Source organism: Pseudomonas sp. LB3P25, assembly GCF_054897985.1.
Map to the genome: position 1 here is coordinate 633,771 of NZ_CM142711.1, position 115,343 is coordinate 749,113.

Sequence of the window (115,343 nt, forward strand, 5' to 3'; positions counted from 1 at the left end):
GGCCTTCTGCCCGGCGCCGAGCGGGCTGACATCCGTTGTGGTGCAGCGGGTGGTGGATGGTGACACGCTGCGCCTGAGCGATGGCCGTAGCGTGCGCATGATCGGTTTGAATACGCCGGAGCTGGGCAAAAAAGGCCGTTCCGACGAGCCGTTCGCCGTGGCGGCGCGCCAACGCCTGGAAGCACTGGTGGATGCCAGCGACGGGCGGGTCGGTTTATTGCCCGGTAAAGAAAGCAAAGACCATTACGGCCGCACCTTGGCCCATGTCTACAGCGCCGATGGCGCCAACCTTGAAGCGCAGATGCTCGCTGAAGGGCTCGGTTTCCAGGTGGCGGTCGCGCCGAATGTCGATCTGGTCGACTGCCAGCAAGCAGCGGAACACAGTGCCCGTCAGGCCGGACTCGGGTTGTGGCGCCAATCCCCTGTACTGAAAGCGGAGCAGATCAGCACTTCCGGTTTCGCTGTGCTCAGCGGTCGTGTGAGCAAGGTTCAGCGCAATCGCGGCGGGGTTTGGATCGAGTTGCAGGATTCGGTTGTACTGCGCGTTGCACCCAATTTGCTGGGGCAGTTCGATGTTGCGCAGCTCGAGCGGCTGAAGGGCAGACAGATTGAGGCGCGTGGCTGGGTGCTGGACCGTTCGCGGCGCGGCGGACTGAAAGAAGGGCAGGCGCGCTGGCTACTGCCGCTGACCGACCCGGCGATGCTTCAGATAGCGCAGTGATAAAAAATTGTAGACATTTTTTCTGTCGATTGTGAACAGTCAATCCCTTGTGTTTCGCGGCTCTTGGTCCAAAGTCGTAGGGCCGGGTGCTTGACAGGGGTGACTGGTCAGTCTTGTGGGGACTTTGCGAGGCGCGTATCCTCGGCGGTCCGTCTGTCCAACAGTAAAAGCGGAATGCCCACATGTCTGATTTGAAAACTGCCGCTCTCGAATATCACGCCCATCCTCGTCCAGGGAAGCTGAGTGTCGAGCTCACCAAAGCCACCGCTACTGCCCGCGACCTGTCGCTGGCCTACAGCCCCGGCGTAGCCGAACCAGTACGCGAAATCGCCCGCGATCCTGAACTGGCCTACAAATACACCGGCAAAGGCAACCTGGTTGCAGTCATTTCCGATGGCACCGCAATTCTCGGCCTGGGTAACCTCGGCCCATTGGCTTCCAAGCCAGTCATGGAAGGTAAAGGCGTGCTGTTCAAGCGCTTCGCCGGCATTGACGTATTCGACATCGAAGTCGACTCCGAAAGCCCGCAAGCCTTCATCGACACCGTCAAGCGCATCTCCATCACCTTCGGTGGCATCAACCTGGAAGACATCAAGGCACCTGAGTGCTTTGAAATCGAACGTGCTCTGATCGAGCAGTGCGACATTCCGGTATTCCACGATGACCAGCACGGCACCGCGATCGTTACTGCGGCCGGCATGATCAACGCCCTGGAAATCGCCGGCAAAACCCTGGCTGACGCCAAGATCGTCTGCCTGGGCGCCGGTGCTGCCGCCATCTCCTGCATGAAATTGCTGGTGAGCATGGGTGCCAACATCGAAAACATCTTCATGGTTGACCGTACCGGCGTGATCCACTCCGGCCGTGACGACCTGAACCAGTACAAGGCTGTTTTCGCTCACGCGACTGAAAAACGCACGCTGGCCGACGCCCTGAAAGGCGCTGACGTGTTCGTTGGCCTATCCGGTCCGAACCTGCTGAGTGCTGAAGGCCTCAAATCCATGGCGGCCAACCCGATCGTGTTCGCGTGCTCCAACCCTGATCCGGAAATTTCCCCGGAACTGGCTCACGCCACCCGTGACGACGTGATCATGGCCACCGGCCGTTCGGACTACCCGAACCAGGTCAACAACGTGCTGGGCTTCCCGTTCATCTTCCGTGGTGCCCTGGACGTTCGCGCCAAGCGCATCAACGAAGAAATGAAAGTGGCTGCGGCCAACGCCCTGCGTGAACTGGCCAAGCTGCCGGTTCCTCAGGAAGTGTGCGACGCCTACGGCGGCATCAAACTGGAATTCGGTCGTGAGTACATCATTCCGAAACCAATGGATGCCCGTCTGATCACCGTGATCTCCGATGCTGTGGCCAAGGCTGCGATCGAGACCGGCGTAGCGACCCTGCCGTATCCGAAGAACTACCCGCTGAAAAGCGTGGATGACGTGTTCAACGGCTAAGTCGTTGTAGCGCTTCAACAGAAAGCCCCGGCTCTTGCGAGTCGGGGCTTTTTTTGTCTGTGGTTTTTGTGGTGCCTGTAGCGGCCTCTTCGCGAGCAGGCTCGCTCCCACATTGGAGTGCGTCCTCCTGTGGGAGCGAGCCTGCTCGCTCAGACGGCCTGAGATGCGCCACTTTTCTGGCCAATGCTGAAAATCCACAGGCAACAAAAAGCCCCGCTCTTCTTTCGAAGGCGGGGCTTTTTTTGTCGCGTCACTCGATCAGAACAAATCGATCGGCGCCGCTTCATCCGCTGGCAGTGGGCTACCCGGCGCAGTGCCGTTGCCCAGCTCATTCACCGACGGTGGCGTATCTTCGGCCTTGAACAGTTCGAAGTAGGCGCCTGGCGTGCCTGGGGTCGCTGCACGGCCGCTGACCGGGTCGACTCGCAGGCTGAGGATGCCTTCCGGCTCTGGCTGTGTATGGGGCGGCAGGCCTTTGAGTGCGGCGCCCATGTAATTCATCCAGATCGGCAGGGCGACGGTACCGCCGAACTCCTTGCGGCCCAGGCTTTCAGGCTGGTCGAAGCCGGTCCAGACGGTGGTGACGTAATCGGCGTTGTAGCCAGAGAACCAGGCGTCCTTGGATTCGTTGGTGGTACCGGTCTTGCCCGCAATGTCGCTGCGGCCCAAGGCCAGGGCGCGGCGGCCGGTGCCGAGTTTGATGACGTCCTCGAGCATGCTGTTGAGGATGAAAGTGGTGCGGCCATCGACGATGCGCTCGGCCACGGCCGGCGTTTGTGGCGCTGGCTGGGCAGTCAAGGCTTCGCCCGGGGTTGCGTTGACGGTGAAGGCGTTAGCCGCGACAGGGGCGGCGATGCCGTCGGTGGCGACGTTGCCTTTCGGGACGCTCGGCGGGTTGGCGACGAACAGCGTGTCGCCATTGCGGCTTTCGATCTTGTCGATAATGTAGGGGCTGATCTTGTAGCCACCGTTGGCGAAGGTGCTCCAGCCGGTGGCGATCTCCATTGGCGTCAGCGTCGCGGTGCCCAGGGCCAGGGACAAGTTGCGTGGCAGATCCTGCTTGTTGAAGCCGAACTTGCTGATGTAATCAATGGTGCGGTCGACGCCTAGCGCCTGCAGCAAGCGGATCGATACCAGGTTGCGCGATTTGTAGAGCGCCTCGCGCATACGGATCGGGCCGAGGAAGGTGTTGGTGTCGTTCTTCGGACGCCAGACCTTGTCCAGGTACTCGTCGACGAACACGATCGGTGCGTCGTTCACCAGGGTGGCGGCGGTATACCCGTTATCCAGCGCGGCACTGTAGACGAACGGCTTGAAGCTCGAGCCCGGCTGGCGCTTGGCCTGCATGGCGCGGTTGTAGTTGCTCTGTTCGAAGGCGAAGCCGCCGACCAGGGAGCGAATGGCACCGTTCTGCGGATCGAGGGAAACCAGTGCGCCCTGAGCCTGCGGGATCTGGCTGAATTTCAGCGAGTTGTCCGGCTGGCGTTGCACACGAATCAGGTCGCCGACCTGGGCGACGTCCGAAGGCTGCTTCGGATTGGCGCCCATGCTGTTGGTATTCAGGAACGGACGCGCCCATTTCATGCTGTCCCAGCCGACGTGTTCGTCACCGGTACGGGTCATCACTTGCAGGCCGGTTTTGTCGACCTGGGTGACGATGGCAGGTTCTAGGCTGCTGATGGTGCGCTGCTTGGTCAGCTCGGTTGCCCAGGCCTCGCGAGTCTTGCCCGGCAGGCGCGACTCCGGACCGCGATAACCATGACGCTGGTCGTAGGTCATCAAGCCTTCGTGGACCGCGGTGTTGGCCATTTCCTGCAGGTTGCTCGGCACTGTGGTGGTGACGCGGAAACCCTCGGTATAGGCGTCGCTGCCATAACGGCCGACCATTTCGGCGCGGGCCATCTCAGCGATGTACGGCGCATTCACTTCCGGGGTCGGCACGTGATAACTGGCGTTCAGCGGCTCGTTGATCGCGGTGGTGTAGTCGGCTTCGGTGATTTTCCCGAGTTTGTACATCCGGCCAAGGATCCAGTCGCGACGTTCCTTGCTGCGCGCCGGGTTGGCCAGCGGGTTAAAGCGCGAAGGGGCTTTTGGCAGGCCGGCGATCATCGCCATCTGCGCGAGGCTGACGTCACGTATCGACTTGCCGTAGTAAACCTGCGCGGCGGCTTCGATGCCGTAGGCGCGGTTGCCCAGATAGATCTTGTTGACGTACAGCTCAAGAATCTCGTCCTTGGTCAGCTGCCGTTCAATCTGCAGGGCCAGGAGAATTTCGGTGGTTTTGCGCGAGAAGCTGCGTTCGCTGGTCAGGAAGAAGTTCTTCGCCACCTGCATGGTGATGGTGCTGCCGCCGGACTGAATGTGTCCGCTTTTTACCAACTGGGTGGCCGCGCGCATCAAGCTGCTGGGGTCGACACCGTAGTGATTGGCGAAGTTGTCGTCTTCAGCACTTAGTAACGCATTAATGAAATTGGGGGGGATGTCGGCGAACCGGATCGGTGTGCGGCGCATTTCGCCAAATTCTGCGATCAGTTTGTTGTCGCTGCTATAGACCCGCAAAGGAATCTGCAACTGGATGCTTCTCAGCGCCTCCACGGATGGCAATCCCGGACTAAGGTAGAGAAAGGCGCCGCTAAGACCGAGGAGCAGTCCGCAGAAAACGGCGACGATGGACCAACCGAAAAATTTCAGCAGACGAATCAAGGCTTTTGGACATCCAGGGCAAAGAATGAATTAGGCATCAGGGTTCAGATAAACAGGGAACGACCCGCGCTTGAAGTAAAAACCGGAAAAAAACGCTGGGCATTATAAGCATTTTTCCGTCGAGGGCGTCATTTGCGCTGCTGTCAAGACGGGTGGTTTGAACGCAACGGTTATTACAGAGTCCGTAAGACACGGATAGTCATAGGGAATTGGTAGTGCTAGGACTCTTCAATAAAAAGGCCAATACGCTTTTGGGGATCGACATCAGCTCCACGTCGGTCAAGCTTCTGGAGCTAAGCCGCCAGGGCGACCGCTATCGGGTCGAGGCCTATGCGGTGGAGCCTTTGCCCGCCAACGCGGTGGTCGAGAAAAATATCGCCGAGCTCGAAGGTGTGGGGCAGGCACTCGCGCGCGTGCTGCTCAAGGCCAGAACCAACCTGAAGAACGTCGCTGTGGCCGTGGCCGGTTCGGCGGTGATCACCAAGACCATCGAGATGGACGCCGGTCTGTCCGACGACGAAATGGAAAACCAGCTGAAAATCGAGGCCGATCAATACATCCCTTATCCATTGGACGAAGTGGCCATCGACTTTGAGGTCCAGGGCGTTTCTGCGCGCAATCCCGAACGAGTCAATGTGCTGCTGGCGGCCTGTCGCAAGGAAAACGTCGAGGTCCGGGAAGCGGCCCTGGCTCTGGCCGGCCTGACGGCGCGCGTGGTCGACGTCGAGGCCTATGCGCTGGAGCGCTCTTACGGATTGCTGGCGGGTCAACTGATGGCTTCTCAGGAGCGTCTGACGGTAGCGGTGGTCGATATCGGCGCTACCATGACCACCCTGAGCGTGCTGCACAAGGGGCGGATCATCTATACCCGCGAACAATTGTTCGGCGGTCGTCAACTGACGGAGGAAATCCAGCGACGTTATGGCCTGACCCTTGAACAGGCGGGGTTGGCGAAGAAGCAGGGTGGTTTGCCGGACGATTACGTCAGCGAGGTCTTGCAGCCGTTTCGCGATGCGCTGGTGCAGCAGGTGTCGCGTTCGTTGCAGTTTTTCTTCGCCTCTGGTCAGTACAACTCGGTTGATCACATCCTGCTGGCCGGCGGTACCGCGTCGGTCCCGGGGCTGGATAGGTTGATCGAGCAACGATTAGGTACACCGACGCAAGTGGCCAACCCATTCTCCGATATGACCCTGGGCAGCAAGGTCAACGCCGGTGCCCTGGCCAGCGATGCGCCAGCACTGATGATCGCCTGCGGGCTGGCCCTCAGGAGTTTCGACTGATGGCGCGGATCAATCTTTTACCCTGGCGCGAAGAGCAGCGTGAAGTCCGCCGCAAACGCTTTTTGCTTGTACTGGTCGGTGTGCTGGTGGGGTCAGTAGGGGCGGTGCTGATCGCAAACCAGGCCATCAATGGCGCTATCGATCGACAGGTTGCGCGTAACGATTACATCGGAAAACAGATTGCCGTGGTCGACGAGCGGATTAAACAGATCAGCGATTTGAAAGCCCGTCGCCAGCAACTGGTCGAGCGCATGCGCATCATTCAGGACCTGCAAGGCAACCGGCCGATCAGCGGGCGTATTTTCGATCAACTGGCGCGGACGCTGCCTGATGGTGTGTATTTCACCGAAGTGAAAATGGCTGGCAAATCCTTGTCCATCACCGGAGCGGCGGAGTCCAACAATCGTGTGTCAGACCTGATGCGCAATCTGGATGCGTCCGACTGGTTTGATGCTCCCAGTCTCACGGAAGTCAAAGCGACGACCGCCGGTCAGTTGGATCAGGCCAACGTCTTTCAGCTGACCGTTCGTCAGACTCAGCCCGCCGCTGCGGAGGGCGGCAAATGAGGCTATCTGAATGGTTCGAAGGCCTGCGCAAGATCGACATCAATGATCTGGACACCAACAACATCGGTTCCTGGCCGCCAGCGATCAAGGCATTGGCCGGTGTCCTGCTGGTGATTCTGGTGCTGGCCCTGGGCTACAGCTTTTCCACGAGCGACCTTAAAACCCGACTGGAACAAACGCGCGAGGAAGAGTCGACCCTCAAGGAGCAATTCGCCAACAAAGCCCACATGGCGGCGAATCTGGAGCTGTATACGCAGCAGATGAAGGAAATGGAGACCTCCTTTGGTGTGCTGCTGCGGCAATTGCCCAGTGACACCGAAGTGCCCGGCCTGCTAGAGGACATCACTCGCACCGGTCTGGGCAGTGGCCTGGAGTTCGAAGAGATCAAACTGCTGCCGGAGGTCACGCAGCAGTTCTACATCGAGCTGCCGATCCAGATCACCGTCACCGGTGCCTATCACGACCTGGCGACCTTCGTCAGCGGTGTGGCCGGGCTGCCACGGATTGTCACCCTGCATGACTTCGACCTTGCGCCGGCCAACCCGGAAGGTGGCCCGAAGTTGCGCATGAGCATCCTCGCCAAGACCTACCGCTACAACGACAAGGGGCTGCAAAAATGAGCCCGATTCGTTGTTTTACGATAGTTGTGTTGGTCGTCGGCCTGGCCGGTTGCGGCAGCGACAATGATTTCAGCGACCTGGACGCGTACATGAACGAAATGCGTTTGCGTGCGCCCGGCAAGATTGAACCAACGCCGACATTTCGGTCTTACCCAACATTCACCTACAACGCCGCCAACCTGCGAAGCCCGTTTTCTCGGCAGATCAGAGTCGATCTGGCCGGCCAGAAACACGGCTCGCGCAACGTCAAACCTGACCCGAATCGGGTCAAGCAGTACCTCGAAGGTTTCAACATCGAGCAGTTTGAAATGGTCGGAACGATCGCCAATGCGACCGGCTCCTTTGCGCTGCTGCGCGGGGCGGGCGGGGTGCATCGGTTGAAAGTCGGCGATTACCTGGGGCGTAACGATGGGCGGATCGTCGCCATCAGTGGCTCGCAGGTCGATGTGGTCGAAATCGTTCCCGACGGCGAAGGCGCCTGGCTGGAGCGGCCGCGGACCATCCCTTTGAAAGAGCACTCATAGTGGAACTCGAATAATGAACAGGATTTTCTCAACCTTCGGTATTTCGCTATGGATAGCGTTGCTGTCGCCGATGGTACTAGCGGCCAACCTCAAAGCGCTGGATGTCGCGGCGTTGCCGGGGGACCGCGTCGAGTTGAAGTTGTCGTTCGATGGGCCACCACCGCCGCCCCACGGTTACACCACGGAATCGCCTGCACGGATTGCGCTGGATCTGCCCGGCGTCGTCAGTCAGCTAAAAAGCAAAAATCGTGACCTCGGCGGTGGAAACGCCCGCAGCGCCACGGTGGTGGAAGCCAAGGACCGTGCGCGACTGATCATCAATCTGACCCAGTTGACCCCGTATAACACACGGGTCGAAGGCAACAATCTGTTCGTGGTGGTCGGGCAAGGCGCCAACAAAACGGCCTCCAGCCCAGCGCCCAAAACGCAGCGCGCCGCGACTGCAACGCCAGCCCCGGCGAAAGCCTATGCGCCGGTGGGTAAGGCCATCCGGGGTGTGGATTTCCAGCGCGGTACTCAGGGCGAAGGCAATGTGGTCGTCGATCTGTCGGATCCTTCCATTGCCCCGGACATTCAGGAGCGCGACGGCAAGATCATCCTCGGTTTCGCCAATACCCAATTGCCTGAACCGTTGCGCGTACGTCTGGACGTCAAGGATTTCGCCACGCCGGTGCAGTTCGTCAACGCCAGCGCCACGGGCGATCGGGCCACGATCAGCATTGAGCCCAGTGGCGCCTTCGACTATTCGACTTACCAGACCGACAACAAGCTGACCGTCAGCATCCGGCCGATGACCGTCGATGACTTGCAGAAACGCAACACTGAACGTTTCGCCTACACCGGTGAAAAGCTCTCGCTGAATTTCCAGGACATCGACGTGCGTTCGGTGCTGCAATTGATCGCCGATTTCACCAATCTCAATCTGGTGGCCAGCGACACGGTGCAGGGCGGCATTACGCTGCGTTTGCAGAACGTACCGTGGGATCAGGCGCTGGATCTGGTGTTGAAAACCAAGGGCCTGGACAAACGCAAGATCGGTAACGTTTTGCTGGTGGCGCCGGCCGATGAAATCGCTGCCCGAGAGCGTCAGGAGCTGGAATCGCAGAAGCAAATCGCCGACCTGGCGCCCCTGCGTCGCGAACTGTTGCAGGTCAACTACGCCAAAGCTGCCGATATCGCCAAGCTGTTCCAGTCGGTGACCAGTGCCGAGGCAAAAGCCGACGAGCGGGGCTCGATCACGGTGGATGAGCGGACCAACAACATCATTGCCTACCAGACCCAGGATCGCCTCGACGAACTGCGCCGTATCGTCGCGCAACTGGATATCCCGGTGCGTCAGGTAATGATCGAGGCGCGCATCGTCGAAGCCAACGTCGACTATGACAAAAGCCTCGGCGTGCGCTGGGGCGGCTCGTTGCAGAACAAGGGCAACTGGAACACCTCGGGCGTCAGCAATAATGGGGCTAATGCATCGTCGACCATCGGTACGCCTGGCAGCACCAGCACCAACTCGCCATTCGTCGACCTGGGCACCGCCGCCAACACCTCGGGGCTCGGCATCGCCTTCATCACCGACAATGTGCTGTTGGATCTTGAGCTGACGGCCATGGAGAAGACCGGCAACGGCGAAATTGTCTCGCAGCCCAAGGTGGTCACGTCGGACAAGGAAACCGCGAAAATCCTCAAGGGCACGGAGATTCCCTATCAGGAAGCCAGCTCCAGCGGCGCCACCTCGGTGTCGTTCAAGGAGGCCTCGCTGTCTCTGGAAGTGACGCCGCAGATCACTCCGGACAACCGGATCATCATGGAAGTGAAGGTCACCAAGGACGAGCCGGACTACCTGAACAAGGTGCAGGACGTACCGCCGATCAAGAAAAACGAGGTCAATGCCAAGGTCCTGGTCAACGACGGCGAGACCATCGTGATTGGCGGGGTTTTCTCAAATACTCAGAGCAAGGTTGTAGATAAGGTGCCATTTCTCGGTGATGTGCCGTATCTTGGCCGCCTTTTCCGGCGTGACGTGGTTTCGGAGAAAAAATCCGAGCTGCTGGTATTTCTCACTCCGCGTATCATGAATAACCAGGCGATTGCTGTGAGTCATTGATTCTGTGCGAAATTTGATTCTTGTTGGACCGATGGGGGCTGGAAAAAGCACCATCGGCCGGTTGCTGGCCAAAGAGCTGCGCCTGCCGTTCAAAGATTCCGATAAGGAAATTGAATTGCGCACGGGCGCCAATATCCCGTGGATTTTCGATAAAGAAGGCGAGCCGGGCTTTCGTGACCGCGAGCAGGCAATGATTGCCGAGCTGTGCGGCTGCGACGGCGTAGTGCTGGCGACTGGTGGCGGCGCGGTGATGCGCGAGGCCAATCGTCGGGCGCTGCACGCCGGGGGGCGGGTGGTCTATCTGCATGCGTCTGTCGAGCAGCAGGTGGGCCGCACTTCCCGTGATCGCAATCGACCGCTGTTGCGTACTGCCGATCCGGCCAAGACCCTTCGGGATCTGCTGGCGATCCGCGATCCGCTTTATCGGGAAATTGCCGATCTGGTGGTGGAAACCGATGAGCGGCCGCCGCGAATGGTCGTGCTCGATATTCTCGAACGCTTGCAGCAGCTACCTCCCCGTTAAAGCGCAGCGCGAAATGCGCTATCCTCGGCGTCCTGTCATGGCCGCTCAAGGTTGTGGCGGATGGCTACCGAACGGCGTCACACCAGCAGACGCCGTGGACATTCGTTAACTCAAGGCAGGACGCCTGATTCCATCTTCACTGTGGGGACACATGCAGACACTCAAGGTCGATCTAGGCGAGCGCAGCTACCCGATTCATATTGGCGAAGGTTTGTTGGATCAGCCTGAGCTGCTGGCCCCGCATATTCGCGGACGGCAAGTGGCGATCATCTCCAACGAGACCGTTGCGCCGCTCTATCTCGAGCGTCTGACCCGCAGCCTCGCACAGTTCTCGGTGGTTTCCGTGGTGTTGCCCGACGGCGAAGCCTTCAAGACCTGGGAAACCCTGCAACTGATTTTCGACGGTCTGCTGACCGCACGGCACGACCGCCGTACCACGGTCATCGCCCTCGGTGGCGGTGTGATTGGTGACATGGCCGGTTTTGCGGCCGCCTGCTACCAGCGTGGTGTCGATTTCATCCAGATCCCGACCACGCTGCTGTCGCAAGTCGACTCATCGGTGGGCGGCAAGACCGGGATCAACCATCCGCTGGGCAAGAACATGGTCGGCGCTTTCTATCAGCCGAACGTGGTGCTGATTGATACCGCTACCCTCAGTACCCTGCCGGCCCGCGAACTGTCCGCCGGGCTTGCCGAGGTCATCAAATACGGGCTGATCTGCGACGAGCCGTTCCTGACCTGGCTTGAAGAAAACGTCGATCGCCTGCGCGCCCTGGACCAGGTTGCCCTGACTTACGCCATCGAGCGCTCTTGCGCAGCCAAGGCGGCGGTGGTGGGTGCCGACGAACGGGAGACCGGAGTTCGGGCCACGCTCAATCTGGGTCACACCTTCGGCCACGCCATCGAAACTCACATGGGCTATGGTGTCTGGCTACATGGTGAGGCGGTTGCTGCTGGCACCGTAATGGCATTGGAAATGTCCGCGCGCCTGGGCTGGATCAGCGAGCAAGAGCGCGATCGCGGCATTCGTCTGTTCCAGCGTGCCGGCCTGCCGGTCATCCCGCCTGAAGAGATGACTGAAGCCGATTTTCTCGAACACATGGCAATTGACAAGAAAGTGATCGACGGTCGTTTGCGCCTGGTGCTGCTGCGCCACATGGGCGAAGCGGTGGTGACCGACGATTATCCGAAAGAGGTTTTACAGGCCACGCTGGGAGCGGATTACCGCGCTCTGGCTCAGCTTAAAGGTTAATAAGATCCCGATGACTAGTTTGCACGCCGACGAGGCTTTCCTCGGCCATTACCAGTTGAGTCATGACCCTTTTGCTCCACGGGTGCCTGGCTTCAAATTCTTCCCGGCCCAGCGCAAACCGGTGCTGGGACAACTGCATCACCTGGCACGCTACAGTCAGTTGCTGCTGGTCGTCACCGGCCCGCAAGGCAGTGGCAAGACGCTGTTGCGTCAGGCCCTGGTGGCCAGCACCAACAAACAGTCGGTGCAGAGTGTGGTGGTTTCCGCACGTGGCGCCGGTGATGCGGCCGGTGTGCTGCGTCAGGTGGCTCAGGCGCTGAACGTTGCCCAGGCCGAAATCGGCGCGATTCTGGCTCAAGTGGTGCAGCTTGCACTGACGGGGCAGGAAGTTTATTTGCTGGTGGATGACGCCGAGCAACTCGACGAGTCCGCGCTGGAAGCCTTGCTGGCCCTGGCCGCCGGTGCACCGGAAGGTCGCCCGCATGTGTTCCTGTTCGGTGAGTCGTCGCTGATTGCTCAACTGGAGGCGCTGAGCCTCGAGGAAGAGCGTTTCCACGTCATCGAGCTGCAGCCTTACACCGAAGAAGAAACCCGCGAATATCTGGACCAGCGGCTCGAAGGCGCCGGCCGGGGTATCGAACTTTTCACCGCAGATCAGATCTCTGATATTCACGAAAGCTCCGACGGTTGGCCTGGCACCATCAACCAGGTTGCCCGCGATGCAATGATCGAAGCCATGATTGCCAGCCGCTCAGCGGTGAAGCGTCCAAGTATGGGGTTCAACATGCCGAAGAAACACGTATTGGCGATTTCCGCCGTTGTCGTGGTCGCGGTAGCCGCCGCCTGGTTGATGCCGGGCCGCAGCAAAGCACCGACCACTGGCGCGCCTGCCAACGAGCAGGCGCAACTGCCGCTCGGCCAGGGCACGCCACAACCAAACAGCGGCGGCGCGCCTGCCGTCGAATTCGCCGGTAACTCGCAACCGATGCCGTTGCCGCTGGTCGGCAACTCGCAGCCGGTCATGCGCAAGCCTTTGGCCGAAGCTGCCGGTGGCATCACTGAGGGCGATGATGGCGTGCCGGTCGAAGGTTCGAGCGCTACACCGCCGACCGTGACCACCACCGCGCCTCCAGCCGGTCTGTCGGCCGGCCCTGCACCGACGCCAGCTGCCAAGCCTGCGCCGACTCAGGTGGCGACTGCCAAGCCAGCCCCGGTTGCGCCTGCCGTGAAGCCGGCTCCAGCGCCAGCCAAGCCAGCCGCCGCTGCCGCCAAACCTGCCGAGAAACCAACCACCGTGGCCAAGGCCGCCGGCGGCACCTGGTACGCAGCGCAAGCGCCGGGTAACTACGTGGTGCAGATCCTCGGCACCAGCTCTGAAGCGGCTGCGCAATCCTTCGTCAAGGAGCAGGGCGGCGAGTACCGTTATTTCAAGAAAGTCCTTAACGGCAAGCCGCTTTACGTCATCACTTACGGTAGCTTCGCCAACCGCGATGCAGCCGTTAGCGCCATCAAGGCCTTGCCAGCGAAGGTTCAGGCTGGTAAACCTTGGCCTCGCTCTGTCGCCAGCGTCCAACAGGAACTGGCAACAGCTCGCTGAAGATTCGGCGGCCTTACCCAGGCCGCCTCTCCCGGCACCTCAAAATTTCTACAAGTGCATGCCGCCTTTAGGGTCTGTTGGCGCTTGCTGACGACCGCGTTGCGCGCCAACATGCGCGAGGCTGCGTTGCGGGATTTGCCAAGGGAAGTGCCATTGGCAGCATCCCGCGCCTTGCCCCGCGCACGTTGGCATCACAACGCGGTTCGTCAGCAAGCACCAACAGACCCTGGGCCGCGTGCCTTGTGGTGTCTGCGTCACAGTAGTCTTTGAGTCGTTGCGGTCAAAATTAAAAAAGTTTTGACTAGCACAGCATATCGCTTTAAACCTTTCACAAATGCGACATAGATTTGCGACATTTCGTCGTCAAATTTGTGAGCCTCTGTGTCGGTGTGTACAATGACCTCCCTTTTGCCCCCGCAAAGCTGGCGTACGTTCGGCGTGGATGGTAACTGGCTGAATTGAAAAGAAATTTGCCTCGATAAGAGGCAGCCTGGTGAGAAAGTGTCTATGAAAGCAGGTCTGTACCAACCAGATGAATTCAAGGATAACTGCGGTTTCGGCCTGATAGCCCATATGCAGGGCGAGCCCAGTCATACCCTTTTGCAAACGGCCATCGAGGCCCTGACCTGCATGACCCACCGCGGTGGGATCAACGCCGACGGCAAGACCGGTGACGGTTGCGGTCTGCTGATTCAAAAGCCGGATGTGTTCCTGCGAGCGATCGCCCAGGAAACCTTCGGCGTCGAACTGCCCAAGCAATATGCCGTGGGCATGGTCTTCTTCAACCAGGACCCGGTCAAAGCCGAAGCTGCTCGCGAGAACATGAACCGCGAGATCCTCGCTGCTGGCCTGACCCTCGTCGGCTGGCGCAAAGTGCCGATCGACACCAGCGTCCTTGGCCGCCTGGCCCTTGAGCGCCTGCCGCAGATCGAACAAGTGTTCATCGCCGGTGATGGCCTGAGCGATCAGGACATGGCCGTCAAGCTGTTCACCTCCCGTCGTCGCTCGTCCGTGGCCAACGCCGCCGACGCCGATCACTACGTCTGCAGCTTTTCGCACAAGACCATCATTTATAAAGGCCTGATGATGCCGGCGGATTTGACCGCCTTCTATCCAGACCTCAGCGACCAGCGCCTGCAAACCTCGATTTGCGTGTTCCACCAGCGCTTTTCGACCAACACCCTGCCGAAATGGCCGCTGGCTCAGCCGTTCCGCTTCCTCGCCCACAACGGCGAGATCAACACCATTACCGGTAACCGCAACTGGGCCGTGGCCCGTCGCACCAAGTTCACCAATGATCTGATGGATCTGGAAGAACTCGGCCCGCTGGTCAACCGTGTCGGTTCTGACTCCTCCAGCATGGACAACATGCTTGAGCTGATGGTCACCGGTGGTATCGACCTGTTCCGTGGCGTGCGGATGATCATTCCGCCTGCGTGGCAGAACGTCGAAACCATGGACCCGGACCTGCGTGCGTTCTACGAATACAACTCGATGCACATGGAACCGTGGGACGGCCCGGCCGGCGTGGTAATGACCGACGGTCGCTACGCAGTGTGCCTGCTCGACCGTAACGGTCTGCGTCCGGCGCGTTGGGTCACCACCAAGAACGGTTTCATCACCCTGGCCTCGGAAATCGGTGTCTGGAACTACCAGCCTGAAGACGTGATCGCCAAGGGCCGCGTTGGCCCGGGTCAGATCTTCGCCGTGGACACCGAAACCGGCCAGATCCTCGACACCGATGCGATCGACAACCGCTTGAAGTCGCGCCATCCGTACAAGCAATGGTTGCGCAAGAATGCCCTGCGCATCCAGGCGACCATGGAAGACAACGACCACGGTTCGGCGTTCTACGACGTCGACCAGCTCAAGCAGTACATGAAGATGTACCAGGTCACTTTCGAAGAACGTGATCAGGTGCTTCGTCCGCTCGGCGAGCAAGGCTACGAAGCCGTTGGCTCGATGGGCGACGATACGCCGATGGCCGTGCTGTCCCAGCGCGTGCGCACGCCGTACGACTATTTCCGCCAGCAGTTCGCGCAGGTCACCAACCCGCCGATCGACCCGCTGCGTGAAGCCATCGTCATGTCGCTGGAGATCTGCCTCGGTGCCGAGCGCAACATTTTCCAGGAGTCGCCGGAACACGCCTCGCGCGTGATCCTCAGCTCGCCGGTCATTTCCCCGGCCAAGTGGCGCTCGCTGATGAACCTCGATCGTCCGGGCTTCGAGCGCGCGATCATCGACCTCAACTACGACGAAAGCGTCGGCCTCGAAGCGGCGATCCGCAACGTCGCCGATCAGGCTGAAGAAGCGGTGCGCTCCGGTCGTACTCAGGTCGTGCTGAGTGACCGTCACATTGCCCCGGGCAAATTGCCGATCCACGCTTCCCTGGCCACCGGCGCGGTGCACCACCGGCTGACCGAAAAAGGCCTGCGTTGCGACTCCAACATCCTCGTGGAAACCGCGACGGCTCGCGATCCGCACCACTTCGCGGTATTGATCGGTTTCGGCGCCTCGGCGGTCTATCCGTTCCTGGCCTACGAAGTGCTGGGCGACCTGATCCGCACCGGTGAAGTGCTGGGCGACCTCTACGAGGTGTTCAAGAACTACCGCAAAGGCATCACCAAAGGCCTGCTGAAGATTCTGTCAAAGATGGGCATCTCGACCATCACGTCGTACCGCGGTGCGCAGTTGTTCGAAGCCATTGGCCTGTCCGAAGAAGTCTGCGACCTGAGCTTCCGTGGCGTTCCGAGCCGCATCAAAGGTGCGCGTTTCGTCGACATCGAAGCCGAGCAGAAAGCCCTGGCTGCCGAAGCCTGGAGCCCGCGCAAGCCAATCCAGCAGGGCGGTTTGCTGAAGTTCGTCCACGGTGGCGAATATCACGCGTACAACCCGGACGTGGTCAACACCCTGCAAGCCGCTGTGCAGCAGGGCGACTACAGCAAGTTCAAGGAATACACGGCGCTGGTGGACAACCGTCCGGTGTCGATGATCCGCGACATGTTCAAGGTCAAAACCCTGGACACGCCGCTGGACATCAGCGAGATCGAACCGCTGGAATCGGTGCTCAAGCGCTTTGACTCCGCGGGCATCTCCCTCGGCGCCTTGTCGCCGGAAGCTCACGAAGCCCTGGCCGAAGCCATGAACCGCCTCGGTGCGCGTTCCAACTCCGGCGAAGGCGGCGAAGACCCGGCGCGTTACGGCACCATCAAGAGCTCGAAAATCAAACAGGTTGCGACTGGCCGTTTTGGTGTGACCCCGGAATACCTGGTCAACGCTGAAGTGCTGCAGATCAAAGTCGCTCAGGGCGCCAAGCCCGGCGAGGGTGGTCAACTGCCCGGCGGTAAGGTCAACGGTCTGATCGCCAAGCTGCGTTACGCAGTGCCGGGCGTGACCCTGATTTCGCCGCCGCCGCACCACGACATCTATTCGATCGAAGACTTGTCGCAGCTGATTTTCGACCTGAAACAAGTCAATCCGAAGGCTTTGGTCTCGGTGAAGCTGGTTGCAGAAGCGGGCGTCGGCACCATCGCCGCCGGTGTGGCCAAGGCCTACGCGGACTTGATCACCATCTCCGGCTATGACGGCGGCACCGGTGCATCGCCGCTGACCTCGATCAAATACGCGGGCGCTCCGTGGGAACTCGGCCTGGCCGAAACCCACCAGACTCTGCGTGGCAACGACCTGCGCGGCAAAGTCCGGGTACAAACCGACGGCGGCCTGAAAACCGGCCTCGACGTGATCAAGGCTGCCATCCTCGGCGCTGAAAGCTTCGGCTTCGGCACCGCGCCAATGATCGCGCTGGGCTGCAAATACCTGCGCATCTGCCACCTGAACAACTGCGCCACTGGCGTCGCGACTCAGAACGAGAAGCTGCGCAAGGATCACTACATCGGGACCGTCGACATGGTGGTGAATTTCTTCACCTACGTCGCCGAAGAAACCCGTGAGTGGCTGGCCAAGCTGGGCGTGCGCTCCCTCGAAGAGCTGATCGGTCGTACCGATCTGCTGGACATCCTCGAAGGCCAGACCGCCAAGCAACAACACCTGGACCTGACGCCATTGCTGGGCAGCGATCACATCCCGGCGGACAAGCCTCAGTTCTGCCAGGTCGACCGCAACCCACCGTTCGACAAAGGCCTGCTGGCCGAGAAAATGGTCGACATGGCCACCTCGGCCATCAACGACATGAGCGGCGCTGATTTCGCCCTGGATATCTGCAACTGCGACCGTTCGATCGGCGCGCGGATCTCCGGAGAAATCGCTCGTAAACACGGCAACCAAGGCATGGCGAATGCGCCGATCACCTTCCGCTTCAAAGGGACGGCCGGTCAGAGCTTCGGTGTGTGGAACGCCGGCGGCCTGAACATGTACCTGGAAGGCGACGCCAACGACTATGTCGGCAAAGGCATGACCGGCGGCAAACTGGTCATCGTTCCGCCAAAGGGCAGCGTCTACAAGACTCAGGACAGTGCCATTATCGGCAACACCTGCCTGTATGGCGCCACCGGCGGCAAGCTGTTCGCCGCCGGTACCGCGGGCGAGCGTTTTGCGGTGCGTAACTCCGGTGCTCACACCGTGGTGGAAGGCACGGGCGATCACTGCTGCGAGTACATGACCGGTGGTTTCGTCTGCGTATTGGGCAAGACCGGTTACAACTTCGGCTCAGGCATGACCGGCGGTTTCGCCTACGTGCTCGACCAGGACAACACCTTTGTTGACCGGGTTAACCACGAACTGGTGGAAATCCAGCGGATCAGCGGTGAGGCGATGGAAGCCTATCGCAGCCACCTGCAACGCGTGCTGAACGAATACGTCGAGGAAACCGACAGCGAGTGGGGTCGTAACCTCGCTGAAAACCTCGACGACTATCTGCGTCGTTTCTGGCTGGTCAAGCCCAAGGCTGCCAACCTGAAATCGTTGCTTTCCAGCACCCGTGCCAACCCGCAGTGATATGCGCCTGAAGAGTTTGATGAGGTTTTAACAATGGCTGAACGTCTGAATAACGACTTCCAGTTCATCGATGTCGGGCGCAAAGATCCGAAGAAGAAACTGTTGCGTCAACGCAAGAAAGAGTTCGTGGAAATCTACGAACCGTTCAAACCCCAGCAGTCGGCCGACCAGGCCCACCGCTGCCTGGGTTGCGGTAACCCGTATTGCGAATGGAAGTGCCCGGTGCACAACTTCATTCCCAACTGGCTGAAACTGGTAGCCGAGGGCAACATCCTCCAGGCCGCCGAGCTGTCGCACCAGACCAACACCTTGCCGGAAGTGTGCGGCCGGGTGTGCCCGCAGGATCGTCTGTGCGAGGGTGCCTGCACCCTCAACGACGGCTTCGGCGCGGTGACCATCGGTTCGGTCGAGAAGTACATCACTGACACCGCGTTCGCCATGGGTTGGCGTCCGGACATGTCCAAGGTCATACCGACCGGCAAGCGTGTTGCAGTGATCGGCGCAGGCCCGGCAGGTTTGGGCTGTGCCGACGTGCTGGTACGCGGTGGAGTGACCCCGGTGGTGTTCGACAAGAACCCGGAAATCGGCGGTCTGCTGACCTTCGGCATCCCCGAGTTCAAGCTGGAAAAGACTGTGCTGAGCAATCGTCGCGAAGTCTTCACCGGCATGGGCATCGAGTTCCGTCTGAACACCGAAGTGGGCAAGGATGTGACCATCGAGCAACTGCTCGAAGAATACGATGCCGTGTTCATGGGCATGGGCACCTACACCTACATGAAGGGCGGCTTTGCCGGTGAGGATTTGCCTGGTGTGCACGACGCGCTCGACTTCCTGATCGCCAACGTCAATCGCAACTTGGGCTTTGAAAAGTCGCCGGAAGATTTCGTCGACATGAAAGGCAAGAAGGTTGTGGTGCTGGGCGGCGGCGACACGGCGATGGACTGCAACCGTACGTCGATTCGCCAAGGCGCCAAGTCGGTGACCTGCGCTTATCGTCGTGACGAAGCGAACATGCCGGGCTCGCGCAAAGAGGTGAAAAACGCCAAGGAAGAAGGCGTGAAATTCCTCTACAACCGCCAGCCAATCGCGATCGTCGGTGAAGACCGCGTCGAAGGCGTGAAGGTGGTCGAGACCCGTCTCGGCGAGCCGGACGCCCGTGGCCGTCGCAGCCCTGAGCCGATTCCGGGTTCCGAAGAGATCATCCCGGCCGACGCCGTGGTCATCGCGTTCGGTTTCCGTCCGAGCCCGGCGTCGTGGTTCGAGCAGCACAGCATCCAGACCGACAGCCAGGGCCGCGTTGTGGCCCCGGAACAAGCTCAGTACAAGCACCAGACCAGCAACCCGAAAATCTTCGCCGGTGGCGACATGGTTCGCGGTTCTGACCTGGTGGTAACGGCGATCTTCGAAGGCCGCAATGCCGCCGAAGGGATCCTGGATTACCTGGGCGTCTAACTGCGATCCTGATCTGCAATACGGTCAAAATGTGGGAGCGAGCCTGCTCGCGAAAGCGGTGGATCAGCCAACAGAGATGTTGAATGTGAAGCCCTCTTCGCGAGCAGGCTCGCTCCCACAGTTGTTTTGAGGTGTTGCGAAAATCGCAATTCAACCGCGACAAATTGACCCGATAGACAAAAGGCGCGGCTCTTGCCGTGCCTTTTGCGTCGCGCTCTGAGAAAATGCCCGCACTTTTTTTCCGGATGCCGACATGACTGCCCTGAAGAACGACCGTTTCCTTCGCGCCCTGCTCAAGCAACCCGTAGACGTCACGCCTGTGTGGATGATGCGTCAGGCCGGTCGCTACCTGCCGGAATACCGCGCCAGCCGAGCCAAGGCCGGCGACTTCATGAGCCTGTGCATGAACCCGGCGTTCGCTTGCGAAGTCACGATGCAGCCGCTCGACCGCTATCCACAACTGGACGCGGCGATCCTGTTCTCCGACATCCTCACCATCCCGGACGCCATGGGCCAAGGCCTGTACTTCGAAACCGGTGAAGGTCCGCGCTTCAAGAAAGTCATCAGCACGATGGCTGACATCGAAGCCCTGTCGATTCCTGATCCGCACAAAGACCTCGGCTACGTCATGGACGCGGTCAGCACCATCCGCCGCGAACTGAACGGCCGCGTGCCGCTGATCGGCTTCTCCGGCAGCCCATGGACCCTGGCCACCTACATGGTCGAAGGCGGCTCGTCGAAAGACTTCCGCAAGACCAAGGCCATGCTCTACGACAACCCGCAAGCCATGCACCTGCTGCTGGACAAGCTCGCACAGTCGGTCACCAGCTACCTCAACGGCCAGATCATGGCCGGCGCGCAAGCGGTGCAGATCTTCGACACCTGGGGCGGCAACCTCTCGGCGGCGGCGTATCAGGAGTTCTCCCTGGCCTACATGCGCAAAATCGTCAGCGGCCTGATCCGCGAACACGAAGGGCGCAAGGTGCCGGTCATCCTTTTCACCAAGAACGGCGGTCTGTGGCTCGAAAGCATTGCCGACGCTGGCGCTGATGCGCTCGGCCTGGACTGGACCTGCGACATTGGCGAAGCCCGCCAACGTGTCGGCAGCAAAGTCGCCCTGCAAGGCAACATGGACCCGACCGTGCTCTACGCCAAGCCAGAAGCCATTCGCACCGAAGTTGGCCGCATCCTCGCCAGCTACGGCAAGGGCAGCGGCCACGTGTTCAACCTCGGCCATGGCATCACGCCTGAAGTCGACCCGGAACACGCTGGCGCCTTCCTGCGCGCGGTGCATGAACTGTCGGCGCAGTATCACGAGTAAGACCTTCTCTCGATTGCTGCCCGGGGCGATAAATCGGGTGGCAATCAGTAATTAGAGTTCTTCTTGTTATTTCTTTATTATTCTAAATATCGACTTTATCGTTGCGGTAGTTTGTTATTTGTTGGGTGCGGATAACTTTCGCGGGTCAGTGTTCTCAATTTCTTACTGAATGCAGTATTTAGTCATAGATGGTTGTCTTGACGGTCTGTCGATAACTAATTGTAATCGCGCCACTAATTTAACGTTGGTGAGTGTGATGAGAAGAGTAGGTTATTCGCCAGGGCAGGTGCTGTTGCACTGGCTTTCGGCGGGAGTGATTTTATGGGCGTTATTGTCCGGATTCTATGTATCTGTCGTTGATGTGTTGCCGCAAACAAAGGCCTGGGTAGGATTTGTCAATGTTTCGGTGACCGCTTTGTTTATTCCGGTTTTTGCAGTGAGAGTTTATCTGGTTGTTATTCATTCGTGTGCCGATGACGCTGCGAACAAAACACGGATGGACCACGTGGCGTGCCTGATGCACAAGTTTATTTATCTGGTAACGAGTGTTGTTCTTGTGACCGGGATTTTAATGATGGATCGCGCAATTAATGTGTTCGACCTGATTTTAATTCCACAGCCACTGGAAGATCAAACTTGGATCGACAGGTTTTTTACTGTCCATGTTTGGTCCTGTGCGGTGTTGTTGATACTGGTGGCGGTGCACATCTCGGCGGTCATCAAACACGAGATGTGCGGGCGCAGGATACTTAAGCGCATGACGTTCTAGTTCAGGCGGGTTGATTGCCGGGCAAGGTTGGCAACTTCGCCAGTTTCAACGCCACCAGCAACGCAATCACCAGCAATCCGCCAACGAACAGCCCGATCCCGTTCCAACCACCCAAATGCCAGAACACGCCCCCGGCAGTACCGGCGATGCTCGACCCGGCGTAGTAGCTGAACAGATAAAGCGACGATGCTTGCCCTTTGGCCTTGATAGCTCGGCGGCCGATCCAGCTGCTGGCCACCGAATGGGCGCCGAAGAAGCCGAAGGTGAAGATCAGCATGCCAATGATCACGACCGGCAGCGGCGTGAACATGGTCAGGGCGAGGCCGGCGATCATCAGCACGATGGTCGCCCACAGCACTTTGCGCCGACCGAGTTTGTCGGCCAGGGCGCCGATTTTCGCTGAGCTGTAGATGCCCGACAGATACACCACCGAGAGCAGCCCGACGAAGGCCTGATCCATGTGGTACGGCTCGGCCAGCAGGCGATAACCGATGTAGTTGAAGAGGGTGACGAACGCGCCCATCAGCACGAAGGCTTCAAGGAACAGCAGCGGCAGGCCGGCGTCGCGAAAGTGCATGGTGAAGCCGTCAATCAAGCTGCGCGGGTGCAATGAACGGGCGCGGAAGTTGCGCGACTCGGGAAGGATTTTCCAGAACACCGCTGCTGCGATCATGGCCAGGCCGCCGATCACCAGCATCGCCGCGTGCCAGCTGACGAAGTCGATCAACACGCCGGTGATCAAGCGTCCGCACATCCCGCCAATCGCGTTGCCGCCAATGTACAAGCCCATGGCCAGGCCGATGTGCTGCGGGTGGATCTCTTCGCTCAGGTAAGTCATGGCGACCGCCGCCAAGCCGCTCAGCGACAAGCCTATCAACGCGCGCATTACCAACACGCCGTGCCAACTCGGCATCATTGAACTGGCGATAGTGCAGAGCGCGGCGGCGAACAACGCGGCGACCATCACCGGTTTACGTCCGACACGGTCGGAGATCGGGCCAGTGATCAGCAGACCGATGGCGAGCATGCCGGTGGCCACCGACAGGATCAGGCTGCTCTGCGCCGCATTGATGGAGTACTCGTGGGACAGCAGCGGCATCATCGGCTGCACGCAATACAGCAGAGCGAAGGTCGCGAAGCCGCCGGAGAACAGCGCCAGCACCGTGCGCATGAACATCGGCGTGCCTTTTTCTATGTAGATCTCCTTCAGTTCGGCGACAACATCGTCCACCACTGCGGGCGGAACTTCATGGGCAAGTGGAGCGACAGCAGTTTTCACTTCGGACCTCGGAGGGCGCAGCCGGTCAGGCAATGAAAAAAGCATATAGCTGCCTAATGATTCAATCCAATATATTGTTCGACCTGTTTGATAGGTTTAACGACCTAATGGAGTTTTCATGGAATTGCGTCACCTGCGCTACTTCATTGCTGTCGCCGAAGAGTTGCACTTTGGCCGCGCCGCTCAGGTGCTGGGCATCTCGCAACCACCTTTGAGCCAGCAGATTCAGGCGCTGGAGCAGGAGGTGGGCGCGCGGTTGTTCGAGCGGACCAATCGTCGGGTCGAGCTCAGTGAAGCCGGCCGGCTGTTTCTGGAAGAGGCGCGGCTGGTGCTGGCGCAGGTCGATAAAGCGGCAGACGTGGCACGGCGGGCGCAGTTGGGTGAGTTGGGCGAACTGAAGATTGGTTTCACCTCGTCGGCGCCGTTCAACTCAACGATCCCTCAGGCGATTTTTTCATTTCGTCAGCGATTCCCGGCGGTGCACCTGAACCTGCGGGAGATGAGCAGCACCCAGGTCGCCGATGCGTTGGTGGATGAGTCGATTGAAGTCGGGATCATGCGACCGCTTGGGCTGCCGGACTCGCTCAGCGTGGTGGAGCTGATGCGTGAGCCACTGGTGGCGGTGCTCAGCTCCAAGCATCCGTTAGTGAGCGATAGCGAGGAAGGCTTGTTTCTGTCAGCTCTGGCGCTCGAGCCCTTCGTATTTTTCCCGCGCAGCTATGGCAGTGGTCTGTACGCACAATTGCTCAGCCTGGCCCGGGATGCCGGTTTCAGTCCGCACTTTGCGCAAGAGGCCGGGGAGGCGATGACGATTATCGGGTTGGTGGCAGCGGGGCTGGGAGTGTCGGTGCTGCCGGCGTCTTATCAGCGGATGCGCATCGATGGTGTGGTCTATCGGCCTCTGCTCGATCCTGAGGCCGTGTCGGCGGTGTGGCTGGTGCAGCGTAAGGATCAGAAGTCGCCGATGGCGAAGGCGTTTGTTGAGTTGTTGACGCGTAAGGTTGAGCCGCTGAGGGCGTGACTGCTTCGCAGTCATTCGCGAGCAGGCTCGCTCCCACAGTGGATAGGTGGTGGAACAAAAATCGGTTCACACCGCAAATCCCTGTGGGAGCGAGCCTGCTCGCGAAAGCGTCCGCAAGCTCACCAAAAAAGGAGCAGTTACTAATGCCATAGCGGACGCTTCGCTGAAGGGCGTAGGACATTTCCGAACTACCTTGAACAGGCTACAGCGCCTTGCGGCATTGCCTACAACTACTCCAGAATCCGCCGACTTGTGCGCTTTTGGGGTCATCGGTAACTTGATTCGCGTCACTGATTTCCAGTGATCGGGTTTAGTAGCCCGTGGATTAACGAGGCGCATTTGCGCTCCTGACAGTCAGGTATTTCATACCTGCACTTGATGGCAGCAGTGCGCAGGGCGCCTTCGGGCGCGCCGGTTTCTCGTGTCCCCGGTCTACTAACCTGCGCACAGCTGCCACCCTTTTGTGTAGTAGCGACTCGGTGACGGCTCCACTTTTTTGGACCGAATTATGACCAATACAACAGCAAACCCACCGGGCACCGATCTGGACGCTCCACGCCAACCAAGCTCAATCTTCCTCATCGCTCCCGATATCGACAACCAGACCTTGCTGGAGTACGCCTGTGAATCGCTGGCATCAGCGAATGTCATGGCGAGTGATTTCGCGAGGTTTCTGCAAGGATCGCAGTGCAACACACTGCTGGGGATTCAACAGTCGATCATGCTGGGAGAACTCGCAGTAAACCGCGTACTGGATAACCTCGATCCAGGCTGAGCGATGTAACTGATCGTTCCCACGCTCCCGCGTGGGAATGCCTCAACGGACGCTCCGCGTTCGGCTCTGGATGGGACGCAGAGAGTCCCGGGCTGCATTCCCACGCAGAGCGTGGGAACGATCAAAATCTGCGGGGCGGTTACGTTGATTGAATGGCTGACGCGCAAGCTGACGCCATAGAGATTCAATGTTTTGTTGGGCACGGCCGATAACCGTTGTTGGACTCATCAAAACAATGGAGATACAGGATGTTCAAGCAATTAACCTTCACCGCTTTGCTGGCATTGACCGCTCTGACCGGTGGTTGTGCTTCGGTAAAAATGGCTGATGAAAGCCAGGACGCTCAGGCCAAGACCTTCGAGGTCACCCCGGACAAAGCCAATATCTACGTTTATCGCAACGAGAGTATGGGGGCAGGCGTGAAAATGCCGGTGGCACTCAATGGCAAGCCGGTAGGGCAGACCGTCGCCAAGTCTTACCTGATGCTATCCGTCCCGGCCGGTCAACAGACCCTGGTGTCTTCGGCGGAAAACGATTCGGAATTGAAACTCACCGCAGAAGCCGGCAAGAACTACTTTGTCTGGCAGGAAGTGAAAGTGGGCTTCATCAAGGCGCGCAACAACCTGCAAGTCGTCGACGACAAGACAGGCCGCGCTGGCGTCGCTGAAAGCAAATTGATTCAAGCTCAGTAAGCGTCTGGACGGCCCCTGCCAACCAGGAACGCTACACAGAGGATCGTTCCCACGCTCCCGCGTGGGAATGCCTCAACGGACGCTCCGCGTTCGGCTCTAGATGGGACGCAGAGCGTCCCGGGCTGCATTCCCACGCAGAGTGGGGGACCGATCAAAAACGCAGCATCACCGTACTTCCCTGTTACGACCAGCGACGGAAGATCAGCGAAGTGTTGACGCCACCAAAGGCAAAGTTGTTGTTCATCACGTACTGGTTGCTCATCTGCCGGAACTCGCCACGCAGGTAATCAAGTTTGCCGCAGTGCGGGTCGACGTCGTCGAGGTTGAGGGTGTGGACGTACAGGTCGCGGTTCATCATTTCGATGCTGAACCAGGACTCCAGCGCACCGCAGGCTCCGAGGGTGTGACCGAGGAAACTCTTCTGCGAGCTGATCGGCATGTGCTCGCCGAACAACGCGCTCGTTGCCAGTGTTTCGGCAATGTCGCCCTGTTCAGTCGCGGTGCCGTGACCATTCACGTAGCCGATGTCCGAAGGCTTAAGCCCCGCATCCTCCAGGGCCAGCTCCATGGCCCGGCGCATGGTGACCTGCTCTGGGCGGGTGGCGTGCTGGCCGTCGGCGTTGCTGCCGAAACCGACGAGTTCGGCGTGGATGTGTGCACCGCGAGCCAATGCGTGTTCGAGTTCTTCGAGCACCAGCATGCCGCCGCCTTCACCGATCACCAAGCCATCGCGGGCGCTGTCGTAGGGGCGTGGGGAAGTGTGCGGCGCATCGTTTTTCAGGCTGGTGGCGTAGAGCGCATCGAAGACCATGGCTTCGGTCGGGCACAGTTCTTCAGCGCCGCCGGCGAGCATCAGCGGCAGGCGACCGAACTTGATCGACTCGTAGGCATAACCGATGCCCTGACTGCCGCTGGTGCAGGCGCTGGAGGTCGGGATCAATCGGCCGGTGAGGCCGAAGAAGATGCTGATATTCGCCGCCGTGGTGTGCGGCATCATGCGCACATAGGAGTTGGCGTTCAGGCCCTCGGCCACCGAGTTGAGCAGCATGTTGCCGAACGCCTTGATCTCGTCGGTGCTGCCGGTGGATGAGCCACAGGAAACGCCCATGCGCCCGTCCTTGATCGATTCGTCACCCAGCAGACCGGCATCGGCCAATGCCTGTTCCGCCGCGCCGACCGCCAGGCGCGAGACCCGGCCCATGCTGCGCAATTGCTTGCGGGTCCAGTGGCTCGGCACTTTGAAGTCATCGATCGGCCCGGCCAGGCGCGTGTTGAGTTCGGTGAAACGATCCCACTCGTCCATGCGGCGTATGCCACTGCGGTTGGCGGCGAAATTAGCGGCGATGGTGTCCCAATCGCTGCCCAGTGAGGTGATGCCGGCCATGCCGGTGACGACGACGCGCTTCATCAGCACAGGCCTCCGTTAACGGCCAGAACCTGCCGGGTGATGTACGACGCTTCCGCCGACATCAGGAAATTCACCGCGCTGGCCACCTCTTGCGGGGTGCCCATGCGTTGTGCGGGGATCATTTTCATCAGTTCTTCCACCGGCACGTTCTCATCGAGCATCGCGGTGTCGATCAAGCCGGGTGCGACACAGTTAACGGTAATTTTGCGCTTGCCCAACTCGATCGCCAACGCCTTCGCCGCGCCGATCAAACCGGCCTTGGAGGCGCTGTAGTTGACCTGGCCACGGTTGCCGATCAACCCGGAAACCGAGGTGATGCAAACAATTCGTCCGGCCGCGCGACGACGAATCATCGGCATCATCACCGGGTGCAGCACGTTGTAGAAACCGTCGAGGTTGGTGCGCATCACCACATCCCAATCATCCTCGCTCAGGGCTGGAAAAGCTCCGTCGCGCGTCAGGCCAGCGTTCAGCACCACGCCGTAATAGGCGCCGTGGGTTTCCACGTCGGCTTCGAGAATGGCTTTGCAGCTGGCGCGATCGGATACATCGAATTGCAGGATGCGCACGTTGCGCCCCAAAGCTTCGATTTCGGCCTTCACGGCTTCAGCGTCCGCCAGGCCGCTGCGGCAATGCAGCACGATGTCATGCCCGGCCTGAGCCAGACGCAAAGCGATAGCGCGGCCGATGCCACGGCTGGAACCGGTGATCAGTACGGATTCAGTCATGGCTGGGTTCCTTGGGTTTCATGAAGGTATTGAGCGGCCTGAGGCGGACGGAACACGTTCAGGCGAGCGGTGGCGTGAATGCCGGGGGCGGTGATGTGGCATTCGAACACGCCCATGCCGTTGTCGTCTTCCAGGGAGCGGATGCCGTGGATGGTCAGCTCGGTGCCGGCGGGAAAGTGCTCGACGTTGCATTCGAATTTACGAGTGCCGAGCAGAAACCCCAACTCCACTGCATCGCCTCGCTGGCGCGCATGACAACCGGCGTAGGCGGCGACGCTCTGAGCCATCAGTTCGATGCCGACCCAGGCCGGCAGGCTGCCGTCCGGGCGGTTGAACAGGCCATCGGGTTTGACAGTGAGGCGGGTGTAAATCTGCTCGTCATCGAACGACAGGATCTGCTCGATGAAGATCATGTCGCCAGCGTGCGGCAGCAGTTCGGCGATCGGCCAGTCAATCATGGGGCGTCTCCGATAATCAGGCTGACGTTGTTACCACCGAAGGCAAAGGAATTGCTCATCAGATAGCGAGGTGCAATGGACGTCAGGCGATCGGTCGGGGTCACCCACTTCAGGGCTGGCAACTCGGGATCCGGTTGGCCGTCCCAGACGTGGGGCGCCAGGGCGTGGTCGCGGTTGCCTGCACTCAGGCTCAACCAGCAGAACGCCGCTTCCAGAGCGCCGGCTGCACCGAGGGTGTGGCCGGTCATGGGTTTGGTCGACGAACACGGCACACCCGCCGGGAACAACGTCGCCACCGCCAGGCTTTCCATGGCGTCGTTGTGTTGGGTGGCGGTGCCGTGCAGGTTCAGGTAATCGATCTGTTGCGGCTGCAGTTGTGCTCGGCTCAAGGCTTTGCGCATCGCTTGCAGGGCGCCACGGCCGCTGGGTTCCGGTGCGGAAATGTGATGTGCATCGGAGCTGGCGCCACTGCCGAGCAGGGCAATCGGCTGGCTGTCGCCGACATTTTTGCTCATCAAAAACAGCACCGCCGCTTCGCCAATATTGATGCCGTTACGGTTCACCGAAAACGGGTTGCAGCGTCGCCCGGACACCGCTTCCAGCGCCGAGAACCCATTGAGGGTCAGCTTGCACAGGCTGTCGACGCCGCCGCACAGCACCGCATCGCAAATGCCCAGGTCCAACAGTCGCTGAGCACTCATCAGCGCTCGGGCACTGGACGTGCAGGCCGTGGAAATCACATAGGCCGGGCCACTCAGTTGCAGCCAGTCGGCGAGGAAGTTCGCCGGGGCGCCGAGTTCCTGTTGCTGGTAGTCGTAATCGGCCGGGAACTGATGCTCGCGGATGTAATGGGCCAGGCCGCTGCTGGCTTCGTGGATGCCCGAGGTGCTGGTGCCCAGAACGATACCGATGCGGTCGCGGCCGTAGGTCTGGATCGCCTGATCGATGTCTTCGCGAATTTGCAGCGCGGCTTCCAGCAGCAATTGATTATTACGGCTGCTTTGCTGCGCGAGCTCAGCCGGGATCGGCGCCAGTTCACCTTGGACCGCGGCCACGGGCAACGACCGTTCCGCCACCCAGCCGGCCTCACTGCGCATGCCCGAATAGTCACCGGCAAACAGGTTGCGAGCGACTTCGTGCTTGTCACGGCCCAGGGCGCAGATCACCCCGAGGGCATTCAGGTAGGCGGTCATGGCGCGTCCCCGCTGAGCGGCGTGACTTTATATTTCGGGCCTTTGGGCAGGTTCAATTCAAAGCTCATGGGTTGTGAGTAACGGACTTCCCAGTGCGCTGGCAAGGACCGTTGCGAGCCATGCTGCCACGCGGCGGGATAGTTGCCCGACAGTTCATCTTTGGGGGTCAGCGCAAACAGCAGCGCGGCGAACAGCTCTCGCGCTTCCGGATTGGGCGGCAGCAGACCGTCAGCCTGCCACTCTCCATCGACCAGTTTCTGGCGTGCCTGGGGAATGCCCAGCAAGTCCATCATCGACCAGCGAATGCCAGAGTCTTCACGCTGGATCACCAGCACCCAGTCCTGTCGTTGGTCGGCCACCAGGCGCTGGATGTGCAATTGCAGCGGCAGCGACAGGTTCGGGGTTTGCTCGGGCAGCGGCGCCCGGCTGGCACAGGCGCTCAGCAACAGGACGCAACCCAAAAGCAGAAAACGCAGCAGCGCCGCACACCCTGTGGGAGCGAGCCTGCTCGCGAATGCGTCAGCAGATCCAACACTATTGTTGACTGACACACCGCTTTCGCGAGCAGGCTCGCTCCCACAGGTTTGAATTGCGCTAGACATCACACAGCACCTTCAAGCGGTTTGCGCGCGACCACATTGACCAGGGTTTCTTCCCGTTGGCCAAAGGGCTTTGGCCGACGCAGACCCAAGCGTTCAAACAGGCCGAAATCCTTGGCACGGCTCCACCACAAGTATGGATAAGACACGTTTTTCGGGCCGAGTTCGAAACCCTGCTGGCGAATCATGTCCAGATACCCGGAGGCGCTCTTCTGCACGTGCATCGGATGACGGAACAACCAGCGGATCACCCAGGTATCAATGTAAGCCTCGGTGGATTCGGCGAACAGCAGATAGCCCCCGGGCTTGAGCACGCGGTAGAACTCGGCCAGTGCCTGTTCCTGCTGCACCAGATGATGGAAGGTCTGGTGACAGAACAGCAGGTCGACGCTGGCGTCGGGGACGTTGATGCTCGCGCAGTCGCTGCCGGTCAACTCCACCGCCATGCCCTGACGGACGGCTTCTTCGCCGGCCAGGTTCAGGCTGTGAGGGTCGGCGTCCAGACCGATCAGGCGCTGGGGCGCAAAGGTCTGGCGCAAGTACTGAAACGACTTGCCCTGACCGCAACCGACATCCAGCAGCACCGGGTTGCTCGGCAATGGTTCACTGAACAGGCCGCGAAGGTCATTGATCGCTACTCGCAACACATGGTGCTGCCAGGTGTGGCTGCGCAGAAACCAGAAACCGAAGCGGGTTTCTTCGACGTAGGTGTCGCTCAAGTAGCTCATGTGGCATCCCTTGCACAGAGCTCCGAGAGCATCCGCAGGCGGCGCTTGGGTTCGGCGACGAACGGATTACGCTCGTCCCAGGCATAACCGGCCAGAATCGAGCTGATCATGCGGCGGATGTCCGGCGAGCTGTCCGGGTGGTAAATCACGTCCTGGAAGGTCCCGGCGTACCAGCCTTCAACGTAGCAACGGAACGTATCGACGCCGCGCTTGAGCGGGAGGGCGAACTCAGTCTGCCAATCGACATGTTCGCCTTGCAGTTGGCGATGCAGAACCCCGGCGGCCATGCTCGCCGAGCGCATGGCGATGGTCACGCCGGAGGAGAACACCGGGTCGAGGAATTCTGCGGCGTTGCCGAGCAGGGCAAAGCCTGGCCCGTGGAGGGTTTTGACGTTGGCCGAGTAGCCGCCAATGGTTCGAGCGGGCGTATCCCACACGGCGTTGTTCAGCACACCGGCCAGGCTTGGGGTTTGCGCGATAAACCCACGCAGGCACTCGTCCAGATTTTCCATGCGACCGTCGAAGTGTTCGGCTGCCGCGACCACGCCCACCGAGCAACGGCCGTTGCTGAACGGGATGGTCCAGAACCAGATGTCGCGGTGGATCGGATGGGTGGTGATGAGGATTTTTTCCCGCTCGAAGGCCGGGTTGTCGATGTGGTCTTCGACGTGGGTGAACACGGCCTGGCGTACCGGGAAATCCGACGGCGCTTCAAGGTCGAGCAAGCGCGGCAACACGCGGCCATAGCCGCTGGCATCCAGCACGAAATCGGTTTCGACGCGGTACTGACTGCCGTCCTCGCGAAGCACATCGAGCTGCGGTTTTGGCAGGGTGAAATCGACGCTGACAATGGCTTCGCCGTAGCGAATGTCCACGCCTTGCAGCTCGGCCTGATCGGCCAGCAGCTTGTCGAAATCGGCACGCAGGACCTGGAAGGTGGTCGGCTTGCCGTTGCTGAAGGTGTCACCGAAATCAAAGGCGCTGTACTGCTCGCCCCAGGCGAACGCAGCGCCGTTTTTCAACTGGAATCCGGCGGCGTTCACCGCCTCGAGCATGCCGGCTTCTTCGACGAAATCCAGGCAGTGGGACAGCAGGCTTTCACCGATGGAAAACCTTGGGAAATGCTGGCGTTCGATCATCAATACGTCATGACCCTTGCGCTTGAGCAGCGCGGCGGCGATGGCGCCCGATGGACCTGCACCGATCACCACGACCTGGCGATGTTCCATTTCAACTGTTGGCACGGGGGCTCCTTGCCGGGACGGCGATGTTCAGAGGGGGGCGGTGCATGCCGGCGAGTGCCGGCAGCAGTGTCGCGATCAGGCCCATCACCATCAGCGCGAAGTACAGCGCCGGGCTGATGAGTTGTTGTTGCAGCAGCAGGTTGAGAAAGACGATCTCGCTCAAGCCGCGAATATTCAGCAAGACACTTTCCCGCCAGCGACTGGCGCCTTCAAACGAGGCGCCGGCCCAGCCGAGGCCCAGCCAGTTGCCCAGCAGTTTACTGACAATCGGGAACAGCAGCAGTGCCGCCAGTTGCACCCAGCCGAGGCTGGCCATGGCCGCGTGGACGTTGATTTGCACGATGCCGAACGTGAGGATCAGCGGGATCGCGATATACGTCTGCAAGTGACTCATCCAGATCACCGGCAACGGCAGCACCAATGGCACTTTGAGCGCGGCCATCCATAACAGGTAACCGATGCCGAAAATCAGCGCGTTGAGCTTGAAGTGTTCCGCCACGACCAGCAGTGCGAAGAAGCACCCGCTGTGCAGCAACGGCTGGCGCAATCCGAGCAAGCGCAGCAGCAACGGCAGGCAAGCGCCGGCCAGCGGCAGCAAGAGGCTGCTCAGGTGCAGGCTGCCCTGAGCGAAGCCGAACAGTGTCCAGCACGTCAGGTCGATGAGGATCGCGGTTTGCACCAGTCGCCGGGTCGCTGCGGGCGGATATTTGATGTGTCGCAGGTACAAATACAACACCGGGATCGCGGTGATGGCGAACACCAGACCGACCGCCAGCGAACTGATCCACGGTTGCGGCGGCAACAGCCACACCGCTGTTGCGAGCCCGCCGGCAAACGGAATGGAGAAACTCGGCAGGGCGATTTTCAGGCTCTGACGGTCGAGTCGCAGGTCAATCACGTCACTGAGAATGTGCCCCAGCAACAAGGCAAAGCTCAGGCTGTAGACGTTTTTCAGCCAGGCCGGCGCGACCAGCGCGGCGCCGCTCAATTGCCACTGGGGTTCGATCCAGAAGTACATCAGCAGCGGCAGGCCGAAGGTGGCCAGCAGCAACTGGCTGACAATCGGGATCACCCCGAAGTGACGGCCGACACGGGTGGCCACGGCGAACAGCGCCAGGGCCATGACCCAGAATAAGGCGATCATCATGTGGCTGACTCCGCGACCGGGGCGGCGTGAATCTGGCGTCCGGCCCACGGCGCAAGAATGAAGCTGAACGCCAGGCCCAGGCTCACCGACAGGCCAAAGTTGCTGACTGCCGGCGTGCTGGACACTGCCAGCAAACCGAACGACAGCCAGGTGGTCAGCGCCGCCAGCAAGGTGCCCAGCAGGCTCACGGCGGCGCCGCCGACCTGTTCGCGCATGAGGATCGCGTAATCGACGCTGATGGCCGTCACCAGCAGCAGGCCGAACAGGCTGAACAGCGTCAGCGGTTGCCCCAGCCAGCCGAGACTGGCCAGGCTGCACAGCGCGGCCAGCAGCGGCAGGGAGACGATCCGCAGCGCGCCGCCGAAGCCGAACGGCAGGATCAGCACCAGCACGATCAGCACACAGGAAGCGAGTTTCAACTCTGCGGCACTGATCTGGGTGTCGGCGAACACCTTGTTCAACTCACCAAGGCGATCCACCAGTTCCACGCCCGGCAAATCCAGCGCCTGAACTCGCAGCAGAGAGGGGTTGTTCAGGCCTTGCAGACTGACCATCGCCGCTACTCCGTCACCGGTCGGTCCCAGCCACAGTGCGCGATAGGGCTCGGCCAACGGACCGACCAATGCCGCGTCGATGTCTTCGGTGGGCAGTGCCTGCAACTTCGTGAGCTCCGCGTGCAGCGACTCGGCCGGCACGCCGACATCGAGCAGCGGTTGCCAGAACTTTGGCAACTTGTTCAGCGCTTCACGCACTTGCCGCTGTTCGGTCGGTTGGCTGACCAGTTGATTGAGCGACAGATAACCCTGGAGTTTTTCCAGGTTGACCAACTGATCCAGCCGCTCGCTCAGCGCGGTTTGGCGTTCCAGCAATTGCTGCTGATTGGCCGCGCGCACCAGGAAGAACTGGCTGGTGGGTTGATAACCAGTGATGCGCGCAATGGTTTGTGCTTCGTCAGTCAGTTGCTGCGGTGCACCGACCCACTGGCGAATGTCGTTTTTGGTGTCGAGCTGCAACAGGCCGCCCACACAAAAGGCAATCAGCAGCGCCAGCAGCACCGGCGTACTCGCGAGTTTGAGCAACGCTTCACGGCGCCCCAGCAAAAGCTCGGACACCCGCAGCGGCCACTGCGCTGGACGCAGATCTGTGCCCTTGAGCAGTGCCGGCAGCAGGCACACCGCGGACAAATAAGCGCCGAGCAGACCGGCGGCAGAGAACACGGCAATCTGGGTCAGAGCCGGGAATGGTGTCCAGGCCAGGGCCAGGTAACCGATGCAACTGGTGATCAGGCTCAGCGTCAGGCCCGGCAACGTCAGGCGCAGGGCCGGCCAACTGTGCCAGGGTTTCAGGCTCCAGCTCTTGGACAGGTAATGCAGCGGGTAATCGACCGCTACGCCGATCAGGCTGGAACCAAGCACCAGCGTCATCACGTGCATATGGCCGAACAGCGCGACACAGGCCACCGCGCCGAAGAGCATGCCGACCAGCACCGGAACGAAGGCCAGCAACACTCGCCAGCGCCGGAAGGCCAGCAGCAACAGCATCAGAATGCCCGCCGTGGCGCCGCCACCGACCCAGGTCATTTCCCGGGTGGCTTGCTTTTGCCCACTGGCCGCATAGAGCAAGCCGCTGGCGGCAAGCAACTGAACGTTTGCCTGAGCGGCTTCTTCACGGCTGTGCTGGAGCAGGTCGGCCACTTGCAGCGGCAGGTTCATGTCGAAGGCGTTGCCCGTGGTGCGCGAGCGCAGCAGCACCCAACTCTTGCCGTCGGCATCGGCGACCAGCGCACCGCTGCCGATGTCCAGTTGCACCGAACCGTGCTGCGGCTGACTGTTCTGGATGCGCCCGGTCAGGCCCAGCCAGTCATCCTGGCTCGGCACCAGACTGAAACCGGTGAAAGGGTCGAACAGCGCTTGTACTCGCTGCTGGATAAAGGCGTCGGGATGCTCGATCAGTTGCTGCCGGTCAGCCGCCGAGAGCATCGCCAGTCGGCCATTGAGCAATTGCGTGCGCAGCGCCGGCAGGTCGGCTTGCAGGTTCCACTGGACCTTTTCGAACAAGCCGCTCGCCTGCCATTGCTCACCCAGTTTCTGCGCCATGGCGACCGCTTGCTGGCGATCGGTGTGGCCGACCAGCACCAGCATTTCGCGGTTCAGCGGTTCTTGCATGCGTTGTTCGGCGCGCAGCTCCAGCGCGTCTGGCGCTGTGCCCGGCACCAGTTCCATCAGGTTGGCCGACAGCGGGGCGCCGTCACGCCATTGCCAACCGGCGAGCGCGAGCACCGCCAGCAGCAGGATCAGAAATAGCCGTGGAAGCCTCCGTTCACTCGGCAAAGTCATGTTGCTCCGCATCGCTCAACGGTTGGGCGCTGGTGCTGTCCTGCATGCGTAAAAGCGTGCTGTCGCCTTGGGTTTCGAGCAGCTCGATGCTGTGCACCAGTTCGCCGCCGGCAATGTTGATTTGAGTGAACACCTGCTTGAGCAGCATGGAACGCGGGGTCAGCGTCAGCTTCCAGTTCTGTGTATCGCCGCTCAGTGAAAGCTCGAAATCCCGTTGCAGCCCGCTGCTGTCGCCTTGCAGTACCGCAAGGAACAAACGGTTCTGCTCGGCGCCGGCACTCTTGCTCGGCAGCATTTGCCAACCGCTGGCGTCACGCCGGGCGATGCCTTTGGCGCTGATGCGGTAATCCTGTTGCAGCGGGGTTTTCAGCAGCCAGAGCAAACCGTGGTTTTTAGCGAGAACGAAAGTGCCCTTGCTGGTCAGCGGCTGGGGCAGGGCGCGCAGGTGTTTTTCCTGGATGAAGTTGCCGTGGATCACATCAGGCTTGGCCAATTGATCACTCAATTGCTGCAAATCAAAAGCCTGCGCCAGCGAAGAAAAGCCAACCATCAACATTAGCCCCACCACAACCCTGTAGCAGCTGCCGAGCCCGCGAGGCTGCGTAGCAGTCGTCCTGCGATTCTTCTGATGTACCACATGTGCAGGTTTTGCGACGGCTTCGCCGCCGAACGCAGCCTCGCCGGCTCGCCAGCTGCTACAGACGGTCTTCAGCAGGGTCATGCGAGCATCCTTTCAACAGCGTCGGTGAAGACCTTGGGTGAGGCCAACTGCATTTCGCGGCTGCTCATGTCGACGGCAACCTGCACGGAACTGGCGCGGGTCAAACGTTCGCCGGTTTCCAGATCGCTGATCAGGTAGCTGATCTTCAGACGGTTCTCCCATTCCACCAGATTGGCGCGCACGTTCAGCTTTTGGCCGAACACGGCGCCGCGCACATAACGCAATTGCAGGTCGATCACCGGCCACGCGTAACCTGACTCGACCATCGCCGTGTAGTTGTGGCCGATCTTGTCCAGCAGCGCGCAGCGGGCGACTTCCAGGTATTTGATGTAATGGCCGTGCCAGACGACGTTCATGGTGTCGACATCAAAGAACGGCACGAGGACTTCCGTATCGGTGTGAAGCACTCCCTTGCTACGCATGCAGCCTCCAGTGTTGCTCGGCGATGCGGTGCAGGCACAGGCGCAATTCACCTTCCAGCGCGCGGTCTTCGATGACCGGCGGGAAGTCTTTGGCCAGCTCTTCATGCATGGCGGCCAGTGCTGGCGGCAATGGACGCGCATCCTCGGCCTTGCTGCGCAGCCAGACGCCCTGGTTGGCGGCCAGCAGGGTGGCAGCGGCGACCTGTTCGGTCAGCTCCAGCACGCGAATCGCATCGCGGGCGGCGATGGTGCCCATGCTCACTTTGTCCTGGTTGTGGCACTCGGTGGAGCGCGAGAAGACGCTGGCCGGCATGGTGTTTTTCAGCGCTTCGGCGGTCCAGGCGCTGGTGCCGATCTGCACGGCTTTGAAGCCATGGTTGAGCATTGCGCGATCCGCGGTGGCACCGGACAGGTTGCTCGGCAAACCGTGGTTGTAACGCTCGTCCACCAGCAAGGCGAGTTGACGATCAAGCAGATCGGCGACGTTGGCCACCAGGTTTTTCAGGCTGTCCATGGCGAACGCAATGTGGCCGCCGTAGAAGTGCCCGCCGTGCAGCACGCGCTCGGCTTCGGCGTCGATAATCGGGTTGTCGTTGGCGCTGTTGAGCTCGATCTCGATGAACGAGCGCAGCCAGTTCAGGCTGTCGGCCAATACGCCGAGGACGTGGGGTGCACAACGCAGGGAATAACGGTCTTGCAGGCGATGCAGCGACGCAGTCGGCGCGTCGATCGCCAGATCCTTGCGCAGCCACGCCGCAACTTGCATCTGCCCCGGATGCGGTTTGGTGGCGAACAGGCGCTCGTCGAAGTGCTCCGGGTTGCCTTGCAGGGCGACTACGTTCAGCGCAGTGATGCGCGTCGCCAGTTGCAGCAGGTAATCGGCGCGGGCATAGGCCAGGCAGGCGAGGCCAGTCATGACTGCGGTGCCGTTCATCAGCGCCAGCGCTTCTTTCGGGCGCAGTACCAGCGGCTCCCAACCCAGTTCGCGGTGCACGTCGGCCGCTTGGCGGCGTTCGCCACGGAACATCACTTCACGCTCGCCGGACAAAGTCGCGGCGACATAGGACAGCGGCGTCAGATCACCGCTGGCGCCCACCGAACCTTCTTCCGGGATCAGCGGCAAAATGTTGTGTTCGAGGAAGGCTTGCAGGCGTTCCAGCAGTTCCACACGCACCCCGGACACGCCGTGGCACAGCGACTGCAAACGCGCCGCCAGTACCGCACGAGTGGCCTGCGCGTCGAGCAGTTTGCCCAGGCCGCAGCCGTGGAAGGTGTACAAATGACGTGGCAGTGCCTCGACGTGATGCAGCGGCACCGCGACCACGCAAGAATCGCCGTAACCGGTGGTCACGCCGTAGATCACGCCTTCCTTGTCCAGCAGGGAGTCCAGGAATCGCGCACCCTTGGCGATACGCTCGCGGTACGCAGGGTCGCCTTGCAACTGCGTCGGCACCTGACGGTTGGCCAGGGCCAGCACGTCTTCGATGCGCAAAGGGAGTTCGCCGAAGGTTACCGGCTCAAGCGTTGGCGTCGTCATCGGTCTTCCAGAAAGGGTAAAAGTTGAACCATTGTTGGGGCGCTTCAAGGCAATAGTGACCCAAGCGTTCGGCATAGCGGGAGGCCCACTGATGAATGACCTGCTCGCGGTCGCTGCGCTTCCACACCACGGCCTCGGCGAACGGTTCGAGGGTCAATCGATAGTCGCCCGTCGGTTTCTTCAGGCACAGCATCAGGTTGATCGGGCATTTCAGCAGGCCGGCCAGCAACCACGGCCCCTGAGGGAACGCGGCCTGATGGCCGAGGAAGTCCACCGTCACGCTGCGCCCGCCATGCAGCGGCACGCGGTCGCCGGCAATCGCCAGCCACTCGCCGCGCTCCAGGCGTTCATGGAGTTGCAGCATGATCAGCGGATCCAGCTCGCTGACCTGAATCAGCCGCAGATTGGTCGCGCCGGCTTCGCCCAGCAAGCGGTTGAATTGCTCGGCGTGCTTGGTGTGCACCAGCACGTTCATCGTGACTTTTTCACCGATTTCGGCCAGCGCACGGCAGACCTCGAGATTGCCCAAATGCGCGCCTACCAGCATCTGCCCGCGGGTGCCGCGCAGTTGATTGCGCAGCAAGGCCGGGTCGATGATTTCAATCTGCTCGATGCTCAACTTGCCGTTCCATACGTCGAGCTTGTCGAGCATGGAGTCGGCGAAGGCCATGAACTGGCCGAAGACTCGCCAATGGGTCGGGCGCAATTCGTTGCGACCACTCCAGTCGGCGAGCCGCTGCTGGTATTGCCAGGCGCTGTGACGGGCGCTGCGCCCGAACAGGAAAAAGTACAGAACGATGCCGTACAGCAGCGGGCTCAGCAGCCGACGGCCCAGCACTTTGGCGCAGAGTGCGGTGAATTTCATCAGCCAGAAGCTGCCGCGCTCTTCGCGATCAGCCCAGTGCTTTTTATCCGCGTCAGTGCTCATGCTCGCCACCGTCGCCAGAGAATCACCGGCGCCCGCAGCAACATGCCGAAGAACAGCCGGGTGTGCATGCTCGAAATCAGCACGTTGTCGTGGAACAGTCGGAAATGCGAGACGCCATCCAGCGGGTAATGGACTTTGGTTTGCAACCATTGCATGGGGAGATTGCGCCAGGCCAGTCGTACGAGAATGTCCGAGTCGAAATCCATGCGCTTGCCGATTTTCGCCGAATCGATCAGCGCCAGGGTCGGTGGTAACGGATAGACGCGGAAGCCGCACATGGAATCGCGAATCTGCAAGGACAGGGTGTTGATCCAGACCATGACGTGAGTCAGGTAACGGGCGTACAAGCGACCTTTCGGCACGCTGGCGTCGTATTGCGGATAGCCGCAGATCACCGCCTCGGGATGGGCGCGTGATAGTTCGATGAAGGTCCGGACGTCTTGCAGATCATGCTGACCGTCGGCGTCCACCTGCAAGGCATGGCTGAAGCCCAGGCGCGAGGCTTCGCGAAAACCGGTCATGACCGCGCCACCCTTGCCCTGGTTGGCGCCGAGTCGGATCAGGAACACCTTGTCGCGCTGGGCCAGTTGATCAAGCACCTTTGCACAGGCCGGGCTGCTGGCATCGTCCACGAGAATGCACGGCAGGCCGCTGGCGAGCACCGCATCAACCACCGTGGTGATGGCGGTTTCGTGGTTGTAGACCGGGATGATTGCGCAAGGGTTATGCATGTTGGGTTTCGCCTGAAACACCGAGGCGCCTGCATCGCGAGCAGGCTCGCTCCCACAGGGGATTCGTGTTGGACGCAGATCCAGTGTGGGAGCGAGCCTGCTCGCGAATGAGTGCGCCGCACTCACCAAGGTTACGCATCGCCTGCCGCCTCCAGCAAGATTCGCCCACTGGAGCAGGTCGCGGTCTCGTTGCGATAGGTGAAATACAACTTGCTGCGCGACGGATCGAAGCGCAGGTGCAGCTGGACTTCATCGCCCGGGCGCACCAGTTGCTGGAATTTCAGCACTTCCATGCCCGCGAATTTTGCCGGCAGGTCCATCAATTGCTGACCCAGCATTAACGCCCACTCCACTTGCACCACGCCGGGCAATACCGGCGCCTGAGGGAAGTGGCCGCTGAAGTAGGCGAGGTCGGGTGGTACCGTCAGTTGCAGGCTCCACTCGCCATCGACTTCGATCTGCTCCAGCACTTCCGGTGCCTTTGGACGCGGCGCCAGCAACAGGGCCTCGACGTTGGCCTGGGGCAGTTTTCCCTGCGCGTTCAGCGGCAGTTGCCGCAGCAGGCGCCAGCGTCGTGGCAGGGCCAGGGCTTCGCAATGCTGGCTCAGATGCTGACGCAATTCTTGCGTGAGGGTGCGTCGACCCTGATTGCGCAAGGCGTGCAGGCCTGACTCGGTCAGCACCAGCAGCGCACCCAACGAAGCGCGGTTTTCCTGAACCACGCCAAGACGCGCTTCGGCGACCCAGTCGTGGGCCATTAGTGCCTGTTCCAGCATCGGTAGCGAGATACGTTTTTCTTCCAGTTTGACGATCCGGTCCAGCCGTCCGAGCAGTTCGAATCGGCCGTCGGCAGCGATTCGCACGGCATCCGCGGTGTGTTCGATATGCCCGGGAGGCAAGTACGGCGAAGCAATGAGCAGGGCGCCGTCGCTGTCCTGACTCAACTCGATAGCAGCAAAGGGCTGCCAGAGCGCATGGCCCTGACGCCAGGCGATGCCGCCGGTTTCCGAGCTGCCGAGGATTTCTGTCGGCCATTGCTGCAGGCGTTGTTGAAGGCTTTGTGCTGCCTCGACCGGCAGGGCGCCGCCGGAGGAAAACACTCGGCGAACCGCACTTAAAGCGGGCCAGTCGAGGTTGTCGCCCATGCGCTTGAGCAGCGCCGGGCTGGCGACCCAGGCGAACGCCGGGTGTTCGCGGCTGGCGCGCTGCAGGTCTTCAGGGAATGCCAGCTGCTTGCGCACAAACGAGCGCCCGGCGCACAGCGGCCACAGCACCCGGAACAACAATCCGTAAATATGTTGAGTGGCGACGCTGCCGATGATGCAAGCCGCGCCAAGATCGGCGCCCCAGAGCCGCTCCAGCGCTTGGACTTCATTGGCCAGTTGGCGCAGGGTTTTGTCGATGCGCTTGGGCGCGCCACTGGAGCCGGACGTGCACAGGCTCAACGAACAGCGATCCAGATCCAGCGCGGCGGCCATCAACGGCGGATGCCGGTAATCGCTCAGGTGCGCGTCATCGGCCTGATCGGTCAGCCACAGATCGACTTCGGTCGACCAGCGCTGGCGAGTCTGGGCTTGCAGGTCTGCGGGCAGCAGCACGCTGACCCCGGCACGCCAGGCACCCAGCAGGGCAATCGCCAGGTCGGCAGCGTCCTCAAGGTGCACGGCAATGCGCCGCACACCCTGGGCTTGCAGGCCCGCGGCGAGGCTCAACGCCTGTTCGCAAAGCTGTGCGTGATTCAGTGCCGGTTCGGCCGTCACGGCACGTTCCGGTTGAGCCTTGAGCAACAGGTGCTCAAGTTTTATCCAATTCATGGGTGGCCTCGTACCCGTTGTCGTATAAGCCATTCAATGGCAAACAGCAGGCCCATCAATCCGTAGGAAATCAGGCCGGTGTACAACATCCACCAACTTAGCGGCGCCCAGAGGGTCAGGGCGGCGGCGAGCAAACCGTTACAGAAGAAAAACACGCACCAGACGATCGTCACCTGGCGGGTATAAGCAATCGCCTTGGCCGGCAGTTGCGGTTCGCGCAAACGCGCCAGGCGTTCGATGATCGGCGGGCCAACGATCAAGCTCAGGCCAAACAGCCCGAGCATGAACGCGCTGATAAGCACCGGGTACCAGCGCAACAGCAGCGGGCTGTCGAACAACGCCAGCAGCAGGCAAAAAGCAATCGCGGTGATCGCCATCCACAGACTGCCAGGCTTGCGCGCACCGAGCAGTGCCCGGGCCAGCCACAGGCTGCCCAGCAGCAGACCGAACTGCCACGGGGCAAAGTGCTCCATGCCGAAATACACCGCAAAGGGGTACAGCAGGCCCGCCAGCAGCAGGCCGAGGCCGATCAGTCGGCTCATGCGGCCGGCTGAACCAGACGGTAGACCGCCTCGACCACGTCGCTGACGGTTCGCACCGATTTGAACTCTTCGGCAGCGATTTTCTTGCCGGTCTGGCGTTTGATGTGATCGATCAGGTCGACCGCGTCAATGCTGTCAATTTCCAGGTCCTGATACAGGTTGGATTCGAGGCTCACGCGCTCGGGGTCCAGCTCGAAGAGTTCGACCAGAGCATCGCGCAGGGTGTTGAAGATGTCGTCACGAGTTTGCATGGTCCGGTCTCAAGCTGCCTGTTTTGCAGTGACGAACGCCGCAAGGCTCGCCACGTTGCTGAAGTGATTGCGGGTGTCTTTGGCGTCGGCGTCGATTTTGATGCCGTACTTTTTCTGGATTGCCAGGCCGAGTTCCAGAGCGTCTACCGAATCCAGGCCCAAGCCTTCGCCGAACAGCGTCTGGTCGTCGCCGATGTCTTGTGCGCTGATGTCTTCAAGGCCCAGGGCATCGATGATCAGTTCTTTGATTTCACGGTGTAGATCGCTCATCTTCGGCGAGCTCCTTAATATAGTAATGATGCAAATAGTCATTGAGCTTGCGCGAGGCCTGAGGAGCAGGGCCCAGCGAGGCGAAGGCTTGTGGGTCTATATCGGCCCCGACACGGAAACTGAAGTGCACGCGGCGTTTGGGGATCCGATACCAGGGCTCGGCCTTGGTCAACGTAGTCGGGCTGACCTTGATGATCACCGGGGTGAGGATTTTCGCACCGCGCAGAGCGATTGCCGCAGCACCCCGATGGAAGGCTGGCGCCTGACCGGGTTGAGTGCGGGTGCCTTCGGGAAAGATGATCAGGGTCTGGCCGCTTTTCAGCGCGTCGGCAGCGGCATCGAGCATGTCCATGCTGCCGTCGTTGCTGATGTATTCGATGCAGCGCAGCGGGCCGCGGGTAAAGGGGTTCTCCCAGAGGCTTTGCTTGACCACGCAGTTGGCGTGGCGCACCAGGCCGATCAGGAACACCACATCGATCAGCGACGGGTGATTGGCAATGATCATTTGCCCCGGTCGCCCGAGTTTTTCGGCGCCCTGGATGTCGTAAGTCAGCACGCCGGTGCGAGCCATGAACCGCACAAAAAACCAGAACAGACGAGCGACAGTGTGCCGCGCTCGCCGCCGGTGTGTCCGGGCATCGCCGGGCAGGCAATTCAGCAGCGGGAAAACCACAAGCCGCAGGCACAGCCCGCCCAACCCGAACAGGGTGAAGCTTGCGGCAGTAGCCAGCAGGCGCCAGTAATAGGCGTCGCGGTTTTTTTCGGTTACAGGTTGCGTTGCCAGGTCCATACACGATTTTTCCAGGCATGTTGGCAGGTTGTCTGCTGGCCGAGCAGGGTACTCAATAGGTTCAGGGCATGGGGCCAGTGGGCTTTGGACAACTCATCCGCGGCGCTGTTCAGGGACAACTGCCAGTCGTTTCCGGGAGTGATCAGCAGGCCGACCGCGTAAGGGAATGGCACGTCGTCGATCCAGGTCGAGTAGGCTTCGGGCGGTTGCTCTTCGGTGACGATCAGCAGTACTGCGGGAGCGCCCTCGGAAAGCAAAGCCGCGGCCTCTAGCATGCCGTGTTCAAGGCCGTCACCGGCTGCAGCGAGGGCCGTCATTTCGCTGGTTTCGCCGCGCATGATCGACCACAGGCCGATGATCGCGTTGTGCACGGACAGGCTGAATTGAGTCGGCGACAGCGGCTGATCGGCAGCCAGATCGCTGAGAATATCGAAAGTGCGCGGGGTTTCGCCGTGGCGAGAAATAAAGACCAACGGTAGGTCCTGGCGGCCATCGGCCAAGGGCCAGCCGACACTGAACGCCATTCGCGCCAGACGACTGAGTCGCCGGCGCTGCATGGCCGGCAGAAACGAGACGTCGGGGGCGGCATCGCTGCTCGCAAGCACGACCGGTTGTCGGCTCCAGGCTTGCCAATCGTCCACGCTTTCGAGCCCAGGGGCCCACGCGCGCCATTGGGCGATGTTGAAATTGATCACAGACATTCATCCCGCCCCTGCGGGCTTCCTTGACGCGGTGAGTCGCAAAAAACGCGAACTACCTTACGTAGCGCTTAGCGCCGAGTGGCGCGCATTATCCCGTTGCGGCGGGCGTGTAGCAAATGATGGTTACATTTTGCTCAATGAAATGTACCGGTTGGTTCGTGCAATGGCTATCACTTGGCCATTATCCACGTCGTGGTGGGCATGTCTGTCAGCTCTGTCAGTGGTCAACGGCAGAGTTAGCGGCTTTTTTATTGAGAGATTGCCGATGACTGTGTAGTCCCTATGCCGGGGAGGTAGCTAAGCAGCGCCGTGGACTACTACACTCGGTCATTCTTTGATACACGGAGGTTTTGACATGCGGCGCGTGGTGTTCAATCAGAAAGGTGGCGTAGGCAAATCCAGCATTGCCTGCAATCTGGCGGCGGTCAGTGCCAGCGAGGGCTATCGCACACTCTTGGTGGATCTCGATGCCCAGGCCAACTCCACTCAGTACCTGACGGGGCTCACCGGTGCTGACATTCCGATGGGAATCGCCGATTTTTTCAAACAGACCCTGTCTTCCGGACCGTTCTCCAAAAAAAGCCAGGTCGATATCTACGAAACCCCGTTCGACAACCTCCACGTCATCACTGCCACTGCCGAGCTGGCTGACTTGCAGCCCAAGCTTGAGGCCAAACACAAGATCAACAAGCTGCGCAAATTACTTGAGGAGCTGGACGGCGATTACGACCGGATCTACCTCGATACCCCGCCAGCGCTGAATTTCTACGCGGTATCTGCATTGATTGCCGCTGATCGTGTGCTGATTCCCTTCGATTGCGACAGCTTCTCGCGTCAGGCGTTGTACGGCTTGTTGGCAGAAATCGAAGAATTGAAGGACGACCACAACGAAGGACTGGAAGTCGAAGGTATCGTCGTCAACCAGTTCCAGGCTCGCGCCAGTCTGCCTCAACAAATCCTCGACGAACTGATCGCCGAAGGCCTGCCGGTATTACCGGTGTACCTGGGCAGCTCGGTGCGCATGCGTGAATCCCACCAGGCCAACACGCCGCTGATCCACCTCGACCCGCGTCATAAGCTGACGCAGCAATTCGTCGATCTGCACAACCTGCTGGAAAACGCCTGACCGCTCAGGGTCAGATGCCCTGACTGCGCAACCAGCTCATCAACTGCGGTAACGGGAAGGCGCCGCTCTGGCGTGCCACTTCCCGGCCGTTCTTGAACAGAATCAGACTCGGGATCGAACGGATCCCCAGCTGCGCTGACAACTGCTGGTTTGCCTCGCTGTCCAGCTTGGCCAGTCGACACTTGCCCGCCAATTGCACCGCCGCCTGCTCGAACACCGGCGCAAACGACTTGCACGGCCCGCACCACTCCGCCCAAACGTCCACCAGCAGCGGCAGATCGCCTTTGATCTGGCTGGCGTAATCGCTTTGCTTCAGTTCGAAGGGTTTATTCAACAGGACTTCGGCTTTGCAGCGGCCGCATTTTGGATGGTCGTTGAGGCGCTCGGCGGGGATGCGGTTGAGGCCGTTGCAGTGGGGGCAGGGAATGAGGAGTGGGTCGGTCATGCGGATGATCCTGTAAAGAAGCCGATCATCTCTATGTGGAGACGTCTGCTCACATTTTCAATTGTGCAGCGTCCGGCGATAAAACTAGGCTGAGTCGTACTGAGCGAGACCGTTGGTCTGCTCAGGATTATCGCAACTTGCGATATTTTTGGTCTGTGATTAACTCCCCATAGCAGAGTGCGATAAGGATGTTGCATGCATGTCATCACCGAAAAACGAATACGTGAAGCCAAGGAAAAGTGGCCGCGGGCAGCCAATGCGCTGGAGCAGTGGTATCGACTCGCCAAAGGGAGTAACCCGGGAGACTTCGCGGCGATGAAGTCAATTTTTCCCGCGACTGACAAAGTCGGCGAGTTTCATGTGTTTGACATCGGTGGCAACAAGTTGCGGCTGATCGCTTTTGTCAGGTATCGATCGCAAAAGCTTTATATCAAGCATGTGCTGGATCACCGCGAATATGACCGCGGAAAATGGAAGGAGGAAAGAGCATGAGTGTTCTTATCAAAAGAGCTGCCGAGCATTGGGAGTTTGTCTCGCCTGTGCTGCGCAAACCAAAAAATGAAGATGACTATGACATGTTGGCGCAGGCGCTAGACGAGTTGCTCGAGATGACGGGCGATGATGAGTCCCATCCGCTGATGAGTCTGGTGGATATCATCGGTGACTGGATCGAGGAATGGGATCACAAGCATCACCCAATGCCGAAGCCCAGCGGTGTCGACGTTCTTGGCTACATGATGCGCGAACACGGATTGAGCCAAAGCGAGTTGCCCGGCGTCGGCACCCAATCGGTGGTCTCCGAGATCTTGAGCGGCAAGCGTCAGCTCAACCTGCGGCAGATACGCTGGTTGGCCGAGCGCTTTGGAGTGTCGGTGGAGACCTTTATCTGATCGGGTTCAGGAAGAGCAACTGATCTCCAAATGCTTGCCCCACTCCGGCGGCCGCTCGGCATAGCTCTCCATCCCCGGTTGCTCCTCGAACGGATTGCTCAGCACTGCGTGCAGCCGGCGTACCTCTGAATAGTCGCCACTCTCCGCCGCATCAATGGCTTTCTGCGCCAGGTAGTTGCGCAGGATGTAGAGCGGATTGACGGCGTGCATCCGTTTGCGACGTTGTTCCTGATCAGCCTCGCCTTCACGAACAACCCGGGCGATGTAGAGCTCGCCCCAGGCATCGAAGCCTTTGATGTCGACGAAGTCATCGCGCAAACGGGCGACGGCCAGTTCAGGTGATTCTTCCCCCAAACGGCGGAAGAACAGGCTGTAGTCGACGCCACTGTTCTGCATCAGTTGCAGCAGGTGCTCCAGCAGTTTCTGGTCATCATCTTCGGCTGTGGTGAAACCAAGGCGGCGGCGCATCAGGTCCAGGTAATGGGCCTGGTACAACGGGAAGTACAGGCCGAGGGTTTCACGCAGGGCTTCGACGCTGATGAACGGCGTCAGGGCCTGGGCCAGGGCGCTGAGGTTCCACTGGCCGATCGGCACCTGGTTGCTGTAGGAGTAACGACCCTGGTCATCGGAGTGGTTGCAGATGAAGTGGGCGTCGAAGTCGTCGAGGAAGGCGAACGGGCCGTAGTCGAAGGTAATGCCGAGGATCGACATGTTGTCGGTGTTCATCACGCCGTGGCAGAAGCCATAGGCCTGCCATTTGGCGATCAGCTCGGCGTTGCGCTCAACGATTTCGCGGAACATCGCCAGGTACGGTTCCGACTGTTCCAGGCATTCCGGGAAATGCATGGCCAGCACGTGGTCGCCGAGTTCTTTTTGCTTCTCGGGGCGTTTGGTGTAGTAGAAATATTCAAAATGCCCGAAACGCACATGGCTCGGCGCCATGCGCAGGACCATGGCTGCGCGCTCCTGCTTCTCGCGCCACACCGGCGTGTCGGAGCCGATCACGCACAGCGCGCGGGTGGTCGGGATGTTCAGGGCATACAGCGCTTCGGAGGCGAGAAACTCGCGGATCGAGGACCGCAGCACCGCCCGCCCATCACCCATACGCGAAAAGGGCGTCTGGCCGGCACCCTTGAGGTGCAAGTCCCAATGCTCGCCGGCCTCGTTGTACACCTCGCCCAGCAACAGACCGCGACCATCGCCCAGCTGCGGGTTGTAGGAACCGAACTGATGACCGGAATAGACCATCGCCCTCGGGACTGCGTCAGCCCAGAGCTTATGGCCGCTGAACAGTTCGGCGAACTCCGGGGTTTCGGCCACGGAGGGGTCGAGATCGAGCAGCGCCATGGCGGCGGGGCTGGCCACCACCAGGCGTGGATTGTCGATGGGCTCAGGCAGCACGTGGACAGAAAACGTATCGCCCAGGCGGGCGAAACGATTATCGAAGGTCAGTTCGTCGAGGGCTTTCAAGGGCCATCTCCAGCAGAATGTCCGAGCATTCTGCTAGGGATAAGCCGCTTAGTCGAGCTTGGCGGCCGGCGGCTCTTGCGCAGGCTTGCCATCTCTCATGGGCACGATGGTTTTGGTTTCCGGCTCTATAGGCACCATTTTGTATTCCTGGCCTTGAACGTTCTTGAGATAAACCTCCATCTGCCGGAACGAGATGTTGATGTGATGTTTCTTGAACTCACGGTTGATAAAGCGGTTGACCTCATCGAGCACCGGGTTGCGGTCACCGAGGTCGCGCACATGCATGCGCAACTCGTGGTCGAGGGTGCTTTCGCCGAAGTTCAGGAAGTACACGTGGGGTTCCGGGTCTTTCAACACGCGCGGGTTATCGCGTGCGGCCTTGAGCAGCAACTCCTTGACCAGGTCCAGGTCCGAGCCGTAATCGACACCGAGCTTGAGGGTCACTCGGGTGATGGTGTCGGTCAGGGACCAGTTGATCAGTTGACCGGTGATGAACGTCTTGTTCGGGACGATGATGTCCTTGCGGTCGAAGTCGGTGATGGTCGTGGCACGGATGCGGATCTTGCTCACCGTACCGGACAGGTTGCCGATGGTGATGGTGTCGCCAATCCGCACCGGGCGTTCGAACAGGATCATGATCCCGGAGATGAAGTTCGCGAAGATTTCCTGCATCCCGAAGCCGAGACCCACCGACAGCGCCGCCACCAGCCATTGCAACTTGTCCCAGCTCACGCCGAGTGTTGACAGGGTCGAGACGAAACCGATGCCAGCGATCACGTAAGACAGCAACGTGGTGGTGGCGTATGCACTGCCCTGAGCCAGGTTCAGTTTCGACAACACCAACACTTCCAGCAGCCCCGGCAAGTTACGCGCGAGGGCGAAGGTGATGCCGATGATAATCAGCGCGCCGAGCAAGTCGCCAATACTGATCGGCACCATGCTCATGTTGGCACCGGTGCCGCTGGTGTATTCGTAGAGGGTGACGTTATCCAGGTACGAAAACACCGAGATCAGATCGGACCAGACCCAATACAACGCCGCGATGAAACCACCGAGCAGTGCCAGGCGAATCAGTCGCAGGGACTGCTCGTTGACCTTCTCGATGTCCAGGGTCGGCTCTTCGATCACCGCTTCGCCGTCGCCGGCCTCTTTCGCGGCCTGGCGTTTGGCCAGGGCGCGCTGGTAGGCCAGACGGCGTGCCGCCACGCTGAGACCGCGCACGAAGGTGGCTTCGATCACCAGCCAGAACATCAGGAGGTACAGGGTGTTGATCAACCGGTCACTGAGCTTCAGCGCGGTGTAGTAATAGCCGAAGCACACCGCCACGAACAACGCGACAGGCAGGACGGTGAACATGATCCCCACAGCCTTGCGGAACAGCGAAGCGTTCTGATGCGTCGGGCTGCTGATCAGCAAGCGGCTGAGCAGCCAGGCCATCAACGCGTAGCAGGTCAGCACCACCGGCATGCCGAGCACGTCATCGGCCAGCGCCGCCGGTTGCAGTTCCGCGACCGCCACGACAGCGACGAGGGCCATCACCACCAGCCCGAGCCGGCGGACCCAACCTTGAAGGAATTCGACCTGAGGTTTTTCCCAGCGGAAGTGCAGTTCGGCCACACCGCCCGGCGCGAGGGTCCGGTAGGCGGTGTAAAACACCAGCCAGGCCTGAGCCATTTGCAGCAGCGCCGCACCCATGTTGGCGTTCTGTCCGCGGGCGTCGATTTGCAAGGCCAGGCCACACAAGGCCAGGCCTATAGAAACCGGCATCGCCAGCAAAATGTTGATCAGAATGGCCTGGGGGGTGTGCCACTGGCTGTCACGCTTGAAGTGGCCGATGTCCTGGTGAACCTTGTTCAGTCGGGCATACAAGCTTTTGCGCCGCCACAGCAGGGCACCGATCAGTAACGCCAACGGCAGGAACAGCAACGGTCGCTGGGTCAGACCATCGGTCAATTCGCTCAGGCTCGAGGCCCAGGGCAGGGTGGTGACCTGTCGTTGCAGGCGTTCCGGCACGCCGCGCATCCACTCCGGGTCCAGCGGTTTGTTGCTGGGAATCCAGAACATCTGCTCATCGAGGGTCGCCCGCAGGCTTTGCGCGGTGCTGAGCAATTGCTTCTGATTGAGCTGCAACGTGATGGATTCATTGAGCACCGCGCTGAGTTCGCGGTTCAGCCGCTCCAGCAGGTCGGCGCGGGTCGTGGCCAGTTCCAGCAGGCTCTTGCGCAGTTGCGGGGTGACTTGCTCGGGAGGCTGAGTCGACAGCAGGTTGTCGACGTAGGTCGCCGGGTTGCTGAGCAGTTCCCGTTGCTGGCTGACTTCGAATTGATAGAGGCGAATGTCGGCGATCTGGTCGGCCAGGTCGCGGTCGAGCTTGAGGCGTGGCAGGGCCTGTTTCTGTTTGTAGAGGATCTTGGAGAGCAACAGGCTGCCCTTGAGCACGTTGATTTGCTCGTCCAGCGCCGAATCGCTCTGGGTCACATTGTCCAGCTGCTGCTTGGTCTGCAGGTTCTGCTGGGTGACTTCGTTGAGGCGGTCAGTACTTTTAAGCAGATAGTCCGAGAGTTTCAGGTTGGCCGCGCTTTCGGTAGCCAGCAGGCTGCTGCCGCCGGACTTCTGCGCTTCGATGGACTGCTGGGTCACTGTTTCTTGGGATTGAGCCAGGCGCTTCTGGTTGATCAGGTTTTGCAGCTCCTGGATTTCCTGATCCAGACGATCGGATTTTTCCGATAGCAAATCATGCTGGCTGTTGCCCAGGTCCTGCAGTTGACTGTTGCCGGCCAGTTCCTGGCGACGTAACGGGATCAGGGCATTCAGCGCCGCGAGTTCGGCGTTGAGCTGGTCGCGTTGCTCAGGGGTCAAGGTCTTGCCGGCGTCTTTGCCGGCCTTGAGGATGTTGTTGATCTGCTGGATGCGCGTCTGGCTGCTAGAAATTTCGGCCTGGGCGCGCTCGGGGCGGGTCTGGGCAGTAATCACCAGACTGTTGGCGTCAGCCAGGGCTTTCTGCAGATCGCTTTGCTGGGTAGAGCGCTCGGTGAGCATTTGCTCCAGTTGCTGAATAGGCTCTTTGGCATAGCGCTGCGGTACTGGCAGCACTTTGGAGGCTTTGAGCTTGGTCAGTTCTCGCTGGTTCTCGATGTTCTGCTTCGGGGCGTTGGCCAGTTGCTGTTTGAGATCGGCCAGTTTCTGCTCGTAATCACGCTGGTTGTTGAGCTGTGTCAGCGTGCTTTGCAAAATACTTTGCAGGGCTTTCTGATCGGCTTCCGGCAGTTTGCGCTCGGCGATCTTGTCCAGGTTCGCCTGCACGGCTTCGCTGGACGGCGGTTCGGCCGCTTGCAATGTACCGACAGAAAGACTCAAGCCCAGCAGGGCCATGATGAAAAACGTGCGCAGGGTTGACATAGAGACCGATCGAAAACGAGACGAAGTGGGGGGCGTGTTGACGTTTAATCACGGATCGCGTTGGAGCTGTGAGCGATCCGCGCAAGGCGCGGGACGAAGGTAAGGGTTGTTTCCTTACCAAGTCCCGCAACGCAGTGCGGCTCGCTCACAGCTCCAACCCGCAGGGCCCAGCCCCGCAAAGCGCAATCCGTCGTTATTCGTCGTTCATTTGGAGCAACCAAACTTCTCTCCTCATGCCTAGTCTTGCGCTTTGCGGGGATGGGCGCGACCGTGATTAAACGTCAACACGCCCCCTAGTTTAGAGGAAGAGTCCCGGGCCGGGGCGACTTCCTTCGGGGAATCTGACGCCCACTTTGCCGATCTTGTTCCCCTCCATGACCGCGACGGTCCAAATGGTGTTGTTCCACTCCACCTGGTCACCGACTACGGGTGCACCGCCCACTTTCTGGGCTATGAAATGGCCGAGCGACATGTCCGGATCGATGCCTTCGACTTTCAAACCGTACAGCGCCGCAACCGCAGCCAGCTGGGCGTCTCCTTCGAGTACGAAGTCGCCGAAGAAGCGCAAGTCGAGGCCCCGTTGCGGCGCCTGGCTGAAGAGTTTTCCGAGGGCTGGAAGGTTGTGTTCATGGCCGATTACGCACAGCAAATCGTCGACTTCGAGCACCGTACTACCCGACGGATGGAGCAGTTGCTGGCGACGAAACAGCGCCGCGATGCGAGTACCTTCGGGCATTTTCAGTTCGCGAAGTGGCGAGCCGATGCACCATTTCTCGGCACCGAGGCGATAAACGAACAGCTCCCACTCACTGGTGACATGCACTTCCAGAGCAGCGCGGGAGATCGGCGCAGGCTCCGGCGGAACGGTCACTTTCAAAAGCTTCGCCACCCACGGCAGGCTCGTACCCTGCACCAGCAGCGACACCAATACGATAAAGAACGCGAGGTTGAAGTAGAGCTGGGCGTTGGGCAGGCCGGCCATCAGCGGGAACACCGCCAGAATGATCGGGACCGCGCCGCGTAACCCGACCCAGGAAATGAACGCCTTCTCGCGCCCATGGAACGCCTTGAACGGCAGCAGGCCGACCAAAACCGACAACGGCCGGGCAAACAGAATCATCCACAGCGCCAGACCCAGGGCAGGCAGGGCAATCGGCAACAAGTCGTGGGGCGTTACCAGCAACCCCAGCACCAGGAACATACCGATTTGCGCCAGCCAGGCCATGCCATCGAGCATGTGCAAAATGCCGTGGCGACTGCGCACCGGGCGGTTGCCGATGACCAGGCCGCACAGGTAAACCGCCAGAAAACCGCTGCCGTGCAAGGCGTTGGTCAGGGCAAACACGACCAGTCCGCCGGCAATGACCAGAATCGGATAAAGGCCGGTGGCCAGGTGGATACGGTTGACCAGTTGCAGCATGAGCCAGCCGCCACCCAGGCCGATGACGGCACCGATACCGAACTCACGCAGCAGGTGGGTCAACAGGCTCCAGTGCAGACCGGTCTGGCCGCTGGCGAGCATGTCGATCAGGGTCACGGTGAGGAACACCGCCATCGGGTCGTTGCTGCCGGACTCGATCTCGAGGCTGGCGGTGACCCGTTCGTTCAGGCCTTTGCCGCCTAGCAGCGAGAACACCGCCGCGGCGTCCGTAGATCCGACAATCGCGCCGATCAGCAGGCCCTGGATCAGGTTCAGGTTGAACAGCCACGCGGCTGCCATGCCGGTCAGCCCGGTGGTGATCAACACCCCGACCGTCGCCAGCGACAGCGCCGGCCATAACGCCACGCGGAAGCTGGAAACCCGGGTGCGCAAGCCGCCGTCGAGCAGGATGACTGCCAGGGCGAGGTTGCCGACCAGATAGGCCGTTGGGTAGTTATCAAAAATAATGCCGGCGCCGTCGACGCCAGCCGACATGCCCACCGCGAGGATGATCACCAGAATCGGGATACCGAGGCGCGATGAAAGTGAACTCACCAGAATGCTTGCACCTACCAGCAACGCGCCGATCAAGAACAGGCTGTTGATGGTCGTCGCATTCAAAGGCAGTACTCCAGAAAGCTGAAAGGCGGGCGCAAACTGACCATGCAGTCTGCGTGCCAGCGATTCTAACCTGTTGAAATGTGATGCTGTCAAAAAGGTTTTTTGACAGTGCGTGGCCTGGATTTTTGTTCGACTTGCAACCGACCCCTCACCCTAACCCTCTCCCCAGAGGGGCGAGGGGACTGACCGAGGTGCTTGTGCGAAATATTGCGACCTGAGATTGCGAGTCGAACTCAGGTTCTGGACAGCATGAAGATCGGCTCCCTTTCCCCCTCTCCCCTATGGGGAGAGGGCTGGGGTGAGGGGTGGTTTTGAGCGAGCCACATATTCAGATCAGAGGCTAAACCGCCCAACCATGTTGTTCAGGTCCAGCGCCAATCGCGACAGTTCATTACTCGCGGCACTGGTCTGGTTAGCCCCGGTCGCCGACTGCACCGACAGATCACGAATGTTCACCAGATTGCGGTCCACTTCGCGGGCCACCTGCGCCTGCTCTTCGGCAGCGCTGGCGATCACCAGGTTGCGTTCGTTGATTTCGACGATGGCGCTATTAATAGTGTCGAGCGACAGGCCTGCACCACGGGCGATGTTCAAGGTCGATTCAGCACGCTCGGTGCTGTTGCGCATCGAATCCACCGCGTGTTCGGTACCGCTCTGGATGCTGCCGATCATGCGTTCGATTTCGCTGGTCGATTGCTGGGTGCGATGGGCCAGGGCACGAACCTCGTCCGCTACCACGGCGAAACCACGACCGGCCTCACCGGCACGGGCGGCTTCGATGGCGGCGTTCAATGCCAGCAAGTTGGTCTGGTCAGCCAGGCCACGAATCACGTCCAGCACTTTACCGATGTCACGGGATTCGTTGGCCAGGTCGCCAATCAGGGTCGCGGTGCTCTGCACATCGGCGCTCATGCGTTCGATGGCGCTGACGGTTTCCTGCACCAGGTCACGGCCATCACCGGCAGAGGTGGTGGCATTTTTCGAGGCTTCGGACGTGCTGACGGCATTGCGCGCGACTTCTTCCACGGCGCTGGTCATTTCGTTGACAGCGGTGGCGGCCTGTTCGATTTCGTTGTTCTGTTGGGTCAGGCCACGAGCGCTTTCGTCGGTGACACTGTTGAGCTCTTCAGCGGCGGACGCCAGTTGCGTGGCGGAACCGGAAATCCGTTGCAGGGTGTCGCGCAGCTTGTCCTGCATCTTCGACATGGCCAGCAGCAAGCGGCCGGCTTCATCCTCACCGTCTACTGTGATCGGGCGAGTCAGGTTGCCTTCGGCAATTTCTTCGGCAGCGCTCAGGGCATTGGCGATTGGCTTGGTGATGCTGTTGGTCAGCAACCAGGCGAAAAGCAGGGTCAGGCCGGTCGCGATCACCAACAGGGTCACCACCAGGTTGAAGGCCGAGTCGTACTGGTCGGCAGCTTGCTGATTGGTGTCGAGGGTCTGCTGCGTATTGATCTCCAGCAGGCGGTTCAACACGGCATTGACCGCTTCGGAGTTGCTCAGCAATTCAGTGTTCAGCAGGGTGCGCAATTCGTCGACCTGATTGTTGCGCGACAGGGTCTTCATGCGGTCTTCGATCTGACGGTACTGGCCGAGCAACTGCACGTACTGGTCGTAGGCCGAACGTTCCTGCGGGCTGGAGATCAGTTTTTCGTAAATCGCCTGAGCGGCGCGAATCTGCTGATTGCGGGTTTCCAGCAGTTCCATGGTCTTTTGCTGGACGTCCGGTTCGCGGTTCACCAGCAAACGGTAGGACAACACCCGCAGGCGCAGGGTGAGTTGCGTGAACTCGTCGAGGCTTTTGATGCTCGGCACGCTGCTCAAGGTGATGTCCTCGGCGGCGCCGCGAATCTTGCTCATCTGGTTCAAGGCAAACACGCCCAAAACCAACATCAGGACGCCAATCAGGGCAAAACCGAGGAACGCCCGCGGTGCGATATTCATATTACGAAGGGACATGGTGTTTACCGAAAAGAGCGCATCCGTGCGGCGCTGAGACTGACGTATGGGTGACTTATCGGTCATACGACTAAAGTCTTGAGGCCCTGCGCGTTTTTGTCGCACAACCGCCCCGGCGACGAAGTGCAGGAACCAGATTGGCCAATCACAGTCTTTAAAGTTCGCGAGGAAGGTCGCCCGCCTGGAAAATCAAGGCCTTGCGCCCCAATAACCCTGGCATCCGTGGTGACTTTTCTTTATCGTACGCGCCCTTTGAAAATGCTTGGAAAATCAAAATGTTGGAAGCATCCCTAAGCCAATTGGAACAGCTGGTCAGCGACCTGGTGCAACAGAACCAGACCCTGCTCGGCACTAACCAAACCCTGAGCGCAGAACTGGCCCAGGCCAAGGATGAAAACGAAAGCCTGCAACTGAGCCTGATGGAACAGGAAGAGAAACAAGGGGCTACCGCTGCACGCATTCAGGCCCTGGTTGAGCGCGTTAGCGCCGGCCCAGTCAGCGCATGAATCACGGCGCCGCAGGGGTAAAAGTCGTCTCGATCCTGGGGGAGGACTATTCGATCAAGGCGCCGGCCGGGGAAGAGCAAACCCTGCTGGACGCCGCGTTAATGCTGAAGGCTGCCCTGGCCGACACCAAAAAGAAGTACCCGACGCTGATCGGTGACCGCTTGCTGGTGCTGGCCGCGATGAATCTGTGCTCCCAGCAGATCGAAATGCAGAAACAGCACAAGCAGGAACTCGACCGTTACCAAGAGCAAGTCAGCGCCACGGTTGAAGTGATTTCCAAGACGATCGGCCAGCAAGGCTGATTGTCACAGTTCAGAGCGCCCTTTGGCCTAGGGCGCTTTCAATCAATTGACGGCCACGACCAGAGCACACCAGCTTAGCGCCAGCCGATCAAGATTTCCCACTCGCCATTCTCCTTCTTTTTATAAACAACGCTATTTACGATCATGGTGGTCCCCTCCTTTCTGATGAAGTGGTCACCCACCGCGAGTAGGGGGGCATACTCCTGGTTGCTGATCGATTGGGATGTTTTGTAAGTGACGTCGGAGTCGAATCCAATTTCAACGAAGATACGACTGTCATTTGCTTCTACAAATCGCTTCTTGGTCACTCTGTCACTCATTGGGCCATCGTTCACCATCGCACCGACTCTGGCGTGTTTGATAAAGAACTCAGCATCTACTGCAACGCTGGGCTGTAGTGGCATTGCATTTTCTTTGTTCATGATTTCACCTTTACATTAGTGACAAGGGCGCCGGTGCTGTTGATCACTCCGCAAAACAGGACTTGGGCAGACCTAACCTAGTCGCAGAACACTCGCTTGTAACCTGTCAAAGTTGACAGGTCGCATCTGATGCGCACGATCATCTCTCCCGATCATCAACAAAGAGGTCTGCGCTTTAAAGACGATTTAAGTTGATTTTGTGTACAATCGGCACGCCAGTTGCAGTGTTTCAGCCTCTTATTCTTTGGGGGTGCTCCATGCAGTTCTGGCGACGCAGTATTCAATGGCAGTTGATCCTGAGCATGGGCACCGCCCTGCTGGTCAGTATTCTGATCGTGGTTGGCATTTATACCCTCGTGGTCAATCGTCTCGCCGAGCGCTATCTGGTCGAACAAGCGCTGCCGTCGAGCATCGAAGCGATGCGCAACGACATCGAGCGAATCCTCGTTCAACCCCTCACCGCCGCCAAGGACATCGCCAGCAACAGCATGGTGCGCGACTGGTTGGCCGGGGGTGAAAGCAGTGCCCAGACCAACGCCTTCGTCACCTATCTGGAAGGCATCCGCGCCGAGCACAAAGCCTTTACCGCGCTGATCGTCGGCACTGCTTCAAACCACTACTTCACCGAAAAAGGCCTGGACCGGACCCTCAGTCGTTCCAACCCCAAAGACGCCTGGTTCTACTCGTTCCTCGACAGCAACCAGCCGCGCACCCTCAATATCGACAATGACACCGCGACCGGAGAGTTGGCGCTGTTCATCGATCTCAAGGTCGAGCAGGCCGGCAAAATCGTGGGCGTTGCCGGGCTCGGCCTGAGCATGAAAGAGCTGTCGGAGCTGATCCATAACTTCAACTTCGGTGAGCGCGGCAAGGTCTATCTCGTGCGTTCCGACGGTTTGATCCAGGTTCACCCCGAAGCGCAGTTCAGCGGCAAACGCACACTGGCCGAACAGATTGGCGCCCCGGCAGCGCAAGCCGTCATGGGCCAGCTCTCTACTTCCACCGCATCCGCCACCCACAGCAGCTTTGTGCGCGAAGGCGAAGATTTCCTGGCATTGAGCCTGCCGTTGCGGGATTTGGGCTGGACCCTGGTGGCCGAAGTGCCACAGTCGCAGATCTACGCCGAAGCCCGCCGCGCCATGTGGATGAGCAGCGGCATCGGCCTGGCGGTGGCGCTGGTTTGCCTGATGCTGGTGGTGGTGTTAGCCCGTGGATTGGTGCGGCCGATCCGTCAGGTAACAGCGGCGCTGGTAGCCATCGGTAGCGGTGGTGGAGATTTGACCCACAGGTTAGATTCCAGTCGCGCCGATGAGCTGGGTGACCTGGCTCGCGGCTTCAATCGGTTCCTGGACAGTCAGCGCGACATGATCGGCGAAGTGCTGACCACCAGCGAGCGTTTACGCACGGCGGTCGGGCAGGTGGCGCGGGTGGTGGACAACACCGCGGAACGCTCAGGTCGCCAGCAGGAAATGACCGACATGGTCGCCACCGCCGTTCACGAAATGGGCCTGACCGTGCAGGAAATCGCCCAGAACGCCGGCAACGCTGCGCTGGCTTCGCAAACTGCCCGCGATGAAGCGATGCAGGCGCGGGAAGTGGTGGGCGGGTCGATCCGGCGTATTGAAAGCATGTCCGATGAAATCGGCCTCGCTGCCAGTGCGGTGGGCGAGTTGGCCCATCAGGTGGCGTCCATCGATCAGGTGCTGGCGGTGATTCGCGGGATTTCCGAGCAGACCAATTTGCTGGCGCTCAACGCGGCCATCGAAGCGGCGCGGGCCGGGGACATGGGGCGTGGGTTTGCGGTCGTGGCGGATGAAGTGCGGACGTTGGCGCGGCGGACGCAGTCGTCCACCGATGAGATTCAGCAGATGATCGGCAGTCTCAAGCAAGGCGCAGAAAATGCAGTGTCGTCGATGCATTCCGGGCAAGCGGCGACCGGCACGGGCGTTGAGTCGAGCCAGCGCACCGGGGCGTCGTTGACGGCGATTACCGGGCAGGTCGAGCGCATCAGCGACATGAACCATCAGGTGGCGACGGCGACGGAAGAGCAGTCGGCGGTGACGGAAGAGATCAACCGCAACGTGCAGGGGATTTCCGATTTGGCCCGGGCGACGGCAGGGGAAGTCAGAGCTTGCCGTGAGGACTGTCAGACGTTGCAGCGGTTGGCGGATGATTTGGCGCGGCAGATGGGTAGCTTCAAGCTGAGCTGATAAATGTATCGCTTGCACTGACGCCATCGCGAGCAGGCTCGCTCCCACATTTGAACGCGTTGTCTGGTTGAACGCGGACCACTGTGGGAGCGAGCCTGCTCGCGAATGTTTTCAGCCGCGCCAAAGAGTTCGGATCAAAACCACTCATCCTGCATCCCAAGGCACACATCATCCCGCGCCTCAAGAATCGCCAATTCATGGTGGCAACCCGGCACTTCCCACGTCAGGAAATACCGCGCCGCCTGCAGCTTGCCTTTATAGAAGCTCACATCCGCCGCATTGCCCTTGGCCAGCCCTTCCTCAGCGCGAATCGCCTGCTCTAGCCAGCGCCAGCCAATCACCGTGTGCCCGAACACTTTCAGGTACAGCGCCGAGTTCGCCAGGCTGCTGTTGACCTTGCCTTGCGCCAAATCCGTCAGTAAACCAATGGTCACGGTTTGCAGGCGCGCCACCAATTTCTCCAGCGGCTCACGCAGCGCGGTTAAAGATTCATACGCTTGAGCGCGCTCGGCGGTATTGGCAATCAGACGGATCAATTGCTTGAGCCCCGCACCACCGTTCTGTGCCAGTTTGCGGCCCAGCAAGTCCAGCGATTGAATGCCGTGAGTCCCTTCGTGGATCGGGTTCAGACGGTTGTCGCGGTAATACTGCTCCACCGGGTATTCGCGGGTATAGCCGTGGCCGCCGAGTATCTGGATCGCCAGTTCGTTGGCCTTCAGGCAAAACTCCGACGGCCAGGATTTGACGATCGGCGTGAGCAAATCCAGCAGCTCGTGGGCCTGCTTGCGCTCGGCTTCAGTCTCAAGCGTCGTGGTGTCGTCAAACAGTCGCGCTGCGTACAACCCTAAGTCGAACGAGCCTTCGACGTAGGCTTTCTGGGTCAGCAACATGCGTTTGACGTCGGCGTGCTGAATGATCGCCACCGGTGCGGTGTTCGGATCCTTGCTGTCCGGCACGCGACCTTGCGGACGCTCGCGGGCGTACTCCAGGGAATACAAAAACCCGGCGTAGCCGAGCATCACCGCGCCCATGCCGACGCCGATCCGCGCCTCGTTCATCATCTGGAACATGTAGCTCAGGCCGTGATGCGGCTTGCCCACCAGGTAGCCGACACACTCACCGTTATCGCCGAAATTCAGCGCGGTGGAGGTGGTGCCGCGCCAGCCCATCTTGTGAAACAAGCCAGCCAGCAGCACATCGTTACGTTTGCCCAGACTGCCGTCATCGTTAACCAGAAACTTGGGCACGATGAACAGCGAAATCCCTTTCACACCCGCCGGTGCATCCGGCAGCTTGGCCAGCACCATGTGCACGATGTTTTCCGACAGCGGGTGATCACCGCCGGAGATGAAGATCTTGTTGCCCTTGAGTCGATACGTGCCGTCAGACGCAGGCTCTGCGCGGGTACGAATATCCGACAGCGACGAGCCGGCATGCGGTTCGGTCAGCGCCATGGTGCCGAAGAAACGTCCGTCGATCATCGGTTGCAGGAAGCGCTGTTTCTGCTCCTCGGTGCCGAAGCTTTCGATCAGGTTCGCCGCGCCCATGGTCAGGAACGGATACGAGGTCGACGCCGCGTTGGCCGATTGGAAGTGTGCGAAGCAGGCCTGGGACAACAGCGTAGGAAGTTGCATCCCTCCCGCATCGAAACTGCGCGCAGCGTTGAGGAAACCGGCTTCAAGGAAGGCATCCACCGCCGGTTTCACTTCCGGAATCAGAATCGCCTGACCGTCCTCATAGCGCGGCTCATTCTCGTCGCCCTTGCGATTGTGCGGAGCGAAGAACTTCTCGGCGATGTTGCGAGCGGTGCCAATGGCAGCATCGAAGGTCTCGCGGTTGTGCTCGGCGAAACGCTCACGCTGGGTCAGGCCCTCGGCATCAAGGACTTCATACAGCTCGAAAGCCAGATTGCGGGAACTGAGCAACGTCTCGGACATGGCGGCCTACCTTTTTTTGGAATGGACCGAGTCTAGGCGTGGGGAAGGTGGGCTGAAAGGATGATTGATGAGCGTGATGGTGGAGCAGCGCAGCGACTTAGCAGACGCCACAAAACAATTGTGGGAGCGAGCCTGCTCGCGATAGCGGTGTGTCATCCAATACAGATGTCGGATGACACACCGCTATCGCGAGCAAGCTCGCTCCCACAGGGGATTTTGCATGCCGGGCAGCCATTGCGGATGCCCGGTCTTATTGCGGTTTAGCCGATAGTCATCAGGCTGGCATTACCACCCGCCGCCGCAGTGTTGACGCTCAACGCCCGCTCGATCACCAGACGCTCCAACGCAATGTTGGTCTCGCCTTGCGACAAGCCATGAACCCCAACAATCGCGCCAGCACGCTTGGCCACTTGCTGGCACACCGCACGCAGCTGATCGGAATGGCCGTGATGCAGAGCTGCATCAAACAGCACTTCGTCCTTGCTCCAGTCGGAAACCAGCTTGATCTTCGCCTGAACTTCCTTCGGCAAACGTGCGAACAAGGCCTTGGTCAATTCAGCTTCCGGCCATACCGCCGAACCGCCGACGGCCAATACCGCCGCCAGTTGCGTCAGCAGATCGCCTTCGACTTCCGCCAGGCACAGCACGTGTTCGCGCGGCAGGATGGCGTAGCTGTTGCGCTCGCCGGTCGGGCCCGCCAGAACACGGGTGATCCCGCTTTGCGATTGCGCCGCGAACTGCACGCACAGGGCGCTTAGGTCGGAGAACTTGTTGCTGTCAGCCCAGGCTTGCAGGGCCTTCAGCGGTTTGCTCATGGCATCACGCAGACGGACATCCGGCGCAGCGATAGCGTCGCCGCGAGCGAAGGATTGTTCGATTGCATCGGTAGGGCGCGTCGACAACAGACGGTACAGGTACAACGGACCACCGGCTTTCGGGCCAGTGCCCGACAGGCCTTCGCCACCAAACGGCTGCACGCCGACCACGGCGCCGACGATGTTGCGGTTCACATAGACGTTACCGGCGTTGACGTTGTCGATCACCTTGGCGATGGTCTCGTCGATGCGCGTGTGCACGCCCAGCGTCAGGCCGTAACCGGAAGCGTTGATCTGACCGATCAGCTGATCGATGTCTTTGCGCTTGTAGCGCACCACGTGCAGCACCGGGCCGAAGATCTCACGTTGCAGTTCGTCGAAGCTTTCCAGCTCGATCAGGGTCGGCATCACGAAGGTGCCGCGTTTGACTTCTTCGGTGTTGGCGATTGCCACCTGGTACACGCTGCGGCCTTTGTCGCGCATGGCCTGGATGTGCTTCTCGATACCCGCTTTGGCTTCGGCGTCGATCACCGGGCCGATGTCCACGGACAGCCGCTCAGGGTTACCGAGACGGCATTCAGCCATGGCGCCCTTGAGCATTTCGATGACACGGTCAGCGGAATCTTCCTGCAGGCACAGCACCCGCAGCGCCGAGCAACGTTGACCGGCGCTGTCGAAGGCCGACGACACCACGTCGATCACCACTTGCTCGGTCAGTGCCGAGGAGTCGACGATCATTGCGTTCTGGCCACCGGTTTCGGCGATCAGTGGAATCGGGCGACCTTGAGCATCCAGACGACCCGCGACGTTGCGTTGCAGCAAACGAGCGACTTCGGTGGAGCCGGTGAACATCACGCCTTTGACCCGATCGTCGCCGACCAGACGAGCGCCAACGGTTTCGCCACGGCCCGGCAGCAGTTGCAGCACGCCTTCCGGAATCCCGGCTTCGAGCAGCAAGCGCACGGCTTGAGCAGCCACCAGCGGGGTTTGTTCCGCAGGCTTGGCCAGTACCGGGTTACCGGCGGCCAATGCAGCAGCGACTTGGCCACTGAAGATGGCTAGCGGGAAGTTCCATGGGCTGATGCACACCACCGGGCCCAATGGGCGGTGGGCGTCGTTGGTGAAATCGTTGCGCGCCTGCACCGCGTAATAACGCAGGAAGTCCACGGCTTCACGCACTTCGGCGATGGCGTTGGCGAAGGTCTTGCCGGCTTCGCGAGCCAGCAGGCCCATCAGCGGCTGGATCTCGCCTTCCATCAAATCGGCGGCACGTTCCAGAATCGCGGCACGTTCGGCGGGCGGAGTGGCTTGCCAGATCGGTGCGGCGTTCAGGGCGCACTGAATCGCGTTGTCGACGTCTTCGACGGTCGCTTCCTGTACATGGCCGACCACGTCACGCAGATCGGACGGGTTCAGCACTGGCGCAGGGGTTTCAGTGCTGGACGCGCAACCGAGCATCGGCGCGGCTTTCCAGTGGTTATGAGCGGTTGCCAGCAAAGCACAGGACAGGGAAGCCAGACGATGTTCGTTGGCCATGTCGATGCCGCTGGAGTTGGCGCGCTCGGCACCATAAAGATCACGCGGCAGTGGGATACGCGGGTGCGGCAGGCCGAAGCCGCCTTCCAGCGTCGCCATCCGCTCGATGCTGGCCACAGGATCGGCCACCAGCGCCTGAATCGAGATGGACTGATCGGCGATCTGGTTGACGAACGAGGTATTCGCGCCGTTTTCCAACAGGCGACGCACCAGGTACGCCAGCAGTGTTTCGTGAGTACCGACCGGTGCGTACACGCGGCACGGACGGTTCAGCTTGCCTTCGGAAACTTTGCCTACAACCTGTTCGTACAACGGTTCGCCCATGCCGTGCAGGCACTGGAACTCGTACTGGCCGGGGTAATAGTTCTGACCGGCGATGTGGTAAATGGCCGACAAGGTGTGGGCGTTGTGCGTGGCGAACTGCGGGTAGATGACTTCCGGTACCGACAGCAGTTTGCGGGCGCAGGCGATGTAGGAAACGTCGGTGTACACCTTGCGGGTGTAGACCGGATAGCCTTCCAGGCCTTCGACTTGGGCGCGCTTGATTTCGCTGTCCCAGTACGCGCCTTTGACCAGACGGATCATCAGGCGATGACGGCTGCGACGAGCCAGGTCAATCACGTAGTCGATCACATACGGGCAACGCTTTTGATAAGCCTGGATCACGAAACCGATGCCGTTCCAGCCGGTCAGTTGCGGCTCGAAGCACAGGCGCTCCAGCAGATCCAGCGACAGCTCGAGGCGGTCGGCTTCTTCGGCGTCGATGTTCAGGCCGATGTCATATTGCTTGGCCAGCAGGGTCAGCGACAGCAGGCGCGGGTACAACTCGTCCATCACGCGCTCGTACTGCGCACGGCTGTAACGCGGGTGCAGTGCCGACAGCTTGATCGAAATGCCAGGGCCTTCATAAATCCCACGACCGTGGGACGCTTTGCCGATCGAGTGGATGGCTTGTTCGTACGAGGCCAGGTACTTCTGCGCATCGTGCTCGGTGAGTGCGGCTTCACCCAGCATGTCGTAGGAATAGCGGAAGCCTTTGGCTTCGAACTTGCTGGCGTTGGCCAGGGCTTCGGCGATGGTTTCGCCGGTCACGAACTGCTCGCCCATCAGGCGCATGGCCATGTCGACGCCCTTGCGGATCATCGGCTCGCCGCTCTTGCCGATGATGCGGCTCAAGGACGAAGTCAGGCCGGCTTCGTTGTGGGTGGCGACCAGTTTGCCGGTCAGCAGCAAGCCCCAAGTGGCGGCGTTGACGAACAGCGACGGGCTGTTGCCCAGGTGCGGGTGCCAGTTACCGGTGCTGATTTTGTCGCGGATCAGTGCGTCACGGGTGCCTTTGTCCGGGATGCGCAGCAGCGCTTCGGCCAGGCACATCAGCGCCACGCCTTCCTGGGACGACAGGGAAAATTCCTGCAACAGGCCCTGAACAATCCCGGCACGGCCGCCGGCGCTCTTCTGATTGCGCAGTTTTTCGGCAATCGAGGCGGCGAGCTTGTTAGTGGCCTCGGCCATGGCGACCGGCAGGCGAGCCTGCTCGATCAGCATCGGCACCACTTCCGGCTCAGGGCGACGGTAAGCGGCGGTGATCGAAGCGCGCAGCACCGATTGCGGCAGGATGCTTTCAGCGAATTCCAGGAAGCACTGGTGCGCGTGGTCAGCGTGGACTTCGCCGGCGTCGTCAGCGTCTTTGCTGATCAGGCCGCTCAGCTCGGTCAGGGTTGCACCACCCTCGAGTTTTTCCAGGTAATTGAAAATTGCCTGCTTGATCAGCCAGTGCGGCGTGCGATCAATCGAGGTCGCGGCAGCCTTGAGGCGCTCGCGGGTCGGGTCGTCAAGTTTGACCCCAAGGGTGGTGGTAGCCATATTTTTATCCTCATGTTTGCCACGACCGCGTGGCATCAGCTGGCGGCAAGATTAGCCGTGCAACCGTCGAGGTGCAACCGGGTGCAACCCTTTTTTTGTCGGAATTATAAGCAGCTCGTCAGGAATTAAATTCCGGTACGAACGTACCGCTCCTGCTTGGTGCTTTTGCTTCTAGTAAACCGAGAGGACTGCGCTAAAAGGGAGCAAAAACGGGGTTTTTCAGGAAAATCCGACTAGGTGCAACTTATTCCCAAGAAACTGGTTGCACCTTATTTGCTTTGTTGAATAGCATTCGCGCCCAAGGTGCAACCGGTCAAAAAAGACAGGTGCACCGGCTGATGGCTTTCCTGGGGAAACATCAGTCATAAATGCGCGGGCCCCGAAATCGTCTGAACAAACGTTGTCGTTTGTCGGCGGTTTCACACTCTGCCGCTACATAAAAACAAAGCCAGGGCATCACTTAATGAGCGTAAGCAATCCAACACTGATCACGTTCGTGATCTACATCGCAGCAATGGTGCTGATCGGCTTAATGGCCTATCGCTCCACCAACAACCTTTCTGACTACATTCTGGGCGGTCGCAGTCTGGGCAGCGTCGTGACTGCATTGTCCGCTGGCGCCTCCGACATGAGCGGCTGGTTGTTGATGGGCCTGCCGGGCGCTATCTACATGTCCGGTCTGTCCGAAAGCTGGATCGCCATCGGTCTGATCGTCGGTGCTTACCTGAACTGGCTGTTCGTCGCCGGCCGTCTGCGTGTACAGACCGAGCACAACGGCGATGCATTGACCCTGCCGGATTACTTCTCCAGCCGTTTCGAAGACAAAAGCGGCCTGCTGCGGATCATCTCTGCGGTCGTGATCCTGGTGTTCTTCACCATCTACTGCGCTTCCGGCATCGTGGCCGGCGCCCGTCTGTTTGAAAGTACCTTCGGCATGTCCTACGAGACTGCACTGTGGGCTGGCGCTGCGGCGACGATTGCCTACACCTTCGTCGGTGGTTTCCTGGCAGTGAGCTGGACTGACACCGTACAAGCCACCCTGATGATCTTCGCCTTGTTGCTGACGCCGATCATCGTGCTGCTGGCCACCGGCGGCATCGATACCACGTTCCTGGCGATCGAAGCTCAAGATCCAAGCAATTTCGATATGCTGAAAAACACCACCTTCATCGGCGTGATTTCGCTGATGGGCTGGGGCCTGGGCTACTTCGGCCAGCCGCACATCCTGGCGCGTTTCATGGCGGCGGATTCGGTGAAGTCGATCGCCAATGCCCGTCGCATCTCCATGACCTGGATGATCCTGTGCCTGGGCGGCACCGTGGCTGTTGGTTTCTTCGGGATTGCCTACTTCTCGGCAAACCCTGCCGTGGCAATGCCAGTGAGCGAAAACCACGAACGTGTGTTCATCGAACTGGCCAAAATCCTGTTCAACCCATGGGTTGCCGGTGTACTGCTGTCGGCCATTCTGGCGGCGGTCATGAGTACATTGAGCTGCCAATTGCTGGTGTGCTCGAGCGCCCTGACCGAAGACTTCTACAAAACCTTCCTGCGTAAAACCGCTTCCCAGGTTGAATTGGTCTGGGTCGGCCGTGCCATGGTGCTGCTGGTTGCCCTGATCGCTATCGGTCTGGCCGCTAACCCGAACAACCGTGTACTGGGTCTGGTCAGCTACGCCTGGGCCGGTTTCGGCGCTGCGTTCGGTCCGGTTGTCCTGATCTCCGTGATCTGGAAAGACATGACCCGCAACGGCGCACTGGCCGGCATCCTGGTCGGCGCGATCACCGTGATCGTCTGGAAGCACTTCGAACTGCTGGGCCTGTACGAAATCATCCCTGGTTTCATCTTCGCCAGCCTGGCCATCTACATCGTCAGCAAACTGGGCACGCCGACTCACGGCATGCTTCAGCGCTTCGCCGCTGCCGAGGCAGATTTCCGCCTGAATAAGTGATGGGGATGAGCTGATGCTCTGACCTTTCGCCGAATATAAAAACGGCCCGTCTCCTGTTGGAGGCGGGCCGTTTTTTTTTGGACCACGCAAATCTCGAAACGCTGTGAATTCCCTGTGGGAGCGAGCCTGCTCGCGATAGCGCCGGATCATGCAACATTAATGTCGACTGATCCGGCGCAATCGCGAGCAGGCTCGCTCCCACATTATTTGGTGGTGGTTTTGAAGGAGTTGTCTGTAGCCAAATGCACTGATTTTTGAAGGAGAAATCTCTAAAAAAGTAGGGCAAATCTGATTCTCCTGTCCCTCCATCAATGCCCCTTGTTGCTCATGCAGAATCGCCCGCCTTCATTCTGCAGAGACACATCGGATGTTCGCTCCTGCCAATCAACCGCGTTTCACGTTGACGATCGAAGGCGTCCAGAATGAACTCAAGGTACTTGAGTTCTCGGGCACGGAAGCCATCAGCCAACCCTACCGTTTTGACCTGGAACTGGTCAGCGAACGGCCGGACATCGAACTCGAAAGCCTGCTGCATCGTCAGGCATTTCTGAGTTTTGATGCGCAGGGTGCCGGCATTCATGGTCAGATTTTTCGCGTTGGCCAGAGCGATTCCGGACAACGCCTGACGGGCTACCAAATCAGCCTCGTGCCGCGTCTGGCCTATCTGGGCCAGCGCATCAATCAGCGGATTTTCCAGCACAAAAGCGTGCCGATGATCGTCACGCAAATCCTCAAGGACCACGGCATCCAGCGCGATGCCTTCGAGTTTCGGCTCGGCAGCGATTACTCTCCTCGTGAGTACTGCGTGCAATACGCCGAAAGCGATCTGGCGTTCATCCAGCGGCTGTGTGCCGAGATCGGCATTCACTACCACTTTCAGCACAGCCTCGACGGGCACCTGCTGGTGTTTGGTGATGACCAGACGGTTTTCCCTCGTCTGCCCGAGCCGACGCTATACCTGCCAGGCAGCGGAATGGCGGCGAGTGCGCCGGCCATCAAACGTTTCAACGTGCGACTGGGAACCCGGACGACCGCGGTAACCCGTCGCGACTACGACTTCAAAAAACCTCACCTGCGACTTGAAAGCCGCCTCGACAGTGAGTTGCGACCGGTGCTTGAGGACTACCATTTTCCTGGCCAATTCACTGATCGCGAACACGGCAAACATCTGGCTCAACGAGCACTCGAGCGCCACAACGCCGACTTCCGTCAGGCGGAAGGTCGTGGCGACGAATCGGCGTTGGTCAGCGGGCACTTCCTGCACCTGGCCGAGCATCCGCGTCAGGCATGGAATGACCTGTGGTTGATCACCGAAATCGAACACCGTGGCCGCCAGCCGCAAGTGCTGGAAGAGTCGGTTACCAGCGACGGCCTGGATGATTTCCAGGGCTATCGCAATACCTTTCTGGCAACACCGTGGGACGTTTCGTTTCGTCCACCGCTGGGGCCGGAAAAACCACGCATGCTCGGCTATCAACCCGCCGTGGTCACCGGCCCGACCGACAGTGAAATCCATTGCGACGAGTTCGGTCGGGTCAAGGTTCAGCTGGCTTGGGACCGCGACGGTCAGCTCGATGAACACGCCAGTTGCTGGCTGCGCGTCGCCACCGGCTGGGCGCACGACCGTTATGGCAGCGTGATGATCCCGCGAGTCGGCATGGAAGTGCTGGTGGGATTCGTCGATGCAGATACCGATAAACCGCTGGTGATGGGTTGCCTGCCAAACGCCGCAACCCCGGTGCCGCTCGATCTACCCGCTGACAAAACCCGCAGCATTTTCCGCAGCCAGAGCAGTCCCGGTGGCGGCGGTTACAACGAATTGCGCATCGAGGATCGTAAAGGCGCCGAGGAAATCTACCTGCGCGCCCAGCGAAACTGGACTCAGCACGTACTGAATGATCAACAGGTGCAGGTCGATAACGCCCGCAGCATCGTCGTCACCGGCATCGCTCGCCATGAGCTGAAGGCCGACGAGCAACGCATCACTCATGGCCAGCGCCAGACCGAGGTGAAGCTGGATGATCATCTGGTGGTCGTGGGTGACCGACACATTCGGGTGACCAGTCAGGCGCTGAATGCCAGTCAGCAATTCCATGTCAGCGCCGGCCAGCAAGTGGTGATCGACGGCGGGGCCAGCGCGACGATTCAGGCGGGCGGGCAGTGGATCAACATTGGGCCGGGCGGGATCTTCAGCAGCGTACCGATTCAGGTCGGTGGCGCATTGATGCCGGCCATGGCCGCTGCGCCGAACTCGCCGGATACGCCGCTGAAACTTGTCGCTGTCCCGGCGGCGCTGCTGAGTGCCGCACAGATTCTGAGCCTGAAAAGCGACGCGCCGTTCTGTGAGGAATGTGAGCGCTGCAAGGAGGGTGTCTGTGCAGCCTGATGCTTTGGCCCCCCACGACTGGTTGGATCGCCAACCGCTCAAGACTTCCGAGCGGTTGTTCGCGGTTTTCAGCAACGCGAGCGCTGCTGAACCGTTCAAAGCCTGGCAGCGTTCGATTTCCGCTCAAGCACCCAGTCCGATCTGGGCCGACACCGCTTACGCCGAGTGGGAACCGGTGATGCCCTATGTCGGAATCGTCGCTGCGGGCAGTGAGTTTCTGGAGTGGGTTGCCAACACCGAATCTCGCGATTGGGGTTGGCTGGCGGTTTCTTCTGCCCCTCAGGAGGTGTTGGTCGAGCATCTTCGCAGCCTCACTCAAGTCCTGTTGCCCAACGGTAATGCGGTGTTTTTCCGGTTCTGGGACGGGCGTTATTTGCTGTCGATTCTTCAGTCTGCCGAGGTCAACGCTGCGCAGCTGATGCCGGTGATCGGGCGCTGTTTGATCAACGGCCAATCGGTCGAAATCGGTGGGCAAGCGCTGAACAGTTCCCGGGTTTTTCCGTGGTGGGAAGTTTCTGAATCCCTGCTCAAACACCTCGCTGCCGAGTCCGCGACTACTCGCATCAACAACTTACTGAAGTGGTTGAGTGAAGACCGCCCTGATCTCTATGAGGCGTTTTCCGAAAGCGTTTTGCGCCACAAGGTCGTGATCTTTCTTGAGACACCGGACCTGCCGCAAGCACCCAAAACAGCCTTGGCGGACTACCTGATGGCGGAGCTGAACTGATGGATCAGATCGTACGGATCGAGCAGGAGCTCGACAGTTTCCCAAACACCCTTTCCCTTTACCGCGAACAGTTGAAGCACTGGCTCAGTCGGGCGGCGGACAAGGCCAGTCACGTGGCTGATTTGCCTTCGCTGATGGGTATGGAGCGGATCATCAAGTTCGGAGATGCCAGCACTGCGGTGAGCAGTGGTGACGACGATTTTTTTTCTTCCGTCGTGCAATGCCCGAAGGGTGGAAAGCTAGAGATCGAGAGCAAGTTTGAATCGGTTTATGACATTCCCGTGGGGAATATTCAGGTTGATGTGATTGCGCTTGAGAACGGCGAAACGACGCTTGTCACGCTTGATGAAAATGGCAAAGGGACGTTCAAGGGGGACGAGGGCAAGTTCTACCGCATTCACGTCCACAACGAAGTCACATCGCAGCAAGTTGAAGATCTTTTCTCTTCCTACAACGGCCTGACGAAGGAACTTGAGAAATGGCTGCGTGATGAATGGAAGACATTCAAGCCGAAATGGTCGGAATCTTCTTCGGTTGCTGCAGGCAATGGAATGCTCGCGGGAAGCTGGGCGGCGATCGAGGGCGTGTGGGACGGCATCGGCCTGCTTTCGGACATCCTCAAGGATCCCGGGAAATTTGGTGAGCGGTTGGGCGAGAGCGCCACAGAGCTGAAGAAACTCGCGAAAACCGCTCCGGATGTCATGGAAAAGGCCCAACTATTGGCCAGTGACGAAGCGGCGCTGTGCCTACTGTTACGCACTGCCAGCCTCTGGTTGGACATGCTGCCGCCCGGCGAGATCGCTGGCAAAACCGCCGAAGCCGTGTCGACGATGGTGGTGCAACTGTTGATCGACATCCTGATTAGCGTCGTTCTGACGTTCGCTGCAGCGGGGGCGGGTATCGCCTATTTGACGATGCGGCTGGCTAATCGAGCTGCGCAATTACTCAGCGCTGTTCTGCGCCTCGTCAAAGCGATTTTCACGATCATCAATGGCTTCATCAGCTACGTCGAACGCTACAAAAAAGTCGCCGCGAGGGGCATCGCAGCCGGTATGAAAAAAGGCCGGATGCAACTGCGCTGGGATGCCAAGCGCAATACCACGCTCAAGCAAAACGAACACCACGACAACGTCCCGGATCAGGCGAAAAACCCCAACGGCGACAGCGCCGATTCCGCCGATAAAACCGCCACCAACAAATGCCCGGTTTCGATGGTCACCGGCGAGGAACTGCTGACCCTCACCGACGGTTCGCTGGATGGCATCCTGCCGTTCGACTTCACCCGGCTCTATCGCACCAGCGCCGCCGAGATCGATATCGGCCTCGGATTCGGCTGGAGTCACAGCCTCGCCCATCGACTGGAGGTCGACGGCGAATCCGTCATCTGGATCGACCACGAAAACCGCCGTACGACTTTTCCGCTGCCGAACCGCGAGCGCCCGGCGATCCACAACAGCCTGTCGCGGGCGGCGATTTATCTCGGCGATGAACCCGAAGAATTGATCCTCGTTCAGGCGGGTGACGACGCGCGGTTCTATCACTTTCGTAACGGTCGGCTGACGACCATCAGCGACGCTTACGACAACCGCCTGCGCATCACCCGCGACCGACAAGACCGCATCAAACGCCTCGACAATGGCGCCGGCCGTGCCCTGCGATTGCGCTATGACCGCAGCCATTTGGTCGCCGTCGACTATCAGGTTTTTGTCCCGGCCCAGACCCTCGACGAGGCTTGGCACACCGAGCAGACACTGGTCAGTTACAGCTACGACGAACGCGATCAGCTGATCGAATCCACCAACGCCGCCGGCGAAAGCGAGCGTTACGACTACGACGACCAACACGTGATTCTGCAGCGGCAACTGGCTGGTGGGGCGAGTTTCTTCTGGGAGTGGGAAAGGTCCGGCAAGGCGGCCCGATGCATCCGGCATTGGGCGTCGTTTACGCAGATGGACGCGCGCTATGTCTGGGATGACGAGGGCAGTGTCACCGTCCAGAACATCGATGGCAGTGAAGAGGTTTACGTTCACGACGATCGCGCGCGACTGGTGCGCAAGGTCGAGCTGGACGGTGGCGAACACCTCAAGGCCTACGACGACAACGGTCGGCTGATTGCCGAGCAAGACTCGTTAGGCGCCGTCACCGAATACCGCTATGACGAAGTCGGACGGCTGGTTGCGCTGATTCCGCCGGAAGACGAACCGACGGCCTACGAGTACCGCAACGGTTTCCTGCACGCACGGTTTCGCGGCAAAGCCGTCTGGAAATATCAGCGCAACGCCCAGGGTGACATCACGGAAGCGACCGATCCTGACGGTCATGTCAGCCACTATCACTACGACGAAAAAGGTCAGCTGCTGTCGATCCGTTACCCGGACAACAGTCGGCATGTGTTCGCCTGGAATGGCTTGGGGCAATTGCTCGAAGAAACGCTGCCGGACGGTGGCCAGCGGCGGTTTTCCTACGATGCGTTGGGGCGGCAGCTTACCCGTCAGGACGAACACGGTGCCGTTACCCACTACCAATGGGATGCCGTTGGCCGACTGATCCAGACGACGCTTCCTACAGGCGCCAGCCGCGCGTTCAGCTACAACGCCTACGGAAAAATCACCGCTGAACGCGATGAACTGGGCCGCGTCACCCGCTACGAATACATCGACGATCTGCACCTGGTCAGCCGCCGGATCAATCCCGACGGCACCCAGCTGAAGTACCGCTACGACAACGCCCAGCTGTTGCTCACGGAAATCGAAAACGAATCCGGCGAAAAGTATCGGCTGGACTACACGCCCAATGGCTTGATCCGACAGGAGACCGGATTCGACGGTAGCCGCACGGCGTATGCCTACGACCTCAACGGCCATCTGCTGGAGAAAACCGAGTTCGGTGAGGATGGCTCAAGACTGATTACAGCTTATGAGCGGGATTCGGCCGGGCGCCTGCTGGTCAAAACCCTACCCGACGGCATCAAGGTCGAATATCGCTACGACAGCCTCGGCCGACTGATCAGCGTCGACGACGGTCACGATCATCCGCTGGAGTTCGAGTACGACCAGCAAGACCGGCTGATCACCGAACACCAAGGCTGGGGCACGCTACGTTATGGCTACGACGCTTGCGGTCAGCTCAATCGCCTGCGCCTGCCGGACGGCAGCAAACTCGATTACCACCACGCCAAGGGTGGCGGGCTGACGGCCATCGACCTCAACGGCGCGCGGCTTACCAGTCACCAATTTGCCTTCGGTCGCGAGCAGCAACGCCAGCAGGGGCAGCTGCTCAGCGAATATGCCTACGACGATCAGGGCCGTCTGAAAGCCCACGCTGTCAGTCAACAGCACCAAACGCTGTATCGCCGCGACTATGCCTACAGCGCCAACGGCAATCTCGACAGCATCGCCGACACCCGTCACGGCCAACGCAATTACCAATACGACCCGCTCAACCGCCTGACCCGCGTCCGCCACACCCGCGACGACCCACCGGAAAGCTTCGCCCACGACCCGGCGGGCAACCTGCTGATGCAGGATCGTCCCGGCCCGACCACCGTCAAAGGCAACCGCCTGCTCATGCAAGGCGACCGCCATTACGACTACGACACCTTCGGCAACCTGATCCGCGAGCGCCGCGGCACCGCGCAAAAACGCGTCACCGAGTACCGCTACGACTGCCAACACCGGCTGATCGGCGCCACCCTGCCCAACGGCAGCCAGGCGACCTACCGCTACGACGCCTTCGGCCGCCGCATCAGCAAAACCGTCGACGGTAACACCACCGAGTTCTTCTGGCAGGGCGACAACCTCATCGCCGAAAGCAGCCGCGAGCATTACCGCAGCTACGTCTACGAACCCGGCAGCTTCCGCCCACTGGCCATGCTCGACGGCAAAGGCCCGCGCAAGGCTTGCCCGTTTTACTACCAGCTTGACCACTTGGGGACGCCGCAGGAACTGACGGATTACAGGGGCGAAATCGTCTGGTCGGCGAAGTACAGCGCCTACGGAAAAGTCACTCGCCTAGCGTTTGGTGGGGGAGAGCAGCTCGAGCAACCGTTGCGGTTTCAAGGGCAGTACTTCGATGCTGAGAGCGGTCTGCACTACAACCGGCATCGGTACTATGATCCAGAGGTTGGACGGTACCTGACGCCGGATCCGATCAAGTTAGCGGGCGGGCTGAACCAGTATCAGTACACGCCGAACCCGACGGGGTGGGTTGATCCGTTGGGGTTGAGCGGGAATTGCCCGCCACCGAATAAGCCCCGGTGTGGAGCGCCGGATGATACGACTGGCGTTAAGGTTGATGAGGGTGAGCCGGCGCTGCCGAAGCTGACGGGGGATCAGCGAAGAGCGCGTATCGATGAGCTGGCGGAAGCGAATGCATATCGACGTTTAGATGAGATGGAAAGGGCCACTCCAGGTGCTCATTTTCTAGAAAAACATGGCAAGCAAACTAGTTTGGCGTCGCAACGTGAGCGAGCAATGACCGGACGAAACCCTACAACGGGAGTTATTGAAAGATACACAAGCGGGAGAAAGACTGGTCAGCCAAAGATCCCTAGTGCTGCGACACGTTTTATCAGTTATAGAGATCAGTTGAACGCTATTCACCGTGCTCAGCTAATATTCAGGCGTAATGGTCATGCTGCATCTAAAGAGCCAATGAATATGGGTAAGCAAATAGGCGAGGGGTACAAACGAGGTGGTTTGGTCTATGGCAAACAAACAGACGCAGTCGTCATACTAGATAGAGCCGGTGCTCCTATAACAACTTATGCGGATTTTTGAATATGAAACGCCAACCTAAGCTTTCTATCTTGCGCGGCCTGCTTTTTCTATTCGACATTGACAATGTTGATGACGTTGAAAGAGAAGAGATAATAGTTTCTAAAAACGTTAATGATGAGGCGGAGCTCGCTGAGTTGTTCGATATTCTAATGAGGCCAGAATTCACTGCTTATAGTGACAGTGATCGCGAGTGGTATATCGATACATTGATTTATTATTTGGGATTGGAGGAGGACTTTGATTCTGTTTTTGATAAATTGACAACTTATTTTGATGACGAGGTTGAAGATCAACGGAAATTTATGCAGGTCCTTCTGCAATGCCTGTTGCGATATCAGGCTGAAATAAAATAAAAATTATGCGGTTCTAAAATAAATAAATCCGCCCCGTTTTTTTAATGTGCTGCTGGGCCGTTTGAAATGATATCAGTCGAAAAATGATGGAGCATGAATTATGCCTGAAGTTATTGAGGGGAGATGGTCGTTTAATGATTTCAAACGTTGGACTTGTGGAGAAACAGACGCAGCGTTGTTTGACGATGACTACGCGGAGGATCCTGATGCAGTTGATATGAATATTTTAGGAGAGTGCGGTGATGCAGGCATTTTAGAGTTGATTTCGAACCCGAGCTGTAGGGCTCGATCTTACTTTGCTGATCTGTTAGCTCTCAGTCTATGCAATGTGTTTCGGTCTGACAGGGATCTGCCATTTCATTTTTCTCGATTTCTAGGGATTAAGTCTCTAGAAGGCTACATGTCGGAAGTTGAAGAAGTGACGGTGCGTGTTTACGAGGCGTGTTTGGTGATCGATAGTATGAAAAATATCACTGATCCTGCTATTCAATCGTTATACAAACAAATTATGGATTTTAGGCATGCTAAAACTAGCAGTGTGCTTGAGTTCTATTGGGACTGTCGGAGAAAAACAGATCTCAGTTTGTTTGAAACTGATGCGGATAGTTAAGCAGTGCGAGTTAGGTCTATTGCTCTCCGTCGGAAATTCGTCCCGGTTTTGTACTTGATTAGATGGATTCAGCTTTTTAGAGGTTGGTTATTTTGTTGAAGGTTGTTGAAAAAGAAAGCACTGCATCATTGCGTGAGCGAATGGATAGCGCCGGATGCGTGTTCAAGTTTGTGGTTCTTTCACCGGAATCTGAGATTGAAGCTGGTGAAAGCATGCATCGACAGGCGTTGATAGCGCTTCATGAGATGCTGATGACAGAGGCGATGGAGTGGCACGAAAATCTCATCAAAGATCCAAAATATGAGGATTATCCGGAGCCCCTGATTAGTTGGGATTTGGAAAATGCCATAGCTACTCCACTCAGTCGGGATGAGGTGCGGCATCTGACTTCCACTGATAAAGACGATATTTTTGAGCGATTAGCGCTATACGCCTGCTTTGTAAATCCTCCGTATCGTGCTCGGTTTAAAGGGGGGGAGACAGAGGCACAGTCGGTTTTTCTCAAATGGTGCGAACTCCTTGGGTTAAGCGAAATAGATGATGTCTCAGTGGTGAATTGGGTCGAACGGCTCAATACAGGTCTGCATGGTTATGACGACACCATTGAACGTGTCGAGTCATGGAGCAATTATTTTGATGCAGGCTTGGAGTGGTGGGGAGTGTGGTGTCTCACGATCTGGAATCCCAAGCGTCGAACTATTAGCGCGTTGATTGCTAGCACCACAGACTGATTCAGCTGTTTAGAAGTCTCGGAACAATCGCGAAATTTCTGGGCAAGGTCGTCGGAAGTTTCCTTCAATCTGCGGCGGTTTCCATGAACTGGTGTGGAATGTTTTCCATCGATAGTCTTTGGTGGTCGCTGAAAGCTCAGTGGCAGGGTGTAGGAACCCTTCAAAGTCGTTGGAAATGTACTAGCGTCGAAGCTTGGTTTGCGGCCGTTAACGTGCGTCCGTAAGATCAGTTGCGGCGGTTATGCGCGGGCACGCTTCGGCGTGGTCGAGTTTTCCAAAGGCCTCGATATTCCTACCCCGCGCATAACTGCCACCCTAGCCTGTAGGAAGGCTGATGGCAGTTCCTATTTGTTGCCTTTGGAACTTGAAGAATGAAAACCCTTACCCCCGATCCACCCTACGTAAAACCAACCCCCCATCCCCAAAGCCGTTTCATGGCGCTCACCAGCAATTGCGACGACATGCCAACCCTGTTCGTCGACACCCAAGCGCCGCTGGATGTTTTGTATGACGCTGCCAGCTACCGAATTCGCGCCGTCACCCAAGTGATGGAGAACTTGTCCATGCGCGGTTCGATCGAGTGTCAGTCCTTCATTCTTAGTGATTTTGCTTTGCTCTGTGCCATTCCGTTGCGGGATGGGTGTGATGTGCTGGATGTTCTTGGGCGGCGGTTGCGGGCGCGGCCTTCGGAGTAGGTTTAAGGCTTGAGATCCATCCCCCTCACCCTAGCCCTCTCCCCGAGGGGCGAGGGGACTGACCGAGGTGTTTGGGGAATTTGCTGCGACCTGCGACTGCAAGGTGAACTTGGCTTGGCCAAGCTTGAGTTCACTTTGATCGTTCAGGTCGATGGAGGCCGAGAGATCGCCAAAATCAGTCCCCTCGCCCCCTGGGGAGAGGGTTAGGGTGAGGGGGGCTTTGCCCGCTCAGCCGCGAACCCCTGACGTTCGCCTCGGTACAAGGTAAACTTCCCGCCCTTCGCAGGAGCAATCATGAATTATCGTCACGCCTTCCATGCCGGCAATCACGCCGATGTGTTCAAACACCTGACTTTGACCCGCATCATCGCTTTGATGTCGCGCAAGGAGCAGCCGTTTGCCTATCTCGACACTCACGCCGGCATTGGTCTGTATGACCTGCAGGGTGATCAGGCGAGCCGTACCGGTGAGTACCTGGAAGGTATTGCGCGTTTGTGGGATCAGCCGGATCTGCCGGCGTTGACCGCCGATTACATGAAGGTGCTGCACGACATGAACCCGGATGGCCAGTTGCGCTATTACCCGGGGTCGCCGGAGTTGGCGCGGCGTCTGACGCGGCCGCAGGATCGGGTGATGCTCAACGAGAAGCACCCGGAAGACGGTGTGTTGCTCAAAGATAATATGGCGGGCGACCGTCGGGTGAAGGTGCATCTGGGTGAAGGCTGGCATGTGCCGCGTGCGATGTTGCCGGTGCAGGAGAAGCGGGCGGTGATGTTGATTGATCCGCCGTTCGAGCAGCTAGATGAGATGCAGCGCTGCGCGGCGTCGCTGAAAGAGGCGATTGGCCGGATGCGGCAGACCGTGGCAGCGATCTGGTACCCGGTGAAGGACCAGCGCATGTTGCGTCGTTTTTATCAGGACCTGGCGGGCACGGGCGCGCCGAAGTTGTTGCGCGTCGAGTTGCTGGTGCATCCGCTGGATACGCCGAACAGTCTGAACGGCTCGGGGCTGGCGATTGCGAATCCGCCGTGGGGGCTGGAAGAGGAATTGCGTGAACTGCTGCCTTGGTTGTCCAAGAAGCTTGGGCAGACCCAGGGTGGTTGGCAGATGGATTGGTTGATTGCCGAATAGGGTCAATTGACGAGCAAGATCAAAAGATCGCAGCCTCGTTTCACTCGACAGCTCCTACAGGGGAATGCATTTCTCTGTAGGAGCTGTCGAGTGAAACGAGGCTGCGATCTTTTGCTTTTTGGGGTTTAGATCGGGCAAGTCACGCCTGTACCGCCAATCCCGCAATACCCTTCCGGGTTCTTGGCCAGGTACTGCTGGTGATAAGCCTCGGCGAAGTAGACCGTCGGCGCTTCGTCGATTTCAGTGGTGATCGTGCCTTTCCCAGCCTTGGTCAACTCAGCCTGGAACACTTGCTCGCTGTGCTTGGCCGCCGCCAGTTGGGTCGGATTGGTGGCGTAGATCACCGAACGGTACTGGGTGCCGATGTCATTGCCCTGGCGCATGCCCTGAGTCGGGTTGTGCAGTTCCCAGAACATCTTCAGCAGCGCTTCGTAGCTGACTTTTGCCGGCTCGTAGACCACCAATACCACTTCGCTGTGGCCGGTCAGGCCCGAGCAGACTTCTTCATACGTCGGGTTCGGCGTAAAGCCGCCGGCATAACCCACAACCGTGCTGACTACGCCTTCGCGCTGCCAAAACTTGCGCTCTGCGCCCCAGAAGCAGCCGAGGCCGAAGATCGCGAAATCCACGTCCATCGCGAATGGGCCCAGCAGCGGGGCGTCGTGGACGAAGTGTTTTTCCGGCAGGTTCATCGGGGTTTCACGGCCAGGCAGAGCTTGTTCTTTAGTCGGGAGCACGTTTTTGTTCACCAGAATTTCCGAGCGCAGAACCATGATCAGTCCTCTCAGTCAGGTTGAGATGTAAATAAACAGGCTGCCAGTGTGCCCAATGCTGCCAAGTTACGCACTACCCCTGTGCCCTTGTGGGAGCGAGCCTGCTCGCGATAGCGGAGTGTCAGTGACGTAGATGCTGCCTGATACACCGCTATCGCGAGCAGGCTCACTCCCACAGGGGTTGGGGTGTCCCACAGGGATTTGTGGTGTGCTGTCAGGCGATCGGGCCACGCGGGTAGCGCTTGAGCTTCTCGATCAGCTCGGTTCCCGGGATCGGGCGGTCGAACAGGTAACCCTGGCCAACGTCGCAGCGGTGACGGCGCAGGAACGCCAACTGCTCGGCGGTTTCGATGCCTTCAGCCACGACCTTGAGTTTCAGGTTGTGGGCCATGGCGATCACTGCGGAGGTGATTTCCATGTCGTCCTGGTTGTCCGGGATTTCGTGGATGAAGCTTCGATCAATCTTAATGATGTCGATCGGGAATTTTTTCAAGTAACTGAGCGACGAGTAACCGGTGCCAAAGTCATCCATGGCCAGGGTCAGGCCCAGACGCTTGAGCTGATCGAGCTGCAAGTGGGTGTCTTCGGTGGCTTCCAGCAGCAGGCCTTCGGTGAGTTCGAGTTCCAGCAGGTTTGCCGGCAGCGCTTCTTCCTTGAGGATGTTGGCGATGGACGACACCAGGTCCGGATCGGAGAACTGCTTGGGCGACAGGTTGATTGCCACCTGAAGATTGCCCAGGCCAGCGGCGGTCAGGTCTTTGCTCATGCGGCACGCCTGGCGGGCGATCCATTTGCCGATGGGGATGATCAAGCCGGTTTCTTCGGCGACGCTGATGAACTGGTCCGGGCGGATCATGCCTTTTTCCGGATGGTTCCAGCGCAGCAGCGCTTCCATCCCCAACAGGCGACCGCTACGCAGGCAGAGCTTGGGCTGGTAGAACACGTCCAGCTCGTTCTGGGTCAGGGCGCGGCGCAGGTTGTTTTCGACGAATAGTTTGTAGCTGGCTTCGGCGTTCAGCGCTTCGGTGAACACCTGGACCTGATGTTTACCGTTGGCCTTGGCCTTGTGCAGCGCGAGGCCGGCGTTACGCATCAGGGTTTGCGGGTCGCGACCGTGCAACGGCGCGCAGGCCAGGCCCACGGAGCCGGTGACGCTGATCAGCTGGTTGTCGACGAACATCGGCTTGTCGAGGGTCGCCAGCAATTGATTGGCGATCTGCTGGCCCGCACGCGGGTCGGTGTCGTCCAGCAACACGGCGAATTCGTTACTGGCAAACCGCGCCAGGCTGCCGCTCGGGCTCAGGCTGTTGCGCAGGCGTCGGGCCAGGCTGATCAGCAGTTTGTCACCGGTCTGGTGACCGAGGCTGTCGTTGATCCGCTTGAAGTTGTCGATGTCCACCAGCAACAAGCTGATCGGGGTATCGCTGTCTCGGGCGAAACGTTCATCGAGGTTGCGGATGAAGGCCGGGCGGTTGCCGAGGTTGGTCAGGTTATCGGTATAGGCCAAGCGCTCGATGCGTTGCTGAGCGAGCTTGGTCTGGGTGATGTCTTCGTAGATGCCGATGTAATGCGTCAGTTCGCGGTTGTCGCCGTAGACCTTGGAAATCGATAGCTGGCCCCAGTAGGGTTCGAGGTTTTTACGGCGGCTTTTGAACTCACCCTGCCAGCTGTTGCTCTTGGCCAGCGCCGAGGGCGCGTCGAATAACAGTTCGCTGAGGTTTTCCAGTGCCGGCAGTTCCGACAGCCGCTGGCCGTGGACTTCTTCGGTGGTGTACTGGGTGATTGCCGTGAAGCTCGGGTTGACGTATTCCACCACGCCATCGCAATTAACCAGCAAAAAGGCGTTGGCGCTTTGCTCGACCGCACGCTGGAACAGGTGCAGGGCGCTGGTGGCGGTGCGGCGGTTGTGGTTGTTGATGACTTGGGCAAACTGATCCGCCAACTCACCGGCGAAAGCAATTTCGTCCGATTGCCAGGCGCGGGTCGTACCGGTCTGCTCCAGGCACAGTACGCCCACCACTTGGCCGTCGACGCGGATGCTGGCGTCGAGCATGGCGTTCACATCACGCGAGCGCAGGTGTTCGGCCATTTCCCGGGTGCGTGGGTCACGCATGGCGTTGTGGGCGTCGATGGCGCGGCCGGTGTGCAGGGCGTCCAGGTAATCAGGGAAGAGACTGGCGTCGATCGGCTCCGGCAGCAGGTATTCCTTGCTGGTGCGGTGATAGGCTGAAATCGGCACGAGCAGTGAACCTTCGAGGTTCCACAGGCTGGCGCAGTCGATTTCGTAAATGTCACAGGCGCTGCGAGTGATCAGCTCGGCGGCTTCTTTCAGGGAGTTGTTGCTGCTGTAGCGCTGGCGAGTCAGCAGCAGGATCAAGTCTTGCTGGGCGCGCACCCGGTCCAGGTGCAGGAGCTGTTCCTGCTGGGCGCGCTGATTGAGTTCCAGGGCGATTTGCAGGCGAGAGTTCTGGGTTTCGAGGTCCAGGGCCGGCAGCAGTTGCTCGCCCTCGAACAGGCCGTCGACCACCAGCAGGTAGCCGCGCAGCAGGTGTCGATTGTGTTGTTTGTAGGCTTCGCCCAGCTCCAGCAGGTTCAAGGAGCCTGCGGCGGTGTGCAGGGTGTAGCGGATCAGGTAATGCGGGCTTTCGGTGAGTTGTTGCTGAACCGCGTCATGCAGCTGATAGCGCGCTTCGGGCTCCATCAGGCTGGCGTAGGGCGAGCCGACCAGAGCACAAAGCTCCACAGCCGGCAGGCCGAACTGTCGTTCGCAATTGGGATCAAGAAACAGCAGCGCCCAGCTCGCTTCATTCAGCCGTTCGAAACGCAGCATGCCAAGCCGCGAAGGCACAGGCAACTGCGTCACTACCTCGGCCACCATACGGCTGGCGGCATCGGGTTGGCTCTTCATATGGAGGGAAACTCGCTTCGAATAGGCTGATCGCGCCGGGCTCTCGCCCTCTTTACTGTTACCTGCGGCAAGGTTGCATCATTGCGACACTGACTGACAAGAGACATGAAGGCCAAGTGCTATAAGAATATGTCGGCCGGCGGCAGGATTTCTCCAATGGATGGCTAAAAGTAATCGTTTGGAGCCTTGTGGCGAGCGAGCTTGCTCGCGCTGGGCTGCGCAGCGGCCCAAAAATCTTGTGAGCGCTGCGCACTCAAGCGGGAGCAAGCTCCCTCGCCACAGGTTTGGTTTAACGCAAAGGAATGCCTACCGATTGCAGCAGCTGGCCATCCCGATCGTGGTAATTGACACGAACCTGTTCGGCATCGACGATCAAATGGGCGAAGTTGTCCTGGCTGACGACCTCGCTGGTGAGCTCATGCCGATAGGCACCTGCAGGCGTTCGCGCCAATGGTTGATCGAGGATGAAGGTGGACGCCTTGGCATACGGCAGCAGTTTGCTGTTGCACAGGGGGGAGGAGACGATGGTGTGCACCTCGAAGTCCGGGTCCTCGCTGTGGGTCAGGCGACTGGTCAGGGAGCCATGGACATCGCCGGAAACGAAGAAGACGTTCTTGATGCGGTGTGTACGAATGGTCTCCAGCAGCCGCAGACGCTGCTCGGGAAAGGCCTTCCACGCGTCATCACCCTGGGCTTTGCGGTCGGGGTAGAACATCACGCTGGTAACCACGAATTTGACCCTGGCCGGGCTATGAATCAGCCATTTGCACAAGGCCTGTTCCTGCTCTTCGTCGAGGATGCGTCGATCATTGGCCGACAGGTTGCGTCGGGTTCGACTGTCGGTGACAAACCATTCGATATCGCCTTCGGCGAATTGATACCAATACTGTTCCAGTTTTCTATTTATCTGCCCGATGGAAAAAAGTTCATGGGCCGGGCTATGGCTGGCTTGATACAACTCATACGCCGCGATGGCGTTTTTGTATAAATAGGCATCGGCCTTACTTTCGTTGGCGGGCCAGTTGTCTTCAATTTCATGGTCGTCGAGGATCATGTAAGTCGGTACGCTCGACATTAACTTTGCAATATTGGGTTGGGAAAAAGCCACGCGGTACTTGCTGAGTATTTCCTTGTATTCCCGGTCGGGGGCAATAACGTTCAAGTCATCGACATAGATTTGATCGCCGGTCATCAACATGGCGCTGATGGGCGGTTCAGCCTGCTGCGCCAGATTCGTGATCGAGGCGAAAATCTGGTCCCCCAGATGCGGTGTAGACGGAACGCCAGCGGTCATGCGCAAGTAACGGCATGAGCCGACGATATAGGCCCGTGGAATCGTGGCTTTGCTGGACTGCGTGCGAAACCGGTAGATATCGCGCGGCCATTGCAGCGGCAGTTCCTGAACCGTCTCCACGGTGTGCACCGGGCTCATGGGGCTGAACCAGCCTGCCTGGTATTCGTACTCGGTATCGGCGGCAAGGTCGTTGAGTGCAATCACATCGGACATATCACGCAAGTTCGTCAACTTTGCAAATACACCCTGTGACCAGCGCTCTTCGCCGGGACGGCGATAACGAATGCCTGCAAATGCTGGTGTATTGTTTTGAAGTTCGCCGCGCAAGAAGATGCGTGTGTGATTAGTTGTGGTGTGGCCAATAATAGGGCCGACAGTCGGTTTGAGCATGTTCGAATCCGTTCGAGTTAATGCTAATTAAGCAAAAGAGGCTGATGAAGGTTTAACGATAACTAGTTGAACTAAGCTTAGTTATTGGTTCGCAAGAAATATCGAGCAGAAGCGGACTGGAGTTGTGGGCGACGTAAGCCGCGAACGTAGGAAAAGGATGTCACCTGGCTTTCTTCCAGGCAAAAAAAGCCCCGCCAAACTGGCGGGGTTGAGGTACGAGCGTGGCGCTCGGAAAACGTGGAACGCGACGGGCCCTCCGGTGAAGGAGGGCCGATCGGTGTTACAGCAGGATGGTGCGGATGTCCGCCAGCAGGTCGCTCAGACGCTTGGTGAAGCGTGCAGCAGCGGCGCCGTTGATCACACGGTGATCGTAGGACAGCGACAGCGGCAGCATCAGTTTCGGCTGGAAGGCTTTGCCGTCCCAGACTGGCTGAATGGTTGCCTTGGAAACACCGAGGATCGCCACTTCCGGTGCGTTGACGATCGGCGTGAAGCCGGTGCCGCCAATGTGGCCGAGGCTGGAAATGGTGAAGCAGGCGCCTTGCATGTCGTCAGCGGTGAGCTTTTTGTCGCGGGCTTTGGCGGCCAGCACGGCGGCTTCGGCTGCCAGTTGCAACAGGCTCTTCTGGTCGACGTTCTTGATGACCGGTACCAGCAGGCCTTCAGGGGTGTCGACTGCGAAGCCGATGTTCACGTACTTCTTGCGGATGATCGCCTTGCCACTTGGTGCCAGCGAACTGTTGAAGTCCGGCAGTTCCTTGAGCAGGTGCGCGCAGGATTTGAGCAGCAGCGGCAGGATGGTCAGCTTGACGCCAGCCTTCTCTGCAACGGCTTTCTGAGCGATACGGAACGCTTCCAGGTCGGTGATATCAGCCGAATCGAACTGAGTCACGTGTGGAATATTCAGCCAGCTGCGGTGCAGGCTCGACGCGCCGATTTGCATCAGACGAGTCATCGGCACTTCTTCGGTTTCACCGAAGCGGCTGAAGTCCACGACCGGAATCGGCGGGATGCCCGCGCCGCCGGTTGCGCCAGCAGCAGCGGCCGGTGCTTCCTTGGCCTTCTGCATCATGGCTTTGACGTAAACCTGCACGTCTTCTTTCAGCACACGACCGTGCGGGCCGCTTGGGCTGACCGCGCTCAGCTCGACGCCGAACTCGCGAGCCAGTTGGCGCACCGCAGGACCTGCGTGAACCTTGGCGCCAGGCTTGGCTGGAGCAGCGGCCGGGGCAGCTGCTGGTGCGGCCGGTGCCGGAGCAGCAGGCGCTGCGGCGGCTGGAGCTGGAGCGCTAGGAGCAGCAGCGGCCGGAGCCGGTGCAGCAGCAGGCGCAACACCTTTGACTTTCAGCTTCAGGATCAGGTCGCCGGTACCGACTTCGTCATCCAGCTTGATGGAAACGCTTTCCACCACGCCAGCGGCAGGCGATGGAATTTCCATGCTCGCCTTGTCGGATTCCAGGGTGATCAGCGACTGATCGGCTTCAACGATGTCGCCGGCCTTGACCAGGACTTCGATGATCTTGGCCTTGCCTGCCGAGCCGATGTCCGGGACATGAATGTCCTGAACACTGTCAGCAACCGGTGCAGCCGGGGCCGCAGCGGCTGGCGCTGGAGCAGCGGCGGCAGGTGCAGCTGCCTGAGCTGGCGCGGCCGCAGCCGGTGCCGCGGCACCTGCCACTTTCAGTGCCAGAATCAGGTCGCCGGTACCGACTTCGTCGTTGAGCTTGACGCTGATGCTTTCGACCACGCCAGCGGCGGGCGAAGGGATTTCCATGCTGGCCTTGTCGGATTCCAGGGTGATCAAAGACTGATCAGCCTCGACGGTGTCGCCGACTTTGACCTGGATCTCGATGATCTGGGCCTTGCCCGACGAACCGATGTCCGGCACATGCACTTGCTGGGTGGTTGCAGCAGCTGGAGCCGCGGCCGGTGCAGCCGCTGCCGGAGCAGCAGCCGGTTTCGCTTCAGCTTTTGGCGCCTGCGCAGCGGCAGCTGCAGGGGGCGGTGCAGAGGCCGGGGCAGCGGCACCTTCGACTTCCAGCTCCAGCAGTTCGTCGCCTTCTTTCAGGCGATCGCCCAGCTTCACTTTGATGCTTTTGACGATGCCAGCCTTGGGCGCAGGAATTTCCATGCTCGCCTTGTCCGACTCAAGCGTCAGGATGCTCTGGTCGGCTTCGATACGGTCGCCGACCTTCACAAATAGTTCGATTACTTCACCTTCACCGCTGCCGATGTCAGGTACGCGAATGAGTTCGCTCACAGAGTGTCTCCTCAGCAGTCCAGTGGGTTGCGTTTTTCCGGGTTGATCCCGAACTTGGCGATGGCTTCAGACACCACCTTAGGTTCGATATCACCACGGTCAGCCAAGGCTTCCAGGGCTGCCAACACCACGAAATGACGGTCGACTTCGAAGAAGTGACGCAGCTTCTTACGGCTGTCACTGCGGCCGAAACCGTCGGTGCCCAGGACTTTGAATTCCTTGGACGGGACCCACTGACGAATTTGCTCAGCGAACAGCTTCATGTAGTCGGTAGACGCGATGACCGGACCTTGACGGCCGTTCAGGCACTCTTCGACATAGCTCAGTTTTGGCTTCTGGCCGGGGTGCAGACGGTTGCTGCGTTCTACGGCCAGGCCATCGCGACGCAGTTCGTTGAAGCTGGTAACGCTCCACACGTCAGCGCCGACGTTGAACTGTTCACGCAGGATTTTCGCCGCTTCGCGAACTTCGCGCAGGATGGTGCCGGAGCCCATCAGCTGAACGTGGTGCGCCGCTTCGCGGGTGTCTTCCTCGAGCAGGTACATGCCCTTGACGATGCCTTCCTCGACACCGGCCGGCATGGCTGGCTGCTGGTAGGACTCGTTCATCACGGTGATGTAGTAGAAGATGTCCTGTTGCTCTTCGGTCATCTTCTTCATGCCGTCCTGAATGATCACCGCCAGCTCGTAGCCGTAGGTTGGATCAAAGGTGCGGCAGTTCGGGATGGTGCCAGCCAGGATGTGGCTGTGACCGTCTTCGTGTTGCAGGCCTTCGCCGTTCAGCGTAGTCCGGCCGGCGGTGCCGCCGATCAGGAAGCCACGGGTACGGCTGTCGCCAGCGGCCCAGGCGAGGTCGCCGATACGCTGGAAGCCGAACATCGAGTAGAAGATGTAGAACGGCAGCATTGGCTGGTTGTGGCTGGAGTACGAAGTACCGGCAGCGATGAAGGAGCTCATGGCGCCCGCTTCGTTGATGCCTTCTTCGAGGATCTGGCCCTTCTTGTCTTCGCGGTAGAACATCACCTGGTCTTTATCGACTGGCTCGTAGAGCTGGCCGACGGACGAGTAGATGCCCAACTGACGGAACATGCCTTCCATACCGAAGGTACGGGCTTCGTCCGGGATGATCGGAACGATGCGCGGACCGATTTCCTTGTCCTTGACCAGTTGCGCGAGGATCCGCACGAACGCCATGGTGGTGGAGATTTCACGGTCGCCCGAGCCGTCCAGGATAGCCTTGAGGGTATCGAGTGACGGAGTCGGCACGCTGAAGCTCTGCGCGCGACGCTGTGGCACGAAACCGCCCAGTGCAGTGCGACGCTCGCTCAGATAACGGGCTTCGGCGCTGTTGGGTTCTGGTTTGAAGAACGGCAGGTTTTCCAGTTCTTCGTCACGGACCGGAATGTCGAAACGATCACGGAACAGCTTCAGGCTTTCAATATCAACTTTCTTGGTGTTGTGCGCAGTGTTCTTCGCTTCGCCGGCACCGGTGCCATAACCTTTGATGGTCTTGGCCAGGATGACGGTCGGTTGTTCTTTGTGGTTGACCGCTTCGTGGTACGCCGCGTAGACCTTATACGGGTCGTGACCGCCACGGTTGAGTTTCCAGATCTCGTCGTCGGACAAGTCTTCAACCATCGCCTTGAGTTCTGGCGAGTTGAAGAAGTGTTCACGTACGAACGCGCCGTCTTTGGCTTTGTAGTTCTGGTACTCGCCGTCGATGACTTCGTCCATGCGGCGTTGCAGGATGCCGTCGACGTCTTTGGCCAACAGTGGGTCCCAGAAACGGCCCCAGATGACTTTGGTCACGTTCCACTGGGCACCGCGGAACACGCCTTCGAGTTCCTGGATGATCTTGCCGTTGCCGCGAACCGGGCCATCAAGGCGCTGCAGGTTGCAGTTAATAACGAAGATCAGGTTGTCGAGCTTCTCGCGGCCAGCCAGCGAGATGGCACCCAGGGATTCTGGCTCGTCGCACTCGCCATCGCCCAGGAAACACCAGACTTTTTGCTTGCCTTCAGGGATGAAACCACGGGCTTCCAGGTACTTCATGAAGCGTGCCTGGTAGATCGCCTGGATCGGACCCAGACCCATGGATACGGTCGGGAACTGCCAGAAATCAGGCATCAGCCATGGGTGCGGGTAGGACGACAGGCCCTGACCGTCCACTTCCTGGCGGAAGTTGTTCATCTGGTCTTCGGTGATGCGGCCTTCCATGAACGCACGGGCGTAAACGCCTGGCGAGGTGTGACCCTGGAAGTAGATCAGGTCGCCGCCGTGTTCGTCGGTCGGGGCCTGGAAGAAATAGTTGAAGCCGATGTCATACAGCGTTGCGCTGGAGGCGAAGCTGGAGATGTGACCGCCCAGGTCAGAATCTTTCAGGTTCGTACGCATCACCATGGCCATCGCGTTCCAGCGTACCAACGAGCGAATGCGGCGTTCCATGAACAGGTCGCCAGGCATGCGTGCTTCGTGGGTAACGGGGATCGTGTTGCGGTATGGCGTGGTGATGGCGTAAGGCAATTGCGAACCGCTACGGGTTGCGAGTTCGCCCATACGGGTCATCAGATAGTGAGCGCGGTCTTCGCCTTCTTTGTCGAGAACCGATTCCAGGGCGTCCAGCCATTCCTGGGTTTCGACGGGATCGAGGTCTTGCATGGCTTGCTCCAGGGCGGAAAGGCTTCCAGAATCGGTTGCCTGAGTTTGCGACTGGCCTTGTGGGCAGACGATATAAATTCTTGGATTACCGAGAGGTTGTTCCGGCGGCGTGTAGTTTTACTACAAATCATCGGGCATTTCAGCCTTTCGAATGTATATACGAGTAGTAAAACTACAGATGAGCGGCTTGTGGCCTCCAGCTGCGTTGTGAGAATAATCGTTAAGGTTGGTCTTTAGCCAACCAGAAAAGGTGAAAGCTTGATGCTGTCTGCCAAAAATAAAGAAATTTCAGCTATTTCTAACCTTTGTTCGACAGTCGATCACGTAGTGCATTCTGGCGAATCACTACATGCAGCCCTCTACACGCCGATCAAGGATAGACCATGAGCCTCCCTTCGCTTGCCGAACTGCCTGGCATTCTCCTGCCGTTTGTCACCCGCGCCGAGCAGTCGTTCCGTACGGCCGTCGCCGGGCTGGACGATGACCATGGTCTGTCCAACTGGACGCCTGAACGCTGGGCACAATTTGCCCGCGTCACCGCTGCCAGCGACTTCGTGATCGAACAAAGTGTGCGCGACCCACTGATGTTGCTGGAGCTGGTGCAGTCCGGTGAGCTGGACCGACGTTTTGCGCCCGGCGAGCTGTGTGCACAGATTGCGGCTGCGGTGAATGCAGCGGAAACCGAAGAGGGGCTCGGTCGCGCGCTGCGTCGTCAGCGTGCCCGCCATCAAGTGCGGATCATCTGGCGCGACCTGACGCGTCAGTGCGATCTGATCCAGACCTGTCGCGACCTCTCGGACATGGCCGATGCCAGCATCGATCAGGCCTATCAGTGGTTGTACTCACGGCATTGTCAGCAGTTCGGCGTGCCGACTGGCCGGCGCAGCGGCGAGCCGCAGCAGATGGTCATCCTCGGCATGGGCAAGCTCGGCGCGGTGGAGCTCAATCTGTCGTCGGACATCGACCTGATCTTCGCCTATCCCGAGGGCGGCGAAACCGTCGGCGTCAAACGCTCGCTGGATAACCAGGAATTTTTCATTCGTCTCGGCCAGCGCCTGATCAAGGCGTTGGACCCGATGACCGTTGATGGTTTCGTGTTCCGCGTCGACATGCGCCTGCGGCCTTACGGTTCGGCCGGCGCATTGGTGTTGAGCTTCAACGCGCTGGAGCAGTATTACCAGGATCAGGGCCGTGACTGGGAACGCTACGCGATGATCAAATCGCGGGTGGTGGCGGGAGATCAAGTGGCCGGCGCGCAATTGCAAGACATGCTGCGGCCGTTCGTTTACCGGCGTTACCTCGACTTCTCGGCGATCGAAGCGCTGCGCACTATGAAGCAGCTGATTCAGCAGGAAGTCCGGCGCAAGGGCATGGCCGACAACATCAAGCTCGGCTCCGGTGGCATTCGGGAAGTCGAATTTATCGCCCAGGCATTCCAGCTGATCCACGGCGGCCGCGACCTGAGCTTGCAGCAACGTCCTCTATTAAAAGTACTGAGCACGCTGGAAGGTCAGGGTTACCTGCCGCCAGCGGTGATCAGTGAGCTGCGCGAAGGCTACGAATTCCTGCGGTACACCGAGCACGCGATCCAGGCGATTGCCGACCGCCAGACCCAGATGCTGCCGGACGGTGCTCAGGATCAGGCGCGCATTGCCTTTATGTTGGGCTTCGCCGACTGGGAGGCTTTCCATGAGCAGCTTATGTATTGGCGTGGCCGCGTGGCCTGGCACTTCGGTCAGGTGATCGCCGATCCCGACGAAGAGGAAGGCACCGAAAGCGAAGTGGTGGTCGGCGGCGAATGGCTGCCGTTGTGGGAAGAGGCTCAGGATGAAGACGCCGCTTGCCGTCAGTTGGAAGAGGGCGGTTTCGCCGATGCCACCAAAGCCCTGAAAGCGTTGGCCGGCTTGCGCAGCAGCCCGCAGTTGCGGGCGATGCAGCGATTGGGGCGCGAACGTCTCGATGCCTTTATTCCGCGGTTGTTGGCCCAGGCTGTGGAGCACGCCAATCCGGATCTGGTGCTGGAACGGGTACTGCCGCTGGTTGAAGCGGTGGCTCGCCGTTCCGCGTATCTGGTCCTGCTGACCGAAAACCCCGGCGCGCTGCGACGTTTGTTGACCTTGTGCGCCGCGAGCCCGTGGATTGCCGAACAGATCACCCGCTTTCCGCTGCTGCTCGACGAATTGCTCAATGAAGGTCGGTTGTTCAAGCCGCCCCTGGCGCCGGAACTGGCCGCCGAATTGCGCGAGCGCTTGACGCGGATTCCTGAGGACGACCTCGAACAGCAAATGGAAGCCCTGCGACATTTCAAACTGGCACACCGCTTGCGGGTCGCCGCTTCGGAAATCGCCGGCAGCCTGCCGCTGATGAAAGTCAGTGATTACCTGACCTGGCTCGCCGAAGCGATTCTCGAACAAGTGCTGGCCCTGGCCTGGCGCCAGACCGTGGCCAAGTACGGTACGCCGCTGCGTACCGACGGCACCTTGTGCGATCCTGGCTTCATCATTGTCGGTTACGGGAAAGTCGGCGGTCTGGAACTGGGGCATGGTTCGGACCTGGACCTGGTGTTCATCCACGATGGCGACCCGCAGGCGGAAACCGACGGGCCGAAGCCTATCGACGGCGCGCAATTTTTCACCCGGCTGGGGCAGCGGATCATTCACTTGCTCACGGCCCAGACCAACTCCGGTCAGCTGTATGAAGTGGACATGCGTCTGCGGCCGTCCGGTGCGTCGGGGTTGCTGGTGAGTTCGCTCGGTGCGTTTGCCCGGTATCAGGAAAATGAAGCCTGGACCTGGGAACATCAGGCGCTGGTGCGGGCGCGGGTGCTGGTGGGCAGTCTGGACGTTGGCCAGGCGTTCGAGAAAGTTCGCGCAGCGGTATTGGGCAAGTCGCGGGACCTGGCGACCTTGCGTCAGGAGGTCAGCGAGATGCGCGCCAAAATGCGCGATAACCTAGGCAGCAAGAGCACCGCGGCCGGCACCGGGGCAAATGCCTTCGAGGCCACGGCGCCGTTCGATCTCAAGCAGGACGCCGGAGGTATCGTCGATATTGAATTTATGGTGCAATACGCGGCTCTGGCGTGGTCCGAAACGCACCCGCCATTGCTGCGCTGGACTGACAATATCCGCATTCTGGAAGGGCTGGAGGAGGAAGGGTTGATGCCCGCCGAAGACGCCAGCCTGTTGCGCGAGGCCTATAAAGCCTACCGTTCCGCCGCTCATCGGCAGGCCTTGCAGAAGGACGCCGGGGTTATACCGGGCGACCAGTTCGTGGACGAACGGCAGCAGGTAGTGCGGATCTGGCGCGAGCTGGGGCTAAGCTGAAACACGCTGGTTGAAGCGACGAGATTCAAATGTGGGAGCGGGCTTGCTCGCGAAAGCGGAGTGTCAGCCAACATCAATGTTGGAAGTAACGGCCCCTTCGCGAGCAGGCTCGCTCCCACAGTAGATCTGCGGTGTTTTGCAGATTGAAGCAACTAAGCTGCACCGCACTGGATATGCACCAATACCCAATGTGGGAGCGAGCCTGCTCGCGATGAGGCCGTCACATCCGGCATGTATGCTGACTGTCACGCCGCTTTCGCGAGCAGGCTCGCCCCCACAGTAGATCTGCAGTGTTTTGTAGAATTCTCGAGGCGGGGAGGCGTATGCCTCCCCGGCTCGTTTATGGAAACCACATGAAAATTCTGATCGTTGGGCCCAGTTGGGTCGGTGACATGGTGATGGCGCAGACACTGTTTCAGTGTCTCAAGCAGCGCCACCCGCAATGCGAAATCGACGTGCTGGCCCCCGAGTGGAGCCGGCCGATTCTTGAGCGCATGCCCGAAGTACGCCAGGCCTTGAGCTTTCCGCTCGGTCACGGTGTTTTGGAGCTGGCGACGCGTCGGCGCATCGGCAAATCCCTGGCCGACCAGTACGACCAGGCGATCCTGCTGCCCAATTCCTTGAAGTCGGCGCTGGTACCGTTCTTCGCCGGCATCCCGAAACGCACCGGCTGGCGTGGCGAATTTCGCTACGGCCTGCTCAATGACGTGCGCACGCTGGATAAAGAACGTTATCCGCTAATGATCGAGCGCTTCATGGCCCTGGCTTACGAGCCGGGTGCCGAGCTGCCGACACCTTATCCACGGCCGAGCCTGCAGATCGACCCGGTCACGCGCGAGGCGGCAATGGCCAAGTTCGGCCTGGCCCTCGACCGCCCGGTGTTAGCGCTGTGCCCCGGTGCCGAATTCGGCGAGTCCAAACGCTGGCCGTCCGAGCACTATGCCAAGGTGGCCGAAGCGAAGATCCGCGAAGGCTGGCAAGTCTGGCTGTTCGGTTCGAAAAACGATCACGCCGTCGGCGAGGACATCCGTTCGCGGCTGATTCCCGGTCTGCGTGAAGAGTCGGTGAACCTCAGTGGCGGCACCTCCCTGGCCGAAGCCATCGACCTGATGTCCTGCGCCGACGCGGTGGTGTCCAATGACTCCGGCCTGATGCACGTCGCCGCTGCGCTGAATCGCCCGTTGGTGGCGGTCTACGGCTCGACGTCGCCGGGGTTCACGCCGCCACTGGCCGAACACGTCGAGATCGTGCGCCTGGGCATCGAATGCAGTCCCTGCTTCGACCGCACGTGCCGCTTCGGTCATTACAACTGCCTGCGCCAGCTTATGCCGCAAGCGGTGAACGAAGCCTTGCAGCGTTTGCAAGGCACTGTGGTCGAGGTCAAATAGTTTGCGGGTTCTGCTGATCAAGACTTCTTCGCTGGGCGACGTGATTCACGCGTTGCCGGCGCTGACCGACGCGGCACGGGCGATCCCCGGCATCCAGTTCGACTGGGTGGTGGAAGAAGGCTTCGCCGAAATCCCGACCTGGCACCCGGCCGTGGACAAGGTGATTCCGGTGGCGATCCGTCGCTGGCGCAAAAACATCTGGCAGACCATCAAGAGTGGCGAGTGGAAGCGCTTCAAGCAAAGCATTCGCGCCAACAAATACGATTTGGTGATCGATGCCCAAGGCCTGCTGAAAAGTGCGTTGCTGACCCGATATGCCAAAGCCCCGGTGGCCGGGCTGGATAAAAACTCGGCCCGTGAGCCGATTGCCGCACGCTTCTATTCCCGGCGTCTGGCCGTGGCCCGTGGGCAACACGCGGTGGAGCGAGTGCGTCAGCTATTTGCCGTGGCCCTGGGCTACGACCTGCCCAAAGGCTTGGGCGATTACGGCCTGAACGTCGAGCGACTGGTGGAATTGCCGCGCAAGAATCCTTACGTGGTGTTCCTGCACGGCACCACGTGGGACACCAAACACTGGCCTGAAGCCTACTGGCGCGAACTGGCCGAGCGGGTGGGTTATCTCGGTGTCGCGGTGAAGCTGCCGTGGGGTAATCCGATCGAGAAAGCCCGGGCTGAACGCATCGCCAAAGACATGAGGCACGTCGAAGTGCTGCCCAAGCTGAACCTGGCCGGCGTCGGCAAAGTACTGGCCGGTGCGCAAGCCTGCGTGGCGGTGGACACCGGTCTCGGTCACCTCGCCGCTGCGCTGGACGTGCCGACGCTGTCGCTGTTCGGCCCGACCAACCCAGGCCTGACTGGCGCCTATGGCAAGTCGCAGATTCACATGGCCAGCGACTTCCCTTGCGCGCCGTGTCTGCAAAAGAAATGTACGTATCAACCGACGGCCCAAGATGCCCGTCAGTTTGACCTTAAGCGCGAGTGGCCCCTGTGCTTCACGCGTCTGAATCCCGAGCGTGTCGCGACCCGACTGAGCACGTTGTTACTGGCTGAGGAGCTGCGCTGATGCAATTGGCATTCGTCTTGTACAAGTACTTTCCATTCGGGGGCTTGCAGCGCGATTTCATGCGCATCGCCCTGGAATGTCAGCAACGCGGCCATCAGATTCGGGTCTACACGCTGATCTGGGAAGGCGACATTCCGCCGGGCTTCGAAGTGTTGGTGGCGCCGGTCAAAGCGTTCTTCAATCATCGACGCAACGAGAAACTCAGCGAATGGATGGAAGCGGATCTGGCCAAGCGGCCGGTGGACCGTTTGATCGGCTTCAACAAAATGCCGGGTCTGGACGTCTACTACGCCGCCGACGGCTGCTTCGAAGACAAGGCGCAAAACCTGCGTAACTCGCTGTACCGCCGTTGGGGCCGCTACCGGCACTTCGCCGAGTACGAGCGCGCCGTGTTCGCCAAAGATGCCAAGACCGAAGTGCTGATGATTTCCGAAGTCCAGCAGCCGCTGTTCATCAAACATTACGACACGCCGCTGGAACGCTTCCACTTGCTGCCGCCGGGCATCTCTCAGGACCGTCGCGCGCCGGCCAATGCTGCCGAGATTCGTGCCGACTTCCGTCGCGAATTCAACCTGAAAGACGATGATCTGCTGCTGGTGCAAATCGGCTCCGGGTTCAAGACCAAGGGCGTGGATCGCAGCCTCAAGGCGCTGGCCGCATTGCCCGCCGATCTGAAGAAACGCACCCGGCTGTTTGTAATTGGCCAGGACGACCCCAAATTATTCCAGATGCAGAGCGCCACATTGGGGCTTGGCGATAACGTGACGTTCCTCAAGGGCCGCAGCGACATTCCGCGTTTTCTGCTCGGCGCCGATTTGTTGATTCACCCGGCGTACAACGAAAACACCGGGACCGTGTTGCTCGAAGCCCTGGTGGCCGGGTTGCCGGTGCTGGTGAGCGCGGTGTGTGGTTACGCCCATTACATCGCCGAGGCCGACGCCGGTCTGGTGCTGGACGAACCTTTCGATCAGGCGCAACTGACTCAGTACCTGACCGGTATGTTGAACGACGCTCAAGCACGGGCGGCCTGGAGCCGCAACGGTCTGGCTTTCGCCGAGACGGCCGACCTCTACAGCATGCCGCAGCACGCGGCCGATGTGATTCTGGCGGAGCACGCTTAATGAAGTTGATGCTGGCTGAACCGTTCAAGAGCCTCTGGGCCGGACGCGACCCGTTCGCCGAAGTCGAGAGCCTCCAGGGCGAGGTATACCGTGAACTTGAAGCGCGCCGGACCCTGCGTACCGAAGTCGATGGCAATGGCTTTTTCGTGAAGATCCACCGTGGCATTGGCTGGGGCGAGATCTTCAAGAACCTGCTCACCGCCAAGCTGCCGGTACTCGGTGCTGGCCAGGAGTGGAAGGCCATTCAGCGCCTGCAAGAGGTCGGCGTGCCGACCATGACCGCCGTGGCTTACGGCGAGAAGGGCAGCAACCCGGCGGACCAGCATTCGTTCATCGTCACCGAAGAGCTGGCGCCCACTGTCAGCCTTGAAGATTTCAGCATCGACTGGGTCAAGCACCCGCCAGAGCCAAAACTCAAGCGCGCGCTGATCGCCGAAGTCGCGCGCATGACCGGCATGATGCACCGCGCCGGGGTCAACCATCGCGACTGCTACATCTGCCACTTTCTGCTGCACACCGACAAGCCGGTGACGGCCGACGATTTCAGGCTCTCGGTGATCGACCTGCACCGCGCCCAGACCCGTCCGACGATTACCCAACGCTGGCGCAACAAGGATCTGGCGGCGCTGTATTTTTCGGCACTGGACATTGGCTTGACCCGTCGCGACAAATTGCGTTTTCTCAAGGGTTATTTCCAGCAGCCCCTGCGCCAGATTCTGGGTGAAGAAGCCGGGTTGCTCGCCTGGCTCGAAGGCAAGGCCAACAAACTCTACGACCGTAAACAGCGATACGGGGATGCGCTCTGATGGCGGGTTGGAAACTGGAGCCTAAGTACAGCGATCTGGCGGAAGATTTCGGCAGTCTTGAGGCTGTGTTTGCGCTTCAAGGCGAACGCCTGACGCGCGACCTGTTGTCCGAGGTCATTCGCGTCCAGCGCAATGGCGTCAACTATTACGTCAAACGCTACGTGGGTGCCGGCAAAGGTCTGCGCCGTTACCTGGGCAAGCCTCGGGTGAAAGCCGAGTGGCAGAACCTCAAGCGCTTCGCCAAGTGGGGCATTCCTACCGCCGAAGTGGTGGCCTGGGGCCTGGAACGTCGCGGTGCGGCGTACGATCGCGGGGCGATGATCACCCGTGAGCTGCCGCATACCGAAGACTTGTCGGCCCTGGCCGAGCGGCATGATCCTAAACTGGCGGACCGCGCCTGGGTCGACAACGTCAGCCGGCAGCTGGCGGGTTATACCCGGACCATGCACGACCATCGTTTTACCCATAACGATTTGAAGTGGCGCAACCTGCTGATCGACGATGAGCCTCGACTGTTTTTGATCGACTGCCCCAATGGTGATTTCTGGCGCGGCTTTTGGCTCAAATACCGGATCACCAAGGACCTGGCCTGTCTGGACAAGGTCGCCAAGTATCACTTGTCGGCTACCCAGCGCCTGCGCTTTTACCTGCAATACCGCCAGCGTGATCGGCTGAATGCCGCCGACAAAAAACGGATCCGGCACGTGGTGAGATTTTTCGAGGGGCGCGAATGACTGATTTCCTGGCGGCTGAAGACCGTGCGCTGCTTGAGCGTCACGGCCTCGGCACCTTCGACGCACTCTGGGTCAAGCAGCTCGACGCTGTGGACGAGCCCAACACCGCTCGCGGTGGCTGGAGCAGCGTGTTTCGGCTGGATCTGGAAGGTCATGGCTACTACCTCAAACGCCAAAGCAACTACCAGATGCGCACCTTGCATGCGCCCTTTGGTGAGCCAAGCTTTGCCCGTGAATTTCGCAATATCAGTCGCTATGAAAAGTTCGGTATTCCCGCATTGAAAGCGGCATTCTTCGGTGAGCGCAAAGTCGACGGCGAGATTCGGGCGATTCTGCTGACCCGTGCCCTGGACGGCTGGGATGACCTGGATTCGCTGTTGCAGCGCTGGTCGGACCTGAGTTCGGTGCAGCATTCGGCCATTCTGAAGGCCTGTGGGCAATTGGCCCGGCGCCTGCACGGCGCGCGTCAGGTTCACGGTTGCTTCTACCCCAAGCACATTTTTCTCCAGGCCACCGGCGACGGTTACCTGGCCCAGCTGATCGACCTGGAAAAGACCCGGCCGTTGCTGTTTGGTCGGCGTGATCGGGCCAAAGACCTGGAGCCGTTGCTGCGTCGGGCGCCTGAGTGGAACGATGCGCAGTTGCGCGAGCTGCTGGCCGCCTATCTGGATCAATCCCGGGACAGCTCGTTGATCGACAGCTGGCTTGTGCGACTGACCGCGCGGCGCAGTCATAAGGAGGCGCGCTGATGCGTTTGTCCGAGCTGAAAAACGCTGGCCGCAGCCCGAGCCTGCCGCTGAACATTCCACTGGCCGATGCCGCCGGCCCTGCCGAGTTGCAGTTGCTGAGTCTGTTGCGGGTGTTGCCGGGGCAGCGTTATGTCGGTGCGGGCGTCTGGCGTGGGCGGCCGGTGCTGGCCAAGCTGTTGGTCGGCAGCAAAGCGGCGCGGCATTTCCAGCGTGAGCTGGACGGCGTGCGGTTACTGGCGGCTCAGGGGTTGACCACGCCGTTGTTGCTGGCTGATGGCCTGAAGGACGGCGAGGGCGGTTGGCTGCTATTCGATTTCCTTGAAGGCGCTGAAAGCCTTGGGGATGCCTGGAAACGGGTCGAGCACTTGCCGATGCTGGCGGATGAACAATCGGCGGTATTGGCCGATGCGCTGGGTGCGATCGGTCAATTGCACCGCAAGGGCCTGTGGCAGGAAGACCTGCACCTGGACAACCTGCTGCGCCAGGGTGGTCGGCTGTATTTGATCGACGGAGCCGGAATCCGCACGGAGACGCCGGGCCAGCCGCTCTCGCGGCAGAAAGTCCTGGAAAACCTCGGGGTGTTTTTCGCCCAGTTGCCCAAGTCGCTGGAACCCTATACCGAAGAGTTGCTGGTGTATTACCTGCTAAGCAACGGCGAGCATGCCTTGCCCATGGAAGCGTTGCAGAAGCAGGTCAGCAAGGTGCGCAGCTGGCGCCTCAAAGACTTCCTGATCAAGGTCGGCCGCGAATGCACGCTGTTCAGTGTCCAGCGCGGAGCGTTTGGCTTGCGGGCGATTCACCGCGAGGAAGAAACGGCGATGCTGCCGGTGCTGGCGCAGGCCGATGCGTTGCTCGATCAAGGCCATCTGTACAAGACCGGCGGCGCGGCGAGCGTCGGCAAGGTCGAGGTGGCCGGTCGTACGCTGGTGATCAAGCGCTATAACATCAAAGGTTTTGCCCACTGGCTCAAACGCTTCTGGCGTCCGAGCCGTGCCTGGCACTCCTGGCGTGAAGGCAATCGCCTGGCGTTTCTCGGCATCGCCACGCCCAAGCCGTTGGCGTTGCTGGAGAAGCGTTTTCTCTGGTTGCGCAGTCGGGCTTATCTGGTGACCGAGTATTTTCCGGGGCCGGACATCATCGAGCGCTTTGCGCCTTACGTTGAAAGCGGTGAGGCACCGGAAGCCGAGTTGCTGGCGCTGGATCATTTGTTTGCCGAGCTGATTGGCGAGCGGATCAGTCACGGGGATTTCAAGGGGCATAACCTGTTCTGGCAGCACGATCGCTGGGCGCTGATTGATCTGGATTCGATGTGTCAGCACAGCTCGCTCAACAGCTTCGCCCCGGCCTATGCGCGGGATCGGGCAAGGTTCATGCGTAACTGGCCTGAGAGCAGTGCGCTTTATCGGGTCATTGATCAGCGTCTTCCCAAAGATATCTCTAGCGCTGCCTGAATCCCATCGCGAGCAGGCTCGCTCCCACAGGGGATCTGTGTCGCAACGGAGAACCACTGTGGGAGCGAGCCTGCTCGCGATAGGGTCAGAACAGCCACCCGAGATTAAGGGACAGGTTCTTATGAAATGTCCTACATGATCTACAGAGCCCATGAACTGTGCCCTGAATAACCGCGATGCTAGTTTGCCTGACGTTCACGGAGGGCAGATTTTGACGATAAAAATGACGGTGTTGTTGAGCACGTTCTCACTGGCTTTATCGGGTTGCGGGACCGCTGTCACGGTGCTGCAGGATGACGAAGACGCGGCTCGTAGCCTTAGAAAGCAAAAGACTTACTGTCAATCCATTCCCCGTATTTACAGTGGCCTGGCTTACGATTTCTGTGTGTTGAATGCGCCGCCGGATCCCACGGGTTTTCTTGTGCCGTTCGTTCTGCTGGATTTGACCCTTTCGGGTGTCTTTGACACGGTTTCATTGCCCTATACGATTTATCGCCAAGCGGCAGACGGCAATATCAGCATTTATTGGCGAGCAGGCCGCGGGTAACTCTTTTGTATTCCAGCGTGTCAGTGCTACACCTAACGCACTTGGCTCGAAGAACAAAAGGTGAATAGCTCGTGTCGACCCCGATTTTGCCCTCTCAACAGTTTTTTCTTTTTGAAAACGAAAGCGAAGCTGAAACTAATGTTGAGGCGGAAAAGCTTTTACCTCCGTCCGGGAGGTACAGCGATTTCATAATCTATGTGGATGAGAGCGGCGATCATGGGATGCAAACATTAGATCCAAACTACCCAATGTTTGTGCTGGCATTTTGCGTGTTTCATAAAAGGCATTATTGCGAAAAGGTTATTCCTGCCCTTCAGAAGTTCAAATTTAATCATATGGGTCATGACCTGATCGGTCTGCATGAATTGGAAATTCGAAAAGAAAAGGGAGCGTTCTCCAGTCTTTTCACATCAAGGCAACACAAACATGCCTTTCTCGATGAGTTGACGGGAATCATTGAAGCCAGCAATTTCGTCCTGATCAGCTGCGTTATCGACAAAGCCGCTCTTCGCGAAAAGCAAGGTCCTGTCCACAATCCTTATCACGTCGCGCTCGGATTCTGCCTTGAAACGCTTTATGAGTATTTGCAGGAAAAGAATCAACAGAGCGTTTTAACTCATGTGATTTTCGAGCGTCGAGGGAAGCGGGAGGATAATGAGCTTGAACTGGAGTTTCGTCGTATGTGCGATGGCGCGAACAGATTGGGCATACAACTGCCGTTCGACATCGTCTTTGCAACCAAACAAGTGAATTCCACGGGGTTACAGCTAGCGGATCTTGTTGCAAGACCCATTGGTATGAGCGTTTTGCGGTCGGGGCAAGAAAATCGTGCCTTTGACGTGCTCAAGCGCAAGTTCTACTGCAGTGGTGGGCGTAACAATGTGGGAGAGGGTTTCGAGAATTGGGGGTTAAAAATTTTCCCTCTCTCAGAAAGCGAAAAGCCCCGGTGAAACTCACCGAGGCCACAACGCCGACCGGGATCCCCCAGTCCATTTGCGCAGGAGTCTATGTCGAGGTCCGTCATCTGTCAACGCGCCAGCTTGCCACTTCCCGCTAGAGGCTTGCCGTCGCTTTTAAGCTATAATCCCGCCCTTTAGCTGCCACTCGCCCTTTGCGAGGGCACATTAATCTTTGAGGCGCCTTGCGCCTGCATGCAGACTAAAGAGGCTAGACCCCTGTGGCATTGACGATTCTTGGCCTGTCCGGCGCCCTTAGCCATGATCCTTCAGCAGCTTTGTACATCGACGGCAAGCTGGTCGCGGCGGCTGAGGAAGAGCGCTTTGTGCGCGATAAACATGCAAAGAACCGCATGCCTTACGAGTCGGCGAAGTTTTGCCTCGAGCAGGCTGGCATCAAGCCGTCCGACGTTGATGTGGTAGCGATTCCGTTCGCGCCGATCAGCCTGTTCGGCAAGGCTCGCTGGCATTACGCCAAGCGTTACTGGTACGCCCCGGACCGCGCGCTCGACGCGATCCTGATGGGTAACCGTCGCTACAAGCGCTATCGCAACAAGATTGTCTGGTGCCTCGAGCAATTGGGTTTCGATCCGAAGAAAATCAAGATCGAACCGGTCGAGCATCACCTGGCCCACGCCTCCAGCGCTTATCACTGCTCCGGTTTCAAAGAGAAAACCGCGATCCTGGGGATCGACGGCAAGGGTGAGTACGCCACGACCTTTTTCGGTTACGGCGAAAACGGCAAGATCCACAAGATCAAGGAATTCTTCGATCCGGACTCCCTCGGTGGCCTGTACGGCGCGATCACCGAGTTCCTCGGTTTCGAGATGCTCGACGGTGAGTTCAAGGTCATGGGCATGGCGCCGTATGGCGATGCCAGCAAATACGATTTCTCGCGTCTGGCTTCGTTCGAGAACGGCGAGCTGGTGATCAACACCGACTACGCCAACGTCATCGGCCTGCGCCGTTATAAAGAGAAGGGCAAAGGCTTCTACTTCTCGCCGAAGCTGATCGAGTGGCTGGGTCCGAAGCGCGAAGGCGACATCGCTGACGAGCCGTACATCCATTACGCCGCGAGCATGCAAGCGCTGTTCGAAAAGATCTCGCTGCAGATGATCGACCATTACCTGGGCGACGTGCTCAAGGAAACCGGCAAACTGGCCTTCGCCGGTGGCTGTGCGTTGAACGTCAAGCTGAACCAGAAAATCATCGCCCGCGATGACGTTAAAGAACTGTTCGTGCAGCCTGCGTCCGGCGATGCCGGCACCGCGGTCGGCGCGGCGGCCTATGTGTCCCACGCCCGTGGTGTGCCGGTCGAGAAGATGGAACACGTCTACCTCGGTCCGTCGTACACCAACGAAGACGTGCTCGCCGCGTGTGCCCGTCACCCGAGCAAGCCGGTATGGCGCAAGCTCGAGAACATGCCGGAAAACATCGCCAGGATCATGGTCGACGGCAACCCGGTGGCCTGGTTCCAGGGCCGCATGGAATTCGGTCCGCGCGCCTTGGGCGGTCGTTCGATCATCGGTTGCCCGAGTGCGACTGGCGTGGCTGACCGCATCAACCACCAGATCAAGTTCCGCGAGCGCTGGAGGCCTTTCTGCCCGTCGATGCTCGACACCGTTGCACCACAGATGATCAAGGTCGATCACCCGGCGCCGTTCATGACCTTCACCTTTGAAGTGGCTGAAGAGTGGAAGACCCGCGTGCCGGAAGTCGTCCATGAAGACGGTACGTCCCGGGCCCAGGTGCTCAAGCGCGAATACAACCCGCGCTATTACGACATGATGAAGGCGCTGGAAGTGCTGACCGGTAACGGCGTATCGCTGAACACCTCGCTCAACCGTCGTGGCGAACCGATGATCTGCTCGCCGACGGACGCCCTGAACATGTTCTTCGGTTCCGATCTACAGTATCTGATCATGGAAGACATCCTGGTGGTCAAAGAGGGCGCGGACGCATATGACACGCTCGGCTGAACGCCATGTGCTGCAGTTCTGTCACGGCTATGACGGGCCGTTTCTGGACTGCGCCCGGCAGTACGCCAGCCTGTTCGCGGGGACCGGTTATCGAGTGACCACGGTGTTTCTGACCGGGGCTGCCGATGCCGAAGTTGCTGCGGGCTGCGCTTCCGATGAAGTGCTGTTCATGGAATACAGCTCCAAGGCCATTCGTGGCCTGAAGCTGGGCGCCATCGGCGATCTGCGCAAGATCGCCGCCTCGCGCAATTTCAGTTTTTGCATCGCTCACCGATTCAAACCTATTTATATCGCCTTGCTCGGCACGTCGTTGCCGGTGATTGGCGTGCATCACGCGTTTGACGATTACAAGCGCGGCACCCGCAAACTCTTCGCGAATATTTTCCGCAAGCGCCTGAGCCTGCTCGGGGTTTCCGATGCCGTGCGCGACGACATGCGTCATTGCCTGCCGAAGTGGCCGGCGGCGCGGATTCAGACACTCTATAACCGTATCGATGTGCAGGCCTTGCAGGACAGCCAGGTGTCGGTTCGCGAGGCCCGGGAAACCCTCGGCCTGGCGGCGGATGGCTGGGTTGTCGGCAATGTTGGGCGGCTGCATCCAGACAAGGATCAGGCCACGCTGCTGCACGGTTTTGCCGCGGCGTTGCCGGGCTTGCCGGCCAACAGCCAACTGGTGATGCTCGGTACCGGTCGACTGGAACAGGACCTCAAGGCCCTGGCCCGTGAGCTGGGTATCGGCGACCGCGTGCTGTTCCTCGGTCAGGTGCCTGAGGCTCGGCGTTATTTCCGGGCCTTTGATGTGTTTGCCCTGAGTTCCGATCACGAACCGTTCGGCATGGTGCTGCTGGAAGCCATGGCTGCCGGCGTGCCGTTGCTTGCCACGGCGTGTGGCGGGGCGAAAGAAGTGGTCGAGGGCGTCGGTATTCTGTTCCCGCTGGGCGATGCCGAACACTTGGCTCAAGGGCTGCAACATCTGGCCGCGATGGACGAGCAGCAACGTCACCAGTGTGCCGAGCTGATGCTCGATCGCTTGCGTGAGCGCTTCTCCGACCGCGCGGTGCGCGATGCTTTCTGGCGTTTGCCGCACGTTACCGAACTGGCGCCGAGGGGCTGATGCTCAACCGATTTCAAGGCTGGCGCGAACGTGGCTGGGCGGTAGTCGACGCCTCGACATATGCCGAGGCCTGGCAACGTTATGGCGGCAGCGTCGCCACTCATCCCATGGTGGTCGAGCGACTGGCGCAGTTGGCCGACATTCCTGTGCGCTACCTGGCCTGGGAGCAAAACGGTGAAGTCAAAGCCGCGATCCCGACCTGGGGCCGCGACCTCGCCTTGTCCAAGGACGTGCTCAAGCGCTACGGTAAAAAAGGCTTGTTCGACCTCGGTAATGCCGAGTTCATCCTGCCGGCCGCAGCCGATGCACAAGCGCCGCTGCGTCATCGTGGACGCTACCTGTCGGCACTGAATGAAGGCCGCTTTACCGGCATCAAGTTGCAGGCTGAACAGCTGGCGATGGCCCGCACTCCCGAAGAACTGTCAAAGAAGTTTCGCTACAACCAGCGCCGTGAATTGCGATTGCTGGAAGAAGCGGGTGGAGTGGTTCGGCCGGTCGCCGAGTTTTCCAGTCCTGAACTGGCAGCGATCTATTGCGACCTGTTCCAGCGTCGCTGGGGTTTCCCGGCGACGGGGGCCGAGCGCATGGCTGAGGTCATCGAGTTGCTGCGTGATTTGCTGATCGGCTCGGTGATTTTCCTCAACGATGCGCCGATAGCGATTCAACTGGTCTACCGTGTCGAGACACCGCAATGGATCAGCGTCGAGTACATCAATGGCGGCGTCGATCCCGAAACCCGCGAATTCAGTCCGGGCAGCGTGCTGAGTTTTCTCAATACGCAAAGCGCCTGGGAGCATGCCCGGGCGTTGGACAAACCCTTGCGCTTTTCTTTCGGTCGCGCCGACCGTGAATACAAGGATCGCTGGTGCAATCCTGTGCCGGTGTTCACCGTATGAGTCAGCCCATGAACCGCAAACAGCAATTGCTCAAGCGCCATCGGCGCAACAAACGCATCGGTCTGCTCATCGCGCTGGTGCTATTGATTGCCATGGGTGTGCTGGTGAGCGGGTGGCTGCCGCTGGTGCTCGCGGTACTGGGCTGGATTGCCCACGAGGCATGGTTTGCCGACCATTTGTTTTATTCGCCCAAAGACGATTACCAGTACAGCTTTCCACCGTACACCCAGCAGCCCAAGGTTCACCTTGACGGTGAGCGTTTGCGCCTGGACGACGGCGTCATGCTGGTCGACGACGCCACCCTGGTGTTGGCGCTGCGGATTAAAAGCACCTGGCTGGGACGCTTTATCGATCCCGTGGTCGAGTTGTCGGGGGGGGATAACCCGGACCGACAAACCTTTGAGCGCGGTGTGAACGGTCTGCGTTACCTCAACCTCAGTGGTCAGGCGCACGTTCTGTCGCAAGGTGAGTTGCGTCTGCGCGGGCGTTTCTGCCGATTGCTGGGTGAGCCGGTGCTCTGGGCGTTCGAGCATCCGGATTACAGTCGTCAGCGGGTGATGGTGATCGCGCCCCACGCCGACGATGCCGAGTTGGCCGCATTCGGGTTGTACAGCAGCGCCAGTCAAAGCTGGATCGTGACCCTGACCGCCGGTGAAATCGAAGCCGGGCACTATCAGCAGATGGGACTCAACGGCGTCGAAGCGTCTCGGTTGAAAGGCTCGCTTCGCGCCTGGGACAGTCTCAGCGTGCCGCTGTGGGGCGGCGTACCTCAGGAACGCTGCATTCAGTTGGGGTATTTCTGCCTGCAATTGCCCGCCATGCAGAGCGCGCCGACCGAGGCCGTGGTGTCCCATGAGGCACAGCTTCGCGATACTCGATTTTTTCGACGGTTCAATCCGTTTGCCCTGAGCAGTGACGTCGATGGCATACCGTCCTGGAACAACCTTTTGGCCGACCTGAGTGAGTTGATCGAACGTATCCAGCCCCAGGTCATTGTTTTGCCACATCCACGTTTCGACCCGCACCCTGACCATCTATGCTCACAGCAGGCGGTGATGCAGGCACTGAGCGGTACAGCCTGGCAGCCCGAAACCTTGTTGCATTACGCCAATCATCTACATGACAACGATCGCTGGCCAATGGGTGATGCCGGCACCGGCGTGACACTGCCGCCACAGATCAATAATCATGAGCCGTTGCGACCCTGGGCACTTTGCCTGTCGACCGAAAAACAGTGGCACAAGGCTATGTCGTTGGGCATGATGCACGACCTTCAGCCCCGACTTCCCCTCAAGCGTCTACTTCGCCGAGCGATACAACGTTGTCTGGCGGCCCGACACTGGCCGGCTTTCGGCGAAAACGAGTTCTTCCGTAAAGCGGTGCGACGCCACGAATTATTCTGGGTCCAAGAGCTGTCTGGAAAGAGAGAGACCAATTGAAAGTTCTGTTTCTGGTGCAGAAAGAGCAGCGAGCGATCCTTGATCGACTGTATGACGGTATCGCCGAACACTGTGAATGCGACACGCGCGAGCTGACCAGCGCGGAGCAGGACGACTTGCGTGGATACTTTCGCAAGCATGTCGATGTGACCCGCTACGACCGGATTGTTTTTTTCCTGCGCTTCAAAAAAGAAATCAGACAGGTGAGGTTCATACAAACCCTGCCCAATCTGGTTATTCTGGAACACGATGCGTACCAGAATTACATCCCGTGCAAGTACACCGGCAAGTTCAGCGCCCATTACCGCAAGCTGCCCTGGGCGCGGGTGATCAGCTCAGGTTTTACGGTCGCCGATCGCCTGCGCGAGGAAGGTTTCGATGCGGTGTTCGTTCCCAAGGGATACGACCAGTCGCTGCTGCAAGACCAAGGTCGTGAGCGAGATATCGAACTGGCATTTGTAGGCAGTACCAACAGCGTCGCCTATAGCGGCCGCAAAGCACTGCTCGATGAGTTGGCACGCGTCGAACCCCTGGTGGTGACGCGTACCAAGTCTGGTGAGGAATACTGCGATACGCTTAACCGTATTCGCTACTTCGTCAGCGCCGACGTCGGTATGGGCGAATTCATGATCAAGAATTTCGAGGCCATGGCGTGTGGTTGTGTGTTACTGGCTTATGACCAGGGCGCGGTTGAAAGCAGCGCGCTAGGTTTGCACGATATGCACAACGTTGTTTTCTATCAAAGTATCCCGCAGCTTCAGGAAAAACTCGCGAGACTACGGGCTGACCCGGAGCTGGCGCAGCGTATCGCTCGCAATGGTCGCGAACTGGTGGTCGACCAGTTCAGCTTTGCGCGTGTCGGGAAGCGTATCGTCGAGGAGCTCGAACCAGCATTGCGTCCTCACGCGCCGTTGAGTCTGCTGGAAAAAGTGCGTCTGAAGCTGGGCGTTTGACAAGGGTTTCTGTGACGCTGGAAGGAGATGTCGTTCGGCATGCCGGTTTGGGCCTCCACGTACAGCTGTCGATTGAGCATCAGCGCAAGGCGCGCAGTCGACGCGAACACATCAAGTTTGCATTGTCTCTAATGCCGGGAGTCTGCATTGGCTGTTTTATCCATTAAGTGCGCCGCGGTGTACCTGCATAGTTCCATGCGTTGGCTTGTTGTCTTATGAGCATCCTTAACGTTATGTGGTCCGGCGGTGCGCCGTTCGCATCGATTCACAAGGTTCATCAGCAGATACTGTCGCAGGCCGGTCCCACCGCTTCGGTCAAGACCTGGTTGCTTCAGGGCAGCGCGTCAGGGTCTGGAGTGAATGTTGGCGAAACCCGGGAATGGAAACTGTCCGCCGCCCGTTTGAAAGGGCGGCATTTCTGGCGGCTGATGAAGCCCTGGATGCAGGCCTCTTTCAAGAGCGCCCTGAATCAGAGTGGGGCACACCTTTTGCTGCTCGATGGCTTGGGAGTAGCTCGCACACTTTTACCCCTTCTCAAAACATTGCCAAACATCCACGCGGTGGTGATTGTTCATGGTTCCACGCGAGTTCGTGCCGCAGATCGAGCCCTCTTCCACCAGCTATCGACGTCCCAGCTGACATTGGTCGCAGTGTCGAACACCTTGGCGATCTCACTGAGCCGAGACCTTCAAATGCCGGTCATGACACTGCGTAGTGCGTTCGACCCTGTCGCGTTTCGCTCCTCGGTACTCCCGCGCGAGGAGGCCCGCGCCCGGTTGAACTTGCCCCTGGACGACACGCCTGTGCTCGGGGCTGTGGGGCGATTGGTGGAAGATAAGGGGTTTGCCTGTCTGATCGAGGCCTTTGCCTCTGCATTGAAGCAGCGGCCCGATCTGCGATTAGTGATTATCGGTGAAGGGCCTTCCAGAGAAGCGTTGCAAGCACGCATAGATCACCTGGGGTTGCGCGCGAGTGTCTCCTTGCCCGGCCATCTGAATGATGCCGCGCGGCTTTACAGGGCGTTCGACTGGGTCGCTATCCCTTCACTGGACGAGGGCCTGGGGCTGATTATGCAAGAGGCGGTGATGGCGGGTGTTCCAGTCATTTCCAGCGAATTGCCAGTGTTTCGCGAGCAGTTGGCCGACACGGGTTGGTATGCCCCCGTAGAGGATGTCAGTGCCTGGACCGATGTCATTGTGCGAGCGTCGAGCGTCTCAGGGAAAGAAATCGCGGCAGGCCAATATCAGGAGCTGGCCCCTGATCAGGCCTGGCTGAACTTCAGTCAGACGGCCCGTGCGTTGCTTTCATGATGGCAGAACAGCTTGCTCGAGTGCCTGCATTGGAAAGCTGTCGTTCAGGTTCTCGCGCGCAATATAGCGGGCGAAATGCTGCAGGTTGCGCTTGATCAGATGCTTGGGCAGTGGCGCCCGCAAGAAACGCATATCCGCCACATCGATCAGGCCCATCCGGTTGTCCGGCGTGACCACAATGTTGCCCAGGTGCAGTGAGCGAAAGTAGATCCCCGACATATGAAGGCTACGTATCAGCCCCGCCAGAGCCGGCAGTGTCTGCTGCCAGTTGAACCCTTCCTTGCTGGCGATCTGACGCAGGGTTTCTCCCGGCAGGGGCTGGTAAAGCACCGCCGTCATGCCTGGTGTTTGCAGCCGATAGAACTGCAGGACCTGAAGGGTGGGTACGCCAAGCTTGTGCAGTTCGGCGGCATTGTCGATGAAGCGTTTCGAGTACGGACGAAACAGCGCGGAAGATAAAATACGCTTGCGACGAAACAGTTTCAGGATATTCCCATCCTGCAACAGGTAAACTTTCGGGCCGTAGCTGTCGGCCTCCAGTACTCTGGCGGCTTCAATCATTTGATTTAAAGCGTCTTGCGGAAGCCGGGAGCATTGCATCATAGAAAGCCTTGTTGGAATAGCGGGGCACTGTGGCGGGCAATGATGCCGAAAAGTTTTGGTTTTAACCATGCCGGGTTAGGTAGGGTGGGCTGTCTAAGGAGCAATTTGATGCAAGAAACACGTTGGGCGCAAGTGTGGATGACGACGGGTTTGCTGTGGTTTCTGCTGGCTATCGCCTTTGCGCCTACCAACAAACTTTATCAGCAAGGGCTGGTTGCACTGCTTTGGCTGCCGGCCATATTGTTCAGCTGGCCAGCGCGGGCCCGGATCAGAGAACTCCTATATGAGCAGCGTTGGGTCTACCTGCCGATGCTCGGTCTGCTGGTCTGGTCATTGATTAGTCTCTCTTGGACGAACGACGAGGACCCGAGTCGCGAAGTCAAGCGTTTGTTGTACATCGGCGTATTCCTGCTTTTTTTTCCGGTTTTTGCCAATACCCGGCCCGAGCGAGTCATTCGTATCATGCAATGGGGCGGTATTGGGCTGGCGTTGACTGCGTTGGTTGCCACCGTCAAATTTTATGGGGTCAATGGCAACGTCTGGTACGCGCGCGTTGAAGGTTTGGGCGAGTTGTCTCACCCGATTCTGGGTGGCTACGTTATTGGGTTGGCGGCCGTGTGGCTTGTTCATTGGGTACCGCGCGCGCGCTGGATGCAAGCGGCCTGGATCGTAGCGCTGGGTTTGCTTGGCGTGTTTGTCGTGCTTAGCCAGAGTCGTGGTGCTGCCTTGGCGTTGTTCCTGACGTTACTCGTCATGCCGATCTGGTGCCGCGATCGACGCAGTCGCGTCGTTGCGGTATCTGCGTTGACGGTGGCGATGCTGGCTTTCTGGCTCTTCGAGCCTTTGGTTATGGCCCGCGGTGTTTCCTATCGTCCGCAAATCCTGAAGGCAAGCTTGCAAATGATTGCCGAGCACCCATGGCGCGGTCTGGGCCTTGGCGGCAACTATAAAGTGCTCGCCGACGGTTTGTACTTTGATCACGCCCATAACCTCTTCACTCATATCGCTATCGAACTGGGTCTGCCGGGGCTGTTGTTGTGGTGCGCGGTATGGCTTGCAGTTTTACGTGAGGCCTGGAAAGCCCGGGAAACGCTATATGGTCAAGGCATCATCGGCATATGGGTATTTTCATCCCTGGCCATGCAATTCGATGCGGCCAGCCTGACTGGAACGCCAAGGGCCGAGTGGTTCATCAGTTGGTTACCCATAGGCCTGGCCAGTGTGTTGGTATGGGCGCGGGTCAATTCCGACGTTTGTGATAAAATTTCGCGTTCTTCCTAACGAGTGAGCTCTACGATGAGTGACGCACCGCCCAAAGCGGGACAGGATTCCAGCCTGAAAATCTATTTTCGGCTATTGGGTTATGTAAAACCCTATATCGGCTTATTCCTGGTGAGTATCGTCGGCTTCGTGATCTTTGCCTCGACGCAGCCCATGCTCGCGGGGATTCTCAAATATTTCGTCGATGGCTTGAGCAACCCCGAAGCGGTGCTCTTCCCGACTGTTCCCTATCTGCAAGACTTGCAGTTGCTGATGGCCGTGCCGCTGCTGATCATCCTGATCGCCGCCTGGCAGGGCCTTGGGTCTTTCCTGGGTAACTACTACCTGGCCAAAGTATCTCTGGGGCTGGTCCACGACTTGCGTGTTGAGCTATTCAACAAATTGCTGGTATTACCCAACCGTTATTTCGACACCCATAACTCCGGACACCTGATTTCGCGCATCACCTTCAACGTGACCATGGTCACCGGTGCTGCCACGGACGCCATCAAAGTGGTCATTCGTGAAGGCCTGACCGTGGTGTTCCTGTTTGCTTACCTGTTGTGGATGAACTGGACACTGACCCTGGTGATGCTGGCGATCCTGCCCATCATCGCGGTCATGGTGAGCAGCACCAGCAAAAAATTCCGCAAGCAGAGCAAGAAGATCCAGGTGGCGATGGGCGACGTGACTCACGTGGCTTCCGAGACCATCCAGGGTTACCGTGTGGTGCGCAGCTTCGGCGGTGAGAGCTACGAAGAGCGTCGTTTCGCCGAAGCCAGTCAGAGCAACACTGACAAGCAACTGCGCATGACCAAGACCGGCGCGGTTTACACGCCCATGCTGCAATTGGTGATTTACACCGCCATGGCAGCGCTGATGTTCCTGGTGCTGTTCCTGCGCGGCGACGCCACCGCCGGTGACCTGGTGGCCTACATCACCGCGGCGGGCCTGTTACCTAAACCGATTCGGCAGCTGTCGGAAGTCAGCTCGACGATCCAGAAAGGCGTTGCCGGTGCCGAGAGCATTTTCGAGCAGCTGGACGTCGAGCCAGAGGTTGACCTGGGTACCGTCGAGCGCGATCGCGTCAGCGGCCACCTGGAAGTGCGCAACCTGAGCTTTACCTATCCGGGGACCGAGCGTGAAGTGCTGAAGAACATCAGCTTCATGGCAGCGCCGGGGCAAATGATCGCCCTGGTCGGTCGCTCGGGCAGTGGCAAGTCGACCCTGGCCAGCCTGATTCCGCGTTTCTATCACCACGAAACCGGCGAAATCATGCTCGATGACGTAGAAATCGAAGACTATCGTCTGCGCAATCTGCGTCGGCACGTGGCGCAGGTGACCCAGCATGTGACCTTGTTCAACGACACCATCGCCAACAACATCGCTTACGGTGACCTGGCCGGCGCACCGCGTGCCGACATTGAAAAGGCCGCCACGGATGCTTACGCGATGGACTTCATCTCGGAGATGCCGCAAGGCCTGGACACCCAGGTCGGCGAAAACGGCGTGTTGCTGTCCGGTGGCCAGCGTCAGCGCCTGGCGATTGCCCGGGCCTTGTTGAAGAACGCACCGTTGCTGATTCTCGACGAGGCAACGTCGGCACTCGATACCGAGTCCGAGCGGCACATTCAGGCGGCACTGGATCAGGTCATGAAAGGTCGCACCACGCTGGTGATTGCTCACCGGTTGTCGACCATCGAGAAAGCCGACCTGATCCTGGTCATGGACCATGGTGAAATCGTCGAGCGCGGCACCCACGCTCAACTGTTGGCGCAAAACGGCTACTACTCGCGCCTGCATGCGATGGGCCTCGACGCCCCGGTTGGCGACATCGCCTGACCCCACAAAAGGGGTGAGCCTGGCTCACCCCTTTTGCTCACCCGGCGTGCAACGCGTCCGGTGATTTGTATCCAGACCTTTACCCTTCTTGACCAAACCTGAATAAATCTACGCACCGCGCTTGTTAAGGTTCCTGAACGAATCTTTGACTTCAATCGAGGGGGCCATCCCCGTCGCGCGGGTACTGTAATGTTGCAACGTTATCTCTGGAAGCTGTTGCCCAAGCCGCAACGGCATTTCTTGCTGGGGCGGCTGTCGGTTGTGGACCGTCAGGTGGTGAACAAATCCATGTCGGCCTCGCTGCAGTTTCCCAAGCCTTTCGCGCAGCGTTCCTGCCTGTTCATCCACGTTCCCAAATGCGCCGGGAGCAGCGTGTGTGCAGCCTTGTTCGATGGCTGGAGCCCCGGGCACTTGCCGTTGTACTGGTACGAGCAGCAATTCCCGGAGCAGTTTGCCGACAGTTTCAAGTTTGCCTTTGTCCGTGATCCCCTTGAAAGGGCCTACTCGGCTTACGCTTTTCTGCGCGGTAACGAGTTGGGCCGGCGCGATCATCCGGCGCAGAAGCTGGTCAGCCACTACCGCGACTTCGATGATTTTGTCGGTCGCTGGCTGCACCCGGAGACGATCCATCGGCAGCTGCATTTCGCCGCGCAGACGGATTTTCTCACCGACTCCCTGGGGCATCTGTCCTTGGACTTCATCGGCTATCAGGAACACCTGGCGCGGGATTTCGGGTGGGTGTGCGAGCAGTTGGGGCATTCGGTAGTGCTGCCCCACATCAACAGCTCACAGCAGCGGCGTCAGATGGTTGCCCGTGATTTTTGTTCGGTTCGCACCCGGCGGCTGGTTCGGCGGGTGTACCAGCGCGATTACGAGATGCTCGGTTATGAATGAGTCCTTGTCGATGTCAGCTCCCCGGATCAGACCTTACAATTTGTCGCTGTCGGGCGCGGCCCGGGCGGCTCTCAAATCCCAGCGACCGCGTTGTCTCTGGCTGACCGGATTGTCCGGCGCAGGCAAGTCGACACTGGCTAATGCCCTTGAGCTGCAACTCAATCAGCGCGGACTGCACACGTTTCTGCTCGATGGCGACAATGTGCGTCATGGCTTGTGTCGGGATCTGGGGATGGGGGCCGATTGCCGTCGGGAAAACATTCGACGCATGGCCGAGGTGGCGCGCCTGATGGTCGACGCCGGCCTGATTGTGATTGTCGCGGCGATTTCGCCGTTCCGGGCCGAGCGTGAGGCTGCCCGTCAGTTGTTCGCCGAGGGCGAATTCATCGAGGTGTATGTGAGCACGCCCTTCGCTGTTTGTGCACAACGCGATCCCAAGGGTTTGTACCAGGCGGCCCGACAAGGGCAGATCAAGGATTTCACCGGCATCGACAGCCCCTACGAGGCCCCGCTGCGTGCTGAATGCGAGATCGACACGCAGGTACTGGAAATGGAGGACGCCTGCCGCCGGTTAGCGGGTTTTTTGATCAATAAATGAGCAGAAAACTTCGCCGAGTCATCCCATTGCAGCCGTCACACAAGCCCACGCCAACCCTGTGTTAATATCGCGCCCCTGTTCATTTTGTATGTGGGTTGCTCCATGAAGTTGTCCATGCCGCGATTCGATCAAGCCCCTGTCTTGGTGGTCGGCGATGTCATGCTCGACCGTTACTGGCATGGTGGTACCTCACGGATTTCCCCTGAGGCGCCGGTACCGGTAGTCAAGGTCGAGCAAATCGAGGACCGCCCGGGCGGTGCCGCCAACGTTGCGTTGAACATTGCCGCCCTCGGTGCACCGGCCTCACTGGTCGGCGTGACCGGCGACGATGAAGCTGCCGACAGCCTGGCCAATAGCCTCAAGGGCGCTGGCGTGCGGGCGTTGTTCCAGCGCATCGCTCACCAGCCGACCATCGTCAAGCTGCGGGTCATGAGCCGTCACCAGCAACTGCTGCGTATCGACTTCGAAGAACCTTTCGCCACCGACGCGTTGGCGTTGGGCGAGCAGGTCGACGAATTGCTCGAAGGCATCAAAGTGCTGGTGCTGTCCGACTACGGCAAAGGCGCGCTGAAAAACCATCAGGTGCTGATCCAGGCCGCCCGTGCCCGTGGTATTCCGGTGCTGGCCGATCCCAAGGGCAAGGATTTCTCGATCTACCGGGGTGCGAGCCTGATCACCCCGAACCTCAGCGAATTCGAAACCATCGTCGGCGGTTGCGCCGATGAGCACGAGCTGGTGAGCAAGGGCGCGCAGCTGATGCACGACCTCGACCTCGGCGCGTTGCTGGTGACCCGCGGCGAACACGGCATGACCCTGTTGCGTCCGGATCATCCGGCGCTGCACCTGCCGGCCCGTGCCCGTGAAGTGTTCGATGTGACCGGTGCCGGCGACACGGTCATTTCCACCCTGGCGGCCGCGATTGCCGCTGGCGAAGAACTGCCTCACGCGGTGGCGTTGGCCAACCTGGCGGCGGGCATCGTGGTCGGCAAACTGGGTACGGCAGCCATCAGCGCACCGGAACTGCGTCGCGCCATCCAGCGTGAAGAAGGTTCGGAGCGCGGTGTACTCGGCCTTGAGCAGCTGTTGCTGGCGGTCGATGATGCGCGTGCGCATAAAGAGAAGATCGTCTTCACCAACGGTTGCTTCGACATTTTGCACGCTGGCCACGTGACCTACCTCGAACAGGCGCGGGCCCAGGGCGATCGCTTGATCGTCGCGGTCAACGACGATGCGTCGGTCAGCCGCCTGAAAGGCCCGGGTCGTCCGATCAACAGCGTCGACCGTCGCATGGCCGTACTGGCAGGTCTGGGCGCCGTGGATTGGGTGATCAGCTTCGCTGAAGGCACCCCGGAAAACCTGCTGCGTGAGGTCAAACCGGATGTGCTGGTCAAGGGCGGGGACTACGGAATCGAACAGGTAGTTGGTGCGGACATCGTGACCGCTTACGGCGGAACGGTGAAAGTGCTGGGGCTGGTGGAAAACAGTTCGACGACCGCAATAGTCGAGAAAATCCGCAAGTCCGAGTAATGCCATAAAAGATCGCAGCCTCGTTTCACTCGACAGCTCCTACAGGGAATCGCATTTCAATGTAGGAGCTGTCGAGC

Annotated in this window: 89 protein-coding genes and 2 pseudogenes (1 of these 91 only partly in view); 54 read left to right on the plus strand and 37 right to left on the minus strand. The window is 59.5% G+C overall.

Features of this window, described 5'->3' with window-relative positions:
• Nucleotides 1-721: the 3' portion of a thermonuclease family protein gene (locus ACYZTW_RS02860; RefSeq protein WP_462005691.1), read on the plus strand. Its footprint begins 68 nt before the window's first position; the window shows 721 of its 789 coding nt (coding positions 69-789); the start codon falls outside the window, past its left edge; it ends in the stop codon at nucleotides 719-721.
• 182 nt (nucleotides 722-903) lie between these two features.
• Nucleotides 904-2,172 carry a malic enzyme-like NAD(P)-binding protein gene (locus tag ACYZTW_RS02865; RefSeq protein ID WP_046052135.1) on the plus strand — a complete coding sequence of 423 codons (1,269 nt, stop codon included), beginning with the start codon at nucleotides 904-906 and terminating at the stop codon, nucleotides 2,170-2,172.
• A gap of 258 nt (nucleotides 2,173-2,430) precedes the next feature.
• Here the strand turns inward: ACYZTW_RS02865 and ACYZTW_RS02870 are convergent, their stop codons facing one another.
• Nucleotides 2,431-4,872: a penicillin-binding protein 1A gene (locus ACYZTW_RS02870; RefSeq protein ID WP_462005692.1), complete on the minus strand. Its 2,442-nt coding sequence runs from the start codon at nucleotides 4,870-4,872 to the stop codon at nucleotides 2,431-2,433.
• Nucleotides 4,873-5,090: 218 nt separating this feature from the next.
• On the opposite strand from ACYZTW_RS02870, the gene ACYZTW_RS02875 reads away from it, so the two are divergent.
• The 12 genes from ACYZTW_RS02875 to ACYZTW_RS02930 all read left to right on the plus strand — a co-directional run bounded on the left by ACYZTW_RS02875 (nucleotide 5,091) and on the right by ACYZTW_RS02930 (nucleotide 21,836).
• Nucleotides 5,091-6,155, plus strand: a complete 1,065-nt coding sequence (locus ACYZTW_RS02875) for a pilus assembly protein PilM (RefSeq protein ID WP_462003653.1) — start codon at nucleotides 5,091-5,093, stop codon at nucleotides 6,153-6,155.
• The gene (locus ACYZTW_RS02880) at nucleotides 6,155-6,721 is read left to right on the plus strand and encodes a PilN domain-containing protein (RefSeq protein ID WP_462003654.1); all 567 of its coding nucleotides are present in this window, start codon (nucleotides 6,155-6,157) and stop codon (nucleotides 6,719-6,721) included. The genes ACYZTW_RS02875 and ACYZTW_RS02880 overlap by 1 nt, the downstream gene beginning before the upstream one ends.
• Nucleotides 6,718-7,341 (plus strand): type 4a pilus biogenesis protein PilO, encoded by a 624-nt coding sequence (gene pilO, locus ACYZTW_RS02885; protein ID WP_462003655.1) that lies wholly within the window; start codon nucleotides 6,718-6,720, stop codon nucleotides 7,339-7,341. Before ACYZTW_RS02880 ends, pilO begins: the two co-directional genes overlap by 4 nt.
• Nucleotides 7,338-7,865 carry a pilus assembly protein PilP gene (locus ACYZTW_RS02890; protein ID WP_462003656.1) on the plus strand — a complete coding sequence of 176 codons (528 nt, stop codon included), beginning with the start codon at nucleotides 7,338-7,340 and terminating at the stop codon, nucleotides 7,863-7,865. Before pilO ends, ACYZTW_RS02890 begins: the two co-directional genes overlap by 4 nt.
• Before the next feature lie 13 nt (nucleotides 7,866-7,878).
• A complete protein-coding gene (gene pilQ / locus ACYZTW_RS02895) occupies nucleotides 7,879-9,969 on the plus strand; it encodes a type IV pilus secretin PilQ (RefSeq protein WP_462003657.1) in 2,091 nt (696 codons plus the stop codon).
• 4 nt (nucleotides 9,970-9,973) lie between these two features.
• Nucleotides 9,974-10,492, plus strand: coding sequence for a shikimate kinase AroK (gene aroK / locus ACYZTW_RS02900; RefSeq protein WP_010464421.1), 519 nt, complete (start codon nucleotides 9,974-9,976; stop codon nucleotides 10,490-10,492).
• 151 nt (nucleotides 10,493-10,643) lie between these two features.
• Complete coding sequence (gene aroB / locus ACYZTW_RS02905) at nucleotides 10,644-11,744, plus strand: 3-dehydroquinate synthase (protein WP_462003658.1); 1,101 nt, start codon at nucleotides 10,644-10,646, stop codon at nucleotides 11,742-11,744.
• A gap of 10 nt (nucleotides 11,745-11,754) precedes the next feature.
• Nucleotides 11,755-13,341 carry an AAA family ATPase gene (locus ACYZTW_RS02910; RefSeq protein ID WP_462003659.1) on the plus strand — a complete coding sequence of 529 codons (1,587 nt, stop codon included), beginning with the start codon at nucleotides 11,755-11,757 and terminating at the stop codon, nucleotides 13,339-13,341.
• A gap of 507 nt (nucleotides 13,342-13,848) precedes the next feature.
• The gene (gene gltB, locus ACYZTW_RS02915; protein ID WP_462003660.1) at nucleotides 13,849-18,294 is read left to right on the plus strand and encodes a glutamate synthase large subunit; all 4,446 of its coding nucleotides are present in this window, start codon (nucleotides 13,849-13,851) and stop codon (nucleotides 18,292-18,294) included.
• A gap of 33 nt (nucleotides 18,295-18,327) precedes the next feature.
• Nucleotides 18,328-19,746, plus strand: a complete 1,419-nt coding sequence (locus tag ACYZTW_RS02920; RefSeq protein WP_462003661.1) for an FAD-dependent oxidoreductase — start codon at nucleotides 18,328-18,330, stop codon at nucleotides 19,744-19,746.
• Between the two features lie 253 nt (nucleotides 19,747-19,999).
• Entirely contained in the window at nucleotides 20,000-21,067 is a 1,068-nt protein-coding gene (hemE, locus tag ACYZTW_RS02925) for a uroporphyrinogen decarboxylase (RefSeq protein WP_462003662.1), read from the plus strand.
• Nucleotides 21,068-21,323: 256 nt separating this feature from the next.
• Complete coding sequence (locus ACYZTW_RS02930) at nucleotides 21,324-21,836, plus strand: cytochrome b (RefSeq protein ID WP_462003663.1); 513 nt, start codon at nucleotides 21,324-21,326, stop codon at nucleotides 21,834-21,836.
• 1 nt (nucleotide 21,837) lies between these two features.
• Here ACYZTW_RS02930 and ACYZTW_RS02935 read toward each other — a convergent pair whose 3' ends face one another.
• Nucleotides 21,838-23,070, minus strand: coding sequence for an MFS transporter (locus tag ACYZTW_RS02935; RefSeq protein WP_462005693.1), 1,233 nt, complete (start codon nucleotides 23,068-23,070; stop codon nucleotides 21,838-21,840).
• Nucleotides 23,071-23,233: 163 nt separating this feature from the next.
• Here ACYZTW_RS02935 and ACYZTW_RS02940 point away from each other — a divergent pair, with 163 nt between their 5' ends.
• The 3 genes from ACYZTW_RS02940 (at nucleotide 23,234) to ACYZTW_RS02950 (ending at nucleotide 25,603) form a co-directional block, all read left to right on the plus strand.
• Complete coding sequence (locus tag ACYZTW_RS02940) at nucleotides 23,234-24,136, plus strand: LysR family transcriptional regulator (protein ID WP_462003664.1); 903 nt, start codon at nucleotides 23,234-23,236, stop codon at nucleotides 24,134-24,136.
• Between the two features lie 508 nt (nucleotides 24,137-24,644).
• Nucleotides 24,645-24,911, plus strand: coding sequence for a DUF6124 family protein (locus ACYZTW_RS02945; protein ID WP_462003665.1), 267 nt, complete (start codon nucleotides 24,645-24,647; stop codon nucleotides 24,909-24,911).
• 248 nt (nucleotides 24,912-25,159) lie between these two features.
• Nucleotides 25,160-25,603, plus strand: a complete 444-nt coding sequence (locus ACYZTW_RS02950; protein WP_462003666.1) for a DUF2846 domain-containing protein — start codon at nucleotides 25,160-25,162, stop codon at nucleotides 25,601-25,603.
• A gap of 181 nt (nucleotides 25,604-25,784) precedes the next feature.
• On the opposite strand, the gene ACYZTW_RS02955 is transcribed toward ACYZTW_RS02950, so the two are convergent.
• The 20 genes from ACYZTW_RS02955 to ACYZTW_RS03050 form a co-directional block, all read right to left on the minus strand.
• The gene (locus ACYZTW_RS02955) at nucleotides 25,785-27,011 is read right to left on the minus strand and encodes a beta-ketoacyl-ACP synthase (RefSeq protein WP_462003667.1); all 1,227 of its coding nucleotides are present in this window, start codon (nucleotides 27,009-27,011) and stop codon (nucleotides 25,785-25,787) included.
• Nucleotides 27,011-27,739 (minus strand): 3-ketoacyl-ACP reductase FabG2, encoded by a 729-nt coding sequence (locus ACYZTW_RS02960; protein WP_462003668.1) that lies wholly within the window; start codon nucleotides 27,737-27,739, stop codon nucleotides 27,011-27,013. Before ACYZTW_RS02960 ends, ACYZTW_RS02955 begins: the two co-directional genes overlap by 1 nt.
• Nucleotides 27,736-28,197: a hotdog family protein gene (locus tag ACYZTW_RS02965; protein WP_008149597.1), complete on the minus strand. Its 462-nt coding sequence runs from the start codon at nucleotides 28,195-28,197 to the stop codon at nucleotides 27,736-27,738. Before ACYZTW_RS02965 ends, ACYZTW_RS02960 begins: the two co-directional genes overlap by 4 nt.
• Nucleotides 28,194-29,390 carry a beta-ketoacyl-[acyl-carrier-protein] synthase family protein gene (locus ACYZTW_RS02970; protein WP_462003669.1) on the minus strand — a complete coding sequence of 399 codons (1,197 nt, stop codon included), beginning with the start codon at nucleotides 29,388-29,390 and terminating at the stop codon, nucleotides 28,194-28,196. The genes ACYZTW_RS02965 and ACYZTW_RS02970 overlap by 4 nt, the downstream gene beginning before the upstream one ends.
• A complete protein-coding gene (locus tag ACYZTW_RS02975; protein ID WP_462003670.1) occupies nucleotides 29,387-29,992 on the minus strand; it encodes a hypothetical protein in 606 nt (201 codons plus the stop codon). The genes ACYZTW_RS02970 and ACYZTW_RS02975 overlap by 4 nt, the downstream gene beginning before the upstream one ends.
• Nucleotides 29,992-30,717 carry a class I SAM-dependent methyltransferase gene (locus ACYZTW_RS02980; protein WP_462003671.1) on the minus strand — a complete coding sequence of 242 codons (726 nt, stop codon included), beginning with the start codon at nucleotides 30,715-30,717 and terminating at the stop codon, nucleotides 29,992-29,994. Before ACYZTW_RS02980 ends, ACYZTW_RS02975 begins: the two co-directional genes overlap by 1 nt.
• Entirely contained in the window at nucleotides 30,714-31,961 is a 1,248-nt protein-coding gene (locus ACYZTW_RS02985; protein WP_462003672.1) for an NAD(P)/FAD-dependent oxidoreductase, read from the minus strand. Before ACYZTW_RS02985 ends, ACYZTW_RS02980 begins: the two co-directional genes overlap by 4 nt.
• Nucleotides 31,948-33,108: a cation:proton antiporter gene (locus tag ACYZTW_RS02990; protein ID WP_462003673.1), complete on the minus strand. Its 1,161-nt coding sequence runs from the start codon at nucleotides 33,106-33,108 to the stop codon at nucleotides 31,948-31,950. Before ACYZTW_RS02990 ends, ACYZTW_RS02985 begins: the two co-directional genes overlap by 14 nt.
• The gene (locus ACYZTW_RS02995; protein ID WP_462003674.1) at nucleotides 33,105-35,444 is read right to left on the minus strand and encodes an MMPL family transporter; all 2,340 of its coding nucleotides are present in this window, start codon (nucleotides 35,442-35,444) and stop codon (nucleotides 33,105-33,107) included. Before ACYZTW_RS02995 ends, ACYZTW_RS02990 begins: the two co-directional genes overlap by 4 nt.
• Nucleotides 35,428-36,000, minus strand: coding sequence for an outer membrane lipoprotein carrier protein LolA (locus ACYZTW_RS03000; protein ID WP_462005694.1), 573 nt, complete (start codon nucleotides 35,998-36,000; stop codon nucleotides 35,428-35,430). The genes ACYZTW_RS02995 and ACYZTW_RS03000 overlap by 17 nt, the downstream gene beginning before the upstream one ends.
• 161 nt (nucleotides 36,001-36,161) lie before the next feature.
• Nucleotides 36,162-36,587, minus strand: a complete 426-nt coding sequence (locus ACYZTW_RS03005) for an acyl-CoA thioesterase (protein ID WP_462003675.1) — start codon at nucleotides 36,585-36,587, stop codon at nucleotides 36,162-36,164.
• Nucleotides 36,580-38,124, minus strand: a complete 1,545-nt coding sequence (locus ACYZTW_RS03010; protein ID WP_462003676.1) for an HAL/PAL/TAL family ammonia-lyase — start codon at nucleotides 38,122-38,124, stop codon at nucleotides 36,580-36,582. The genes ACYZTW_RS03005 and ACYZTW_RS03010 overlap by 8 nt, the downstream gene beginning before the upstream one ends.
• Nucleotides 38,105-39,052: an LpxL/LpxP family acyltransferase gene (locus ACYZTW_RS03015; RefSeq protein WP_462003677.1), complete on the minus strand. Its 948-nt coding sequence runs from the start codon at nucleotides 39,050-39,052 to the stop codon at nucleotides 38,105-38,107. Before ACYZTW_RS03015 ends, ACYZTW_RS03010 begins: the two co-directional genes overlap by 20 nt.
• Nucleotides 39,049-39,783, minus strand: coding sequence for a glycosyltransferase family 2 protein (locus tag ACYZTW_RS03020; protein WP_462003678.1), 735 nt, complete (start codon nucleotides 39,781-39,783; stop codon nucleotides 39,049-39,051). The genes ACYZTW_RS03015 and ACYZTW_RS03020 overlap by 4 nt, the downstream gene beginning before the upstream one ends.
• 131 nt (nucleotides 39,784-39,914) lie before the next feature.
• The gene (locus ACYZTW_RS03025) at nucleotides 39,915-41,597 is read right to left on the minus strand and encodes an AMP-binding protein (protein WP_462003679.1); all 1,683 of its coding nucleotides are present in this window, start codon (nucleotides 41,595-41,597) and stop codon (nucleotides 39,915-39,917) included.
• Complete coding sequence (locus ACYZTW_RS03030) at nucleotides 41,594-42,139, minus strand: COG4648 family protein (protein WP_462003680.1); 546 nt, start codon at nucleotides 42,137-42,139, stop codon at nucleotides 41,594-41,596. Before ACYZTW_RS03030 ends, ACYZTW_RS03025 begins: the two co-directional genes overlap by 4 nt.
• Nucleotides 42,136-42,390, minus strand: coding sequence for an acyl carrier protein (locus tag ACYZTW_RS03035; RefSeq protein WP_007992314.1), 255 nt, complete (start codon nucleotides 42,388-42,390; stop codon nucleotides 42,136-42,138). The genes ACYZTW_RS03030 and ACYZTW_RS03035 overlap by 4 nt, the downstream gene beginning before the upstream one ends.
• A 9-nt stretch (nucleotides 42,391-42,399) precedes the next feature.
• Nucleotides 42,400-42,660 (minus strand): phosphopantetheine-binding protein, encoded by a 261-nt coding sequence (locus ACYZTW_RS03040; RefSeq protein WP_008149626.1) that lies wholly within the window; start codon nucleotides 42,658-42,660, stop codon nucleotides 42,400-42,402.
• Nucleotides 42,641-43,450, minus strand: a complete 810-nt coding sequence (locus ACYZTW_RS03045; protein WP_462003681.1) for a lysophospholipid acyltransferase family protein — start codon at nucleotides 43,448-43,450, stop codon at nucleotides 42,641-42,643. Before ACYZTW_RS03045 ends, ACYZTW_RS03040 begins: the two co-directional genes overlap by 20 nt.
• Nucleotides 43,426-44,151, minus strand: a complete 726-nt coding sequence (locus tag ACYZTW_RS03050; protein ID WP_403138960.1) for a beta-ketoacyl synthase chain length factor — start codon at nucleotides 44,149-44,151, stop codon at nucleotides 43,426-43,428. Before ACYZTW_RS03050 ends, ACYZTW_RS03045 begins: the two co-directional genes overlap by 25 nt.
• 355 nt (nucleotides 44,152-44,506) lie before the next feature.
• On the opposite strand from ACYZTW_RS03050, the gene ACYZTW_RS03055 reads away from it, so the two are divergent.
• Nucleotides 44,507-45,277 carry a ParA family protein gene (locus ACYZTW_RS03055; RefSeq protein ID WP_462003682.1) on the plus strand — a complete coding sequence of 257 codons (771 nt, stop codon included), beginning with the start codon at nucleotides 44,507-44,509 and terminating at the stop codon, nucleotides 45,275-45,277.
• Between the two features lie 10 nt (nucleotides 45,278-45,287).
• Here ACYZTW_RS03055 and trxC read toward each other — a convergent pair whose 3' ends face one another.
• Nucleotides 45,288-45,722 (minus strand): thioredoxin TrxC, encoded by a 435-nt coding sequence (trxC, locus tag ACYZTW_RS03060; RefSeq protein ID WP_056741233.1) that lies wholly within the window; start codon nucleotides 45,720-45,722, stop codon nucleotides 45,288-45,290.
• Nucleotides 45,723-45,917: 195 nt separating this feature from the next.
• Between trxC and ACYZTW_RS03065 the strand changes: the two genes are divergently transcribed.
• Complete coding sequence (locus ACYZTW_RS03065; RefSeq protein WP_462003683.1) at nucleotides 45,918-46,214, plus strand: type II toxin-antitoxin system HigB family toxin; 297 nt, start codon at nucleotides 45,918-45,920, stop codon at nucleotides 46,212-46,214.
• Entirely contained in the window at nucleotides 46,211-46,612 is a 402-nt protein-coding gene (locus ACYZTW_RS03070) for a helix-turn-helix domain-containing protein (protein WP_149631060.1), read from the plus strand. The genes ACYZTW_RS03065 and ACYZTW_RS03070 overlap by 4 nt, the downstream gene beginning before the upstream one ends.
• Before the next feature lie 6 nt (nucleotides 46,613-46,618).
• Here ACYZTW_RS03070 and selO read toward each other — a convergent pair whose 3' ends face one another.
• From selO to ACYZTW_RS03095, 5 genes and pseudogenes are all read right to left on the minus strand, one after another.
• Nucleotides 46,619-48,082 (minus strand): protein adenylyltransferase SelO, encoded by a 1,464-nt coding sequence (selO, locus tag ACYZTW_RS03075; RefSeq protein ID WP_462003684.1) that lies wholly within the window; start codon nucleotides 48,080-48,082, stop codon nucleotides 46,619-46,621.
• A 48-nt stretch (nucleotides 48,083-48,130) separates the two neighbouring features.
• The gene (gene mscK / locus ACYZTW_RS03080) at nucleotides 48,131-51,481 is read right to left on the minus strand and encodes a mechanosensitive channel MscK (RefSeq protein ID WP_462003685.1); all 3,351 of its coding nucleotides are present in this window, start codon (nucleotides 51,479-51,481) and stop codon (nucleotides 48,131-48,133) included.
• A gap of 298 nt (nucleotides 51,482-51,779) precedes the next feature.
• Nucleotides 51,780-53,522 carry a potassium/proton antiporter gene (locus ACYZTW_RS03085; RefSeq protein WP_462003686.1) on the minus strand — a complete coding sequence of 581 codons (1,743 nt, stop codon included), beginning with the start codon at nucleotides 53,520-53,522 and terminating at the stop codon, nucleotides 51,780-51,782.
• 333 nt (nucleotides 53,523-53,855) lie between these two features.
• Nucleotides 53,856-54,728, minus strand: a complete 873-nt coding sequence (locus ACYZTW_RS03090) for a methyl-accepting chemotaxis protein (protein ID WP_404942955.1) — start codon at nucleotides 54,726-54,728, stop codon at nucleotides 53,856-53,858.
• Nucleotides 54,711-55,547, minus strand: a pseudogene (locus tag ACYZTW_RS03095) (MCP four helix bundle domain-containing protein); the annotation flags it as partial. The pseudogene ACYZTW_RS03095 and the gene ACYZTW_RS03090, both read right to left, overlap by 18 nt.
• Before the next feature lie 209 nt (nucleotides 55,548-55,756).
• On the opposite strand from ACYZTW_RS03095, the gene ACYZTW_RS03100 reads away from it, so the two are divergent.
• Nucleotides 55,757-55,987 (plus strand): hypothetical protein, encoded by a 231-nt coding sequence (locus ACYZTW_RS03100; RefSeq protein WP_008149645.1) that lies wholly within the window; start codon nucleotides 55,757-55,759, stop codon nucleotides 55,985-55,987.
• Nucleotides 55,984-56,289 carry a cell division protein ZapA gene (locus tag ACYZTW_RS03105; protein ID WP_282481040.1) on the plus strand — a complete coding sequence of 102 codons (306 nt, stop codon included), beginning with the start codon at nucleotides 55,984-55,986 and terminating at the stop codon, nucleotides 56,287-56,289. Before ACYZTW_RS03100 ends, ACYZTW_RS03105 begins: the two co-directional genes overlap by 4 nt.
• A gap of 74 nt (nucleotides 56,290-56,363) precedes the next feature.
• Here ACYZTW_RS03105 and ACYZTW_RS03110 read toward each other — a convergent pair whose 3' ends face one another.
• Nucleotides 56,364-56,711, minus strand: coding sequence for a hypothetical protein (locus ACYZTW_RS03110; protein ID WP_462003687.1), 348 nt, complete (start codon nucleotides 56,709-56,711; stop codon nucleotides 56,364-56,366).
• Between the two features lie 302 nt (nucleotides 56,712-57,013).
• Between ACYZTW_RS03110 and ACYZTW_RS03115 the strand changes: the two are divergent.
• Nucleotides 57,014-58,057: pseudogene (locus tag ACYZTW_RS03115) on the plus strand (HAMP domain-containing protein); the annotation flags it as partial.
• 132 nt (nucleotides 58,058-58,189) lie between these two features.
• A complete protein-coding gene (locus tag ACYZTW_RS03120; RefSeq protein ID WP_462005695.1) occupies nucleotides 58,190-58,921 on the plus strand; it encodes a methyl-accepting chemotaxis protein in 732 nt (243 codons plus the stop codon).
• Nucleotides 58,922-59,055: 134 nt separating this feature from the next.
• Here the strand turns inward: ACYZTW_RS03120 and ACYZTW_RS03125 are convergent, their stop codons facing one another.
• Both ACYZTW_RS03125 and putA read right to left on the minus strand, forming a co-directional pair.
• Nucleotides 59,056-60,858 (minus strand): acyl-CoA dehydrogenase, encoded by a 1,803-nt coding sequence (locus ACYZTW_RS03125; protein WP_462003688.1) that lies wholly within the window; start codon nucleotides 60,856-60,858, stop codon nucleotides 59,056-59,058.
• 260 nt (nucleotides 60,859-61,118) lie between these two features.
• Nucleotides 61,119-65,072 (minus strand): trifunctional transcriptional regulator/proline dehydrogenase/L-glutamate gamma-semialdehyde dehydrogenase, encoded by a 3,954-nt coding sequence (gene putA, locus ACYZTW_RS03130; protein WP_462003689.1) that lies wholly within the window; start codon nucleotides 65,070-65,072, stop codon nucleotides 61,119-61,121.
• Between the two features lie 463 nt (nucleotides 65,073-65,535).
• Here putA and putP point away from each other — a divergent pair, with 463 nt between their 5' ends.
• From putP to ACYZTW_RS03175, 9 genes are all read left to right on the plus strand, one after another.
• Complete coding sequence (putP, locus tag ACYZTW_RS03135; protein ID WP_462003690.1) at nucleotides 65,536-67,020, plus strand: sodium/proline symporter PutP; 1,485 nt, start codon at nucleotides 65,536-65,538, stop codon at nucleotides 67,018-67,020.
• A 367-nt stretch (nucleotides 67,021-67,387) separates the two neighbouring features.
• Nucleotides 67,388-69,406, plus strand: coding sequence for a type VI secretion system Vgr family protein (locus ACYZTW_RS03140; protein ID WP_462003691.1), 2,019 nt, complete (start codon nucleotides 67,388-67,390; stop codon nucleotides 69,404-69,406).
• Nucleotides 69,396-70,133 carry a DUF4123 domain-containing protein gene (locus ACYZTW_RS03145; RefSeq protein ID WP_462003692.1) on the plus strand — a complete coding sequence of 246 codons (738 nt, stop codon included), beginning with the start codon at nucleotides 69,396-69,398 and terminating at the stop codon, nucleotides 70,131-70,133. Before ACYZTW_RS03140 ends, ACYZTW_RS03145 begins: the two co-directional genes overlap by 11 nt.
• A complete protein-coding gene (locus ACYZTW_RS03150; RefSeq protein WP_462003693.1) occupies nucleotides 70,133-74,911 on the plus strand; it encodes an RHS repeat-associated core domain-containing protein in 4,779 nt (1,592 codons plus the stop codon). The genes ACYZTW_RS03145 and ACYZTW_RS03150 overlap by 1 nt, the downstream gene beginning before the upstream one ends.
• A 2-nt stretch (nucleotides 74,912-74,913) precedes the next feature.
• On the plus strand, nucleotides 74,914-75,264 hold the full coding sequence (locus tag ACYZTW_RS03155; protein WP_462003694.1) for a hypothetical protein: 351 nt from the start codon (nucleotides 74,914-74,916) through the stop codon (nucleotides 75,262-75,264).
• A gap of 100 nt (nucleotides 75,265-75,364) precedes the next feature.
• Nucleotides 75,365-75,874, plus strand: coding sequence for a hypothetical protein (locus ACYZTW_RS03160; protein WP_462003695.1), 510 nt, complete (start codon nucleotides 75,365-75,367; stop codon nucleotides 75,872-75,874).
• Between the two features lie 92 nt (nucleotides 75,875-75,966).
• Entirely contained in the window at nucleotides 75,967-76,605 is a 639-nt protein-coding gene (locus ACYZTW_RS03165) for a hypothetical protein (protein WP_462003696.1), read from the plus strand.
• Nucleotides 76,606-76,976: 371 nt separating this feature from the next.
• A complete protein-coding gene (locus ACYZTW_RS03170; protein WP_462003697.1) occupies nucleotides 76,977-77,300 on the plus strand; it encodes a hypothetical protein in 324 nt (107 codons plus the stop codon).
• A gap of 294 nt (nucleotides 77,301-77,594) precedes the next feature.
• The gene (locus ACYZTW_RS03175; RefSeq protein WP_033055449.1) at nucleotides 77,595-78,431 is read left to right on the plus strand and encodes a 23S rRNA (adenine(2030)-N(6))-methyltransferase RlmJ; all 837 of its coding nucleotides are present in this window, start codon (nucleotides 77,595-77,597) and stop codon (nucleotides 78,429-78,431) included.
• Between the two features lie 125 nt (nucleotides 78,432-78,556).
• On the opposite strand, the gene msrA is transcribed toward ACYZTW_RS03175, so the two are convergent.
• From msrA to aceE, 5 genes are all read right to left on the minus strand, one after another.
• A complete protein-coding gene (gene msrA, locus ACYZTW_RS03180; protein WP_348134850.1) occupies nucleotides 78,557-79,204 on the minus strand; it encodes a peptide-methionine (S)-S-oxide reductase MsrA in 648 nt (215 codons plus the stop codon).
• A gap of 214 nt (nucleotides 79,205-79,418) precedes the next feature.
• Entirely contained in the window at nucleotides 79,419-82,112 is a 2,694-nt protein-coding gene (locus tag ACYZTW_RS03185) for a putative bifunctional diguanylate cyclase/phosphodiesterase (RefSeq protein WP_462003698.1), read from the minus strand.
• A gap of 289 nt (nucleotides 82,113-82,401) precedes the next feature.
• A complete protein-coding gene (locus tag ACYZTW_RS03190; protein WP_462003699.1) occupies nucleotides 82,402-83,796 on the minus strand; it encodes an alkaline phosphatase D family protein in 1,395 nt (464 codons plus the stop codon).
• Between the two features lie 280 nt (nucleotides 83,797-84,076).
• Nucleotides 84,077-86,056, minus strand: coding sequence for a dihydrolipoyllysine-residue acetyltransferase (gene aceF / locus ACYZTW_RS03195; protein WP_462003700.1), 1,980 nt, complete (start codon nucleotides 86,054-86,056; stop codon nucleotides 84,077-84,079).
• Between the two features lie 11 nt (nucleotides 86,057-86,067).
• The gene (gene aceE / locus ACYZTW_RS03200) at nucleotides 86,068-88,713 is read right to left on the minus strand and encodes a pyruvate dehydrogenase (acetyl-transferring), homodimeric type (protein WP_462003701.1); all 2,646 of its coding nucleotides are present in this window, start codon (nucleotides 88,711-88,713) and stop codon (nucleotides 86,068-86,070) included.
• Between the two features lie 383 nt (nucleotides 88,714-89,096).
• Here aceE and glnE point away from each other — a divergent pair, with 383 nt between their 5' ends.
• The 16 genes from glnE to ACYZTW_RS03280 all read left to right on the plus strand — a co-directional run bounded on the left by glnE (nucleotide 89,097) and on the right by ACYZTW_RS03280 (nucleotide 108,542).
• Nucleotides 89,097-92,036 carry a bifunctional [glutamate--ammonia ligase]-adenylyl-L-tyrosine phosphorylase/[glutamate--ammonia-ligase] adenylyltransferase gene (glnE, locus tag ACYZTW_RS03205; protein WP_462003702.1) on the plus strand — a complete coding sequence of 980 codons (2,940 nt, stop codon included), beginning with the start codon at nucleotides 89,097-89,099 and terminating at the stop codon, nucleotides 92,034-92,036.
• A 353-nt stretch (nucleotides 92,037-92,389) separates the two neighbouring features.
• Nucleotides 92,390-93,424 (plus strand): lipopolysaccharide heptosyltransferase II, encoded by a 1,035-nt coding sequence (gene waaF / locus ACYZTW_RS03210; protein WP_462003703.1) that lies wholly within the window; start codon nucleotides 92,390-92,392, stop codon nucleotides 93,422-93,424.
• 1 nt (nucleotide 93,425) lies between these two features.
• Entirely contained in the window at nucleotides 93,426-94,487 is a 1,062-nt protein-coding gene (gene rfaC / locus ACYZTW_RS03215) for a lipopolysaccharide heptosyltransferase RfaC (RefSeq protein ID WP_462003704.1), read from the plus strand.
• Nucleotides 94,487-95,608, plus strand: coding sequence for a glycosyltransferase family 4 protein (locus tag ACYZTW_RS03220; RefSeq protein ID WP_462003705.1), 1,122 nt, complete (start codon nucleotides 94,487-94,489; stop codon nucleotides 95,606-95,608). Before rfaC ends, ACYZTW_RS03220 begins: the two co-directional genes overlap by 1 nt.
• Nucleotides 95,608-96,414 (plus strand): lipopolysaccharide core heptose(I) kinase RfaP, encoded by an 807-nt coding sequence (gene rfaP / locus ACYZTW_RS03225; RefSeq protein ID WP_462003706.1) that lies wholly within the window; start codon nucleotides 95,608-95,610, stop codon nucleotides 96,412-96,414. Before ACYZTW_RS03220 ends, rfaP begins: the two co-directional genes overlap by 1 nt.
• Nucleotides 96,414-97,148 carry a lipopolysaccharide kinase InaA family protein gene (locus ACYZTW_RS03230; protein WP_462003707.1) on the plus strand — a complete coding sequence of 245 codons (735 nt, stop codon included), beginning with the start codon at nucleotides 96,414-96,416 and terminating at the stop codon, nucleotides 97,146-97,148. Before rfaP ends, ACYZTW_RS03230 begins: the two co-directional genes overlap by 1 nt.
• A complete protein-coding gene (locus tag ACYZTW_RS03235; protein ID WP_462003708.1) occupies nucleotides 97,145-97,897 on the plus strand; it encodes a lipopolysaccharide kinase InaA family protein in 753 nt (250 codons plus the stop codon). Before ACYZTW_RS03230 ends, ACYZTW_RS03235 begins: the two co-directional genes overlap by 4 nt.
• Nucleotides 97,897-99,348: a lipopolysaccharide kinase InaA family protein gene (locus ACYZTW_RS03240; protein WP_462003709.1), complete on the plus strand. Its 1,452-nt coding sequence runs from the start codon at nucleotides 97,897-97,899 to the stop codon at nucleotides 99,346-99,348. Before ACYZTW_RS03235 ends, ACYZTW_RS03240 begins: the two co-directional genes overlap by 1 nt.
• A 211-nt stretch (nucleotides 99,349-99,559) precedes the next feature.
• Nucleotides 99,560-99,895: a YceK/YidQ family lipoprotein gene (locus tag ACYZTW_RS03245; protein ID WP_462005696.1), complete on the plus strand. Its 336-nt coding sequence runs from the start codon at nucleotides 99,560-99,562 to the stop codon at nucleotides 99,893-99,895.
• A gap of 71 nt (nucleotides 99,896-99,966) precedes the next feature.
• Nucleotides 99,967-100,845: a DUF3800 domain-containing protein gene (locus ACYZTW_RS03250; RefSeq protein WP_134100077.1), complete on the plus strand. Its 879-nt coding sequence runs from the start codon at nucleotides 99,967-99,969 to the stop codon at nucleotides 100,843-100,845.
• Between the two features lie 227 nt (nucleotides 100,846-101,072).
• Nucleotides 101,073-102,830: a carbamoyltransferase family protein gene (locus ACYZTW_RS03255; protein ID WP_462003710.1), complete on the plus strand. Its 1,758-nt coding sequence runs from the start codon at nucleotides 101,073-101,075 to the stop codon at nucleotides 102,828-102,830.
• A complete protein-coding gene (locus ACYZTW_RS03260) occupies nucleotides 102,814-103,944 on the plus strand; it encodes a glycosyltransferase (protein WP_462003711.1) in 1,131 nt (376 codons plus the stop codon). Before ACYZTW_RS03255 ends, ACYZTW_RS03260 begins: the two co-directional genes overlap by 17 nt.
• A complete protein-coding gene (locus ACYZTW_RS03265; RefSeq protein ID WP_462003712.1) occupies nucleotides 103,944-104,840 on the plus strand; it encodes an antimicrobial resistance protein Mig-14 in 897 nt (298 codons plus the stop codon). The genes ACYZTW_RS03260 and ACYZTW_RS03265 overlap by 1 nt, the downstream gene beginning before the upstream one ends.
• Before the next feature lie 8 nt (nucleotides 104,841-104,848).
• Nucleotides 104,849-106,279 (plus strand): PIG-L deacetylase family protein, encoded by a 1,431-nt coding sequence (locus ACYZTW_RS03270; protein WP_462003713.1) that lies wholly within the window; start codon nucleotides 104,849-104,851, stop codon nucleotides 106,277-106,279.
• The gene (locus tag ACYZTW_RS03275; RefSeq protein ID WP_462003714.1) at nucleotides 106,276-107,232 is read left to right on the plus strand and encodes a glycosyltransferase; all 957 of its coding nucleotides are present in this window, start codon (nucleotides 106,276-106,278) and stop codon (nucleotides 107,230-107,232) included. The genes ACYZTW_RS03270 and ACYZTW_RS03275 overlap by 4 nt, the downstream gene beginning before the upstream one ends.
• Before the next feature lie 215 nt (nucleotides 107,233-107,447).
• The gene (locus ACYZTW_RS03280; protein WP_462003715.1) at nucleotides 107,448-108,542 is read left to right on the plus strand and encodes a glycosyltransferase; all 1,095 of its coding nucleotides are present in this window, start codon (nucleotides 107,448-107,450) and stop codon (nucleotides 108,540-108,542) included.
• On the opposite strand, the gene ACYZTW_RS03285 is transcribed toward ACYZTW_RS03280, so the two are convergent.
• Nucleotides 108,537-109,103 (minus strand): BUD32 family EKC/KEOPS complex subunit, encoded by a 567-nt coding sequence (locus ACYZTW_RS03285; RefSeq protein WP_462003716.1) that lies wholly within the window; start codon nucleotides 109,101-109,103, stop codon nucleotides 108,537-108,539. The genes ACYZTW_RS03280 and ACYZTW_RS03285 overlap by 6 nt on opposite strands.
• Nucleotides 109,104-109,253: 150 nt before the next feature.
• On the opposite strand from ACYZTW_RS03285, the gene ACYZTW_RS03290 reads away from it, so the two are divergent.
• The 5 genes from ACYZTW_RS03290 to hldE all read left to right on the plus strand — a co-directional run bounded on the left by ACYZTW_RS03290 (nucleotide 109,254) and on the right by hldE (nucleotide 115,266).
• Entirely contained in the window at nucleotides 109,254-110,426 is a 1,173-nt protein-coding gene (locus ACYZTW_RS03290; RefSeq protein ID WP_462003717.1) for an O-antigen ligase family protein, read from the plus strand.
• Nucleotides 110,427-110,441: 15 nt separating this feature from the next.
• On the plus strand, nucleotides 110,442-112,247 hold the full coding sequence (gene msbA / locus ACYZTW_RS03295; protein WP_462003718.1) for a lipid A export permease/ATP-binding protein MsbA: 1,806 nt from the start codon (nucleotides 110,442-110,444) through the stop codon (nucleotides 112,245-112,247).
• A gap of 189 nt (nucleotides 112,248-112,436) precedes the next feature.
• On the plus strand, nucleotides 112,437-113,141 hold the full coding sequence (locus ACYZTW_RS03300; protein ID WP_462003719.1) for a sulfotransferase family 2 domain-containing protein: 705 nt from the start codon (nucleotides 112,437-112,439) through the stop codon (nucleotides 113,139-113,141).
• Entirely contained in the window at nucleotides 113,134-113,739 is a 606-nt protein-coding gene (gene cysC / locus ACYZTW_RS03305) for an adenylyl-sulfate kinase (protein WP_462003720.1), read from the plus strand. The genes ACYZTW_RS03300 and cysC overlap by 8 nt, the downstream gene beginning before the upstream one ends.
• Before the next feature lie 102 nt (nucleotides 113,740-113,841).
• Entirely contained in the window at nucleotides 113,842-115,266 is a 1,425-nt protein-coding gene (hldE, locus tag ACYZTW_RS03310; RefSeq protein ID WP_033055483.1) for a bifunctional D-glycero-beta-D-manno-heptose-7-phosphate kinase/D-glycero-beta-D-manno-heptose 1-phosphate adenylyltransferase HldE, read from the plus strand.
• Nucleotides 115,267-115,343 lie beyond the last annotated feature (77 nt).

Coding starts and splice junctions, on each gene's coding strand:
- ACYZTW_RS02865 (WP_046052135.1), top strand. CDS start 904: ATGTCTGATTTGAAAACTGCCGCTCTCGAATATCACGCCCATCCTCGT.
- ACYZTW_RS02880 (WP_462003654.1), top strand. CDS start 6,155: ATGGCGCGGATCAATCTTTTACCCTGGCGCGAAGAGCAGCGTGAAGTC.
- pilO (WP_462003655.1), top strand. CDS start 6,718: ATGAGGCTATCTGAATGGTTCGAAGGCCTGCGCAAGATCGACATCAAT.
- ACYZTW_RS02890 (WP_462003656.1), top strand. CDS start 7,338: ATGAGCCCGATTCGTTGTTTTACGATAGTTGTGTTGGTCGTCGGCCTG.
- pilQ (WP_462003657.1), top strand. CDS start 7,879: ATGAACAGGATTTTCTCAACCTTCGGTATTTCGCTATGGATAGCGTTG.
- aroB (WP_462003658.1), top strand. CDS start 10,644: ATGCAGACACTCAAGGTCGATCTAGGCGAGCGCAGCTACCCGATTCAT.
- ACYZTW_RS02910 (WP_462003659.1), top strand. CDS start 11,755: ATGACTAGTTTGCACGCCGACGAGGCTTTCCTCGGCCATTACCAGTTG.
- gltB (WP_462003660.1), top strand. CDS start 13,849: ATGAAAGCAGGTCTGTACCAACCAGATGAATTCAAGGATAACTGCGGT.
- ACYZTW_RS02920 (WP_462003661.1), top strand. CDS start 18,328: ATGGCTGAACGTCTGAATAACGACTTCCAGTTCATCGATGTCGGGCGC.
- hemE (WP_462003662.1), top strand. CDS start 20,000: ATGACTGCCCTGAAGAACGACCGTTTCCTTCGCGCCCTGCTCAAGCAA.
- ACYZTW_RS02930 (WP_462003663.1), top strand. CDS start 21,324: ATGAGAAGAGTAGGTTATTCGCCAGGGCAGGTGCTGTTGCACTGGCTT.
- ACYZTW_RS02940 (WP_462003664.1), top strand. CDS start 23,234: ATGGAATTGCGTCACCTGCGCTACTTCATTGCTGTCGCCGAAGAGTTG.
- ACYZTW_RS02945 (WP_462003665.1), top strand. CDS start 24,645: ATGACCAATACAACAGCAAACCCACCGGGCACCGATCTGGACGCTCCA.
- ACYZTW_RS02950 (WP_462003666.1), top strand. CDS start 25,160: ATGTTCAAGCAATTAACCTTCACCGCTTTGCTGGCATTGACCGCTCTG.
- ACYZTW_RS02955 (WP_462003667.1), bottom strand. CDS start 27,011: ATGAAGCGCGTCGTCGTCACCGGCATGGCCGGCATCACCTCACTGGGC.
- ACYZTW_RS02960 (WP_462003668.1), bottom strand. CDS start 27,739: ATGACTGAATCCGTACTGATCACCGGTTCCAGCCGTGGCATCGGCCGC.
- ACYZTW_RS02965 (WP_008149597.1), bottom strand. CDS start 28,197: ATGATTGACTGGCCGATCGCCGAACTGCTGCCGCACGCTGGCGACATG.
- ACYZTW_RS02970 (WP_462003669.1), bottom strand. CDS start 29,390: ATGACCGCCTACCTGAATGCCCTCGGGGTGATCTGCGCCCTGGGCCGT.
- ACYZTW_RS02975 (WP_462003670.1), bottom strand. CDS start 29,992: ATGTCTAGCGCAATTCAAACCTGTGGGAGCGAGCCTGCTCGCGAAAGC.
- ACYZTW_RS02980 (WP_462003671.1), bottom strand. CDS start 30,717: ATGAGCTACTTGAGCGACACCTACGTCGAAGAAACCCGCTTCGGTTTC.
- ACYZTW_RS02990 (WP_462003673.1), bottom strand. CDS start 33,108: ATGATGATCGCCTTATTCTGGGTCATGGCCCTGGCGCTGTTCGCCGTG.
- ACYZTW_RS02995 (WP_462003674.1), bottom strand. CDS start 35,444: ATGACTTTGCCGAGTGAACGGAGGCTTCCACGGCTATTTCTGATCCTG.
- ACYZTW_RS03000 (WP_462005694.1), bottom strand. CDS start 36,000: ATGTTGATGGTTGGCTTTTCTTCGCTGGCGCAGGCTTTTGATTTGCAG.
- ACYZTW_RS03005 (WP_462003675.1), bottom strand. CDS start 36,587: ATGCGTAGCAAGGGAGTGCTTCACACCGATACGGAAGTCCTCGTGCCG.
- ACYZTW_RS03010 (WP_462003676.1), bottom strand. CDS start 38,124: ATGACGACGCCAACGCTTGAGCCGGTAACCTTCGGCGAACTCCCTTTG.
- ACYZTW_RS03015 (WP_462003677.1), bottom strand. CDS start 39,052: ATGAGCACTGACGCGGATAAAAAGCACTGGGCTGATCGCGAAGAGCGC.
- ACYZTW_RS03020 (WP_462003678.1), bottom strand. CDS start 39,783: ATGCATAACCCTTGCGCAATCATCCCGGTCTACAACCACGAAACCGCC.
- ACYZTW_RS03025 (WP_462003679.1), bottom strand. CDS start 41,597: ATGAATTGGATAAAACTTGAGCACCTGTTGCTCAAGGCTCAACCGGAA.
- ACYZTW_RS03030 (WP_462003680.1), bottom strand. CDS start 42,139: ATGAGCCGACTGATCGGCCTCGGCCTGCTGCTGGCGGGCCTGCTGTAC.
- ACYZTW_RS03035 (WP_007992314.1), bottom strand. CDS start 42,390: ATGCAAACTCGTGACGACATCTTCAACACCCTGCGCGATGCTCTGGTC.
- ACYZTW_RS03040 (WP_008149626.1), bottom strand. CDS start 42,660: ATGAGCGATCTACACCGTGAAATCAAAGAACTGATCATCGATGCCCTG.
- ACYZTW_RS03045 (WP_462003681.1), bottom strand. CDS start 43,450: ATGGACCTGGCAACGCAACCTGTAACCGAAAAAAACCGCGACGCCTAT.
- ACYZTW_RS03050 (WP_403138960.1), bottom strand. CDS start 44,151: ATGTCTGTGATCAATTTCAACATCGCCCAATGGCGCGCGTGGGCCCCT.
- ACYZTW_RS03055 (WP_462003682.1), top strand. CDS start 44,507: ATGCGGCGCGTGGTGTTCAATCAGAAAGGTGGCGTAGGCAAATCCAGC.
- trxC (WP_056741233.1), bottom strand. CDS start 45,722: ATGACCGACCCACTCCTCATTCCCTGCCCCCACTGCAACGGCCTCAAC.
- ACYZTW_RS03065 (WP_462003683.1), top strand. CDS start 45,918: ATGCATGTCATCACCGAAAAACGAATACGTGAAGCCAAGGAAAAGTGG.
- ACYZTW_RS03070 (WP_149631060.1), top strand. CDS start 46,211: ATGAGTGTTCTTATCAAAAGAGCTGCCGAGCATTGGGAGTTTGTCTCG.
- mscK (WP_462003685.1), bottom strand. CDS start 51,481: ATGTCAACCCTGCGCACGTTTTTCATCATGGCCCTGCTGGGCTTGAGT.
- ACYZTW_RS03090 (WP_404942955.1), bottom strand. CDS start 54,728: ATGTCGAAGATGCAGGACAAGCTGCGCGACACCCTGCAACGGATTTCC.
- ACYZTW_RS03100 (WP_008149645.1), top strand. CDS start 55,757: ATGTTGGAAGCATCCCTAAGCCAATTGGAACAGCTGGTCAGCGACCTG.
- ACYZTW_RS03105 (WP_282481040.1), top strand. CDS start 55,984: ATGAATCACGGCGCCGCAGGGGTAAAAGTCGTCTCGATCCTGGGGGAG.
- ACYZTW_RS03110 (WP_462003687.1), bottom strand. CDS start 56,711: ATGAACAAAGAAAATGCAATGCCACTACAGCCCAGCGTTGCAGTAGAT.
- ACYZTW_RS03120 (WP_462005695.1), top strand. CDS start 58,190: ATGGTCGCCACCGCCGTTCACGAAATGGGCCTGACCGTGCAGGAAATC.
- ACYZTW_RS03125 (WP_462003688.1), bottom strand. CDS start 60,858: ATGTCCGAGACGTTGCTCAGTTCCCGCAATCTGGCTTTCGAGCTGTAT.
- putA (WP_462003689.1), bottom strand. CDS start 65,072: ATGGCTACCACCACCCTTGGGGTCAAACTTGACGACCCGACCCGCGAG.
- putP (WP_462003690.1), top strand. CDS start 65,536: ATGAGCGTAAGCAATCCAACACTGATCACGTTCGTGATCTACATCGCA.
- ACYZTW_RS03140 (WP_462003691.1), top strand. CDS start 67,388: ATGTTCGCTCCTGCCAATCAACCGCGTTTCACGTTGACGATCGAAGGC.
- ACYZTW_RS03150 (WP_462003693.1), top strand. CDS start 70,133: ATGGATCAGATCGTACGGATCGAGCAGGAGCTCGACAGTTTCCCAAAC.
- ACYZTW_RS03155 (WP_462003694.1), top strand. CDS start 74,914: ATGAAACGCCAACCTAAGCTTTCTATCTTGCGCGGCCTGCTTTTTCTA.
- ACYZTW_RS03160 (WP_462003695.1), top strand. CDS start 75,365: ATGCCTGAAGTTATTGAGGGGAGATGGTCGTTTAATGATTTCAAACGT.
- ACYZTW_RS03170 (WP_462003697.1), top strand. CDS start 76,977: ATGAAAACCCTTACCCCCGATCCACCCTACGTAAAACCAACCCCCCAT.
- ACYZTW_RS03175 (WP_033055449.1), top strand. CDS start 77,595: ATGAATTATCGTCACGCCTTCCATGCCGGCAATCACGCCGATGTGTTC.
- msrA (WP_348134850.1), bottom strand. CDS start 79,204: ATGGTTCTGCGCTCGGAAATTCTGGTGAACAAAAACGTGCTCCCGACT.
- ACYZTW_RS03185 (WP_462003698.1), bottom strand. CDS start 82,112: ATGAAGAGCCAACCCGATGCCGCCAGCCGTATGGTGGCCGAGGTAGTG.
- ACYZTW_RS03190 (WP_462003699.1), bottom strand. CDS start 83,796: ATGCTCAAACCGACTGTCGGCCCTATTATTGGCCACACCACAACTAAT.
- aceE (WP_462003701.1), bottom strand. CDS start 88,713: ATGCAAGACCTCGATCCCGTCGAAACCCAGGAATGGCTGGACGCCCTG.
- glnE (WP_462003702.1), top strand. CDS start 89,097: ATGAGCCTCCCTTCGCTTGCCGAACTGCCTGGCATTCTCCTGCCGTTT.
- waaF (WP_462003703.1), top strand. CDS start 92,390: ATGAAAATTCTGATCGTTGGGCCCAGTTGGGTCGGTGACATGGTGATG.
- ACYZTW_RS03220 (WP_462003705.1), top strand. CDS start 94,487: ATGCAATTGGCATTCGTCTTGTACAAGTACTTTCCATTCGGGGGCTTG.
- rfaP (WP_462003706.1), top strand. CDS start 95,608: ATGAAGTTGATGCTGGCTGAACCGTTCAAGAGCCTCTGGGCCGGACGC.
- ACYZTW_RS03230 (WP_462003707.1), top strand. CDS start 96,414: ATGGCGGGTTGGAAACTGGAGCCTAAGTACAGCGATCTGGCGGAAGAT.
- ACYZTW_RS03235 (WP_462003708.1), top strand. CDS start 97,145: ATGACTGATTTCCTGGCGGCTGAAGACCGTGCGCTGCTTGAGCGTCAC.
- ACYZTW_RS03240 (WP_462003709.1), top strand. CDS start 97,897: ATGCGTTTGTCCGAGCTGAAAAACGCTGGCCGCAGCCCGAGCCTGCCG.
- ACYZTW_RS03260 (WP_462003711.1), top strand. CDS start 102,814: ATGACACGCTCGGCTGAACGCCATGTGCTGCAGTTCTGTCACGGCTAT.
- ACYZTW_RS03265 (WP_462003712.1), top strand. CDS start 103,944: ATGCTCAACCGATTTCAAGGCTGGCGCGAACGTGGCTGGGCGGTAGTC.
- ACYZTW_RS03270 (WP_462003713.1), top strand. CDS start 104,849: ATGAACCGCAAACAGCAATTGCTCAAGCGCCATCGGCGCAACAAACGC.
- ACYZTW_RS03280 (WP_462003715.1), top strand. CDS start 107,448: ATGAGCATCCTTAACGTTATGTGGTCCGGCGGTGCGCCGTTCGCATCG.
- ACYZTW_RS03285 (WP_462003716.1), bottom strand. CDS start 109,103: ATGATTGAAGCCGCCAGAGTACTGGAGGCCGACAGCTACGGCCCGAAA.
- ACYZTW_RS03290 (WP_462003717.1), top strand. CDS start 109,254: ATGCAAGAAACACGTTGGGCGCAAGTGTGGATGACGACGGGTTTGCTG.
- msbA (WP_462003718.1), top strand. CDS start 110,442: ATGAGTGACGCACCGCCCAAAGCGGGACAGGATTCCAGCCTGAAAATC.
- ACYZTW_RS03300 (WP_462003719.1), top strand. CDS start 112,437: ATGTTGCAACGTTATCTCTGGAAGCTGTTGCCCAAGCCGCAACGGCAT.
- cysC (WP_462003720.1), top strand. CDS start 113,134: ATGAATGAGTCCTTGTCGATGTCAGCTCCCCGGATCAGACCTTACAAT.
- hldE (WP_033055483.1), top strand. CDS start 113,842: ATGAAGTTGTCCATGCCGCGATTCGATCAAGCCCCTGTCTTGGTGGTC.